Origin of the sequence: Corynebacterium sp. MSK035, assembly GCF_030232615.1 — a bacterium.
Taxonomy (GTDB): Bacteria; Actinomycetota; Actinomycetes; order Mycobacteriales; family Mycobacteriaceae; genus Corynebacterium; species Corynebacterium jeikeium_D.
This window is the reverse complement of sequence record NZ_JASPJP010000006.1, coordinates 57,672-147,831: the sequence shown is the minus strand read 5'-3', so window position 1 is coordinate 147,831 and position 90,160 is coordinate 57,672. Positions and strand designations below refer to the sequence as shown.

Genomic DNA, 90,160 nt, shown 5'->3' with positions numbered 1-90,160 from the left:
TCAATCGGCATCCAGAAAGGCCAAATCTAACCCCCGCGCGACACGCCGAGCCAGACACACATTTTGTCGTTTAACCCCGGATTGCCCTGCTAATAAACGCACGTTGCCCACAGGCTAAATCTGCCTGTGGGCAACTGTGACGGTAAGGTGCAAGTCCGAGCTACTTGCGGTAACGAGACCTGGTATCGCGCCCGGTTATGCGCTCCTGGCGAGGGCGCTGCTGTCGCGGTGGCCACTCCTCGGTGCGACGGTGGTTGCTCCCCGGGCGTGCGGGGCTCTGTTGAGGCTTTTCGGACCGAGACTCCGGCGAAGACCGTTCTCCCCACATCCGTGCCGTTCCTGCCGCTTGACGACGGGGAAACTCCTGCGTTGGCCGCTGCGGTGCGTTTGGCCGTTCAATCGGACGACGAGGCTGCTGTCTGGTCGAGTTTGGCGAAGTGGAATCCTGAGTGAACTGCGCCTGGCCCGGATGCGGGCGAGACTGCCAACGGGATGTTGGCTGCTGGGCCCGCTGGGCGAAATTCGAGCGCTGCTGGGCGCGCTCCCCAGAGCGGTCAACTGGTCGCTCACGCAGTTGCTCGGCGTTGCGCGATGCCGAGCTGGCGCTCGCTGCCGGTCGGGCACCAGAACGAGAAGTCTCCTGCCGAGAGCGTGCAGCCTGCTGGCGCGCCTGGCGGCGAGCTTCGGCATCTCGGATAATGTCCGCAGCGGGACGTCGTGAAGCAGGGCGTTCCTGAGAGCGAGAAGCTACGCGGCGATCAGATTCGGCGAGACGACGGCGCACCTGAGAGCTGGATTCGACAGCGGCTTCGTCACGATGCTGGCGCTGTTTAGCGGCCTTGCGCTGGGTGTTGAGGGATTTCTCCTGGGTGCGGGTGATTTCGAGGTAACGCCATACTGCGATGATGACACAGATGATCATCAAGATCAGCAGCCACGGGAACTGCTGGATGATGGGATATGCCGAGGTCACCAGGCGAGCGCGTTTAGAGGTCGTCGCGGTCGCGCCACCATTTTCGGGATCGGCGAGAGAACCGGTAAACCACGCTGTGAAAAACGTGACAAGCGCGAACAAAATGGGGATTTGAGCGACGGTAACTACCAGGCCGCGAGGAACCACCAACAGTGTTCCGGCGACAGCAGCCACGGCAAAAGCAATGAAGTAGGGCTTGCCAAGCGAACCGTTGGGAACAGAAAAGAGCAAACCAAAAACTCCGGCCAGAAGCATCAGCAACGGCGGCACAAACATTGGCACGCGTGGAAGCAGGGGTTTGTTCCCACTGCCTTTACGGGTTATTGCTGATCTGTTCGACACGAATGCGTATCCTACCGGTTATTAGTGATAAAAACGGGCAAGCCCGGTATAAGAGCCTGCCCGTGTCTTGGAATCTCGCCCTACTTGTTTTTCTTAGAGAAAGGCCCGGAGACGACTTCAGTGACCTTGTGGAAGGCCTTGGTCATCGTTCCCTCTTCCTGCTTGGTCGGACCAGCATCGGGGGAAACCTTACCGGCGGTGCGAGCATCTGCCTTCACAGCGCTCTCCGCGGAGCTGTCGGAGTCATCACTGCCCAGACGGAACGAAGCCAGTCGGTCGCGCATCGCACGGCCGGCAGCTTCAATCTGAATGCCGGAGATTGATCCGGCGTCCGTGGCGAACTCGATATCCTTTGCAGTCTTGTCGCCCGTACGCAAATCAGTGAGGTCGCCGAGGTAGCGGAACCAGACCGCGACGACTGCAGTGACCGGCACCGCCAGGAAGGCGCCGATGATGCCGAAGATACCGCCACCGAGTAGGACAACCAGCAGGACGATTGCGGCGTGCAGGTCCATAGCCTTGGACTGCAGAATCGGCGAGAGGATGTTGCCCTCAATCTGCTGGACGGCAATGATGATGAGCAAGACAAAGATTGCTGTGGTCAGGCCGTTGGCAACAAGTGCGACAACCACCGCAATGAAGCCGGCGGTGAACGCGCCGACAATAGGAATGAAGCCAGCGAAGAAAGTCACCACGGCCAGGACCATTGCCAGCGGCACATTCAAAATCGCAAGACCGGCACCGATGAAGACCGCGTCGATAAGCGAAACGATAGCCTGCGTGCGGATGTAGCCCGACAGCGTGTTCCAGGAGCGGGTGAGTACCTCCGTGAGATGCCAGCCGAGGCGACGTCCGGTCAGGCGGCGGAGCCATGGCAGGAAGTCCTGGCCGTCCTTGATGAAGAAGAACGTCAGCACCAGCATTGCCATCAAGGTTACGGCGACCGAAGAGACCACCGAGATGCCTTGGAAGACTGTGTTGGCGATATCGCCGGAGCGCTCCTGGAGCCATTGGGAACCCTGGTCCAGAGCGTCGAGGATTTGTTCATCCTTGACGTTAAATGGCGGTGCCTGAATGATGTTCTGGACTTCTTGAATGCCGTCGGTGAACTGGCGACGCAATTCTGGGAACTGCGACTGCACAGTCGGTGCGAGGAACGCGACGACGCCGCCAAGCAGCGCCAGCGCGCCTAGGATGACCGTCAGTGCGGAGAGTGCGCGGGGCCAGCGGTGTTTCATCAGGAACACGGCGGGCGGAGCCAGCACCGTGGAGACAATCAGAGCCAGCAGAATCGGCAGAACGCCAGCCCAAATCTTTCCCAGAATCATAGCGCTGACATACAGCGCCGCTGCGGTGATGAGGAAACGCAGGCACCAACCTGCGAACCATCGGGCGCCCTCGCCAATGACGTCGGCGCGGTCGATGGACTCGGAGTCATTTTCGCTCATAAGCTCATCGAGGTTTTCAGCATCTTCCGGCAGATCCGGTTGCGTTGCCGCTGACTTATGGGCGTCGGAGGGGATAGACAGAGACTGTTCTATACGCAGAGGCTCCGATCCCATTACGTGATCGATAGCGTCTTTTTCGGACTGCGCAGTCCACTCTTCGCCTTCATTGGGTTTATTGCTCACGTATTCATTATGGGGGTTCGTAGGGGATAGGGGGCAACTTCACGAAGTTAGGGCGAGTTCAAATCTTTCTCCCCGAGCCCGTAAGATGAGCAATGTGAGTCTTACACTTGGAATCGTCGGTCTGCCCAATGTCGGAAAGTCAACCCTGTTTAACGCCTTGACACGCAACGATGTGCTGGCTGCGAATTATCCGTTCGCCACCATCGAGCCGAACGTCGGCGTTGTGGAGCTTCCCGATCCCCGTTTGAATAAGCTCGCCGAAATTTACGGCTCCGAGCGTATTCTTCCGGCTACGGTGTCGTTTGTGGACATCGCCGGCATCGTCAAGGGTGCATCGGAGGGCGAAGGTCTAGGTAACAAGTTCCTCGCCAACATCCGCGAGGCTGACGCTATCTGTCAGGTCGTCCGTGTCTTCAATGATGATGACGTTGTGCATGTCGACGGCAAGGTTGACCCGGCCTCTGACATCGGTGTGATTGAAACCGAGCTCATCCTGGCTGATATCCAGACTATTGAGAAGGCGCTGCCGCGTCTGGAAAAGGAAGCCAAGAAGGATAAGGAAAAGGTCGGTGAGGTTGAAGCCGTCAAGCAGGCTCTTGCCGTACTGGAAGAAGGGCGCACTCTCTTCGCTGCTTCCGATGATGTGAAGCTCTCCGCTCTGCGCGAGCTGCACTTGCTCACCGCAAAGCCGTTCCTCTACGTCTTCAACGCTGACGAGGAAGTGCTTGCCGACGAGGACCGCCGCGCGGATCTGGCCGCTGCTGTGGAACCGGCGGACTGTGTGTTCCTCGACGCCAAGGCTGAGTCGGACCTTCTGGAGCTGGATGAGGAATCCCGCAATGAGCTCCTGGCTGAAATTGGCCAGACCGAGCCGGGTCTGCATTCGCTTGCTCGCGCTGGTTTCCGCACCCTGGGGCTACAGACCTACCTGACCGCTGGCCCGAAGGAGTCTCGCGCCTGGACCATTCCGAAGGGTGCTACGGCTCCGCAGGCTGCCGGCGTGATTCACACTGATTTTGAGCGCGGTTTCATTAAGGCTGAAATTGTGTCCTTCAACGACTTGGTCGAGGCCGGTTCGATTGCCGAGGCGAAGGCCAAGGGCAAGGTTCGCCAGGAGGGCAAGGACTACATCATGCACGACGGTGATGTGGTCGAGTTCAAATTTAACGTGTAGTGCTTAACCTCTGCGATGAACTCTTTGATCCCGGGACGTGATGAGGACTGGGGCTATTGTGCTCCCCCGAACGCTACGGCCCGGGGGCACGAGGCTGTGTCGCAGGTGCAAGCGAGAGGACCAGGAGCGAAACACAGACCGCTGAGTCGACGCAGTCACGGTAAAGACGGAGCCGTCTAGGCGGTGCTCGAGGTTGCGCGAGATACGGTGACGCTGGGCGTCGGTAAGCGATGCGCATTCGGCGACATCGATGGAAAGCTGGACTTTGCCGTCCGTCGTGTTGACGCCCTGGCCGCCCGGAGTCGACGATTTCGCGAAACGCTCCGCGAGATCGGCGGCGATGACCGCACCGTCGGGGATCCCCGGGCCGGGCGCTATGGTCATGTCGTTCATGCCGCCCAGCCTAGGTGCCCACAACCCTTTCTCGTCTCGGCGGAAGCGGAGACCGCGTCGCGACGGCCGGGATCCAGCCTCAGTATTATCCTCGTCACCGGTTGATTCGAACGCTTTTTGCTCCTCCTTCTCCCGTCGGGCTTCGATTTCAGCGGCCTCCGCAGGTGGCAGTGATCGCTGGATCCGCTCGAACTACCGGTTCCGATCAGCGGTCGAAGGATTTTCGCAGCAGCCGGACCTGCAGCGCCGGTGCCGCCGCCGTAGCCTGACGAGCATCCCCGCCATGACGGCCATCACGACGGCGGTCCCGGCACCGATGATCCAGGGATTACCGAGGAGCCCACCGACGCCTGCGAGTGCTCCGCCCGCCGCGATGAACGGCAGGCCGCAGCAGAGCAGCGACGGAAGCGCGCAGCATGCCAGTAGGAGCAGCCCGGTCACTGCAGCGACGACGGGACCGGCGCGCCATTCGTCGCGGTCCTGATCGGCGCTCATCGTCTGCTTCTGGATGAGATCTCCCCGATTGCCTGCGTTGCCGTTCATGCGCAGCACGACAGCAGCGACGGGTCGGTGGTGAAGGCCTTCGCGGCGATCCGGATGCCCTCGGCCATGGTCAGGTAGGGGGCCCAGGCGTTGGCGACCTCGGCGACGGTCCTGCCGAGCACGTGGACGCCTGCGGCGGCGAGCTCCCCGGCGTCCTTGGCGACGGCGGTCAGGCCGAGGATCTCTTTCGTCTCGGCGTTCACGACGATCTTGATGAACCCGCGGGTGTCGCGGTTCACCAAGGCGCGGGGCACGTGGTGCAGGGGCAGGACGCGGCAGTCGCAGCGGATCCCCGCGGCGAGGACGTCCTTCTCGGTCATCCCGACCGCGCCGATCGCGGGCTCGGTGAACGTCACCCGCGGCAGGCGGGCGTAGTCGACGGACCGGTCGGCGTCGGCGAACGCGTTCTCGGCGACGAGGGTGCCGTGGTGGGCGGCGACGTAGACGAACTCGGGGTGCCCGGTCACGTCGCCCGCGGCCCAGACCCGCGGGTTCGAGGACTGCAGCCGGTCGGAGACGACCACCTCGCCGGAGTCTCCGGTATTCACCCCGACCGCATCGAGGTTCAGGCCATCGGTGACGGGACGGCGTCCGAGGGCGACCAGGACCTGGTCGGCGCGGAACTCCTGCGAGCCGCCGGACAAGGCGGCGGTCACGACGGCCTCGCCTCCCGTGCCGCGGGAGACCCGGGTGGGCACTGCGCGGCTGACGACGCGGATGCCCTCGTCGGCGAACACCTCCTGGAGCGCCTTCGACACCTCCGGCTCCTCCTTCGAGGCGAGCCGGGACCGCACGAGCAGCGTGACCTGCGAGCCGAGGCGGGCGAACAGCTGCGCCTGCTCCAGGGCGACGTAGCCGCCGCCGAGCACCAGCAGCGACTCGGGGACCTCCGTCAGCTCCATCGCCGTGGTCGAGGTCAGGTATCCGGTCTCCTCCAGGCCGTCGATCGGCGGTGCCCACGGGCGAGAACCAGTCGCGACTAGGTAGTGGTGGGCCTCGATGGTCTCGACGCTTCCGTCGGCTCCGGCAACATCGAGAACCGGCGCATCAGGGGTGCCCACGAACGAGGCGTCGCCGCGGAGGACCTGCCAGCCGTAGGAGTCGGCGACGTCGGCGTACTTCTCGCCGCGCAGCGACTCCACTAACGCTTGCTTCCCAGCGATCAGCGCGGGCATGTCGACGGGATCCGCCGTCGTCGCGATCCCGGGGAACCGGGTTGCGGCGTCGACGGCGACGTGCCGCGCGCCGGCCGCGGCGATGAGCGCCTTCGACGGGACGCAGCCCGTGTTTACGCAGGTGCCGCCGAGCGTCCCGCGCTCGATCATCACCACCGATTTCCCGAGCGTGCTGGCGCGGATCGCAGCGGCGAACGCGCCGCCTCCCGATCCGATGATGGCGAGATCGTACTTCGTAGGCATCGCTGCTCCTGTCAACTCTTGGCTTTCTGCTCTGTCTCAGCCATACTGGACCTTCCAGTGCAGGGGAAGGTCAAGCGCGGCCACGGAGGGAGACAGCAATGCGGATCGGAGAACTCGCCGAGAGGGCGGGCACTACCGCGAAGACCCTTCGCTTCTACGAGGAACAGGGCCTTCTGCCCCCGCCCGAGCGCACGCCGTCCGGATACCGCGACTACGCGCCCGAGACGGTCGCTCGGATCGACTTCATCCACCGCGGCCAGGCCGCGGGCCTCACCCTCGCCCAGATCCGCCAGATCCTCGACATCCGCGACGGCGGCCATGCGCCCTGCGAGCACGTGCGCGACCTGCTTGACGTGCGCCTCGCTGAGATCGAGCAGCAGATCGCGCAGCTCTCCGTGCTGCGCGACACTATCGCGGACCTTAGCCAGGACGCCGCGCACCCGGATCCTGAAACGTGCAGTACCGATCAAGTGTGTAGGTACTTGTAGACGGCGGGAGTCAATGATTCAAACGCTACAACCCCGATATGCGCTAGCGCATGTCGATGCCGCCGGTGCCCACCTCGATGATTTTAGTGGTGGCCGCGATAGCACACAGCAGCGGCATCGGGGCGGAGGCCTGCAGCGCGAAGTGGTGGACTCGGAAGGACGCGTTGTTCACGCCGATTTCGTTCGCAGCCTGGGTGATCTCCAGATGAGTCTTGGCGATCTTTTCCGCAGATGGCCCGCACTAGCTGCCGAAGGCGTAATGCCCGAAGCTTAAGAATCCGAACGCTTTCATTGGATAACACTCCTTTTGATGGTGTTAACGAGAGGGAGTAACTTTGCAACGAGATACCGTCGAGTTTAAGTTTAACGTTTAAGCGCCGCGTCTGACTTATAGCGAAGGTGTTCTATGAGCATGATCGAGCTGAACGGCATCTTGATCTGCAAAGACCACAGTGATGTTTCAATCGTTGAACGGTTCCTTCCAAAACACGTTGAGCTCTCTCGTGATGAACCCGGGTGTCTGTGCTTCGAGGTCACTCAATCCGACGACCCGCTCGTATGGAATGTATCAGAACAATTCACTGATCAAGCATCGTTCGATTCGCACCAAGCGCGGGTTAAAGCGAGCGAGTGGGGTCAGGCAACAGCGCATATTCAACGTGACTACACCATCACGGGGCCCAGGGGAGGGTGAAATCGTTGACTACCGCTAGCAAGCTTCCGCCAGTGTACCCGAGCGTAAAGGCGCTAGGCAGTCACGCGCCCAACAGCAGCGTGCTGAGCAAGGGCGCTGGTGTTCCGACGGTGTACGTCCTATTGGCTACAGCTCAACAGGCGAGATCATCCCTGCTGAGGCGGAGGCTGTACTTGGTATCTATCGTGCTATCGAACGCGGTAATTCCATGCGCGATATCGCCAGCGTGCAGTGCATTGCTGCTTCAATTGGCCCTTCTTGCGTGCTCTCTTCTGTCCCAGCCACTTTATTGACACGTAGATTGCACTATGTACTAGGCAGCCATTTCATTGACACGTTAATTAAACAGTGAAGTAGCCAGCCATTCGATTGGCACGTTTACTGCGCAATAGATTGACACCAACGCCGTGTCCTTTACTCGGGAGACACCCCCGGTGACGGTGGCCAGCACAAAGACGACGGTGAAGCCGAGAATGAACAACCCGGCCGCACCCGCTACCGCCCACTGGCGTTTGGTGACCACCGCGCCCCCCCCCTCGGCGTCGTAGTCGACCTCCCCGCCGACCACACTGGCCAGATACGACATATATCCGGGTACCAGGGGTACGACGCACGGGGAGGCGAACGAGATCAGACCTGCAGCTGCTGCAGCCAGGATGCCGATCATCAGTGGCCCGGTGGCCGCGGCGTCGGCGAACTGCTGGCCAATCGCCAACTGCGCAATCACATCAACGGTCATGATGCTGGTGCCTCCTCGGCCAGCGGCAGAGCGACATCAAGGATGTCATCGGCGGTGACCTCCCTCAGGAACACCGCGGCCGGGCGGTGGCTTCGGTCCAGGACAATGGTGGTCGGGATGACCGAGGTCGGCACCTCCCAGGGCCGCAGCGATACGAAACGGCGGGTCGTAGATCGAGGGATAGGTCACCGCGTTGTCGAGTTTGAAGTCCTGGGCGATGGTCTGGTTGTAGTCACGGACGTTGATGCCCAGCACCGTGCCACCGAGGGGGTCGAGAGTCTCCTGGACAAGCTGCAGGTCATCGACTTCCGTCCGGCACGGTGCACACCACTAGCCCCAAGCGTTGAGGACGACGACCTCGCCTTCAAAATCAGACAGGCTGATCTCCTCACCTTCCTCCATCAACGACGGGCAGGAGAAGCCCGGCAGCGGCGCACATTCCTCCTCTGCGTAGATAATCTCGGTTTGGCCTCCTGGTGAGTGGAACTGGAAGGTGCCCCCCCCGACGGCGACGGCGTTTCGGACGCCGTCGCCTGAGGAACAGGCCACCAGGGTCACGGCGGTGAGCACCGCGGCAACCGCGATGGCGGCTCTGCGGGGTGTGCTCGGCATGGATTAGATCTCCATATTCCGGGGCGGTGGGGAAGAAGACGGTGTTCTGGTTGTCCCGGAAGACCACAACACCGAGGAAGGTCATCGTGCTGCCCGGTGGGTGGCCTGCAGCGACTCTGCCCACCTCGGCACTCAACCCTGCTGTGGGGGGGGGGTTACTCGTAGCGAAGCGAGCTGAGCATCCCGGTTTCCATGTGATAGGCGTTATGGCAGTGAAATGCCCACTCACCGGGGTTGTCAGCGATCAGGTCGGCGATCATGGTTTCACCGTGGCGGAGAAGGACGGTGTCCTTGCGTAGCCCGCCGCTGCCGGGCAGCGCCCACGTGTGGCCGTGGATGTGCATGGGATGGGGCATCATGGTCCTGTTGCGCATGACCATCCGCAGGCGCTGGCCCTCCTGCACGGTCGCGGAGGACGATTGGCCGTCGGTGAGAATGCTCCATTCATACGGCATCATCTGCCCGCCCAGGTCGATGCTGACTTCTCGGTCTGGTGTGCCCTCAGGCAGGAGTGCACGGTCTGCTGGCTTCAGGGAGGACAGAAGCAGTCCGGTGGATGACAACTCGGGGAAGTCGACATCGGGGCGGGGGGCCTGGCCGCCGGCGGTGCGGATGACGGCGAAGGCGCGGTCGTCCTTACCCACCGCCAAAGCCGTGAGCGGGAAGATGCCGTCGCCGAGGATGACCTCGACGTCGACACGCTCGCCCATCGACAGGTAGATCGATTCGGTCTCCCGGGGCTGGACAGGGAAGCCGTCGGTGTGGGTGACGGTCATGCGGTGACCACCGAGGGCCACCTTGAAGATGGTGTCACCGCCGGAGTTGATAAACCGCAGGCGGGCCTTGTCGCCCGGGCGAGCCTCGAAGGTCCGGTGAGCACGGGGGATACGTCCGTTGATGAGGTAGTGCGGATACATCACATCGCCGGCATCCCCGCCCAGTACCCGGTCCGGGGTGCCGTGCATCATATGGCCGTGACCTCCCATCCCCTTCTTCCCGTTATGGTCGTCCGAACCCATTCCGGTGAGCTTGTCGAGCTCATCGTCGGGAGTGCCCTGAATGCCATCGACCCAGTCGTCGAGCACGATGGTCCACTCGACGTCCTGGTCCTCAGCGTCTTGCGGGTCACGGACGATCAGTGGGGCGTGGAGGCCGCGATCAAGCTGCAGGCCGGAGTGGGAATGGTAGAAGTAGCTGCCACCGTGGGGGACTTCAAAAACATAGGAGAAAGACTCGCCAGGTTCAATGGGGTCCTGGGTCATGCCGGGCACACCGTCGGCTGCGTTGTGGAGTGCGATGCCATGCCAGTGGATGGAGGTGCTCTCAGGCAGTTCATTGGTGATATCGACCTGGAGGACGTCGCCGGCGGTGGCCTCAATGGCCGCATCCCCGGTGTCAGAGACGTATCCCCACGTCTTGGCTTCGATACCGCCGATATCCAGAGAGAGGGGCCGGGCGGTCAGTGTCCGGCGCACCGTCGGCTCACCGAGCGCAGTGGGGGTGGGAGTGGGGTGAAGGGAGGAACCTGGTGCCGAGGCAGCGGGTCCAGGATCGCTGGTGCAGGCGGCCACGGCCCCGGTGCCGGCGAGGACGAGCCCGCCGAGCAGAAACTGTCGTCGGGAAAACGCGTTCGTCATGATTTAACCTTCCTGGTGTAAGAATTCAGTGACACGGGAGACAGGCGCAGGTGAGGACCCTGCTGAGCCATCACGTCAGGCGCAGGTCTGTGACACAGGTGGCACCGTCGTCGGTGGTGGAAAACTCCGTGGTGCCGGTACGCCCCTGGTAGCTGACCTCAATCAGACCGGTGACATCATCGGGAAGCCAGAAGCCAATAAACCCGTTGTCGAAGGTGGTTGTCGCCTCGTCCACCAGCACCTCACCGGTCGCCTCATCGGTGATCGTGACCTGGATATCCTCATTGTTGAGTTCCCCCAGGCAGGTCGTGAGGCTGTGGTAGAAGCAGTCGTGGGTGGAGGTGAGATAGGGTGCGATCGAGACATACGTCTGATTGTCGGGAAGATCGACCACGACTTCCTGGTCACCGCTCGAGAGCAGCAGTTCATCGGCGCGCACTGAGGCGATCAAATCCGTGGGACGCTCAGTGACCTTCTGCCGGTCGAGGTGATCAATGATCTCCACCGCGCCCATGTCGGCCAGGCCATGGGTAGTCAGGAATGTATCCTGGGACACCGTCCCGTCGGCCGTGGGTTCCGGGTCGGCGGCCGAACACCCCGTGAGGGCGAGGGCAAGGGCGGCGACTGCGATCGCTGCTCGTTTCACGTCAATCTCCTTGGATCGTGGGTAGGACCGTGAGAAGACACCGCCTCAAGGTCGATGCCATACCTTTATCTAGCACGGGTGCCTGACGGACTAGAAATCAAAAACCCTGCTCACGGCCTTATAGCAGGGCGAAAAGAGGGTGAATTCGGTGAGCTGGGTCACCACCGGGACACCACCCCACAGCCGTGGTCGATGTCCTTCTACCCGCCCCGGGTATGCGGTGCTTGCAGTGAAATCCCTGGTGGCGCCTGCTGAACCGACCAAGGGAGGTGATGCCGCCGGCCCGGGGTGGGGCACAGGGGTGACGGCGGTGAAAGGTTATGTTTGAAGATTTGATGAAGATTCCCCGCCGGGCACTGAGCGAGGATGGTATTCCCCTCTGACCGGAGCGATACTGGGGTCTATGGCTGACCACACACCGACCACCGCCACGCCCCCGGGGCGGGTGCTGGTCGTCGATGATGAACAACCCCTGGCTCAGATGGTGGCCTCCTACCTCATCCGGGCAGGCTTCGATACCCGTCAGGCGCACACCGGCACCCAGGCCGTGGACGAGACCCGTCGCTTTTCCCCCGATGTTGTAGTGCTGGATCTGGGGCTGCCCGAACTCGACGGCCTGGAGGTGTGCCGACGGATCCGCACCTTCTCGGACTGCTACATCCTCATGCTCACCGCGCGTGGCAGCGAGGACGACAAGATCAGCGGTTTGACCCTGGGGGCGGATGACTACATCACCAAACCTTTTAGCATCCGGGAACTGGTGACCCGGGTGCATGCAGTGCTGCGCCGCCCGCGCACCAGCACCACCCCACCGCAGGTGACCACCCCCTTAATCGTTGGTGACCTCATCCTTGACCCCGTCGCCCATCAGGTGCGGGTGGGGGAGACTACCGTGGAGCTCACCCGCACGGAGTTCGAGCTGCTGGTTGCCCTGGCCCTGCGCCCCGGCCAGGCGCTGACCCGCCACGACCTGGTCACCGAGGTCTGGGACACTACCTGGGTCGGTGATGAACGCATCGTCGATGTCCACATCGGCAACTTGCGTCGCAAGCTCGGCACCGACACCCGAGGCCGGGGGTTTATCGACACCGTGCGTGGCGTGGGCTACCGGGTGGGGCAGCCATGAATCACGGACCCGGCTTGACCTTCCGCTTCCTGGCCGCCCAGGTGTTGGTCGTGGTGATTAGCCTGATGGTGGCCGCGGCCGTGGCCACGACGGTGGGGCCGACCCTGTTCCATGATCATATGTTGATGGCCGGCCGGGAGGACCCCTCGCTGGAGCTGTTCCATGCCGAGCAGGCCTACCGGGACGCCAACCTGATCACCCTGGCCGTCGCCCTGCCCACTGCCTTGATCAGCGCCCTACTGGCCAGCCTGTGGTTATCGCGGCGTCTGCGCACCCCCCTGCAGGATCTCGCCCGCGCCGCTACCAGCCTGGCGGCCGGTAACTTCCGTATCCGCGTGCCCGCCGGAGAAGCAGGCCCCGAGGTCGCCACCCTGGCGGATGCCTTCAACACCATGGCCGACCGGCTGGAACACACCGAACAGGTCCGCCGCCAGATGCTCTCTGATCTGGCCCACGAAATGGGCACCCCCTTATCGGTGCTCATGGTCTACCTCGATGGTCTCCAGGACGGGGTCGTGGACTGGAATAATGCCAACCATACGATCATGGCTGACCAACTCACCCGCCTGACCCGGTTGATGGAAGACATTGACGATGTCTCCCGAGCCCAGGAACACCGGATCGATTTGGACCTGGCAGAGGAAAGGCTCGGGGATCTGCTCCATACCGCCGCTGCTGCCGCGGGGGAAGCTTATGCTGACAAAGGCGTCGATTTACAGGTCGAGACCATTACGGACACCGCCCGGGTGCTCGTGGACCGGCAACGCTTCGGCCAGGTGATGAGCAATCTCCTGTCGAACGCGCTACGGCACACCCCGGCCGGCGGGCAGGTCCAGATCAGCGTCCACCGACAGGGGGCGTCCACCGCGCTCATCCACGTCGCCGATGACGGCGAGGGCATCCCACCTGGCCAGCTCGGACACATCTTCGAGCGCTTCTACCGGGGGGATGCCGCCCGCAGCCGGGACAACGGCGGGTCTGGTATCGGTCTGACCATCTCCAAGGCATTGATCGAGGCCCACGGCGGCACTCTCACCGCCACCTCCCCCGGACCCGGTCGCGGAGCGGTGTTTGCCCTCCGCCTCCCGCTGTCCCCTCCCGACAGTGAGGAGGCTGCTCGGTGAGCACACCCTGCCCCGTGTGAGGGCCGTGCCCTCCACTCCTTGAAAATATACCCCAGGGGGGTATATGCTAGCGAGCGTTACCGCATCCCACCGACCCGTAGGAGCTTTCCCATGATCACCTCCCCGCCCCGCCTCTTGCCGATGGCCTCCCACGGCTGCAGCTGTTGCGGACCTGCCTCACGTGCCGACACCGCCTCCGTCCCTGCCGCCAGCGACTCGTCAGCAGGAGGGTCCTCCCCTAGCTACCAGGTCACCGGCCTGACCTGCGGGCACTGCGCGAAAAGCGTGACTCAGGCCCTTCAGGGGCTCCCCCAGGTCGACGACGTCCAGATTGACCTCGCTGCTGGTGGTGTTTCCACCGTCACGGTCACCGGTGCCGTACCTCCGGAGATGGTTCGCCGGGCCATCGAGGAGGCCGGCTACACCGTCTTATCCTGATCAGTTTTACCCATCATCTCGACCCCGACCGGGTTGAGCGGAAGGAACGTCATGAGCACTCCCCACCATTCCGGCGATCACCATGGTGATCACCCCGCTCCGGAAACAGACCACACCCACCACCCGGATCATGCCAGCCACGAACACCACACAGATGCCGACACCCACGGCCAGGGGATGCCCCACGATCACCCGCACTCCGCCCTGGACGAAGACCACCACGTTCATGGTCACGGCGAACACGCTGGACACAGCACTGCAATGTTTCGGGACCGCTTCTGGTGGTCGCTGATTCTGTCCATTCCCGCCGTTATTTTCAGCCCCATGGTCGCCCACCTGCTCGGCTACCACCTCCCGGCATTCCCCGGATCCACCTGGATCCCCCCGGTGCTGGGCACGATCATCTTCGTCTACGGCGGAACGCCTTTCCTCAAGGGCGGATGGAAAGAACTGAAATCCCGCCAACCCGGGATGATGCTCCTGATCGCCATGGCCATCACCGTGGCGTTTGTCGCCTCCTGGGTCACCACTCTGGGGCTGGGCGGTTTTGACCTGGACTTCTGGTGGGAGCTGGCCCTGCTGGTGACCATCATGCTGCTGGGCCACTGGCTGGAGATGCGTGCTCTCGGGGCCGCGTCCTCCGCGCTTGACGCGCTGGCTGCCCTGCTGCCGGATGAGGCCGAGAAAGCCATCGACGGGACCACCCGCACCGTGGCCATCTCCGAGCTGGTCGTCGACGACGTCGTGCTGGTGAGGGCCGGTGCCCGGGTGCCGGCCGACGGAACCATCATCGACGGAGCCGCCGAATTCGATGAGGCGATGATCACCGGCGAATCCCGTCCCGTCTTCCGCGACACCGGTGACAAGGTGGTCGCCGGTACCGTGGCCACCGACAACACCGTCCGCATCAGGGTGGAGGCTACCGGCGGGGACACCGCCCTGGCCGGGATCCAACGCATGGTTGCCGACGCCCAAGAGTCCTCCTCCCGGGCCCAGGCCCTGGCGGATCGGGCGGCAGCGTTGTTGTTCTGGTTCGCGCTGATCTCCGCTCTGATCACCGCGGTGGTGTGGACCATCATTGGCAGCCCGGACAATGCCGTGGTGCGCACGGTCACGGTGCTGGTCATCGCCTGTCCGCACGCCCTGGGCCTGGCGATTCCGCTGGTCATTGCGATCTCCAGCGAGCGGGCCGCGAAATCCGGGGTGCTCATCAAGGACCGGATGGCGCTCGAGCGGATGCGCACCATCGACGTGGTGCTCTTCGACAAAACCGGCACCCTGACCGAGGGTGCGCACGCGGTCACCGGTGTCGCAGCAGCTGTCGGCGTCACCGAGGGCGAGCTGCTGGCCCTGGCCGCCGCCGCGGAGGCCGACAGCGAGCACCCCGTGGCCCGCGCCATCGTGGCGGCCGCGGCCGCCCATCCCGAGGCCTCCCGTCGGCAAATGCGTGCAACTGGTTTCAGCGCCGCCTCCGGCCGGGGGGTCCGGGCCACTGTCGATGGCGCTGAGATCCTCGTGGGCGGGCCGAACATGCTACGCGAGTTCAACCTCACCACCCCGGCCGAGCTCACCGACACCACCAGTGCCTGGACCGGGCGTGGGGCCGGTGTGCTCCATATTGTCCGCGACGGTCAGATTATCGGTGCGGTGGCCGTCGAGGACAAGATCCGCCCCGAATCCCGCGCCGCCGTGAAAGCCCTGCAGGACCGCGGGGTGAAGGTCGCGATGATCACCGGTGACGCGCAGCAGGTGGCCCAGGCGGTTGGCCAGGACCTGGGGATCGATGAGGTCTTCGCCGAGGTCCTGCCCCAGGACAAAGACACCAAGGTCATGCAGCTGCAGGACCGGGGTTTGAGCGTGGCCATGGTCGGTGACGGTGTCAATGACGCCCCCGCTCTGACCCGTGCGGAGGTCGGTATCGCCATCGGTGCCGGCACGGATGTGGCCATGGAATCTGCCGGGGTGGTCCTAGCCAGTGATGACCCGCGGGCAGTGCTGTCGATGATTGAGCTGTCCCAGGCCAGCTACCGCAAGATGATCCAGAACCTGGTCTGGGCCTCTGGCTACAACATCCTCGCCGTGCCGCTGGCCGCCGGAGTGCTCGCCTCGATCGGGTTCGTGCTGTCCCCGGCCGTGGGCGCGATCTTGATGTCTGCCTCGACCATCGTGGTGGCCCTGAACGCCCAGTTGTTGCGCCGGATTGATCTGGACCCGGCCCACCTGGCTCCCACCAGTCCGAAGGAGTAACACACCACGCCTACTCCGAAATCCACCGCCGTCCACTGATCCATCACTTCTCTCCACTGACCCCATATGACCCTGAAAGGGCTCCACCATAAAGCGCACCCTTATTCTTTCCGCTCTCGCCGTGGCCTCCACCCTGGTGCTGGCCGCCTGCGGTGAGGCCACCGACTCAGGCAACACCGACGCCACCACCTCGGCCACCAGCACTGCGACGACTACCGCTGAGACGACCGAGACCACCAGGGCGGCGACTGAGGAGGACGGGGAGATCTCCGCCGATCACAACGACGCGGACATCATGTTTGCCCAGATGATGATCCCCCATCACAAGCAGGCCGTGGAAATGAGTGAGATGCTCTTGGCCAAGGAGGGCATCCCCGCCCAGGTCGTGGAGTTTGCCTAGGGAGTTATTGACGCCCAGGGACCGGAGATTGACCGGATGAACGCCATGCTCGAGGCCTGGGACCAGCAGCCGGTCACCGACTCTGGGGCATGGGAACCATGGATGAGATAGGTGGAATGGATCACGGCGAGATGGGTAGCATGAGCGGGATGATGAGCCAGGAGGACATGACAGCCCTTGAGGAAGCCCAGGGCACCGGCGCCGCCCGCCTTTACCTGGAGCAGATGACCGCCCACCACGAAGGCGCGGTCGACATGGCCCGTGACGAGGTTGCTGACGGCCAGAATCCCCATGCAATCACCCTGGCCGAACAAATTATCAACGACCAGGAGGACGAGATTGCCCAGATGCAGCAAATGCTCACTGACCTATGACAGGTCCCCGTCTTTTTCTGATCCCGAGGACAGGAATCTGAAAAAGAGGGATAACCGTGACGATTGCCACCTGCTGCGGGCGATGGGTCGTTGTCACCGCAGCGGGTGCACCGGGGTGGATGTTTCTACTCCCTCTGGTCGCACCACTGAGGAAAGGGGAAAGCCCCTGTGTCCAGAACCTTGGAGGACTACGCATTATTGTCCGATACTCACACGGCCGCCCTGGTCTGCCGGCAGGGCAGCATTAATGTTGGGGGTGTCCCCCGAGTAGTGGACACGGCGTTGGTGTCAGTTAGGCAACGAGGCCTACGGTAGCAGCCGTCGTCGGATTCTCGGTGGCGATTCCGACCCGAACCTCGGGGACATTCTCGCGCTTCCTCATCTACGTGAGCTCCGCGACGCCGGCCAGCTCACCGCTACCTCCATCTTCGATAGCTTGAGCGAGCTCGACCACGACCATCTAATCTGGTGCACTGGTTTCCGTCCGGCCCTCGGTCCATTCCGCCACCTCATGCGTGGCCGTGAAACCGCGATGAAGAATCTCCATCTAGTTGGTTACAGCAACTGGACCGGCGACGGCTCGGCAACCCTGACGGGTGTCGAGTCCTTTTGCTAAATACGCTGCCCAGGTAGTCGCGGGTCGTGTCGATGAAGCGCGGCATCAAAAGTTTTGAGACGACGCTTGGTCCCTGAGCAGCTCGATCCTTCAAAGATCCGCGCTGGAGAGCCGCGCGCTGGGCGAAGGTGCGCGTCAGCGCTTCGCTCGCGCAGCCCGCAGGCCGTTCAAGATCACGATAACTTCAGCGACCTCGTGAACCAATACGACGGCGGCCAGACCCAGCACGCCGCTGATCGCCAGCGGCATCAACACGATGATGATGGCCAGAGACAGCACGATGTTCTGGTTAATAATCCTGCTGCCTCGACGGGCGTGCTGCAGCGCCTGCGGGATCAACCGGAGGTCGTGGCCGGTGAAGGCGACGTCAGCGGACTCGATTGCGGCGTCAGAGCCGGTCGCTCCCATTGCTATGCCCACCGTCGCGCCCGCCAGCGCAGGAGCGTCGTTGATGCCGTCGCCAATCATCGCCGTCGGCGTCTTGGAGGAGAGCTCGGCGACGATGCTTGCCTTGTCCTCTGGACGCAGCTCGGCGCGCACGTCGTCGATTCCGGCGATTTCAGCCAGCGCCCGGGCGGTGCGAGTGTTGTCGCCGGTGAGCATGCTCACTTCCACGCCGTTGGCGTGCAGGGCCTGCACAGCTTCGGGCACCTCGGGCCGCAGTTCGTCGCGGACCCCGATCGCCCCGGCGAGGGCGTCATCGACGGTGACAAGGACGCAGGTTTGACCCTCGGACTCCATGCGCTCAACGTCTGCCTTCAGTGGCCCGGCGTCGATCCACCGGGGACTGCCCACAAGTACCCGTCGACCTTCGACGGTGCCGCCGATGCCATGCCCGGCTTCCTCGCTGATGTCCAAGGCAGCGGGCGCTTCGGGCACCGCTGCCGCGATCGCCGCAGCGAGGGGGTGCGTCGATTGCTGCTCAACTGCCGCCGCGAAAGCAAGCACCTGCGCCGGATCGAATCCGTCTGCCGGGACCACGTCGGTAACCTCGGGCTGGTTGCGGGTAAGGGTTCCGGTCTTGTCCACCGCCAGGTGATGGATGCCGCCGAGTCGCTCGAACGCCGCGCCGGATTTGATGACCACGCCGAACTGGCTGGCCGCGCCGATCGCGGCCACGACCGTCAGCGGCACGGAGATTGCCAGTGCACACGGCGATGCTGCGACCAGGACCACCAACGCGCGGGTGATCCACGTCTCGGGGTCGCCCAGCAGCGAGCCAATCATGCCGACCAGCACCGCCAGGATCATCACCCCGGGCACTAGGGGTTGGGCAATCCGGTCGGCGATCCGGGCGCGGTCGCCCTTTTCCGCCTGCGCCTGCTCGACCAGGTCCACGAGTGTGGTCAGCGAGTTGTCCGTTCCAGCTGCGGTCGTCTCGACCTCCAGCACGCCGGCGGAGTTGATTGCTCCCGCGGGCACCTCGTCGCCGGGCGCAACCTCCTCCGGAATGGATTCTCCGGTGATCGCTGAGGTGTCAAGGCTGGAGCGCCCAGACCGAATGATGCCGTCCGTGGCGATCCGCTCTCCGGGGCGCACGAGCATCAGCTCGCCAGCCACGAGATCCTTCGCTGCGACCTCGACCGTCGTACCGTCGCGCAGCACCGTCGCGGTCTGCGGTACCAATTTCAACAGTGCCCGCAGTCCGCCCTGGGCCCGGTCCATCGCCTTGTCTTCCAGTGCCTCGGCGATCGAGTACAGGAACGCTAGCGCCGCCGCCTCTCCGACGTAACCGAGGATTACCGCGCCGACCGCGCTGATCGTCATCAGCAAACCAATGCCGAGCTTGCGCTTCGTGGCAAGGTTCCGGATAGCGCCGGGCGTGAACGTATACGCCCCTAGCAGCAGGCCGATCCAGAACAGAACTGTCGCGGGTGTCTCTAGTCCGGACCAGTCCAGCGCCAGACCTATGCAGAGGGCTACGCCGGAGAAGATCGGCAGTAGCAACTCGGGGTCCTTCCACCATGGCCGATCGAGATCTTCGATCTCCGTGGCTGGTTCGTGTTCGCATCCACATGCTGAACTCATGCGTCCGCTCCTTTTCCGTCGCAGCCGGGCACCGAGCACTCAGGGTCGATGCACGGGGCGTTTTCGTCGACAGCCAACGTTGCGTTCACTAGTGCGTTGAGCGCTGTCGCGAGGTGCGGATCGGCGATTTCGTAGCGTGTCTTGCGGCCCTCCGGCTCGGCGACGACGATGCCGCAGTCACGCAAGCAGGTCAGGTGGTTCGAGACGTTCGAGCGGGTCAGGTCCAGGTCGCGCGAAAGCACGGCCGGGTAGCTCGGGCCGTCGAGTAGGGTGATCAGGATTCTGGAGCGCGTCGGATCCGCCATGGCCCGGCCGAGCCGGTTCATGACGTCGAGGCGTGAAGCAATAGTCAGCATATACTGAACTATACAGCAATTACTGAACTATTCAACACGCACTGAACTGACATTGAAGCGAAGAGCTTGCGAACTGCAGGAATTAGTCGATGAGATAGCCGGTAACTGGGCCTTCGTGATTCGGCTGCCAACCCAACGCGGGGGGCGACATGCGTGGCGAAGTTGTCCAAGATCTTCACGTTGACGTCGACGCCATCCCGGTGGGGATGGTGATGAGCAGGGTGTCGGCGGACATGACGGCGGCGTCGGCTTTGAGCTGCTCAATGAGTTTGTCCGGCTCGGCGGCATAGGTGCGGCCGAAGGTGGAGGCGCCGACGTCGGGAAGCATGCCCACCTGATCGGAGCCGGAGGCCTGCATGCCGAACAACTGCATGTCCGCGCCGTCGACGATGGGGAAGATAGAGCGGGACACCGACACGCGCGGCGTCCAATCGTGGCCCGCCTTCTTCCACGCGGCGCGATAGCGGCTGATCTGATCCGCCTGGATTTCGCCCAGAGTCTCGGCGGTGGTCTCGGAGACCAGGGTGGAGGACATCAGGTTGAGCCCGCCCTTGGCGGTTTGCTCGGCAGAAGCGTGGGTGCCGGAGCCGTAGAAAATGTGCTTACGCAGCTCGGGCGCCATGGGGAAGACCGGCAGGGCGGAGCCGGGTTGGAATATGTTGGGGTACTGCCGGTCCAGCGGTGCGGCGGTGGCGAATCCGTTGCCGTCCACTGCAGCCATGAACGCCTCGAGGTGGGCTCGCGCCACGTCCGCGCCGTTGGGCGCTTTACCCCAGTAGCCGAAGGCCTCCCAGCCGCGGTCAGCCACCTCGGGGGCGCCGCGCGAGATGCCCAGGGCCACGCGGCCACCGGAAATTTGGTACAGCGACGCGGCCTCTTCGGCGAGGTAGAGCGGGTTTTCATAGCGCATGTCGATGACACCGGTGCCCACCTCGATGTGTTTGGTAGTGGCCGCGACAGCACCCAGCAGCGGCATCGGGGCGGAGGCCTGCGGCGCGAAGTGGTGGACACGAAAGGACGCGTTGTTCACGCCGATTTCGTCCGCAGCCTGGGTGATCTCCAGATGAGTCTTGGCGATCTTTTCCGCAGATGGCCCGCGCTAGCTGCCGAAGGCGTAATGCCCGAAGCTTAAGAAGCCGAACGCTTTCATTGGATAACACTCCTTTTGATGGTGTTAACGAGAGGGGGTAACTTTGCAACGAGATGCCGTGGAGTTCAAGCTCGACGTCTAGGGCCGTGGCAAGTCGGTAGTACGTTTTTCGATTCGACGCTTTGGGGCACACTACCGGGGTTGCCGGTGCTCTTCTTAGATTGCGCGGTTCAGATTTCCTAACCTAAAGCTCGTTTGAGCGTGCTATCCGCTGGTGTGCCTCCGATGCTGCTGCTCATAAGGTGGTGGGCGCTCCATGAATACAAGGCGTAAGTCGCGCCTTAGGTCAGGCCGAGGAGGATGCCGTGGCTCACTGGGTCGTAGTCCGAGTTTCCGCACCCACTGGCCTCTGGTGTACGCGCTAGCCCCGCTCGGGGTAGCGCACGAGGAGATCGTTGCCGATGACTGCGCCGTCGTTGAGCGTTGCCTCGCTCACCTTCGCCCCGGCTGCACCCAGACCCATAATGTGGCCAACCTCGTCACCGTGGGCGATGAGGTGGTCGGCGATGATACGCCGGTGGCAGCGCCACCACACCGCCTCGGCGCACATGATTGCGGTGGGGGTTTCCGCGGCGTTCGCCCGTAGCTGCGAGATTGCGTCGGAGAACTCCTCGCCCAGCGCATGGTCGGCGTAATTGTGGAAGCTGCGGTTACGCCAGTTGCCGTTAACCTCAAACGGCACCGAGTGGGACACGTTGCGCCGCCCGGTGAGGCCCTCGCTTCTGCTGTAAGTGATGCCACATGTAGGAAGGTGTTCGGCAAGGTGGTCGCCGTTGAACCACGGGTACTTCCTGGACCCGGGAAGCTTGCGCACATCCACGATGGATGCCACACCGGCAGCCTCGATCATTTCAGCGAAGTCCTCGAACTCGAGGTTGGAGTGGCCCACGGTGAAAATGCGCATGTCGCCAATGCTACGCGCCAAGCGGTTACACCCACATCGGCTTCACGAATGAGAAGGTGACTTTGCAACGACACGTCGAGGAGTTTAAGTGCAACGTGTAAAGGTTTTTCAAGCATCGCGCGATGGGGATGTGGACCCACGATCGCAGGGGCGACTGCGACGGAGTGACCATTGTCTGGCTCAGCCAAGCTATTGACTCTGCGGCGTCCCGGGTGCGCCATCAGACTCTTCATGCTGAATGCGTGCGGCATGCAGTCGGGCGTGGGCGATGGCGTCGAGAGTGTTGTCGAAGACGTGATTCTCGTGCGCAAGTTGGTCGAATACGCCGAGTTCGCGCAACACCGGAATATGTTCGGGCTTCGTGGCTGCGAGCAGGACCCTGGTACCGCGGCGTTCGAGGCGCCCAATCGTGTCGGCGAGCATCTGGGCGCCGGTGGCGTCGATCGTCGTAACGTAGCGCATGCGGAGCACGACAACCTTGACCGACGAGACATCAGCGAGCTCGAGGAGGAAATCGTGCGCTGCGCCAAAGAAGAGAGGGCCTTCCATACGGAAGGCGGCGATGTGCTCGTCGAGGAGCTCGCGTTCCTTGTCGCGGTGGTCCCCCTCGTCTAGTGGGGCGGCTTCCAACACCGCAGTGCGGGCGGTCTCGCGCAGTGCGAAGAAGCCCGCCATTACAAGGCCGATGAGTACGGCGACGACAAGGTCGAACACGACGGTGGCGGCAGCTGTGATGAGCAGGGTCGCCCCGTCGCCCTTGGTGGCGCGTATCACCGAGCGGAGGTTCCGCGGGTGGATCATCTGAATCGCAGTGGCGATGAGCACGCCGGCGAGCGCGGCGAGAGGAATCTCGCCCACCCACCGGGCCGCGACGAGCACGGCCACGAGCAGGAGCAGCGAATGGAACACCGCTGCCAGGCGTGTGCCTGCGCCTGCACGCACGTTGACGGCAGTTCGGGCAATCGCGGCGGTTGCGGGAATCCCGCCGAACAGGGGCGCGACGACGTTGGCCACGCCCTGCCCGAAGAGTTCGCGGTCGGGATCGTGCCGGTCGCCGACAGTCATTGCGTCGGCAACCGTCGCAGACAGCAACGATTCCAGCGCACCGAGAGCTGCGACGGCGACCGCTGCAAACAGCAATGAATCCAGGTGCTCCCACGGAATCTCTGGCCAGCGCGGAGCAGGCAATGTCGACGGGATGTAGCCGATTGTCTTCAGGCCGCTGTCTGCCAGCATGTTGATGGCTGTCGCTGCAGCTACCAACACTAGCGCCGCGGGGAAGCCACTACGGACGCGCGCAGCAAGCACGATTCCAGCCGCTACTGCAAGGGTCATCACGGGCGCCTGCCATGCCGGAGCATCTAACCAAGCATTGATTGAGCCCCACGCCAACCCGAGGACTTTCTCGCCCTCCACGTCAACACCAAGTGCTGCAGGCAGCTGTTGTAAGCCGATGATTAACGCAATACCGGCGGTGAAACCTTCGACGACAGGTAGTGGCATGTACTTCATCGCGCGGCCAGCGCCGGTGAACGCCAGTACGAGCAGCATGAGCCCTGCCAGCACGCCGACGACGAGAACCCCATCGGCACCATGGTTGGCCACGATGGGGATTAACACGACGGTCATTGCGCCGGTCGGGCCGCTTACTTGGACGTTACTACCGCCGAAGATCGCGGCCAGGATACCCGCAACGATGGCCGTCGTAATTCCGGCCGCCGCGCCGACACCGGACGCAACGCCGAAGCCGAGCGCGAGAGGGAGTGCGACGAGGGCCACCATGAGGCCTGCCGAGAGGTCGCGCCCAATCGTCGCGCGGGACCAGTCCGAGCGGCGCGGTGCGAAACGCAGGGCATGAGATTGGAAGCCCACCGTAGAGGCGGCGGAGGAGGGGCGGGTCATGCTACTTTCTTGCTCCTTCAGGGCTCAATGACACTCAAAGGATACACAAGGTGTCATCCTCCGACGGCCGCATTCCCGGTTCTGGCCGAGGCCTCATGTCGACGGAATAAAACTTCCTGACCTGGCGGGAGTTCGCTGGAGCGTTGTCGCGGTGCTTGGAGTGACGCGTGTGAGCCGGTGTCCGAAGAGCAGACAGCCCGGGAGAATCGGTACCAGTGCCATACAGTGCGCGACACCACTGCTCATAGGACGGGCCCGACGGCGGGCTGGGGGGGGGCGAGGGCCGGCTACCGGATCCGGGCTTTCGCGGCGACGAGCAGCAGGGCGGCGTGGTCGACTTCGCCGTTTTTGATCTCGCGATTGAGCTTGTGTAGCACCACGGGGCAGCGCAGGCAGCGGATGCCGGATTTGCAGCACTTCTTCTTCGGCGTCATTGCGGCCAGTTTGAAGGGGTCCTTGCCGGCGAGCTTTTTCGCGGCCTTGGCCTCGGCCTTCGAGTATTCGGGCAGGCGTAGCGAGGTCGTTGCCGCAGCCTTTTTCTTGGTTTTGGCGGCGTGCGTCTTCTTGCCCTTGTCGCCTTTCTTGCCCTTGGCCATGCGCGTTCCCTTCGTCGCGGATTTTCCCGAATTAGGTTAGCGTCACCTCATGCGATGTGGGTAGGCGTGGGTGTATGGCGGGTGTATTCGGCGTGGTGTACGACGACCGACCAGGTTGTAGAGATTCTGCGATACGTGCTTAAGGCGTAAGGCCTGCAGAATTAAGAGCCAAGACAAAGGGCGACTTCGGAAGACAATTCCGAAGTCGCCCTTTGCTTAGTCAACACTGCGCGGACCAAACCGGACAGCAACAAGCCTGCTAGGAGATTGCGAAGCCAGATGCTGGTCCTGGCTTTTCGACGGGCTCGCCAGCCTCGTCGACCATCCAGTCAATTTCCAGCTCCAGCTCGCGCTCGATGCCAGCACGCTTTCGGGAATCGACGACTTCCATCGTGGTATTAAACGATGTCGGCATGGTCATCGTCACCGTGGACTCACCAGTGCCGAGAGTCATTTCCCCGGCGCGGATGCGAGCTGCCAGCGTCTCCAGCAAATCCGCGAGCTCATCGCGGCTGAAGCTTGCCTTGCTCTTCACCAGCTTTTGATTCTTCGGGGGGTGTAATTTTTTTAGGTTTCGGTGCCATGTCTTTACTTACCTTTCCAGCCGTGTAGGTATTTGTGCAGTGTGGAGAATCGGCCGTCACTCCACACTGTCTTTGAAGATGGTCTAGAAAGCTTTCAGGAAGCCTGTCTATCCCCATTATCCCAATAAAAAGTGGTTTTTACCGGGCTAAATAACAAGAGGCTAGAAATTTCTATAGGTAGGTTATAAATTGTGGAAAATCCCTACGCTATGCTCTGGGGTGCAAGGTCCTAAGTGCCTTAGGTTAGGAGCTCTAGTAACGGCGCCCTTGGGTAGCGCCTCAAACGTGTCGACCGACAGCAATAGGGGAGGAGTAAACGTCACATGGTGTCACCCGACAACATCCTGATGTACCTTCTGCCTGAGCAAGAGGCGCAGGTTAAAGAGATATTTGTGCAACTGGCAGAGCGTGGATTCCCGCAGCAGAATCAAAAGCCCCACATCACTGTCACCTTCGCACCGACCATGAGCCCGGAGGTAATCCAACGAGCAGCCGAAATTCTCCCACCGCTGATGCCTGCGGAATTCCGCAGGGTAGGAACGGTAGTGTTCGGCACAAAGAGTAAACAGACTGTCGCATGGTTATTAGAAACAAGCGATGAGCTGGAAGAAGCCGCTCGTGAGATCAGTCGTCTTAACCCTGAAGGTCGCGGCTCCCGCTGGATTCCGCACCTGACTATGGGGCTGCGAATCCCGCGGGATATGGTTCCCGGTTACGTCCGGGCTCTTGATGAACTAACAAGCCCGCACTTCAAAACTCTTAGTGCACCACGCGCTGCGTTCTGGAGTCCCAAAGTGCAGGAATTAACGGAGTTTTAGCGCGCCGCACGCCGCAACTTTTCAAAAGCAGCGCAGCCAAGCGGCCACTAAGCGGCGTCCATAATCTTCTTTGCCTGGGCATCGAAGACCTCCAAGGCGCGCTTCTTTGCCGCTTCCTTGGACTCTGGGGTCGCCTGTGCAAGTTCCATCGGTTGTGTCGCATTTTCCGCGCCGGTTGATGGAACGTCTGGAATCGGGGCAGCGGACACCATCACCATCACGCCATTGACAACGCCGACAATGTCGTAGCTGGTGGCATCAGTATTAGTGCCACCGGAGCTAATGTCCACAACTGTCGCGTGTGCAGTGAGCTCATCTGGCTTGACGGAAAGATCCGGCTCCCACTTTTCCCGGTGCATTTTCATGGTGGTTGTCATATCCATGTCATTGAGCATCTCCTGCGCCTCAGGAGGAAGTTCCTGGCCTTCCATGGATTCGTTTACGAGGTCGGAAGCATCCATCGAAGCGGTCACCTCAGAGCACTTGTTAAGAACATCTGTGTACTCCTGGTAGGTCTGAGGGTTCTTCAATACTGAGACAGCGATGGTGACCTTTTCCGCGTCCAAATTAGCGAAAGAACTGACAGCTCGCTCCAATTCTTCCGTTGGCTTGATGAAAGTGGCACATTCGGCCGGCTCTATATCTAAAGAATCCTCCGAAAACATCTCCATTGCGTCCTTGTACCCATTAATCCTGTTGTTGGAGAAGTCCACACCTTGAACTTCATTAGTGAGCAGGAGCTGATCTTCGGATGCAGCTGGAGCTGACCCGTCTGCCTTCGTCATCTTGCTGGTCGACTCTTTGCCTGCCTCGCCACCGGCATTGTTGCTTTCTTCTCCCGAGCCGCATGCGGTGAGCAGGGCGGCGCTTGTACAACCTGCGACGACGGTTGTCGCAATTTTCTTCCACATTCCAGAGCTGCGCTGCTTCATGATTCCTCATTCCATCGAGCTGAATTTCAACAACCTATGCAACCTGATCAGATGTCCTGAGCCGGAGCCAATCTTTTGTGAAAGAAAGAATACAAGAGCTCGCCTCAGCACGCTTCCCAATATCAAGAATTTCAGTCGCGTCTGCTTCACGACGCTCCGTCGGACCTCACCGCAGACTGTGCAACCTTTGCCACGGGGTACGTGGATACCAACGCAATAATCGCACCGAAGATGAAAACGGGCACGAATCCGAATTTCGGTGCTGCGAAAGAAATAACAAAAGGAGCGAAGAAACCAACATAGGTCAGCGAATAGTAGATAGCAGTCGCAGCGCCCAGCTCGGCTGGCGGTGCGATAATTTGCACTTCGCGGAGGCCGGAGACCATCATCACGCCGTACGCGGCACCGAGAGCTAGAGCAGCGGGGAAAACGCTCCACACATTCTGGGTGAGTGCAACGATAAGACTGAGCAGCATTCCGACCGTCGTTAAGCCAAGACCGAAAATAGCTGGCGGGATAAAGCTGCTGGAACTGATGCGAGTGACCAGTGGTTGCACCAAAACGCCGGTGCCCATCGTGATACAGGCGATGAGCCCGGCGAAGGCGATGGGGTAGCGGGATTCGGCGATTGTTGGCAGGACGACGAAGGATGTGCACGCAGCGCCGAAGACCCACGGTGCCCAAGCGGCGACTGCCCACAGGAACCTCGGGCTAAGCGTGGCGGAGGAGAAGAACCGTTGCGGAGAGTCGCTGTGCGCTGCGTTTGGAAGTCCTCCGGAAGCGTTCCATGTTATTGGTGCGATAAAAAGCAGCAGTGCGAGATGAACAAGATAGGGGATGACATCAGGGCGCGGGGTGAATTCTGCGACCAACCCGGAAGCCAGGGGGCCGAGGGAGAATCCGGCGGAGAGTGCAACGGTTGCGCGCCGGGCAGAAATTTGAGGTGCGACGGGCGCAATTTCTTTGATCCACGAGGCACCGGCGGCCATTACCATGCCCATCGAAATGCCGATGATAAGACGTCCTACCAGAAGTGATGGGAAGTGGAACCAGATGCCGGTGAGTAGGACGGCTGAGCCAACGGCAGAGGTTATGAGTGCAGGCCGGATGATGGCGCGACGGCCGAGCCGGTCGGAAAGTGGGCCGCAGATGAGTAGCGCGGGGATGAGTCCTGCGACGTAGATGGCGAAGAGAAAGGTGACCTGGGACTGGTTGAGAGCATCGGTTATTCGATACGCGGGCAGGAGTGGTGCGAAGAGGTTGGCTCCAAACGCAACCGCGAACATGCCCAGGGCTACCCGAATCCAGTCTCGTATCACGGTTGCCTCCTGAGGGCTCTCATCTGTGGGGATAGAACAGTGTGGTAACAACAATAGGCCAGCTAGCAAACGCTAGCTGGCCTATTGAGTTACTCGGGTCGTCTACCCAAGTTAGTCGCCCTAGTTATTGGCGGCGCCGAAAAACGCGGTAATCGGCGAGAAGAATCCCTTGGACTTCTTTGACTTCTTAGCTGCCTTTGTCCTGCCAAGAATGCGCTCAGAGATGCGGTCGGTGAGGACACCTACCAGCTTGCCGCTGCGGACGACGGGCAGCTCGCTGAGCGGCCCGTCAATAAGCTGGCGAGCCCTGATTGCAGCTGGATCCTCGGGCTTGACAAAGACCTTCACCGGGGCGCCGACGGTGTTCATGTAGGCATCGCGGTCGGCGTACTCACGGAGTTCCTTCAGCGTAATATCGCTGGTCAGGTAGCCTTCATCGTCGACGAGGAAGACACAGGTATCGTCATCGAGACCAGCAAATTCGGCTGCGTAGGTGCTCAGTGCCTCACCGACCGTGATGTCCTCCGGCAGCGCAATGTAAGAATCCGTCATGTGCATGCTTACGGTGTCAGGCAGGAGGCTGTACGGGCTGATTGAAGACTTCGGCTTGAAGAAGTTGGCGATGGTGTTCTGTGTCTGTGTCATTGTGGATCCTTTTCCAGGTATCCCAGCTCCTTTGCTAGGAGGGAATTTCTGTTGATTGAAAAATTATGGCTCCCCGCCTAAGAGTGTTGGCAATGTAATGCCGTAACTAAAGGTGGCCACTTGAGATGGACCCTTGCTTCGAGAGTCTTTCGAAACTCTCGATAAAGTGCAGGGCAGCGGCCTATGTGGATATAGGAGCCTTACCTAACGAGGTTGTTCGCTACGCAAAGGTTAACACAAGGTTACGTACACAGTAAAGAGGAATGAACGAAAAGCTTCCTAAAGGTGGCGGGAGTTATAAGCCCATGAACTCTCGAATTGCTGGCCATTCGGCATCGGCTTGCGCCCGGCCGAGCTCGTAGTTGTGCAGCAGCTTCGACCGCCTCCGCTCCGCCTTTGTGATGCTCATGTTATTGGCGTAGAAAACATATGCTTGGCCTTTTCGTTCAAGCTCAGCAGCCCAATCGAGAGAAGCGTTGTAGCGCTCGTGTCTAGTGATAAGCAGCTCAGCCACCACCGGGTTACTGCGGAAAATCTGGCGCAGTAGCTGTGGGCGCTTAGGGGCGGTGCGACGGAATCCTTTCGGGCGAGTCAGGACGATGAGGAACTTCTTGAAACCATCTGCTTCGGCGGCATTAATGGGAATGCCACCTGATGATCCCAGTGCACCGTCGACGAACGGAACGCCATCAATATAGGGCATACGCATGACACCCGGAATCGTCGAACTGGCGCGAGTGTACTTCATCAGCGTAGGTAGATCTGGGATATCGTCCGGCCCCCAGTTGATGGTCTCGCCCGTATCCGCTCGGACAGCAGAAATCCGGTAGGGAGTTGGATTGTTCTTAAAAGTCTCGTAATCCAGGGGCATGGCGCCGTCGGGAAGTCCCGCGTCTTCGTAGATGTACTCGGCATCGAAATAGCCCCGCCCGCGCAACATTGGGCGCCAGCCACTGCTGTTCGGCTGTGCGATGAAGTCAGTGAAGCTAATTATAGAGCGCTGGATATCCCGGGAAAGGTAATTGACCACGTGAGAGGCGCCGGCGCTTACGCCACCGACCCAGCCGACATCGATGCTCTCGCGAAGTAGCCGCTCGACGAAAGGTGCCGTGTAACTATTGCGAGTCCCTCCGCCCTCGAAGACTAATGCCACATCGCTGACCTGCATTTACATCCCTCCGGTTGTTCTCGCGCTGCTGCCTTTCGGGCGTTACGATCGTTCAAGACTACCCGAACGTCACCATATTGGATTTCGGTTAGCGTAGTTTACGGCGCATCCTGGAGGATGACTGGCAGCAGCCCCTCGCCCATATCTGGGTTCGGCAGTACGCCCTCCGGGTCGTAGAACAAGATCTCCTTGCCGTCATGGCTCAGACGTCGCATCGCTTCCAGAATCAACGTGCGTCCCACCGGGTTGACAATGCCAACGCGGCTGACGTCGAAGACAACTTCGCTTTCCGACGGTGTGGAAGTCGCCAACCTGTTGAGAATGATCTCGGCCGCAGTGAAGTTGACTGGGCCCTGAATCTCGATGATCGAGCGGCCATTGCTGACGCGCGTACCGCGCAGCGCACGCGAACCAATCGCATCGGCATCCATGAGATGAAGACCCAAATCTTCGGAGAGCTTCCGGAAGATGGCAATGCTGCGGACGCTGTTGCCGTGGTCGTTCAATCGCGGCGAAAAGGCTGCAAGACCCGCCTGTCCAGGCAGCGCTCCCAGCAAGCCGCCGGCGACACCGCTCTTGGCGGGAATCCCGACCTCGGTAAACCATTCACCGGCCTCGTCATACATGCCGGCAATAGCCATCACGGACAAGACTCTGCGAACAACCGAGCGGCCGAGCACAGTCTGATTGGTGACCGGGTTAACGCCACCGTTGGCCAACACTGCGGTCATCATGGCGACATCGCGAGTGTTGACCAGCACGGAGCACTGTGCGGTGTAGCCGCGGACAGCATCGTGGGGCGTGGTTTCGATGAAACCGTAAGCTGCCAGCATATGTGCGATGGACATGTTTCGATGGGCAGTGTCCATTTCGCATTCATAGGCATCGTAGTCAACGCGGAGCTTACGGCCAGCCAAAGTTGAGAGAAGCTCCACCATGTGCTTGGTGCGAGTCTTCCAGTTGGCACCTGGCTGGCATACGAACTGGTTGATGGTCAGTGCACCGACATTAATCATCGGATTCTTTGGTCGGTGCGTGCCCTGCTCCAGCGACAGCTCGTTGAAAGCCTCACCGGAAGGTTCGGTGCCCACAATGCTGTCGATTTTGTCTGTGCCGTGCTCGGTGATGGCTGCGGCATAAGCGAAGGGCTTGGACATCGACTGAATGGTGAATTCAGTATCGGTGTCGCCCGTGGCGTAGGTGCGACCTGACACGGTGGTCATAGCAAGTGCCAGGCGGTCGGGATTAGCTTGGGCAAGGGTGGGAATATAGTCCGCTACCTCGCCAGACTCATCGGGGCGGACGGATTCGACGATTTCGGACAAGTAATCTTTGATCGGCGTTTTCATCAGATTCTGCTAAGCATCTTTCCTGGGCTGAAAAATCCCGGTTGAGTCAATGGAGTCCCGTTCGAACCTACACCAGGCGAGGTCAGCCACTGATGCTCACCTCTGTGCACTCTCACCGTGCGCGCCGGAAAAATCGGCATATCCTGGGGTGTGTGAAATTCCTCAACGATCAGTCCGCGCCCTACGAGTTGACCTACAGCGATGTCTTCATGGTGCCGTCAAAGTCATCCGTCGGCTCTCGCATGGGTGTCGATTTGGCCACCGATGATGGCACCGGCACAACCATTCCGATTGTCGTCTCCAATATGACGGCCATCTCCGGTCGCCGGATGGCCGAAACCACCGCTCGCCGAGGCGGAATTGCCATCCTGCCGCAGGACGTCCCAGCTGACATTGCTGCTGAGACCATCCGCAAGGTCAAGTCCGCTGGGCTGGTTTTCGACACTCCAATCGTCGTCAAGCCTCACCACACCGCGGGGTATGCGCGCCATCTTCTGCCGAAGCGCGCGCACGGTGCGGCAGTGGTGGTGGAAGACAACAAACCGGTTGGTCTGATTACCGGCCGTGATCTGGCGGGCGTTGACAACTTTGCGCAGGTGGGGACGCTCATGTCCACTTCGCTATTTACGCTTCCGGCCGATATTGAGCCCCGTGACGCTTTCGACCAGCTCACCGCATCCGGGCGCAAACTCGCTCCGGTGGTGGATGCCGATGGCGCGCTGGTGGGTATCCTCACGCGTAAAGGCGCGCTGCGGGCGACGCTTTACAAGCCGGCTGTCGACGCGGAGGGCAAGCTGCGCGTCGGTGCGGCGCTTGGCATCAACGGTGATGTTGAAGGGCGCGCGAAGACACTGCTCGACGCAGGTGCCGACGTGCTCGTTGTCGATACCGCCCACGGTCATCAGGAATCGATGCTCCGTGCTTTACGACGAGTCCGCGCGCTCAACCCACCTGTGCCAATTGCCGCTGGCAATGTCGTGACCGCCAATGGTGTTCGCGACCTAGCGGAGGCGGGAGCCGACATTATTAAGGTCGGCGTCGGTCCGGGTGCGATGTGCACAACCCGAATGCAGACCGGAGTTGGGCGTCCACAGTTTTCTGCCGTGCTCGAATGCGCTGCAGCTGCCCGTGAATGCGGCGTGCATGTCTGGGCTGATGGTGGAGTGAAGGACCCTCGCGATGTTGCGCTTGCGTTGGCTGCGGGTGCGTCCAACGTGATGATTGGTTCGTGGTTTGCCGGTACCTTCGAGTCCCCAGGTGATGTCCAAAAGGACGTCGACGGGCGCATGTTCAAGGAGTCGTTTGGCATGGCTTCACACCGTGCGGTGGAGAGCCGAAATGCACAGGTAGAGGCCTTTGAGAAGGCCCGGCGCGAGATGTTCGAAGAGGGCATCTCGACTGCGAAAATCTACCTGGAGCCAGGCCGCGAAGGCGTGGAGGACCAGATCGATCGCATTATCTCGGGCGTACGTTCTTCGTTCACATACGCGGGTTCGGCCACCATCGAGCAGTTCGCTGAGCGGGCAGTGGTGGGAATTCAATCCGCTGCGGGCTTTGCGGAAGGAATGCCGAGGGCGACGCGGTAGCCGTCGTCAAGCCTCTCGGGGCTAAGCCGACTAGCGGTGCTGCGGGCCAATTGGTAGGTATGTAAAGACGTTGTTAGGACGTGTTTAGTACCACGTGCAAGATTGGGGAGGGGCTGGCGATTATGGGTCGGCAGGTAAGAGAAAACAGTGCTGTAACGGAGTCTGGATTGGTAGCAGGAAACGGTGCTAGAGCAGGAAGCGGGAACGCATTTTTCGCCCGCGCCCGCGTTACTGATTCCGATTTGTGCCCGTGTGGTGGGGGACTCTACGGGCAGTGCTGTGGCCCGCTGCACCGCGGTGAGCGGGAGGCAGTGACCGCAGCTGAGCTGATGGCCGCGAGGTACAGCGCTTACGCTGCCCACGAGGCGGACTACATCTGGCGGACGTGGCATCCGCGCTACCGCCCGGAAGTTATCAATGTCGATGACAGTGTGGAATGGGAAGGACTCACCATCATCAACGCTGTCGATGGTGGCGAGGATGACCGCGAAGGCATCGTGGAATTTGAAGCGGCCTTTCATGACCATGACGGTGTCGGCACGATGCACGAGCGTTCTCGTTTTGTTCGTCGTGCGCGACGTTGGGTCTACGTCGACGGCGAGGTCACGTACTCCTAAGCGTCAGACTTGTTAGGCAGAGGCCTCCGCTGCATTTTCCTCGTCAGACTTGTTGTGCTTGCCGTGGCCGAATGGCAGCACGGCGACAATCGCCACAATGATTGCTCCCCAGATGGCGCCGAAAATCAGTGAGCCGGTGGTGTTGGCCAACCAGCCGAGGAAGCCACCGGTAAACAGCTGCTCAAGGTTGTGGACCAGCTGGTAGGGGAGGTGCCAGCCCAGCTCGTCGAGGCCGACCACCATGATGTGGCCACCGACCCACAGCATGGCAAACGTGCCGATAATACCGATTGTGTTCAAAACGATTGGCATGGCTTTGACCAGCGCCGCACCAAACTTGCTGATACCGGCTGACTTCTTGGACTGCAGGTGCAGGCCAATATCATCAATCTTGACCAAGAAGCCCACCACGCCGTAGACCGCAAGCGTGATGATGAGTGCGACCACAATAAGAATCAGCGCGCGATTGAGCAGTGGCTGATCAGCGACCTCATTGAGAGAAATCACCATGATTTCCGCAGAGAGAATCAAGTCTGTGAAAATTGCAGACTTCACCAGGGAATCTTCATTCTGTGGTGTGCGGTTGGTCGCCGCCTCCATCCGCTCCTGCTCAGTCTGATCGGGAGAGATTCGGTGCTTAATCTTCTCCCAGACCTTTTCCATGCCCTCAAAGCACAGGTAGGAGCCGCCGAGCATCAAAATCGGCGTCAGCGCCCAGGGCAGAAACTGACTTAGCAGCAATGCAATCGGCAGAATAATGACAATTTTATTGACCAAGGAGCCCTTGGCGATACGCCAAATAATCGGCAGCTCGCGTTTCGGCGAGACACCCTCGACGAATTTAGGCGTTACCGCAGCGTCGTCAACCACAACACCGGCGGCTTTAGCGCTAGCTTTGCCGGCCGCAGCCGCAATATCGTCTGTTGTTGCCGCTGCAGCACGTGCAATCGTGGCAACGTCGTCAAGCAGCGCGACAAGTCCGCCTGCCATAAAAACCTCCCGTATTGGAGGACGCGACCAGGAGCCGTCGTCGTATCAAAGAATTACCGGAGCAATTTTAACCGCTTTCCCGGATTGACTCTGTGTTGTCGCTAGGGCGTCGATATCCTGTCGATAGTTCACGTGCTCCTCTGAACGTGGGCACGTGGCAAGATATAGGCCATGAACGCTTCCTTCTCCGAAATCTACCGACAGGTCAATGCGGACAACTCGGACAACGCTGGCACCGGGGCAGACACCAGCAACGACGCCCACTCCGAGGAACAACAGCGCCCGGCGCGCCCCCGCATGGCACTGGTAGTCGTCGACGCTCAGAATGATTTTTCCGCGGGTGGCGCACTTGCCGTCGACGGTGCTGAGGCAGCGTACACCGCTACATATCTGCATGTCGCGGGCACAGCGAACAAGTACTCGGTTCTTGCGACCACCCGTGACAATCACATCGCCCCAGGCACTCACTTCTCTGAAACCCCGGATTACGTCGATACGTGGCCGAAACACTGTGTCGCAGGTACCCCGGGTGCGGAAATTCACCCCGGCATGCAGCGTGCCATCGCGTTTTTTGAGCAGCTCAACCCCGCTGCTGTGCGCATCGATGTTACGAAAGGGGAGTACGCCGCCGCTTACTCCGGTTTTGAGGGAACAACGGAGGCTGGCGTTTCGCTTGCCGACGCTCTCCGCGCCTCTGACATCGAAGAAATCGATGTGGTGGGTGTTGCGACTGACCACTGCGTCCGCGCCACTGTGCTGGATGGTCTCAAGGAGGGCTTTTCCGTCCGCGTTTTGAGCAATCAGGTCGCGGCGGTGGACCCGGAGCGCGGCAAGGCTGCACTAGCGGAATTGGCCGCGGCGGGCGCGACTGTGGTCTAGTTAAAAGTCACCATATCCAGGTCGACCTCGCGGAGGTGGCGGTGGTTGGACGCTGTTTCCACGTAGCGCCCTGCATGGGCGATGAAGCCCTCTGCTTCCTCAGCCGAGAGTTGACGACGCACCTTGGCGGGAACACCTGCAGCCAGCGACCTGGGGTCGATAACCTGATCTTCCAACACCACGGCACCTGCGGCAATGAGGCTGTCAGCGCCGATACGGGAACGCGAAAGCAGGGTGGACTTCATACCGATGAGGCAACCATCTTCAACCGTGGTGCCGTGGACCAAGGCCATGTGTCCGACGGTGACATCATCGCCGAGAATCGTGGGCACGCCCCGGTCGACATGGACTGTGGAGTTGTCCTGAATATTGGTGCGCTGGCCAATGCGGATCGGTGCGACGTCACCTCGGAGAACAGAACCGTAGAACACGGAGCTATCCGCACCGATTTCGACATCACCGATAATGACCGCGCCGGGCGCAATCCAGGCGCTGGAATGAATGCGTGGGGTCTTATCTTGGTACGTGAGAATGAGCGGAGTGTTCATCATACAAACCAATATAACTGTCACCTGAGGTCAGCGTAAGAAAAATTCTCAGCGAAACTCTATTCGTCGAAGGGTGCAATTCTGCTTGGACGCGCATACAGTGGGCGACATGATTTTTATCGTTGTGAATTACCAAGTTAAGCCGGAGTTTGCCGGCGAATGGATGGACCACGTCGCTGAGTTCACCGCTGCCACCCGCGCAGAGGCTGGCAACAAGTGGTTTGAATGGTCCCGCAGCGTAGAAGACCCCAACCAGTACATTCTCGTCGAGGCATTCGATGATGACGCTGGTGAAGCCCACGTCAATTCCGAGCACTTCGCCAAGGGACTGGAGGCGATGAAGCCGCTGCTCGCTGAGACCCCGAAGATTGTCTCGCAGGTACTGCCAGATAAGCAGGACTGGGATCGCATGGGCGAGCTGCAGGTCGACTAATGTCCTCAGACACCATTCGCGATGGCGCAGCCACTTCCAGCAGCGACACCTATTCTCTGATTGGACGCGGCCTGCGTATTGGCTCTGCTGTGCTGGCCTCTGCTCTCGTCGTTGGTCTCAGTGCCTGTGGGGACAGCGATGAGGCAGCTTTGGAGGGCAGCCAACATCAGTCAAGCCAGGCGCCGAGTGCTGTTGCCTCCACCGCCGCTATTCGGGATAACTTGGCTCAGCTGGCGGCGGATACTGCGGCGCTGAAGAAAGCATCGCAGACGCTGATTGCGAAGGAAACGGTCTCGGAAGAGACCCGAAAGATTGCGCAGCAGGCGGAGCCAATCTTTGCTGAAGAGGAATCGCAGCTAGTCAAGACTCTCGGCGTCGATGTCGATCCGTCTGAGACCAAGCTCGACACCTCCACCATGACTCGCCTCGAAAACGAGGAGGGGCCACACGCAGATATGGCTTATCTGACGTTGATGGAAGGCAGCCTGGATAAGATGCTCGGCCAGTGGGAAGAACTGGAAAAGCATGGCGGAAACGACCTGCAAGAATTGGCACGCTCTTCTCAGCAGCAGCTGGAAGATATTCAGCAGGCGCTGGAAAAACGTATGCAGTACTAGCCGCTGCCTAAACCTCGTGGGGAAAATTCAAGTAAAAAGTCCTGCAAAGCGTGCCCGGGGAACCGGGGAAGTGAGTAGCGTGTAAATAAAGCCAGTGCGCTGTGATCGTCGTCAAGCGAATGCGCACTCGGATGAAGCGCAATGCTGACTAATAACCCAGAGTAGAAGGTAGGAAAATACGCCAATGGCAAATAGCATCTCGCGAGTAGGTATCGTCGGCGCCGGTCAGATGGGCTCCGGAATTATTGAGGTCTGTGCGAAGGCCGGTAGCGATGTCAAGGTCTGGGAGGCCAAGGAAGAGTTCCTTGAGTCCGGTCGCGCCCGTATTGAAAAGTCGCTGGATAAGGCCGTTTCCCGTGGCAAGCTAGAGCAGTCTGCACGTGATGAGATTCTGGGGCGTATTAGCTTCACCACCAAGCTGGAAGACTTCGCTGACCGTGAGCTGGTCATCGAGGCCATCGTGGAGAACCCGGAAGTAAAGGCCAGCGTCTTCTCGCAGCTCGATGAGATTGTTGAGTCGGACGATGCCATCCTGGCTTCCAACACCTCCTCGCTGCCAATTCAGTCCATTGCTGCAGCCACCAAGCGCCCGGATCGTGTCATGGGCCTGCACTTCTTCAATCCGGTTCCGGTTCTGCCTCTGGTAGAGCATGTCGTTACTCTGACGACCGGTGATGTTCAGTCGGAGCGTGCGTACGAGTACGCTTCCGAGGCGCTGGGCAAGACCGTCATTCGCGCTAAGGACCGCTCGGGCTTCATTGTTAACGCTCTGTTGGTTCCGTACATCCTCGGCGCTATCCGCATGCTGCAGGACGGCATCGCTACCGCAGAGGACATCGATGCCGGCATGGTCAATGGCTGTGCGCACCCGATGGGTCCGCTGACTCTGGCCGACATGGTTGGTCTGGATACCATCAAGTTCATTGCCGATGCCATGTTCGATGAGTACAAGGAGCCGACATACGCGGCACCTCCGCTGCTCAAGCGCATGGTTGAGGCGGGTCACTTCGGCCGCAAGTCCGGCCGTGGCTTCTACGACTACTCCAAGTAGTCCACGCTTTTAGCCCCGTTTGGGGCGAGTATTGAATTCTTACCGGTTGACGGGCGTTTATCCCGCCAACCGGTTTCTTTTATGCATTTATCAGTGAAAACCCGGCGTCTGAGGGGCAAAGTTCCCACGATTGGCGCTAGTATCTTGAAAACTTGTTTCTTTTCAACGAGCCGAAACCTCACAGTGCGCTTAACATAAGTGAAGATTTTGTCAGACCTTGGATTATAGAGCACTTCACAACTGGTGCCTCCCACGCAGCAATCTGGAAAGGAATGTTTCAGTGTCTTCTTTGAAGCCGCACAAGCGCATTGCAACTCGTACTCGCGTCGGCGCTGCTACCGCAGCAGTGGCAGTTGTAATGGGGCTTGCGCCGGCAACGGCCGTGGCAGCTCCGGTCAACCCGTTGGCCGAGCTGGGCAACCGCCTGGACTCTGTTTCTGATCTCCCAGCTAATGTGGCCGCTCCAGAGGGAATTAAGCTGCCCGGCGGTGGCTTGGAGGTCCCGGATTCCATTTCGCTGCCATCATCTTCCGGGGAAAACACCGACCCGAATGCGCCGAAGCCAACCTCGTACCGCCCGGACCAGATTGCGCGCGCGTACCCATCGGATGCCGCCACCGATAACTGGTTCTACTTCTACGTTGTGCATCCTTTCGTGGAGCTGGAGAAGAGCCACCCAGAGGTCATGGACCAGAACCTCGAAACGGTCGTCCGCATTAACAACGCTGCCAAGAATGACCCGCAGGCACAGGAACTCGCTCTTGATGACGACTACCTAGACCCACTGGCCAATATTTCCACTGCTTTCGGTGCAAACCTGGGTCAGCACTTCCGTGATGCCTACGACGAGGATCGCCTGCCGAAGGTGAAGGCCCTGCTGTCCGGCAACCTTGCTCGCGGCGGCGGTCTGGTCAGCTCGACCTTCTTCGAGAAGTACGTCTACGGCTACGATCGCCCGTTTGTGGTGGCACCGGAGCGCATCGAGCGCTACTACCGCGAAGGCCAGGATGACCCGTACTCGACCACGCCGTCCTACCCGTCGGGTCACACCAACAAGGCTGCATGGACTTCAACCCTGCTGGCCCTGATGCTGCCGGAGGTTGCACCACAGATTCAGGCGCGTGCGTCCGAGGCCGGTCATTCTCGCCTTGTCATGGGCGTCCACTACCCTCTGGACGTTATGGGCGGCCGCATGATGGGCAACCAGGCCGCAGCTGACCGTTGGGCAGACCCAGAGTTCCGCCCACTCATCGAAGAAGCAATGGATGAGCTGCGTACGGAGCTCGAGTACCGCTGTGGCGACACCATCGCCAACTGCGTTGCCAAGGACACCCCGTACATGAGCACCGCAGCTGCCGTTCAGCAGTACACCGAGCGCATGACCTACGACTTCAAGCAGGTTGGCCCGGCTAATGAGCCAGTTGTAGTTCCGAAGCGTTACGCAGGGTTGCTGGAGACTCGCTTCCCGCAGCTGACTGAGGAACAGCGCAACTCCATCCTTGCTCAGACTGCAATCCCATCCGGTTACCCGCTCGACCGCACTGACGGTGAGGGGCAGCACGTTCGCATGAACCTGGCTCGCGCTCTGGCCGCCAACGTTGTTGTCAACGCCGATGGCAGCGTCACTGTCACCAACTAAAACGTCAACTACAAGCGCAGGGCCGCGTCGAGACGGTCCAGGGCCTCACTGAGGATTTCCGGGGAGGTCGCAAAGTTAAGCCGCACATGCCCAGGCCCGGCTTCGCCGAATGCGAAGCCGGGGGTGAGTGCTATTTTGGCGTTTTCAACCAACCACGCAGCTGGGTCATCACTGTCAACACCAGGCACGTCACCCAAGTCCAACCACGCCAAGAATGATGCCTGCGGCGGGGTAAAGCGAGCCTGCGGCGCAATAGTGGACAAACGTGTTCGCAAAGTCTCACGGTTGGTGCGCAGGACATTGACAAAGTTGTCCAACCAGGGCACACCATCGCGGTAGGCGGCGGTGGCAGCGGCGACACCAAGAATAGAGGCGCCTTCGCGCACAATGAAGGGCAGCTCAAGCCAAGTTTTGGCATCTTCGTCGTTAAAGATAATCTGCGCACACTTGAGGCCAGCGGTATTCCAGCCCTTCGAGGTAGCAGTCACTGTGATAGTCACGGCCGCCGCAGTATCCGACACCGACGCGGTTGGAGTGTGAGTGCCATTTAGAACTACTGGGCCGTGAATCTCGTCTGAGATAATTCGCGCACCAAAGCGAGCGGCTAAATCGGTAATCTCACGCAGTTTTTCGGGGGAGTAGGTAAAGCCGAGAGGGTTATTCGGGTTACATAAGATCAGGCAACCGGCACCGTCGGCGAAGGCGCGTTCGAGGGCGCTGAGATCCGGGCCGTCGGCAAGCGTGGGGATGCACACTGTCTCACGTCCCAGCGCGGGACCTACCTGGAAGAACGGCATATAAGCGGGAGTGGGGACGACAATTGCGGAATCGGGGCGGGTGAAGCGTTCAACCGCGAGCGTGACACCGCGGACGACGTCGGCGACTGCAAAGATATTGTCGGGGTTCGGGCGCCATCCGTAGCGTGCTGCGGAAAAGTCCGCGGTTGCGGTCGTAAGCGCGGTGATGTCTTGCGAGAGGTATCCGAACTGTTCGCGCTGACATGCCTCGTCGATTGCGGCGCTGACCGCAGGGCAGGTGGTGGCATCGGATTCGGCGACCCACAGCGGCAGCACGTCCGGGGGATATGCGGTCCATTTGACTGTCCCGCGGGAGCGGAGCTTATCGAGGGAGGGGAATGTGACAGCGTTATTTACACTCATAGTTTCCGTGTATACAGAAAAAGCGGGAAGTCCGAAGACTCCCCGTTTTATCCAGTAGCTACGGCCGCATCAGAAGCAGCCACAGCAATGACCAGCGCTAGGCCAGCCTCAGTGCCTCCTCAGCAGCTGGCAGGGCAGCTTCGCAATCAGCCTTGACCAGCCCCAGGCGTGTGCGGCGATCGAGAATATCGTCGACACTGAGAGCTCCCTCGTGCGTCACATGCCAGGCAAACTCGGCGCGGGTGACATCGAGGCCCTCCGCTACCGGGGCGAGCGGTCGGTCGAGCGGACAGGATTCGATGACCTCGAAGGATTCGGCACCGTAGCGATTAAACAGCGGCATCGGGATACGGCCTGCAGCGGCAGCGGTGCGAGCGCGGTCGAGCTCCTCCGGCTCGGAGCCCAGCACAGGGATCGTGCGGGTGGAGCACGGGGCAAGCGAAACACCGAGCTTCTCTTCGACCTTGTCCACGGTTTGCTCAGCCATAAGACGGTACTCGGTGAGCTTGCCACCAGTAATGGAAATCAGGCCGTTCGGGGCCTCCAACAAGGCGTGTTCGCGAGAGAGGTCAGCGGTGTGTGCCTCGCCGGCGTCGATGAGTGGACGCAGGCCGGCGAAAGCGCCGATGACATCGTCGCGAGTGAGCGGAACCTCAAGTGCTTGGTTGATGACATCGAGCAGAAAAACGATGTCATCCTCCGGTACTTCCGGAACATCCGGGATCGGGCCCGGTGCATCCTCATCTGTCAGGCCGATGTAGACGCGGTTGTGCTCTGCGGGCAGGACAAAACAGAAACGGTTGGTGTGACCGGGCACCGGTACCGTGAGAGAGCCGCTAGGGTTGCCTAGCTTCGCGGCGTCGAGAACCAGGTGTGTGCCGCGAGATGGACGAATCTTGATGTTCGTCGCCAGTTCGGCTGCCCACACACCAGTGGCATTGACCACTGCGTGAGCCGGCAGCTCGAAGGGATCGCCAGTGAGCTCGTCGACTAGTGTGGCGCTCGTGCCAGAGGCAGTCTCGCAGCGCACTCGGGTCAGAATAGTTGCACCGTAGCTAGCGGCAGTTCGAGCGATAGCGGTGACCAAGCGTGCGTCGTCACGCAGCTGACCGTCGTAGTTGACGTAGCCGAATCTCACCTCGCGCTTACGTACGGTCGGCGAAAGCTGGCTGACTCGGCGGGAACCGACAGTGCGGGACAGCGGCAGGGTAGTGGCGGCGGTACCAGCGATAATGCGCAAAAAGTCACCGGCCAAAAAGCCTAACCGTGGCAAAATTCGGGTCAGCGGTGCAAACTTATCCATCACCGGTACGACCTGCGGCAGGTTATGCACCAGGTGCGGAGCGGTGACGTCGAGCAGCGCACCACGTTCAATAGCTGAGCGGCGAGCGATACCGACATTGCCGCTGGCAAGGTAGCGCAGGCCGCCGTGGGCGAGCTTCGACGACCAACGAGAGGTACCGAAAGCTAGATCCTTCGATTCGACGAGAACGGTATTCAAACCCCTCGATGCTGCATCTAAAGCGATGCCGACACCAGTGATACCGGCGCCGATGACCAGCAGATCGGGGATGTTGCCCTTAGCGGTTTCTTCGCGCAGACGATTCAAGTCCGCTTGCCGACGAGCCTTGTTCAAAACCGCAGCTGAGCGATCGCGCTGAGGAGCGTGCGTGGCAGTCATAGTCTTTCTTCCTCGACTTTCCCGAAGACGGTAATAGTGATGAAACGATCTGGCGTACGTGATGAAGTTGTGGAGTGCGTAGTGAGCGTGAACTATTTCGGGGCGTAACCCATTGCAAGGCAATTAGAAATAGACTAAGTTGTTCATTATCAACGACCGGCACGGATATTGATTCAAGAAATCTCTCTTAGTTGCGAATCATTTCCCGGGGATTACAAGGAAGGAGACACCTCGATGGCTATGCACCCAGCGTCCAACCGCTCTGAGTCCATGAACCGAGCTTTCGCCGCTACTGCACCATCGCTGCAGATGTGTTGCTGCTGTCTCCAGTCCGTGCCGCCCCAGACAGGTCGTAACTAAAAAGACGCGCTTAGGCATGTAAAACGCCACGCTGTTTGCGGTCGCACGGACGAAATCGCACCGATTGAGCCGACCCATCCCACCATCCGAGCATTCTCGCTTGGAATTCTAGGAAGAAGCGACAGCGACAATGACCGCAGCACTCGAATCTTTTACCCTTGACGATTACGTTTCACTGTTTATTTATGACGGCCCAACGTCGCCAGAAATCTATGCCAGTGAACTGGTCAGTCTAGCTCGCTAACCGAGGCTGGCGGCTAGACAGGCCGGGTTTTGCCGTGGTCAGCAGCAAATAGCGGTTGGGCCGAAGCTGGCGGCGACAGGGTTAGATCATGTTGCCGTCGTAACGCTCTTCCAAGGAGCGCGGGCCGGTAGCCAACTTGCCCGGGTTGAGGATGCCAGCGGGGTCGAGTTCGTCCTTAATTGCGCGCATGACCTTGGCGAACAATTCGGTGTTCTCCTCGTAGTACTGCGGGCTGTGATCCTGGCCAATGCCGTGGTGGTGCGTGATGGTGCCGCCGAATTTCATCATGGCCTCTGATGCCGCGGACTTGATGTCCATCCACTGCTGGAGAATCTCGCCCTCGGTCTCGCGGAAGAAGTACGTGAAGTACAGCGAGCAGCCGGATTCGTACATGTGCGAGATGTGGCAGAAGACGTACACCGGGGTGCCGTGCTTCTCGCCAGCGGCTTCCATTGCGGAGGCGATTTCGCGGCGCAGTGTAGCGGCGTTATCCCAGGTGGTGGCGGTCTCCAGGGTGTCGACACCGACGCGGCGGGTCATCATGACATCGCGCAGGTACGGCGAGGAGAAGCGGTGGTTAACCCAAGCCATGCCCGGAATGGAGCCCATGCGGACGCACTTCTTGGTCAGCAGGCGACCGGCCAGGCGCTCACGGGTGACGCGGGCGCCGACCGGATCAGTCTGGGCGAAGCCAAAAATCACCATGCACGGGGTATCGATGCCACGCAGCTTCAGGTACTTTGTGACCTTCTCGGACATGCTGGCGGAGCCCAGCTGAGTGAGGCCAAACAGCGTTTCCTTCTCGTCGGAGATGCGCGCTAGGTGCGGGATATTTCCGCTCTGCTCCAACTTGCGCAGCTCCTCGGCGGCTTCCTCAAAGGAGTTGAAGAAGTAGGTGTCGAAGAGCATCTCCTTTTGCGGACGCTGATTTAGGGCAATCGTCACATGCGTGATGATGCCCAGGGTGCCCTCCGACCCCAGGAAAAGCTCACGCGGGTTTGGACCGGATGCCGACGACGGCATGTCGCGGAACTCCATGGTGCCGGCTGGCGTGACGACGCGCATGCCAATCACATTGCGGTCGATGCGACCGTAACCAGAGGATTCCTGGCCTGCAGAGCGGCAGGAAACCCAACCGCCGACAGTGGAGTACTCGAAGGACTGCGGGAAGTGACCAGCGGTGAAGCCGGCCTTGGACAGTTCCTTTTCCAAGTCGGGGCCGAAAACGCCGGTCTCAACGGTGACGGTGCCGGCGATCTTGTCAATGTCGATGATCTTATTAAAGGCGGTCATGGACACTGCGATGGCCTTACCCATGCCACCGTCAATAGCCTCCACGCCGCCGACGACCGAGGTGCCGCCGCCGAAGGGGACGACTGCAATCTTGCGCTCAGCGCAGACCTTGAACAGGTTCTCGATATGCTTTTCAGTTTTCGGTAGTACAACAGCATCTGGGGCGACATCGAGCTTGGCTGCGCGAAGGCGAACCAGGTCGGGGTAGGAGCGGCCGACAGCGTGCTTGACACGAGTGTCATGGTCGGTGGCGACGGCATCCGCGCCGATAATAGCCCCCAGGGCCTCGATATCCTCGTTGCTGAGGCGACTATCGGGGATGGTGACATCGGCGATTTTGCGCGGCGGGTTGTTTGCGTCCAGCGACATACCGATTTCGCGCTGCAGTAGCTTCTCGCTGGCCACGGTGATTGGCTTGTCGTTGCCGTCAACACCCCAGCCCCACCAGCGCATGCGGTACGGAATCGTGAGCTTGTTAGACATCCTGAGCTTCTCCTTGGGCATCGGTGCTGAGAGCCTGAACTGCGGAATTATGTGTAACTTGTGCAGAAGCACATCTTTACATGTTTGTATTATAGCGGTATTGCGTTACGTTTTCTCAAAAAATGTCAATCATTCTTGGTAGACTTTAGTTAGGTGCGGTAGCAAAACCGCATAAAGGCCAGTTTCGGCCGGTCAAAAGCCCACGTAAAAGTAGGTAATTCTTCGATGAACGCTAACGACAAAGATCTCAGTTACCCGCTGGGAACAACTGAGATTCGTACCCTCGCTCTGGTCACTAACCCCCACGCCGGTCATGGCGCCTCGCAGATTGCCTCAGCTCGGGCAAGTCGGGTGTTCGCGGATCGCGGTATCGACGTCATCGCTCTCCAAGGTGCTAACCCCGACGACGCCCGCAAGCTCATTCGTGAGGTCATCGCCGACGGCCGAATCGATGCCTTGGCAGTTTGCGGCGGCGACGGCATGATTAACCTCGCGCTGCAGGAACAGGCACAGACCGGCATCCCCCTCGGCATTATCCCCGCTGGCACCGGAAACGACCACGGCCGTGAATACAATCTGCCGCGTGGCAATGCTCGCGATGCTGCTCACGTTATCGCCGACGGTTTCTGGACAACCACTGACCTCGGCCGCATTACGAGCGCAACAGGGGACCGGCGCTGGTTCGGCACCATCATGTGTGCCGGCTTCGACTCCATTGTCTCCGACCGCGTCAATCAGATGACCTGGCCACACGGCCGCAACCGCTACAACCTGGCCATCGTCCGCGAATTCTTGGCTTTCCACTCCCTGCCATTTCGCCTCACGCTTGATGACGATCGGGTTCTCGAAGATCCCATCACGCTGGCCGCTTTCGGCAACACCCGTTCTTACGGCGGTGGTATGAAGATTTGTCCGTCTGCAGACCACTCCGATGGCCTGATGGACATCACCGTCATCGGCAAGGCCGGACGGATCAAGGCCGCCCTTGCTTTCAAGTCCGTCTTCGACGGCACCGTTGAAAAAATCGGTGAGGTCAGCACCTATCGCGCTAAGAAGGCTTACGTGGAATATATCGGCCCACCACGCCAGATGAATGCCTACGCTGACGGCGACCTCATGTTCCCGATGCCAGTCACGGTGGAAATCGTCCCAGGCGCTGGCCGCTACATCGTTCCCCGTCCGTAAAAGAACGCAAGGGGGTTCTCGTCGTCAAGCTTTTCCCGCATGCTTGACGACGGCGCTTTACCCCTTGATTCCGTAGCTCTTCAGGCGCAGACGATCCGCCGCAGAAGCCGAGGCCGTCAGGCGCAGCAGCTCGGCGTAGATACCGTCAGTCTGTGCCAATTCGGCGGGTGCGCCCACCTCGTCGACGTGACCGTCACGCAGCGTAACGATGGTGTCCACATCGGAAATCGTGGACAGGCGGTGGGCGATGATAACCGTGGTGCGCCCCTCCATCAGCTTGTCTAAGCCACGCTGAACTTCGCGTTCTGCCTTGGTGTCCAGCGCCGAAGTGGCCTCGTCCAGGATGAGCAGGGGAGCATCCTTCAAAATTGCGCGCGCAATAGCGATGCGCTGCTTCTGGCCACCCGAGAGCTTTAGCCCGCGTTCACCAATAGTGGTGTCGTAGCCGTCGGCGAAGCTGCGAATGAAGTCGTCGGCATTGGCCTTTTTGGCCGCAGCGATGACTTCCTCATCGGTAGCGTTGGGTTTGCCGTAGGCGATGTTCTCTCGAATCGTGCCGGAGAACAGCGAGGAGTCCTGGAACACGACGGCAGAGCCGGCGCGCAGAGTGGAACCGGAAACCTCGGAGACATCCGACCCCAGAACGCTTAAGCGGCCTGCGGTCGGGGCATAAAAGCCGAGCAGCAGGTTGACGATGGTGGACTTGCCGCCACCCGATTCGCCGACCAAGGCGATTTTTTGACCTGAGTACGCCTGGAAGCTGACGTTGGAGAGCACCGGCTTGTCCTCTTCGTAGGCGAAGTCCACTGCATCGAAGTCGACGACGGGAGCGTCCATAGCCTCCTGCTCGGCTGCGCGTTCCAGGGAGGAGCGGTAGGCGCTGTCGCTAGCGGCGTTGGCTGAGATGGAACCAACAGATGCGGGGGCGAAGTCGCCGTTATTCGCGGTCGCCGCATTGAGGAGCTCCGGCTGCGTGCGAGCCTCTGGGGTAAGTTCCATGACCTTGAAGTAGTCCCGGGAACCGGCGACTGCGCGCTGGGCAGCGTCGACCAAGAAGCTCATCATGGTCACCGGTTGGCGCGCCATATTAATCAGCTGAATGAGCATGACCATGGTGCCGATGGAGAATTCGCCCGACAGCGTGCGCAGGAAAAGCAGCAGGTAGATACCTGCGAAGATGACGTTCAAAATGCCGCCGCGCAGGGCATCCATGCGGTGCCACCACGTTGACTGCTCGTGGGTCAGGGAGATGGTGCGGCGGAAACGGGAACCAAAGAAAGCGATTTCGCGCAGCTCCGCGGTGAAGGATCGAACAACCTTGACCTGGCCGATGACCTCGGCAAAACGGCCACCGGCGATATCGATTTGTTCGTTTTTCTTGGCTTCAACCTTTTGCCAGCGTCTCGACGTCAACGCGGTGAGCAGGGTGTAGACCGGGAAAACGATAATCAGCAGCACGGCCAGCGGCCAGTAGTACCAAGCAGTGATGGCCAGCACTGCACCGACGGTCAACAACATCGGGAAGAAGTTGTTGGAAAACGCCTGGAGGAATTGCGTGATATTGGTAATCGAGCGTTCCAGGCGGGCGATAATTGTGCCGGTGACCTGGCTGTCGAAATAGCGCTGCGGCAGAGACAGCAGCTTTGCATAGTAACGGGTCGACAGAATCTCGCGCATGCGCGCAGTCATCACATCGCCCAGGTAACCACCGATGTTATGCACGATGGTTTGCGTCAGATCGGCAATCAGCAGTCCGATGACCAGCCAAATCACGGTGCGAGTGGTGTTGGACATCGCCGCTTGGCTCAAGCCTTCATCGCTGGACACCGCGCCGACGATGGCGTCGGTGGCATCGCGGATGAGGAAGGGGCTAATCAACGACGCGGCGGCGGTGGCCAGCGAACAGATGATGACCCCGATATAGAAAGGCCAGAGCACTCGCGTGGTGGATAGGATTCTGCTGAGCAGACGCACGAAAGACCTCTATCTTGCGGGATGATGACTCCCCGCTATGAAATTACTGCGACAAGAGCCCTATCCTAGCAGCGAGCGCACAGCACGAAGCGGCAGCGGCAGCCAGTTGGGACGGTTCTGGGCTTCGTAAAGGCACTCATAGATGGCCTTATCCAGAACAAACGCTTCCAACAGCACCGGGTCGCTGCTGTCGCCATAGCCTTCCAAGAAGGCATCGATATTGCGGCGAGCCCACTGCTCAACACGCTCGGTCGCTGCCTCGGTGTCCTCACGTCCCGTCAGCAGCGGGTAGTGAGCGGCGTAATCGAAGGATCGAATCATGCCGGCGATATCGCGCAGGCGGTGGTCCGGCAGACGGCGCTCCTCCCACGGGCGCGACGGCTCGCCTTCGAAGTCAATCAAGCGCCATGAGCTTGGAGTGCGCAATACCTGCCCCAAGTGCAGATCACCGTGGATTCGCTGGACGACGGCACCACCTTCCGGTACCGCAGCCTCTGCGCGATCGAAGATAGCCTGCGCCTTATCCTTGACCTCCGCAATTTGTGGCACCACACCAGCGACGAAGTCCAGGCGAGCACGCAGGGGAGCCACCAACTCCGCACCGGTCAGGCGATTCTTCACCGCGACAGCGGCGGCGAGGCTGCTGTGCACCGAGGCCACTGCTTCGCCGAGCGCACGGGCTTCGGAGGTAAAGTCGGTGCCCAAATCTTCCAGCGGGGTCTGGGCGTCGCGGATGGCGTCGCGGACTGCGCCGAGAGCCAGCTCCCAGCCATCGACCGAGTTCGGTGCGAATTCCTGCAGCATGGCGGTGGTGTAGGCGTCCTCGCCAATGGTGGTCTCTACCCAGGAGTAGAGCTCAGGGACGAACTTGCAATCCGCCTGGGCTAGTGCGGCCAGCAGCTCCACATCGGCATTAGTGCCGGGGTAGAGGCGACGGAAGAACTTGCACATCACGCGGTCGTCGAAAATGACCGAGGTATTCGACTGTTCTACTCCCATAGGGCGGCCGGATTCCGGTCGGGGCTGCTCAGAGCCCGGCACACGCCGCAGTTCCATGCGGCCGAGCTTGCCTTCGTCGGAAAGCTTCTGGCCGAGTGCCGTGATGGCGTCCGAATCAATCAGAGCGTCGTAGCCGACGACGCCGTCGGCGCGAACCAGTAGGGACTGTTCGTGGCCCTCGGGGACGTCCTGCGCCCAAGCGATGGGCAGCTGATAGGTCGGTGCGGAATGGGCGGTGTGCACTCTCACCAATGCGATATCGACATCGGGACTGTTGGGATTGTCGCGCAGTACGGGGTCAAGCGCGAGGATCTCGACGTGGTCGATGTCAGAGACCTTGTCAGCGAAAAAGCGCATCCTGACCAGTGTGTCTGCCAGCTCTTCGGCAATGAAATCGGCGGTGGGAATAGTCATTTCAGTTCATTCGCCTTTCGGGACTTAAAGATCACTCTCTATTATCGGCGTTTGTGACGGCATCGGCATTGGCATCGGTGGCGGTGCCAGAGTGCTCGCGTGATGACGTCACCGGCGCGTCCGATATCGCCTGTGCAACCGGGATTGTCGGCGCGGACATTGAGACGCTCGATTCGGCGTTTGTCTCCGGCGGAAGCTGGATTTCGAACCAGTAGAAACCGTGGCCAGGAAGTGTGATTTGGTAGGAATCAGTGCCAATCGTGGGGAAGGGAACCGAACCCGTCAGCTCTACCGGTGTGGCACCGGAGAACTCGGACAGATCCAGCGAGACGGCCGCGGGATAGGAGGACAGGTTGTTGACACACAGCAGCACTTCATCGCCGTATGTGCGCAAATAAGTCAGAACAGAGGCCGTGTCGCTGTTTAACTCGCGGAAATCACCGAGACCAAAAGCCTCATAGCGTTTGCGGACCTGAATTAGTCGACGCACCCAATTCAACAGGGAGTTGGAGTAGCTCGCCTGGTTTTCGACATTGACAGCCTGGTAGCCGTAGGTCGCATCCTGAATGGTCGGCAGGTAGAGCCGACCCGGGTCGGCCTTGGAAAACCCGGCGTTGCGATCGGGCGACCACTGCATCGGTGTGCGCACGCCATCGCGGTCACCGAGCCAGATGTTGTCACCCATACCGATTTCATCGCCGTAGTAGAGCACCGGCGAACCCGGCAGGGATAGCAGCAAGGCATTGAAAAGCTCGAGTTGGGTGCGGTCATTTTGCAGCAACGGCGCTAGACGACGGCGAATGCCGATGTTGGCCTTCATCCGCGGATCGTGCGCATACTCGGCATACATGTAATCGCGCTCTGCATCAGTGACCATTTCCAACGTCAGCTCATCGTGGTTGCGCAGGAAAATACCCCACTGAGCCGAAGAGGGAATCTCTGGCGTGGACTCCAGGATCTCCGAGATGGGAAAGCGGGACTGCTTGCGCACCGCCATGAAAATGCGTGGCATAAGCGGGAAGTGGAAAGCCATGTGGCATTCGTCGCCACCGACCTCCGGGTCGCCGAAGTATTCCACCACATCGGAGGGCCACTGGTTGGCCTCCGCCAGCAGGACGCGACCCGGGTATTCCTCGTCCATGACCTTGCGGCAGCGCTTCAGAAAAGCGTGGGTCTCGGGCAGGTTCTCGCAGTTAGTACCCTCGCGTTCAAAGAGGTAGGGAACAGCGTCGAGGCGGAAGCCATCAATGCCGAGATCCGACCAGAAGCGCAGCACATCGAGCATTGCTTCCTGCACCGCCGGATTGTCATAGTTCAGATCTGGCTGGTGGGAGAAGAAGCGGTGCCAGTAGTACTGGCCACGCACCGGGTCGTAGGTCCAGTTGGAATCCTCGGTATCCACGAAAATAATGCGTGCGCCCGAGTAGGTGTCCGGGTCATCGGTCCAGACATAAAAGTCGCCGTAGGGGCCATCGGGGTCAGTGCGCGACTGCTGGAACCACTCATGGCTATCGGAGGTGTGGTTCATCACCAGGTCAGTAATAACGCGGATACCGCGCGCATGGGCCTCGTCGAGAAGCACCTTGAAATCCTCGACCGTGCCAAACTCGTCGAGAACGGCGCGGAAGTCGCGGATATCGTAACCGCCGTCGCGCAGCGGGGAGTCGTAGAAAGGCGGCAGCCAGAGGCAGTCGACACCCAGCCATTGCAGATAATCGAGCTTTTCCGTCAGCCCTTTGAGGTCGCCGGAGCCGTTGTTGTCGGAGTCAAAGAAGGCTCGGACGAGCACCTCATAGAACACCGCGCTGCGGTACCACTCGTAATCTTTCTTGGCGATAGTCATGCATCCCAGCGTAATGACTATGCCGCTAGCCTGCAGAGGGAGTTTTCCTGCGAGATCCCACAAAACCGCGCGAGTCGGCGGTCCTGGGAGACCTCATGAAACACCTTTTAAACAGCCTTGTGTTCCTGAATCAGCGCGGCGAGTTGATACGCATCAGCCAGCGCCAACTCCGTTGCCACCGGTGTGACAGTTCCTGGCACCATGTCGATTCGCACGTTCGCCACGCCCGCTGGTTTCTTCAGCGGAGAAATGGTTAGTGTATGCCCCTGGATGCGCTGCCAGGGGACTATGAACCGCGTATGCCAGAACCGACCCTTGGTCACCAACAGCCCTCGCCGCGTGGCAGTGACCTTCTGGAACTTCCAGTCAATGGGGCTGAGCCACCATGCCGTGCGTGGAGTCTGCCAGGAGCCCAGCAGGTCATCGGCAGAGGACGGTCCCGCAATCTCAGTCATCAGGTAATCGACAATCGCGTCCGTCTCCGGTGCCGGTGCCACTGGCACCAGTGTGTTGTTCGACTGTGTGCTGTCCAGGCCGTACCCCGCCACGGAGACATCCGCACGGGACCATCTCCACGGACGCCACCAGAGCGGTTGCACCACTTTGAAGCCATGAATGCGATCAATGGGAATGGTTTGAGCGCGTGTCGACAACAGCCCGGCGGTAATTGCCAGACGCCTGCTTTCCGACGACACCTTCAGCGTGAAATCCCACGACTGATTTAGTACTCCGAAAAGGCCGAGCGCGAAACTGCCAATCACAATCAGAGTAGTGATGGTTACTCCGCTGAGGATTTCCACGATGAAGTCGGTAAACAGCGCAGAGACAACGGCGAGGAGGATGAGAGCTATGCCGACGAAAAGACCGGGTCCAATGGCCACGGATGCGACCAACCGTCCGACATCGACCGGGCCAAAAATAGTTTTCGCGTCGGACATGCGGGAGGACATGTGGGCACTGGAGTCTTGAGCAGCGGCGGGGCTGTCGCCGTCGTAAAGCGAATGTGCCAGTTCGGTGTCCAGCTTTTCTACCTCGCCCAACACGTCAGCGCGGAACTGTTCGCATTGCGGGGGAGTGAGGTATTTGATCGTGAAGTGCGAATCGGAGCCGCCGGCTGTTTCAATGACAATTTCCGCGAGCCCGAAAATGCGCGCCAACAATGGTTGGTTGATATCCACCGCCTGCACGCGGTCGAGCCGTGCCGCGCGTCGAGAACGCAGTAGCCATCCGGAGCCGTAGCGAACCTCATCGTCGGTGAGTTCGTAGAACGTATACCGCCAGGACAACCACGAGAAAAATGCAATCAGGCCGATAATTATGGCGACCGCACCGGTACCGATAAGCAGACCGAGCCATGCCCAGTCGTAGAGCTGAGTCACGACAGCAACGGCCAATTGCCACTGATTCGCGACTGCGAATGCAGTCACAGCAGCGATTGTGGCGAAGCTTTTGAGCAGCGGGGATAGTGGATGAACTCTATGCCTCATTTAAAGACCCGCCATCCGGTCGTGGGCGCGCTGAGATAGACGGGCGCGCAGGACGAGAGCTTCTTCGCGTGGCAGACCGTGGACGGCGGCATCCGAGCTCGCCGATGCTGTGTTGAGCTTCAGCGTTGCCAGTCCAAACAGGCGAAGCAGCGGTCCTTCATCGATGTCGATGAACTGGATTCGTCCGTAAGGGACAATAGTGACCGAGCGCCACCAGCGTCCGGATGCAACGATGAAGTCGTTATCCCCTTCGAGGTATCGGTGGGCACGAACTCGGCGGCCGATGAGCCAGTAGATATATGCGAAGTAGAGCACGCAGGCGAGGACTCCCAACCACATCCACGGAGTCCACGCCACCGCGGCTACGGCAGCTGCAACCGTGATAACTAGCAGGGGAGCAGCGTGCGCGATTCGCTTCACCTTAGCCAGCGCGGGGTCGACCGGCTGCAGCGCAGAGTTTTCGGGGACTAGTAAATCAAGTGGCTCCATGGTTGACAGTTAAACACAATTGGTAAAGTTTGCGCCCAACCAGGTGCTTCGGTAAGAACGGTGGCTATGGACCGCAGGAAACTCATTGCAGTACTCATCACGCTAATTACCATTTTGGTCTGCGTGGAGATTTACCAGTACATGCAGACTCTGCCGAGCTAAATAGCAGCGCTAACCGGTGCGGCCAATGGCAAGCCTCAGCCGTCTCATGCGCCTAATCCCGTTTTATGCGCCAAAGAGCTGGCGCGGAGCCGCCCACGCATCGATGGCGATGCCCTCAACTGCCTGTGCGTCAGCGCCAGCAAAGGTGGTTATCTTGCGGTCGTCGTTGTAGCGGGTGCCCTCGCGGATGAATTCGACCGCCACTTGGTGGAATGGATGGTTAGGCTCTTTCATACCGAAGAAGCGTGCAATCTCGATGCAGTGCGGAGCACCACTGGTGCGGCCAGCAGGTGCGTGGCCCAACCCTTCTCCCGGTTCGAACTGTGCCGCCCACACATCTAACCCAGCCGCTACGGACCGTTCGGCGACTTTAACAGCGTAAGAACGAATCGCGGAGTCAGAAATGACATTTCCCATCGGACGCTCGGCATAAGCGTCGGTCGGAAATTCGCCGCGGCCACGATGCCCCTTGGCATAGCGCCGAGCCATCCACTCCCGCATGGGCAACTTGTCCATCGCCACAACCGGCGGTTCTGAGAAGAACTCTTCGCTGGTGGCGGTCACCATCGTGGGCAGTGTGGGAGCAAAGCTGTCAAAGCGAGGCCCAATTGCCGGATCCGAAGGCGAGGATGCCGAAACCAATTTCTGGGCCCGAGCGACCCTGCGTTCGTCGGCACGCGAAAAGACCTCGGTGGACGGCGCACGTCCCACACCGATGCCCGCCAACGTGCGGCGGAGGCGCGAGCCGGACAGCAGCGAGAAGGCCGGCGACATGGCGATGGTGCGCTGAATCTGACCGCGCGTGCGTTGGTCGGCTGCGAGGGTGAGCGCCAGCGCCGCACCCGCCGATTGCCCCGAGATAGTGATGTTGTCGATATCGCCGCCGAAGGCAGGCGCGTTCCGACGAGCCCACTGCAGCCCCAGATATAGATCATCAATGGCCCGGTAGGTCTCTGTTTGACTGTCGCGCCAGAATCCCTCCAGTCCCTTGCGGTATCCGAGCGAAACGGTGATGATGCCGGCCTGCGCAAAAGCCGTTGCGTCTGTCCAGGGCTCGGAGGGGTGCCCAAACTCGTAGCTACCACCGTGAATCCACAGCAATACGGGGTAGGAAGCGTCCGCGGGCCCAGCCGGTGCGGTGACGGTGAGAACTAACTCGCGCTCGGGCTCACAGCGCCGAGTGCCTGACTGTGGGCCGTCGGCCACTGGTGCCGACGCGGCAAACGGAGCAGCATCTGCGTAATCGATGTTGAAAACTTGTATTGCGCCATCGTGAATCCGGCCGGTCAGTTGCCCGCAGGGAGCGGAAATAGTCGTCTCTGTCATGGCGGAAAACGCCTCCTCGTCACTGTTGGTCCTGCCAGAAGGGCGGGGAGCCTGTGGTAGTCGCGCTCGCGTTTTCGAGCACGCTACAGTTGAATTCACTATGACCAATGATGCACGAAATCCACTGTTGACACCGTCGGAATTGTTCTGCGAATTGCCAGATTTTGCGGCAATCGATGACAGCCACGTCCGCGAGGCGTTTAGCGAAGCAATGCGCAGCCATGCACGCGAGATTGATGCGATCGCCACGTCGTCGGAGGCACCGACCTTTGTTAACACCATCGAGGCAATGGAGAAGGCGGGCCAAGATCTGGACCGCGTCGCTGCTTATTTCTTCAACGTTGCCGGCACGGACGCCACCGATGTCCGCATGGAAATTGAAGCCGAGATTGCCCCGCAGCTCACAGCACACCTGGATCAGATTCGCATGCGCAGTGACTTGTGGCAGCGCATCAATGCCATTGACAGCGTTGACGATGCCGCCAACCCGGAAGAAGCGAAGCTGCTGCTGAAGAAGGTCCGCGAGGACTTCCAGCGCGCCGGTGCGGACCTTAGCGACGAGGACAAAACCGAGCTTAGCCGCATCAATTCCCGCCTCTCTGAGCTTTCCACCGCCTTCGGCGAAAACCTGCTGAAGGACACCGTTGCGCGCGCAGTGGAAATCTACGACCGCGAGGAGCTCGCCGGGCTTTCCGACGATGCCATTGCGTCCTTCGCCGCCTACGCGAAAAAGGCAGACACCGATGCGCCGTGGCTGATTCCACTGGACCTACCATCAACTCCGGCACAGCTGGCTGACCTGGATAATCCGGCTACTCGTGCCAAGCTCTACGAAGCCTCACTGGGACGTGCGGGTGCTGCCTCCGGCAAGTTCGACAACTCCGACATTGTGCTGGAAATGGCACGCCTGCGCGCCCGCCGCGCCAAGCTGCTCGGTTACGACACGCATGCGGATTACGTCATTGCCAAGGAGACGGCAACCACCGCAGAGGCTGCTCGAAAGCTCATTGCAGACCTGGCGCCAGCTGCCATTGCCAATGCTGAAGGTGAGTACAAGCGGGTCGCTGATTTGGCTGGCGATGAGACGGTCACGGGCGCTGACTGGCCGTACTGGGAGCGCCGTCGTAAAGCGGAAGAATTCGCAGTCGACACGGAGGAGCTCAAGAACTACTTCGAACTGCACCGTGTCATCGAAGACGGCGTGTTCTACGCTGCCCGCAAGCTTTACGGCATCGAAGTAGTCAAGCGCGAGGACCTGCAGGGATACGCGCCGGGCACGACTGTGTGGGAGGTCCGCCAGGGTGGAGGGGAGACCATCGGCCTGATTATCACGGACTACTTCTCGCGTCCGACCAAGCGCGGTGGTGCGTGGATGAGCTCGTTTAGGGATCAGTCCCGTCTGCTGGACCGCCTGCCGGTCGTGGTCAACGTGATGAACATTGCCGAAACCGAGCCGGGAACCCCGGTGCTGCTGACACTCGACGAGGTCACCACTGCTTTCCACGAGTTCGGGCACGCCCTCCACGGTCTGCTTTCCGACGTCACGTACCCGACCTTCTCGGGCACTAACGTCCCGCGCGACTTCGTGGAATTCCCCTCTCAGATCAACGAGAACTGGGCGCTTGAGCCGTCCATTCTGGCCAATTACGCCGTCCACGTTCGTACCGGTGAGCCGATTCCAGCAGAGCTAGTCGAGTCGGTGAAGAAGGCCCGCACCGCTGGTGAGGGATTTGCCACGGTTGAGTACCTCGCAGCGTGCGCCATCGACCTGGCCTGGCACAGCCTCACCGAGGAGGAAGCGGCTCAGGTCACCGATGTCGACGCTTTCGAAGCGGAAGCACTCGCCGAACTCGGCCTCGATGTTCCCCACCTGGCCCCGCGTTACCGCTCCCGCTACTTCAACCACATCTTCGCTGGCGGTTACTCGGCGGGCTATTACTCCTACCTGTGGGCAGAGGTGCTCGATGCGGACGGTTTCGGTTGGTTCACCGACAACGGCGGTGCCACAATCAGCGGCGGCAGCCACTTCCGTGAAGAGATCCTCTCCCGTGGTGGCGCCATCGACTTCATGGCTGCGTACCGCGCTTTCCGAGGCCGCGATAAGGACATCCAGCCGCTCCTCGAACGCCGCGGGCTGTCGGGCACTGATGCCTAGCTTCATGCTTTACGACGAGCCCCGCGACCGCCGCCCACTGGTTATTCCGGTCACCGGCAGGGTAGGTTGACACTCATGGCAGAAGCATTCGACAGGGTAGGGCAGTGGCTTATTCAATTGCCACTGCTTGCGCAGGTCAGCGCGCTATGCGTGGTTCTGCTGGTAGTCGGAGGATTTGTTGCTTTCGTTCTCGTCGGTGCAATCGATGTTGTCAGCGGTCGTCTGTGGCAGTGGTCGGTGCGCCGGCGGGAGCGTTCGCAGGAGTGTCGAGGAGCGGGCAGCGAGAGCTAGCCGAAGAGGTAGTGGCCTTGCGGATAGCTCACCGAGAGACCCGATGAATTGAGCTGGGAGAAGCCCCCTTTAAGTGTTGGGTCGCTATCGCTGCCCTAAGGTATGTCTTAAAGTATTAGGAAATTTGCCCAACAGGCTAGAGTTGGGTAGTTCGCAAATATTTCGCAGTAGGGAGCTGAGTTAGCATGCATCGGTCGAGGCACTCGAAGGTCCTACTTGCCCTAATCGTTTTGCTTCTTCTCATCCTCATCGCTGGTGCAGTCACCGATTTCCAGTTTTAGCCTCGGTTTTAGTGCCGGGCATATAACCTGAAAGATCGGTGAACAGCAAAAATGAGGGATTAGTCGCTCACGAACCAATTAACGCTTGAATCCGGGGAAGCGAGGCAGGTCCTCGACAAGCACGGCCTTGCCCTCGGCATCGGTTAGCGGAATGCACCAGTTCGGGTACTGGTCGTGGCTCGTGCCCGGCTGGTTCTGAGTACGACGATCGCCGACCATGTCCACCAAGGCCTCACACTTCAGCGCGGATGGCGTCTGGTCGAGGAAGCGGTGCAGCCCCGTGACCAGTGCGTCAATTGGTGGCAGATTATCGCGGGTAAGGGAATGAACATCCATGTCCGCCGCAGCCGTGTCACCAAAGCAGCCGGCTTCCTTGGCCGCACCCAAAACCTTTCGAATCCACTCGAAGTCCCGGCGGTCTTCCTCCGCGACGTCGGAAAGCAATAGTCTCAGGCGTTCCCGTAGCTTGATGTGCTCGCCTGCGAGGTAGCCTGCCGTCGGCGGCAGATCGTGCGTGGTGACGGAGGACAGGCACAGGCTGCGGTAAGCGCTTGGTGGTTTCGGCTGGTCGCCCTCGGATTCAAACCACACGATCGAGGTGCCCATGATGCCCCGCGAGGCCAGGTAGTCCTGCACCCACGGCTCGAAAGTGCCCAGGTCTTCGCCTACGACGACGGCCCCAGCGAGCTCGGCCTCAAGTGCGAGAATGCCGACCATTGCCTCGTGGTCGAAGTACAGGTAGGTGCCATTGACGGGGGACTCCATCCGCGGCATGACCCAGAGGCGGAACATACCCAGCACGTGGTCAACACGAATGCCACCTGCGTGGCGAAGGATTGTGCGCAGCATGTCGCGCCAGGGGCGGTAGCCGGCCTCGGCTAGCTTGTGCGGGTTCCACGGCGGCTGCGACCAGTCTTGGCCGCGCTGGTTAAAACCGTCTGGCGGTGCGCCAACAGAGATAGCAGGAGCGAGCCAATCCGCAAGGTTCTCGGCATCCGCGCCGCCAGGGTGCACGCCGACGGCAAGGTCGGCCATGATGCCGATGCGCATACCCGCATCCAGGGCTGCCTCTTGTGCCTGGCCGAGCTGCTGATCGAGAATCCACTGCACCCAGAGGTGGAACTGGAAGATTTCCTCCCGCAGAGATTCGACACTGGCGTGGTTACCCAACGGTGGAACCAACTCGATATCGTTCTCGGTTACGGCACCAGAATCGGAAGTGGCAGCGCGTGCAGCATCGCGGGCAGCAGCGCGATCCGCGAGCTCGCGCTCGGTGCACCACGACGCGTAGTCGTATATGCCACGGCCCTCGGCCTCCAGCCAACGGTCAAATTCCGCCTGGCGTGCGCTGGACAGGGGGATCTTGTGAATTGCCCGCAATACCTTGAGCTTTGCAGCGTAGATGGGGTTGCGGTCAATCTCATCAGGGCTGTGATTGAGCTGGTGGAAAGAGTTCGCTAGCGCACGGGCTTCATCGGCCTCGTCCTTGTCCAGGTACCCGAACTCGTCGATAAGCTCTGGGCGCGCGTACAGCGGATTGACATAGCGGCGCGTGGTGGGCAGGTACGGCGAGTCTTCTACCGGAGGCAGTGGCTCTGCGGCGTGCAACGGATTGATGAGGACGAAATCAGAGCCCGCGTGCTCTGCACTGACCTGTGCCAAGTCGCCGAGGGTAGCGAAATCGCCAATACCCCAGCTGCGGCTGGAGCGTACCGAGTACAGCTGTGCCATGACACCATGCGCAGGATTCTGCACGTACTTGTCGGCAGTGGCGAGACGGTTGGGGGTTACGGCCACATCGCACTCAGCGACGTTGTCATCGTTGACTGCGCGCAAGCGATGCCAACCAAGTGGCAGATCCTCTGGAATTGCGAAGGCGGCTTCACCCATCAACACATCGCCGACCTGGCGTGGCGGTACCAAGTGGTGCACCTGAGCGCAGGGCCATTCTGCGCCGTCCTCCAGTTTCACAGTCACGCTGACATTGCTGCCGTGCGGTACGTGAACCAGAACTCGGTGGAAGATGCCCTGGCGGGTAACTACCACGGGCGGGAGAAGGCGAGACCACTGCGTGTCTGCCCACTCACGACGGGCGTCGTTGATGTCGGCATCGCTGGGATCTGGGCCCAGATCGATGTCGAGAGCAGCGAGAGTTTTTAGCACTGTCTCACGAGAGACGTGCACGAGTTGGCCCTCGGTGGAGTAGTAGGAAACCCCAACTCCGACATCTTTAGCGAGGTCGGCGAGTGGAGAGGAAAGGGGAGGATTGGAAGCTGCCTGTGTCACCCTTTCCATCATGCCAGTTTAGAAAAACTTTGCCAGTAGTAAGGTAAATCACTTCGTTATCGAAATATTTACTGAAATCACAACGGCGCAGGGTTTGATGTTCTAAGTTGATTCCTAACGAAACCAACGACGGACAGAACTACCGAAAGTAGGGGTTTGTAACTCGATGCGTGAATATACTACCGAGGCGAAATACGTCATCGGCGAGGACGAAACGATTATTACCTCGCTGCAGGAGCTGGTGCAGAAGCGCCCGAAGCTGGTGCTTTTCACTCGCCCCAAGAACTTTGAGTGGGTAAATGTCACTGCTCAGGAGTTCTATGACGAGGCAAAGGGCGTCGCTAAGGGGCTAATTGCCAACGGTGTTCAGCCGGGCGACCGCGTAGCGCTGCTCAGTGAGACTCGCTACGAGTGGAACCTGATCAATACCGCTATCTGGATGGCAGGCGCTGCTGTTGTCCCGATTTACGGCTCTTCTTCGTCTGGCCAGATTCGTTGGATTATTGAAAACTCCGGTGCTGTTTTCGCATTTACCGAGTCGCGTGAGCACACCGACCGCATGAAGCCTCTGCTGGTCGAAAAGGGCACCGAGAACCCGGAGGGCGAGTCTCAGCTGCGTCGTGTACTGGAGATTAACGCTTCCGCTACTGACACCATTAGCTACGAAGGCCGTGACATTGACGGCGACGAGGTCGAGCGCCGCATCAAGGACACCAAGGCCGACGACCTGGCAACCGTGATTTACACCTCCGGTACCACTGGTCGTCCGAAGGGCTGCGTGCTCCTGCACAGCAACTGGCTGGCGGAGGCCCGCGCCATCCTCACCAACGAGATTGGCCTGATTGCCCGTCCGGGGAACCGCATTCTGACCTTCCTGCCGTTGGCGCACGTGTTGGCTCACGCAGTGTCCCTGGCTTCGATGATTTCCGGTGCTACCCAGTCTCACTGGGCTGATACCAAGACCGTCACCCTGGAGTTCCAGCGTTCCCGTCCGCACATGATTCTCGGTGTGCCGCGCGTGTTCGAGAAGGTTCGTGACTCCGCCTACGCCTCCGCTAAGGAGAAGGGCGCATTCGGCCTGGCCATGTTCGAGCGTGCTGAGGCCACCGCCATCGAGTACTCCAAGGCACTGGATACTCCGGCAGGTCCGTCGCGTGTCTTGAAGCTGCGTCGCCAGCTCTACGATCGCCTGCTGTTCTCGAAAATTCGCGCAGCTATGGGTGAGGCCGTGCAGTACACCATTTCCGGTGGTTCGGCTCTGTCCTCTGACCTCGGGCACTTCTTCCGTGGTCTCGGTGTGCCTGTCTACGAAGGCTACGGTCTGACTGAGTCCACGGCTGCCGTCACCGTGAACAACCCGAGCGAGCAGATTATTGGTACCGTTGGTCGTCCGGTCGGTGGTTGCTCCGCCGCTATCGCTGATGACGGCGAAGTTCTGCTCCGTGGTCCGGTTGTGTTCGACCGCTACTGGAAGAACGAAGAGGCAACCAAGGAAGCCTTCATCGACGGCGAATGGTTTAAGACTGGTGACCTCGGTGAGCTGACCGAAGAAGGCCACCTGAAGATCACCGGCCGCAAGAAGGACCTCATTGTCACCGCAGGTGGTAAGAATGTCGCGCCGGGTCCGATGGAAGACCGCATGCGTGCGCACCCGCTGGTGTCCCAGGCAGTCGTCATCGGCGATGGTCGTCCGTTCGTCTCCGTGTTGGTCACTCTCGATGAGGAGGCACTGGAGAAGTGGAAGATTGAGCACTCCGTCCCCGAGCACACCTCGATCCGTGAACTCGCTGCCTCCAGCGCAGTTTTGCGCGCCGAGATTCAGGACGCCGTCAACTCCGCTAACGAGCTGGTTTCTCACGCAGAGGCTATTAAGAAGTTTCATATTCTGGACAGTGACTTCACCGAGGAAAGCGGCGAGCTGACCCCGACCATGAAGGTCAAGCGCAACATTGTCATGGACAACTACTCGCGTGACATTGAGGCTCTCTACCAGCGTTAATTCACGTTCTGCCCGCTGCCGATAGAAAACGGCAGCGTGTTGTTACCGCGCTAGCGCCCCTCACCCCATTAAGGTGAGGGGCGCTAGAAATTTTTAAGGAGTTTTCAGTTTTCGAAAGTTGGCATTCGTCAATGTTCGTCGGTACTCGGAAGCGGAAAACTGCAATGATGTCACCGACACCGAAGATGTCGTGGGAGGGCGGGCAATGATTAACCACTTCGATGCTCGGCTACGCCTGCGCGAAGTGACCCAAGAGCTCTACGACATTGGTGACGAAGTTGCCGAACACATCGAGCACCTCGCTCAGGCGGTTGCTGATGTAGATCGTGAGCTGGTGGACGAATGTGTTCTCGAGCTCGCTGACATCGTCGACGAGGCCGTTGAGGACTGCCGCCCTCTGATTGGTGAACTTGATGGTCTACGCCAAGCGTTTACCTCCGGCATTCGCTCGGGGCGCATCGGTACTCTTTCCTCCGCTTCGACACCGCGTCGACACCCGCATCCGGCACCGAAGTCTCCGGATGTGCAGTCACTGTCGCTCATTCCGGCTCCTTTGAAGCATCCGGTTGCAGTCCCTACGGTCACGCAGGCAATGATTGCTCGCTCCGATGCCGTGGCTTCTTACCTGGAGGAACTCGCCGACTGGGTTTCCGCCGAAAACATCCGAGGCGTGGAGAAGCTCGGTAGTGTGGTGCTTCCGCAGCTTTACGCGCAGTCTGGCCGCCGAGCACTGTCCGCTGCCGCCGCTTGGTGTGTTGCTGTTCCCGAGACTCATCCGGCAGTTGCCAATGCGCTGCGCGGCCGTAGGCCTCCGGAGTTCCTGATGGAACGTGCCCGCATCGATGAAATTGTCCGCCGCGTCAAGCAACGTCGAGCCAAGGAGCATGCGTGAGCGAAGCCTCCGCACACACCGATTCCTTCGGTGTCTACTTACACGTCCCATTCTGTGCCACCCGTTGTGGCTACTGTGATTTCAACACGTACACGCCAGGTCAGCTGGGCAGTGGCGCAACGCAGGGAGACTACCTCGATGCCATCGTGGCTGAGCTCGAGATGGCCGTCGTAAAGCACCCCGAACTAGCGCGTGGCGCCGATACCGTATTCGTCGGCGGGGGTACGCCGTCGATGTTGGGGGCGAGTGGTCTTCGTCGTCTGCTCGACGGTGTGCGCAACAGCTTTGGGCTTGCTGACGACGCTGAGGTCACCACCGAGTCGAATCCCGAGTCGACCTCCCCGGAGTTTTTCGAAGGCCTGGCCGAGGCAGGGTTTACCCGGGTGAGTCTGGGCATGCAGTCGGCTGTGCCGCATGTGCTGGCCACTCTGGATCGTACGCACACGCCGGGGCGTCCTGCGGCGGCAGTGGCGGAGGCACGCGCTGCCGGTTTTGAGCACATCAACCTCGACGTTATCTATGGCACGCCAGGGGAGTCGATGGCGGATCTCGATACGACGTTGGAGGCGGTCCTGGCCACGGAGGTCGATCATGTTTCGGCGTACTCGCTGATTGTCGAGCCGGGTACTGCGATGGCGCGTAAGGTCCGTCGTGGTGAGCTGCCGATGCCTGACGACGACGATCTCGCCGACCGCTACGAGCGCATCGATGCCGCACTGAGTCAAGCCGGTTTCTCCTGGTACGAGGTGTCCAACTGGGCGAAACCGGGCGGCCAATGTCGTCACAATATGCTCTACTGGCGCGATGGAAATTGGTGGGGTGCGGGCCCCGGTGCCCATTCGCATCTGGATGGCACGAGGTTTTACAACGTCAAGCATCCGGCTCGCTACGCGGCGACCATTTCCGGCGGAGAGTTGCCGATTAAGGATTCAGAAGGGCTAACGGCCGAGAATCGGCACACTGAGAAGATTATGCTGGGCCTCCGCTTGGCCGAGGGTATCGATGCCAATCTGCTCGGAGAGGATGAGCTGGGCAAGGCACGTCGGCAAGCGGAAGCGGGCATGGTGGAGTTTGTTTCCGTCGATTGTGGCCAGCGGATTCAGCTGACCAATCGCGGTCGTTTGCTGGCCGACGCAATAATTGTTGACATCCTTAGTTAAACTATCCGCATGTCATCTCAGACGGATAAGCGCAGGCAGGAAGTTCTTCGGGCAATTGTCTCGGATTACGTAGCTTCCCAGGAGCCCGTTGGCTCGAAGGCTCTGGTGGAGCGCCACAATCTGGGTGTGTCCTCGGCGACCATTAGAAATGACATGGCGGTGCTGGAGGCTGAAGGTTATATCCAGCAGGAACATGCATCGTCCGGGCGTATCCCGACTGAGAAGGGCTACCGCCTTTTTGTGGACAATCTTTCGCAGATTAAGCCGCTGTCCAGGGCCGAGCGCCGAGCTATCCTCGAGTTCCTCGAAGGCGGCGTCGATTTGGAGGATGTGCTGCGCCGCAGTGTGCAGCTGCTGGCCCAGCTAACCCGCCAGGTCGCAGTGGTGCAGGTGCCGACGCTGGAGGTCTCCCGCGTCCGGCACTGCGAGGTCGTCCAGCTCGCCGACGCGCGATTGTTGCTGGTAGTCATCACTGACACCGGACGCGTGGAGCAGCGCAATGTTGAACTGCCAGCACCGATGGATCCCGATCTCGTGCCGCTCTTGCGCGAGCATTTCAACCGCGCGATGTCGGGGCACACGCTTGCCGACGCGTCGATTGCGATTTCCGATCTTGCAGCTAACGCCCCGCGTGATTTGCGGGATGTGCTTATTCGCTGCTCGACGGTGCTGGTGGAGTCGTTGATTGAGAAGCCGAATGACAGACTCATCCTGGCCGGGGCATCGAATTTGACCCGTGGTAATATGGCCGGTCGCTTACCTTCTACGTTGCCCATGGTTCTTGAAGCTCTCGAAGAACAGGTGGTCGTGCTGAAACTGCTGTCGGCCGCGCAGGATTTGCACCACGTTCGCGTTTCCATCGGTGAGGAAAACGAGGACGAGGAGCTGCGCGCTACCTCAGTTGTTTCAACTGGCTATGGCACCGGCACCGAAATTTTGGGTGGCATGGGCGTAGTTGGCCCCACATTTATGGATTATCCGGGAACAATTTCCTCGGTTGCTGCTGTTGCACAGTACGTTGGCCGGGTATTGAAAGGAAGTAGCTAAAGTTGGCACGCGACTATTACGGCATCCTCGGAGTGGAGAAGGACGCTACGGACGCTGAGATTAAGAAGGCGTACCGAAAGCTGGCGCTCAAGTACCACCCAGACCGTAATCCGGGTGATGAAGAAGCTGCGGAGAAGTTCCGTGAGGCATCTGAGGCGAACGAGGTCCTGCTGGATCCTGAAAAGCGCCGGATTGTGGATATGGGAGGAGATCCTCTCAATCCGCAGGGCGGTATGCCAGGCGGTGGCTTCGGCGGTTTCGGCGGCGGCGGAGTCGGCGATATCTTCGAAGCATTCTTCGGCGGTGCGGGCGGTACCCGCCAGCGCCGCTCGCGTGTACAGCCAGGTGCAGATGCGCTGCTGCGTATTTCGCTGGGCCTCGATGAGGCATTCACCGGTGTCCGCAAGCCCATCACGGTGGACACCGCGGTGCTGTGTGAGCAGTGCGAGGGAACTGGCTCGAAGTCCAAATCCAAGCCGAAGATGTGTACCAGCTGTGATGGCACTGGCGAGATTCAGCAGGTCCAGCGTTCCTTCCTGGGCAATGTGATGACCTCGCGGCCGTGCCCGACTTGTGAGGGCACCGGCGAGATCATCCCCGATCCGTGTAACAACTGTGGCGGTGACGGTCGCGTGCGCGCTCGCCGTGACCTGACCGTGAATGTCCCAGCAGGTATCTCTGATGGGATGCGTATTCGTATGGCCGGTCAGGGCGAGGTCGGTCCGGGCGGTGGCCCGGCGGGTGATCTCTACGTGGAAGTTGCCATGGACCCACACCCGGTATTCGAGCGCGAGGGTGATGACCTGCACTTTAACGTTCAGGTTCCAATGGCCGATGCTGCACTTGGCACCGAGTTTGAGGTCGACGACCTGCTCGGCGAGCCAATGACCATCAAGGTTGATTCGGGCACCCAGCCGGCAGAGCAGATTCGTCTGTCGGGCAAGGGCATGCCGCATCTGCGCGGCGAGGGCAACGGTGACGTGGTTGCCCACGTCGATGTCACGGTGCCGACGAAGCTGGACCGCAAGTCCCGTGAACTGTTGGAGAAGCTCCGCGACCACCGCGATGATGATGCCAAGGTGGCTAATTCCAGCGAGCGACACGGATTCTTCTCCCGTTTCCGTCGCCGTTGAACACGCCATCCCCCCCCATAGCCCCACAGTGAGTGTGAAGCACGCATGAGTTTGCCCGTATTCCTCGGTGATTTCGCCGAGCTGCCGCACCCGGAGGAAATCATTCGGATCCTCGGGCCTGAGGCAAAGCACATCAGCGTTCGCAGGTTGAAGGAAGGCTCGGAGATTCTCCTGGTCAATGGCGCGGACATGGTGGTGCGGGCACAGCTTATGCATGTTGACCCGCGCGAGGTTCACTTCCGCGTAATCGCTGCCGAGAAGCGTGCACGTCCAACGCCGCACGTCACGGTAGTGCAGGCGTTGCCGAAGTCGGATCGTGCCGAGCTCGCTGTTGACTTGATGACCGAGGCTGGGGTTGACGAGATTATCCCGTGGGCGGCAGTGAACTGTGTGGCCCGTTGGCAGGGTGCAGCAAAGGTCACCAAGGCGCGCGCAAAGTGGCAGTCGGCTGCACGCGAGGCAGCGAAGCAGTCTCGCCGTGCATGGATTCCGCCGGTTGCAGATCTGCATAGCTCCGCTGATATCGAGCAACTCATCCGGGAAACTACGTCAGCAGGTGGTGCGGCAGCAGTTTTGCACGAGGAGGAAACAACTCCATTCGTGGACTTCGCCGCACAAACAGCAAACGCTGACAAGGTTCTTTTCATCGTCGGCCCAGAAGGGGGAGTGAGCCCCGAGGAACTCGAGGCCTTCCGCGCCGCCGGCGCGAGTTCGGTGGTGCTCGGCCCGACGGTTCTCCGTAGCGCCCTGGCTGGAGCTGCTGCTCTCAGTGCGCTGGGCCCGCTGACGAAGCGGTGGGGCGGCACGCCCAAGAGTGGTCAGTAGGATAGACGCATAATGACAAAATATTCAGTAACTGCTCGTACCACGGCCGTCGTCGAGCTCGATGATAATCTCGCGCCGATTGTGGTCGGTCACGCGGATCAGAATCTCCGTCTGCTGGAATCCCTACTGGCAGCGGATATTCATGTCCGCGGCGGGGTTGTAACAATCAAGGGTGCGCCGGCGGATGTCTCTTTGGCTGTCCGCGCATTCAAGGAGCTTGAGGCAATGGCCCGTCGTGGCCATGAGCTCTCCCCGGAATCAGTGCGGCACGCGGTGGGCATCGTCGATCGCGGTGAAAAGTCCGCCAGTGAGGTGCTCGGTGGCGGAATTGTGACGCACCGCGGCAAGACCGTGCGTCCGAAGACCGAGGGGCAGAAGAACTATGTCGATGCCATCGACCGCTTCAACGTTGTGTTCGGCATTGGCCCCGCCGGTACTGGCAAGACCTTCCTGGCTATGGCAAAGGCTGTTGCCGCACTGAAGGATAAGCAGGTTGAGCGCATTATTCTGACTCGTCCGGCGGTGGAGGCCGGGGAGAACCTGGGCTTTTTGCCGGGTACTTTGCACGAGAAGATTGACCCCTACCTGCGCCCGCTGCACGATGCGATGCGCGAGATGCTTGAACCGGAGCTAATTCCAAAGCTGATGGAAACCGGGGTAGTGGAGGTTGCACCACTGGCTTATATGCGTGGTCGCACCTTGAACAATGCGTTCATCATTCTCGATGAGGCGCAGAACACCACTCCAGCACAGATGAAGATGTTCCTCACGCGTTTGGGCTTCGGATCGAAGATGGTCATCACAGGTGATGCCAGCCAGGTTGACCTGCCCCGTGGGCAGAAGTCCGGTCTGGCAGTTGCCCGTGAGGTGTTGCGTGGCGTGCCGGGAATCGCGTTTCCGGCGTTGGCCGCGGCCGATGTGGTGCGAAACCCCTTGGTCACCGCAATTGTCGAGGCCTACGATGACTACGATGCCTATAACGAGGGCATTGCGCAGGGCGCCGAGTCCTCACCCAAGCGACAGTCCGCCACCAAGCGATAAAGGACGCTGAAATTACATGAGCATTGAAGTTTTCAACGAGTCCGGTCAGGGCGTCAATGAAGAATCGCTTATCGACGTTGCCCGTTATGCGTTGGGTCGCCTGGACGTGCATCCGGCAGCTGAGCTGAGCATTCACATTGTCGACTTGAAGACGATTGAAGATCTCCACGTGCGCTGGCTGGACCTGCCGGGGCCGACGGATGTGATGAGCTTCCCGATGGATGAGCTCACTCCCGGCTCTGGTCGCCCCGATGCTGCCAGCCCAGGACCTGCCATGCTTGGCGACATCGTGTTGTGCCCCGAGTTCGCTGCGGGCCAGGCTGAGCGCGCAGGCCACCCTCTGAGCCACGAGCTGGTGCTGCTCACCGTGCATGGTGTGCTGCACCTGTTGGGCTATGACCACGTCACTGCTGAGGAAGAGCGCCAGATGTTCTCCCTGCAGAATGGTCTGTTGGCGGACTGGTACGACGACATCGATCGTCGTGGTGTCAGTTTTTCCGAAAAACCGATTAACCCCAATGCGTTCCCGGAACGTTCTAACGAGCGATGATCACTTTGATAATTGTCGCCGTTGTGGCGATGATCTGCGCTGGCGGACTTAACACAGTCGAAACTGCGGTCGCAGGCATTTCCCGTGCACGCGTGGCTGAGCTGCAGCGTGACGAGGTCGCGGGTGCTAATGCGCTTCTCAAGGTCGTAGAAAATCGCGCTCGGCACGTCAATGTGCTGGTGATTTTGCGGACGCTGTGCGAGTCAATCGGTGCAGTGACGCTTGCGGCAGTTTGTCTTAAGCTTTTCGAGCCGGAGCGCTGGGCCATTGTGGCTGCAGTGGTGTTGTTGGCTCTGTTCACCTTCCTGGTCCTCGGGGTGTTTTCCCGCACGATGGGTCGGAAGAATCCGTACTCGATTTCCCTCGCCACCGCGGTCGTTCTGAGTTTTATGGCCAAGGTGTTGGGGCCACTGGAAAAGTTGCTGATTTGGTTCGGCAACATCATCACCCCTGGTGGTGGCTTCCGCGATGGCCCGTTCGCCACTGAAGTCGAGTTGCGCGAGATGGTCGATATCGCCCAGGAGCGCGGCATTGTGGAGCACGATGAGCGCCGCATGATTCAGTCTGTGTTCGATCTCGCGGAAACGTCGGCACGCGTTGTTATGGTTCCGCGCCCAGAGATGGTGTGGATTGAGGCGGATAAGCACTGTGGTCAGGCAGTGGCCCTATGCGTGAAGTCGGGTCACTCGCGACTGCCGGTGATTGGCGAGAGCGTTGAGGACATCGTCGGCGTCATTTACTTGAAGGACATTGTCCAGCAGACGTACTCGCGTACTGATGGCGGCCGCGGTGTTCGCGTCTCCGAGGTCATGCGTGACTGCGTTTTTGTGCCCGATTCCAAGCCACTGGATGACCTGCTCGATGAAATGCAGCGCACCCGCAATCACATCGCCATCCTCATCGATGAATACGGATCGGTCGCCGGCCTTATCTCTATTGAGGACATCCTCGAGGAGATTGTCGGTGAGATCGCCGACGAATACGACGAGGCCGAGCAGGCCCCCATCGAACCACTGGGGGATGCCTCCTACCGCGTGCAGGCGCGCCTCAGCTTGGGCGAGCTCATAGAGCTTTACGACGAAGCCCACGGGCGCCAACTCGTCTTCGATGACGAGGTCACCGATGAGGTGGATACGGTCTCCGGTCTGTTGGCATATGAGCTTGGACGTGTGCCACTGCCCGGTTCGTACGTAGAATATGCAGGACTGAAGTTTACCGCCGAGGGCTCGCGTGACCGTCGTGGTCGTATGCGAGTACGCACTGTGGTGGTGGAGCCGACTGCGGAGTTTTACTCCGAGGAAGAAGATACTGATGGGCAATCTTGATGACATGCTGGCCAATGCTGGACTTGGCGGAGATGCTGATGATTACAGCGCGCCGGAGGGCTTTCGCTCTGGGTTCGTTTCCATTGTGGGGCGTCCGAATACCGGTAAGTCCACGCTGACCAATTCCCTGGTGGGCGAGAAGATCGCTATTACCGCTAACCAGCCGGAAACCACGCGTCATCCAGTCCGAGGTGTAGTCCACCGCGAGAACTGTCAGATTGTTGTCGTGGATACGCCAGGTCTGCACAAGCCACGCACGCTGCTCGGTGAGCGCCTGAATGACATGGTTCAGGAGACCTACTCCGATGTGGACTTGGTCGCGATGGTCGTGCCTGCCGACGAGAAAATTGGCCCCGGTGACCGCTGGATTTACGAGAACGTCTCCAAAGGTTGCAAGAACATCATGGGCATTGTGTCCAAGGTGGATAAGGTCTCGCGCGACACCATTATTGAGCGCCTGATCGAGCTGCAGGAGTTGCTCGGTCCGGATGCCGAGCTGGTGCCACTTTCGTCGAAGTCCGGCGAGAACATCAACACGCTGATTGATGTCATGGCTTCCCAGTTGCCGGAGGGACCGCGCCTGTACCCGAAGGGGCACATCACCGATGAGGATCTGCACACCCGGATGGCGGAGCTCATTCGCGAGGCGGCCCTCGGCGGTCTGCGCGATGAGTTGCCGCACTCCGTGGCAGTCCAGATTGATGAGGTGCTGCCGAACCAGGATCGCGAAGGCGTCCTGGATGTCCACGCCGTTATCTATGTCGAGCGTTCGGGGCAGAAGTCCATCCTCATGGGGCGCGACGGTCGACGCATGGGCACCACCATTCACAAGGCTCGTAAGGAACTCATTGCGCTGCTCGGTCAGAATGTTTACCTCGACCTGCGCGTGAAGGTGCTGAAGGACTGGCAGTCGGACCCGAAGCAGCTGGGCAAGTTGGGATTCTAAAAAGTTGGTCGAGCCGTATCGCGACCGTGCGCTGGTCGTACGCCGCTACGACCTCGGCGAAGCCGACCGCATCATCGTCCTTTTCACCCGCGACCACGGCCTAGTCCGCGGTGTCGCCAAAGGCGTGCGCCGCGCGAAGAGCCGCTTCGGCTCCCGCCTCTCACCATTCGTCGACGTGGATGTCAACATCTACCCACGCCGAGGACTGTCCACTATCGCAGGCGCAGATACCGTGCGCACGTGGGCAGCACCGCTTGTCGACGACTATGCGCGCTACACCTGTGCGTGTGCAGTCCTGGACGTCGCCGAACGCATTGTCGGCGAGGAGCAAGTGCCGGCTCCCGAATTGTGGGATCTCACCACCCAATCGCTCGACGACGTTGCGGCCGGTCGCCATCGCCCCGATTTGTTGCTGACCTCCTACATCCTGCGAGCAATGGCGCAGGCAGGTTGGCAGCCAAGCCTCTTTGAATGCGCAGGCTGCGGCAAAGCCGGCCCTCACCACGCGTTTTCTCCCGCACTGGGCGGAGCAGTGTGCACCAACTGCAGGCCACCGGGTGCAGATACTCCGCCGACCGAGGTTCTGCATCTGATGTGGCAGCTTGCTCATGAGCAATGGGCGGGCATCGATACGTCGTCAAGCGAATTCGAGGGACGAATGGCGACGGCGCGTACCCTAACGGCGAAGTACCTGCAGTACTACCTGGGCCGCCGGGTGCCGGCGCTGGAACATGTGGATGCTTTTTGGCAGTAAACAGTAGCGGTGGGGCACAATAGGAAGCGTGTTGAATCCTCCTGTACCGCAGCAATTCGTGCCCAATCACATCGCGCTCGTGATGGACGGCAATGGTAGATGGGCCGAACAGCGTGGGCTCAAACGCACCGAAGGGCACAAGCGTGGCGAGGCCGTGCTGATGGAGTGCGTCGATGCTTGTTTGGAGATGGGCGTCAAGCACCTGTCGGCCTACGCATTTTCCACTGAGAATTGGCGTCGTTCGGTCGATGAGGTCCGATTCCTCATGGGCTTTAATCGCGATGTGCTGCGTCGACGTCGTGATGAGCTGGATTCGAAGAACGTTCGCGTGCGTTGGGCAGGGCGTCGTCCGCGACTGTGGCGCTCGGTGATTAAGGAACTTGAGATTGCCGAGGAGCAGACGAAGGACAATGACGCGCTAACTCTGTATATGTGCGTCAACTACGGTGGTCGCGCTGAAATTGTTGATGCTGCTAGAGAGATTGCTCGTCAGGCAGCAGCGGGGGAGCTCAGCGAATATGACTTGACCGAGAAAACTTTCGCACAGTTCCTGGATGAGCCGACTATGCCGGATGTCGATCTGTTCCTGCGTCCGTCGGGCGAGCAGCGCACGTCCAACTTCTTGATCTGGCAGTCCGCCTATGCGGAGATGGTCTATCAGGACAAGCTTTTCCCGGATTTCGGTCGGGATGACATGCGCGCCGCAGTGGTGGAGTACGCCAAGCGCGACCGTAGGTTCGGCAAGGCCTAGCGCCGGTATTTTTTTAGGGGGGGGAGGGAGCCCGGGCTACTTCTTCTGGCAGTCCCCGCACAGGCCGAAGACCTCAGCAGTGTGCCCGGTCAGATTAAAACCGTGCTCCTCCGCAAGGCTGTGAGCCCACTGCTCGACAGGGCCGCCGGCGACTTCAACGGTGCTGCCGCAATCGGTGCAGACCAGGTGATGATGGTGGTGGTCACCGCACAGCCGGTAGAGAGCCTCTCCGGAGGCATTGTGCAGAACATCGACAATGTCCATTTCTGCAAGGGACTGGAGCGTCCGATAGACCGTCGTCAAGCCGACCTTGTCCCCACGTTCCGTCAGCGACTTATGAATGTCAGCAGCGGAGCGAAAATTAGGAGCCTCACTCATAATCGACACGACGGCGCGGCGTTGGCGAGTACTGCGCTGGCCGATGCGGGTTGCGGCTGGCCGCGCGGAGGCGTGTGCCCCGGTGCTAGCGGGGGAGCCCGTACCACGTGGGTTTTCGCCAGAACTAACTTCGTGCATATCTTCGCCAGCCATGTAACCGACACTACCCGGTATCGGTTGGACAAGATGCGCTAGAGTATAGGGGAACTTTTAACTGGCCTGTTGGGGTCAGTACATTTTGCTTTTCATTATGTCGTTCGCCGCACGGAACGGGCTGAATTGTGTGCCCGGAAAAGGCGTGTGGTGTGCGATGCGAAGCCATTTATAAGGAGTGGTCTAGACCGTGGCACCTAAGTCAGTTGTCGATACCGTCGCCAACCTGTGTAAGCGCAGGGGGTTCGTTTACCCGTGTGGTGAAATTTACGGCGGTACCCGCTCGGCATGGGATTACGGTCCCCTGGGTGTGGAGCTGAAGGAAAACATCAAGCGCCAGTGGTGGAAGACCTTCGTCACCGGCCGTAAGGATGTCGTCGGCCTGGATTCCTCCATTATCCTGCCGCGCCAGGTCTGGGAAGCTTCCGGCCACGTCGCTACCTTCACCGACCCGCTGGTGGAGTCCCTGCACACCCACAAGCGCTACCGCGCTGACCACCTGCTGGAGGCCTACGAGGCCAAGCACGGTCACCCGCCGGCCAATGGTCTGGCAGACGTTCCGGACCCGGAGACCGGTCAGCCGGGCAACTGGACCGAGCCGCAGATGTTCTCCGGTCTGATGAAGACCTTCCTCGGCCCGGTCGACAATGAGCAGGGCCTGCACTACATGCGCCCGGAGACCGCTCAGGGTATCTTCGTCAACTTCAAGAACGTTATGACCACGGCTCGCCTGAAGCCACCGTTCGGTATCGGCCAGACCGGTAAGGCATTCCGCAACGAGATCACCCCGGGTAACTTCATCTTCCGTACCCGCGAGTTCGAACAGATGGAGATCGAGTACTTCGTCGCACCGGACCAGGCGGAAGAGAAGTTCGATGAGTGGGTCGACGCCTGCTGGAACTGGTTCATTGACCTGGGCGTTAACCCGGAGAACATGCGTCAGTTCGACGTTCCGAAGGACGAGCGCGCTCACTACTCTGCACGCACAATCGACTTCGAGTACCGTTTCCACTTCCAGGGAAACGAGTGGGGCGAGCTGATGGGTGTCGCCAACCGTACGGACTACGACCTCGGCTGCCACATCGAGCACTCCAAGGAAGACCTGCGTTACCACGACCAGGTTACCGGCGAAAAGTACGTTCCGTACGTCATTGAGCCGTCCTTCGGTCTGACCCGCGCCCTGATGGCCTTCCTGTGTGATGCCTACACCGAGGAAGAGGTGCCGAACGCAAAGGGCGGCACCGACACCCGTACTGTGCTGAAGCTGGACCCGCGTCTGTCGCCGGTTAAGGTTGCTGTTTTGCCGCTGTCGAAGAAGGACACCCTGACTCCGACTGCTGAGGCTGTCGCCGACAAGCTGCGCCAGTACTGGGCCGTCGATTACGACACCTCCGGTGCTATCGGCCGTCGTTACCGTCGCCAGGATGAGATCGGTACTCCGTTCTGTGTCACCGTTGACTTCGATACTCTCGAGGACAACGCTGTGACCGTCCGTGACCGCGACACCATGGAGCAGGAGCGCGTCAAGATTGACGAGCTGGAAGGCTACCTCGCAGCTCGCCTGGTGGGCTGCTAATGGCCGAAGAAGTTTTTTGGGAATCCTATAGTCTCGGCGACGGCTCTCGGGAAAAATCCGAGCAAACCTGGCCGATTCTGAAGGAAAGCACCGAAGTCGGCACGTACATCCGTGATGAGCAGGGCGATCGCCTCAACACCCCGGAAGGGGAGTGGGTCATTGACGCCTCTGCTAATCACCGTGTTTCCGCCACGCTTCCCGACGGCCGCGTGTTCTCGACCGTTGCTGCTGACCGTGACAAGATTTCGCGAGCCAAGCAGCTTTCAGTGACCTTTGGGCCGGTTCGTCCTGAAGGCAAGCTGGTGTGCGAGGGATCGACGAACTACGTCATCGAGAATGCGAAGACCGGCGAGAAGTGGGGCCAGTTTACCGGTGCGTCCCGTGGCGTGCGCCACGCAGAGGTGCAGTTCGACACCGATGAGGGCCGTGCGCTGCCGGAAGAGGAGAAGATCTTCCTGGTCTACAGTGCTCGTCGAGTGCTGGAGTCCCGCATGGTTTCCTCTACCTGGATTCTCACTGTCTGCTTGCTCTTGCTGATTGCCTATATGATTTGGGTGTGGATCGTGTAGCAACTATTGCAGACAGCGTCGTTTACGACGAGAACCAAAAGACCCTGTCCGACGGCTGGAGCTGTCAGGACGGGGTCTTTAGTGCTTTCTGGATCACCTCGCCACAAGGGCGTGGCTGGCAGGTGAAAGCCCGCTTTTTTAGCACGAACGCGCTAGTGATGACGAATCCGGATGAGGGGGATTCTTTCGTCCTAAACAGAGAAGGACGGGGAATTCGCACGGTCTTCGACATCGAACGGCCAGGCTATGAGCTCGCCCGAATCGTCAGAGAGGACAGCCTAGGCCGAGGGGTATTTGGTGTCTATGCCCAGAAAGGAGACTTCCGGGGGAGTTTCGAAGACTGGCTGATTGCCGCCTCTCTGGCGACGTGGTCTGTGGATGGACCACGCCAGATGCGAATTTAGGCGGGAATCTAGAAGCCCATTGTGCTGCCGGAGCCGCCTGGTCGGCTCGAACCCCCGCCGAAACCGCCGAATCCGCCGATACTGCCACCAAAGCCGCTGTTGTTGCTGAGCATGCTGCCTAGCACCATGCCGGCGACCATCGAACCGTTGCTGCCGCCACCGCGGCGCTGATCCTGGTAGCGGCGGATGTCACGGCGGGCCAAGTCAGCGGCCTCAGCCGCGAGCTTGCGCGCACGACGTGCGTAGGCCAAAGCCTTTCGCGGATCGTCGTTGGCCAAGCCCTGAGCAGAGCCGTAAGCACGCTGCGCCTCCGCGAGGCGAGTGCGAGCCTCAGCACCAACCACACGGCGGCGGGTAGCAATTAAGTCAGCCGCGGCGCGAATGTGATTGTCGGCATCCTGCATGCTGTGCTGCAAAGTAGCGGTAGCGCGGGCGAACGATGCGGCCTTGTCTCGAGCGGAGTCGAGGGCTTCGTCGAGCAGCTCATCGGCATCGGTCAGTGCGGTCCAGGAACTCAGTGGATCCACTTCGGACTTATTGGCTGCCACACCGAGTGCTTCGCGGCCTGCTTCGATGGCTGCATTGAGACGCTCGCGGTTGATGTTGGCGCCTTGCGGTGCCGACATCAGGTGCGAGGCCTCATCGATTTCACCGCGGACCTCGGCGATAAGGGAAGCCAGCCCCGCGACTGCAGCGTGAATATCGCTATCGGCGTGTTCAATGGCCTCCAGAAGACTCTCTGCCTGTGTGAGCGCAAAGTCGGTGGCCGACAGTGCATCAATCAGACCACCTTGCTCACCGGCGGGTAGGTCCGCGATGCGGCGGGCCTCAGACATTGACTGGTCAGCCTGATTCAGGTGCTCCGTGGCCATATCAATATTGTCGGTCACAGAGCTGAGCATCTGCTCTTCGTAACGTGCGCGCAGACCATCGAGAATTTCGCCGGCACGCGGCATACGTGAACGCAGCTCGACACTTCGCTGAGTGAGCTTCGAAATCGTCGCTTCAGCATTCATCAACTCCTGGCGGAGTTTCTGGAAGTTTGCGGCCTCGCCGTCGAGCTGGTCATCCGCAACACCACAGGTGGAGATAATCTCCAGCAGGACACTGCGGCGCTCGATTTCGTCGGACACGGAGCCGTCGTCAAGCTGTTGGCGAAGTGCAAACGCACGCTCGAGCGTGGACTGAGAGTGCTTCAGTGCGTTGTCGAAGCTGCGGATGCGTTCGGTGCCGAACTCAGCGCGGGCGAGGTCGAGCTCGGTGCTGGCCTTGCGGATGGACTCATCGGTACTGACAATCTCATCGTGCGCAAGAACATCGAGCGAGCTGGTGCTCAGCGAGTCCAGCGAAGAGACATCCCTGGGGTCGATGTTGCGGCCACGAGCGATCTCCTCCTCATCGCGCTTCTTCTTATTGCGACGGCCCACGGCCCAGGTGGCGCCACCGACAACGGCGGCACCACCGAGGCCGGCGCCGAGTGCCCACCCACCGGCGGAGCCGCTGCCACCGCCTGCCTCGGCGATGGCAGCTTCGCCCGCAGCCGCCCAGTTGTCATCCTCTAACAGCTGCCCTTGAGCTGCCCTGTTGACGGCTTCTGCGTTTCTGGGGAAGGAGTCTCCGACGAAAGCGCCGAGGTTCCGGTCTTCCACGGCGACGACCAGGACACCGCGGTTGTCGGCAGCTCCGAGGTGCTCCCAGGCCTGCTGCGCCCACTGTTCGCCCTGAATGCCGTCGAAGCTCTTGATGTAAAACACCGAGAACAGGAGTCGCTTCTCTGTCTTGAGCTGCTGAATCTGCTCCTTCAGACGAGCTTCATCGCCGCCGCTCAGCACACCTGCGAAATCAGCCACCTCGCCCGACACATCCGCCGGTGCCTCGGCGTGCGCCAGGGATGCTGACGGTGCGAGTGCCAGCAGCGAAGCAGGTGCGTGAACCGGTGGCTGTGCCGGTAGCGCGGCAGTAATTAGCGGCATGCTCAGGCCGAGGAAAGCACCCGATGCAGCAAGGTAAAGGGGGCGAAACACGCGATTCCTGTCAGACATATCTACAAGGATACGTAACAATAATCACGTGGCCGGTAAATTTTCGTATTCATCTTTTGAACTCGCTCGTATTGTCGAGGAGTCTCCGAAGCAGTCATTGCTGCCCGGGGTGCAGTCCTTGGAAACCCACCGGGCAGCGTTTGCACGAGATCGCGCCCGCGTCCTGCACTCCGCAGCGCTGCGCAGGCTGGCTGACAAAACCCAGGTTGTGGGGCCAGGGGAGGGTGATACTCCGCGCACGCGCCTGACTCACTCGCTGGAGGTCGCGCAGATTTCCCGCGGAATCGCCAGCGAGTTGGGTGCAGATGAGGATCTCGCAGAGCTGGCCGGCCTGACCCATGACATCGGGCATCCGCCGTATGGCCACAACGGCGAGCGTGCCCTCAACGAGATTGCCGCTGGTTGCGGCGGGTTCGAGGGCAACGCGCAGACGCTGCGTATTCTCACTCGCCTCGAGCCGAAGGTGCTCGATGGTACAGGTGAGCCCTGTGGACTCAATCTCACTCGGGCGGCGCTCGATGCGGCTTGTAAGTACCCGTGGACACCGATCGGTCCCGATGGTCAGCTCCGCCACAAGTACGGCGCCTACCAGGAAGATGCTGCGATCCTGCAGTGGATTCGCCAGGGCGTTCCGCACGGCAAGCAGTGTCTTGAGGCGCAGATCATGGACTGGTCTGACGATGTCGCCTATTCCGTCCACGATGTCGAGGATGGCATCGTCTCTGGCCGCGTTGACCTGGGTGTTCTGTGGGACACGGTGGAACTGGCCGCGCTCGCTGACAAGGGTGCTGCCGCATTTGGTGGCGATCCAGCGGAGCTCGTCGAGGCTGCCGGGCGTCTTGCCAGCTTGCCGGTGGTATCAGCTGCGGCGTCCTATGATGGTTCGCTGCGCTCGCTGGTCGCGCTGAAACGGATGACCTCGGAGCTGGTCGGCCGTTTCGTCACGGCTTCCGTCGCGGGTACGCGTGCTGCCTCCGGGTCGACGCTTCCGCTCGGGCGTTACGACGCGGACCTCGCCGTGCCCAGCTCGATTCTGGCGGAGGTCACCATGCTGAAGACCATCGCCGTGCTGTATGTGATGGATCTTCCGCGTCATATTCGCCGTCAGGAGCGTGAACGCGATCGTCTTTTCCGGGTGGCCGAGTATCTGCAGGAAGGTGCTCCAGGGACGCTTGATCCGATGTTCCAGTGGCTCTATTCCCGGGCGGAGAGTGACCAAGCGCGGCTGCGGGTTATCGTTGATCAGCTAGCGTCGATGACGGAATCGCGTGTAGAGCGGCTTGATCGCCAGATTGCTGGTGTGGCTGCGGCGTGGGGGTAGTGCTGTCAGCGATTACTATTTTTGAAGTATCCGCTGAAGGCTACTACTGAGGTCATCGGAAAGCGCCTTCGTAGTCTCTGCGTCGGGCTTCGCATGCATGTAATCGAGGGCTAGTCCATTTACGATAGCTGTGATGAGCCGGGCCGTCTGAGCTATATCTCCAGGGACGTCTGCGGCGGACAGTGCTGAAATGAGATGGTCCTGGAATCTACTGAGTTCGTTCTGGTACTCCTGGGCCAGAACTTTGCGTGTTGATGCAGCGGCACCGAGGATAACCCACAGTGCTGCGTCTTCGCGCTGTATTGGGCCGATGGGGAGTAGTTCGAGCAGGGAGCGGTGGAGCTGTTCTAGCGGCGAGGTATTCGATTGAAAGCGTAACGACGAGACTCTTTCATGCTGTCGTGCTGCCGAGCGCAGAAGTGCCCTGCTGAGTAGTTCGTCTTTCGTGCCCATAAAATACTGCACTGTTCCAGGGGCTACGCCCGCCTGTTGAGCCACTTTTCGAACGCTGACAACGTCGAACCCCTGGTTAACAATTACTTTGATTGCTGCATCGGAAATGGCTTTTTCTTGAGGTGACATCATGCTCATATCCTAAAACTCCTTTGGGGTTTCATTCGCGCCACTTCCCGTACGACTGTATGATAGTTTACTATACGAATGTACGAGGGAGTGATGGAGATGGACTATCTTGTTCTTGTGGGGCTTGCGCTTCTTGACAGTCTCAGTGCTGGAACCCTGCTGATTCCAGTAGTGCTGCTCATCGTCTGGCGGAGGATGAGGGGTGCCGAATACGTTACTTATTTAGGGATAATTGTCTTGTCCTACTTTGCGGTTGGCATCGCGCTCTTTTTCGGCCTGCGTCAGGCTTTAGACGCAGTCTCGGGCATTGCATCCAACACTTGGTTCAGTTGGGTGATGATGGTGTTGGGTATTTTGTTAGCTGCTTACGGAATCCTGGCACCGAATCCCAAGAAACGGACCGTCGAAGAGGTAATTGAATCTCGGTCGGAGGACACTAAGAAAGGTTCTGCCGGCCTCCCCGCGATGGTGGGTTTAGCCTTAGCAGCAGCAGTTGTCGAGGTCGGTACGATGTTGCCGTACTTGGCGGCAATCGGAATCATTGAATCGATGGCAGTGCCTTTCGCAGTGCAACTGCTTATCCTCGCGCTCTACTGTGTAGTGATGATTTCGCCCGCAGTCATCGTTGGAGTGCTCTTCGCGGCCTTCGGAGATAAGGTCTACAACCGGGTAGTGAACGTTATCCCCGGTTGGAATATGAAACAAAGGTCACTGTTTTGTGGGTGGCAGCAATAATTGGCATCGTTCTTGTTGCCCGGAGCGCAAATCAACTCGGTTTTATCGGGTAGCGCTGATTCCGCAGTAATACTTTGGCTCAGTCCTCCGCGTCAGGAATTTCGCAGAAGCTCTCGTAGTGGTCGTCGGTGTAGTACCAGACATCCGGATCGTTTTCGGAACCGCCGCCGACAACGATGCGGCGTGCACCGCGGCTGGAATTGCCCGGGGTGGTCACGGTGTATTCGCGGTAGTAGTCACCGCGCTCCTTCGGCAGGCGTCCCTCGTAGTTGCCGAAGTGCTTGCCGTCGTGCTGCGAATAGATGTGGTCCTGGTCGGTCAGGATGCGGTCGATAACATCGTCGGCCTCCTGCGGCAGGGTATCTACTGCGCAGGTGGCACCCTTTGTGCCAGCCTTGTTGCTGCCCGAGTTGGGGCCAGGTTTAGGGCCTGGTTTCGCGCTAGAGGCAGCGGAATCCTGCGACCCCTGTGAGTCCTCCGACCCCGATGCGTTCTGATCTCCGCCATCGAGCCCGAAATAACTACCAGCCAGCACCAGGGCGGCAGCGCCTACGCCGCTCGCAATCTTCTTCCACTCAGCCATGGCTAGTATCTTTCCATATCTGTCACCGCCGGCACGTTTTTGGGTTGGGCGCGGGCGGCTCGTCGGCATGCGAAACCTCTACGGCGGAGTCGATTGGACGGTTTGGGTAAGGTTATTTTCATGGCTAGGGGAAGAATTCCGGACTCCGATATCGCGGCAATCCGCGAACGGACTCCGATTGAGGAGATCGTTGCAGAATACGTGAACCTCAAACCGGCTGGCGCGGATTCTCTGAAAGGGCTTTCGCCTTTTAAAGACGAGCGCACGCCGTCGTTCCACGTACGCCCCAATCATGGCTACTACCACTGCTTTTCCACCGGCAAGGGCGGTGATGTATTCAGCTTCCTCATGGAGATGGAACACCTGTCTTTCCCGGAGGCTGTCGAAGCCTGTGCGGAGAAAATTGGCTTCCACATTAACTATGAGGGCGGCGGCACGGGCCGTCGCGAGGAACCGGGAACTCGCCAGCGTCTCATCGCCGCAAACCGCGAGGCACAGAAGTTCTACCGCGAACAGTTCTCCACTCCAGCGGCAGCGCCCGCGCGCGAGTTTCTGGAAAACCGCGGCTTCACCGCCGAGCACGCGGCCCAGTTCGGCTGTGGCTACTCGCCGGCCGGCTGGGACACTCTAACCAAGCACCTGCAGCGCCTGGGCTTTAGCTTCGAGGAGTTGGACAAGGCGGGTCTTTCCAAGATGGGGCGCATGGGGCCGATCGATCGTTTTCACCGTCGTCTCATGTGGCCGATCCGCAATATGTCCGGCGATGTCATCGGCTTTGGTGCCCGCAAGCTTTTCGACGATGACAATCTGGGCAAGTACATGAACACGCCCGAGACCATGCTGTACAAGAAGTCCAAGGTCCTCTTCGGCCTGGATCTGGCAAAGAAGGATATTGCCGCTGGTCATCAGGCTGTAATCGTGGAGGGCTACACCGACGTCATGGCCATGCACGCCTCGGGCGTGACCACAGCCGTCGCGTCCTGTGGCACCGCTTTCGGCGAGGAGCACCTCCAGCTGCTGCGCCGTCTCATGCTCGACGACAACTTCTTCCGCGGCGAACTCATCTACACCTTCGACGGCGACGAGGCAGGGCAGAAGGCCGCCATGCGCGCCTTCGAGGGGGAGCAGAACTTCACCGGCCAGTCCTACGTCGCGGTCGCGCCGGACGGCATGGATCCGTGTGATCTGCGCCAGAAGAAGGGCGAGGCCGCAGTGCGCGATCTCGTTGCTTCACGACGGCCATTGATCGAATTTGTCCTCCGCACACTTCTGGCCGACTATGACCTGACCACCGCTAATGGCAGGGTCTCCGGGCTGCGCCGAGTGGTGCCTGTCCTGGCCCAGCTCAAGGACGCGGCGCTGCGCGATGAGTATGCCCGCGAAGTTGCCGGCTGGATTGGCTGGAATGATGAAGCCGAGCTGGTGCAGCGCGTCCGCGAGGAGGCCAGTCGGCCACAGAATGAAAAGCGCACTCCCTACCAGCGTCGCCAAGAAGAGGCCCGGGCCCGCGAAGAGGCGGAGGAAGCGCGGCGCCGGCGCAACCCGGCACTGCCGTATCCAAACCCGCGGGATCCTGTGCTTTATGCGCAGCGTGAGGCCCTCAAGCTGGCAATTCAAGAGCCCGCTACCACCGGCCCGGTATTCGATGCGCTCGCACCCGAGACCTTTGGGCATCCGACCTACCGAGCGGTATTCGACGCCATCATGGCTGCAGGTGGTGCCTGCGGGGAAGCGGCCACACAGCCACATAGTTGGGCGACCGCAATTATGGATCAGGCGCGGGAGGACGTCGTCAAGCATCTCGTGACTGAGCTGGGCGTGGAGCAAATCGCCGTCGATGCAGAGACGCTGCGCCCGTATGCGCAGGCGATTCTGGCGCGGTTGCAGGAGGTGTGGGTCGGTGACCAAATTGCACAGCTGAAAGCGATGCTCTCGCGAATGCGGCCCTCAGATGACGAAACCGCCTACAACTCGCTGTTCGCGGACCTGCTCGCGATGGAGCAGTACCGCCGCGAACTGCAAGCAGAGGCGGTCAAGGTTGTATTTGAGTAGCTAGTGGTTAGTAGTTTCTAGGCGCCAGCCACCCGTCAACAGCTAGCGACTAGTAGCCGCGGCGAATCCACTCTTCCAAGTGTGGAGCCTCGCGACCAATCGTCGTGTGATCGCCATGACCCGTGCGGACAGTCGTTTCCGCAGGCAGAGTCAGCAGGTTGTCGCGGATGGAGTTAATAATCGTGTCGAAATCCGAGTAGGATCGACCGGTCGCTCCAGGACCGCCGGAAAACAGCGTGTCACCCGAGAACAGCTCCGCGGCCTCCGGCACGTACAGACAGCACGAGCCAGGGGAGTGGCCCGGAGTGTTAATAATGACAACCTCCGTGCCCGCAATCTCCAGGCGCTGACCGTGTGCGAGGTCCTCGTGCGCCAGGTCCGGCCAGGACTGCTCCCACAACATCTGGTCGCCCGGGTGGACGAGCAGGGGAGCGTCGAGCTTCTCCTGCAGTTCAGGGGCCACGGTGATGTGGTCGTTGTGTGCGTGGGTGCATACAATCGCCTTTACCTTGCGGCCATCCACCGCATCAATAATCGGCTGCGCCTCATGCGCCGCATCGATGACAATGACCTCACGGTCATCGCCGAGCACCCATACGTTGTTGTCTACGTCCCACGTGCCACCATCGAGCGAGAACGTGCCCGACGTGAGAACGTGGTCGACCCTCAAATCCTTGTTCACAGCGTCACCACCGATCGCAGTACCTTACCGGCCTTCATGGTTTCGAAGGCCTCGTCAACATCTTCAATGCCGATGCGCTCCGTCACGAAGCCCTCCAGCGGCAGGCGGTTCTGCAACGACAGATCTACCAGCATCGGGAAGTCGCGCTCTGGTAGGCAGTCGCCGTACCAGGACGACTTCAACGCACCACCGCGGCTAAACACATCCGCCAGCGGGATGTCCAGCTCCATTGTCGGCGCCGGAACGCCGACCAGAACAACGCGTCCAGCCAGGTCACGGGCGTAGAACGCCTGCTTGTAGGTTTCCGGACGGCCGACCGCATCAATCACGACATCAGCACCGAAACCGTCGGTCAGCTCACGCACTCGCTTAACGACGGGATCCTCTTCCCCGGTGCCCTTATCGCTCTTAGCCAGCTCCGCAGAGTTAATGGTCTCGGTCGCGCCGAATTCGCGGGCGGTATCCAGCTTCTCGTTCGAGATATCGATGGCAATAATCTTGCTAGCGCCGGCCAGCTTGGCACCGGCGATAGCGGCCGTACCAACGCCACCGCAGCCGATGACGGCTACCGATTCACCGCGCTTGACCTCGCCGGTGTTAATAGCCGCACCGATGCCGGCCATGACGCCGCAGCCAAGCAGGCCGGCAACGGCCGGATCGGCTGCCGAATCGACCTTGGTGCACTGGCCCTCGTGGACGAGGGTGGCATCCGCAAAAGCGCCGATTCCAAGTGCTGGGGTGAGGACGGTGCCGTCGGCAAGCGTCATGGGCTTGGAGGCGTTGAAAGTGCTAAAGCAGTACTGTGGCTCACCGCGCTTGCAGGCGCGGCACTCGCCACAGACGGCGCGCCAATTGAGGACGACGAAATCGCCGACGGCAACGTGCGTGACCTCTTCGCCAATCTCGGAGACTACGCCTGCGGCCTCGTGGCCGAGGAAGAACGGGTACTCGTCGGTAATATCGCCGTCGCGGTAAGCCAGGTCCGTATGGCAGACGCCGCAGGCCTGGATGTCAACAATGACATCGTTCGGGCCCGGGGACGGGATGTGGATATCAGTAAGTTCTACAGGTGCGCCTTTTTCGTGTGCGATAACGCCGCGAACAACGCGTGCGGTTTGCTCGGTGTTTTCGGTTCCGTTGGTTTGTTCAGACATAAGCCCCATCGTATGAACGCGGTATGAAAAGTGCATGATGGAAAGCATTTTCAGTACTGGTAGGAGCTTTGTGGGCGCTGTGCGAGGTTGCGTGGATTGTGTGGATTGCGTGGCTCTGAGAACTCACAACGGTGTCATGACGTGTGGGAAAAGAAGGTCTAAATTGACCTTTGACCTGGCGATTTGTGAGTTTCAAGGGGTCTGGGTAAAGTATCTATCCGTCGCAAGGAACGGCATGGCCGAAGTTCGGTTTAGCCGGTTCTGTGCGGTGGATATTCCTCCATAGCTCAATGGCAGAGCATTCGACTGTTAATCGAAGGGTTGCTGGTTCGAGTCCAGCTGGAGGAGCAATTAAGCCAGGTCAGAGAGTTTTTCTCTGGCCTGGTTTTCGTTTAAGAAGACGAAGAAGACAAAAACAGACAGAAAATAATCCAAGCCCTAGGAAAGTCGGAAAAGCGTGTCTGGTCGGTGCGTCGCCGGTGGGCACCTTTCGCCACTTACCCCAGTGCGAGTTACTGACTGCGTTTATGTCAAAAATGGCACGAAAAATGCCCTGAAAGTGTCATAAACTTACACAGTTTCACATTTGCAGCCCGTAAGTTTTCGGGTTGTCAGTTTCTCTCCTTACCCCACTTTATGCTCGGAGATCTTTGTTCTTGTGGGCGTGACTCGATTCTCCACTGAGGAGGGGAGATTCGGTCTTTCTGGAGGTCATCTCACGTAACCTGGGACGCATGAGGCTCGACAATATAACCCGCCCCTTGCTGGCGTCCTTTTTCGCCGCGGTCGCGTGGAGTGTTTTGGGTGGGCTAATCTTGCCGGAGCCCAATCTCGCCTACGACGAAGGAATTGCGTCGTGGATTGTGTCCATGCTGGTCTCAGTAATGCTGGTCGGAGCAATTGCCGTTTTCGCCGGTGATGGGTCGTTGGCTCGGGGGATGACCAGCGCGCGGAGCATTGTCGCAGCAGCTACCGGCGCAGGAATTGCCGCGCTTGGCGATCTGGCATTTCTATTTCTCACCACGCCGCCCGACGGGCAGGACGGCCTAGCCGTCGCCTATGTCGTGTTCTTCTACATCCCGCTACTTTTTCTTGGCGGATGGGCCGCCAGCGCCGCGATTAATCGGATGCGTAGGTGGAGTCGGCAAATAAAGAAAGAAAGCGAGACCTAGCTGTCGGCTGTGAGCTAGGCCTCTGCCTTTCGAGTCGCCAGCGCCTAGTGTGTCAGGTTAAGACCGACCACCATAACCTGCCAGGCACGGAGTGTGTTTTAAGGGGGCAGAGGCGATTGTCGACACCTTCATCGGACGTGAATCGGAATCGACAAATCGCCTAGCCCCAAGGGGTCGGATTCTTAGAACAGGCCAGTCGGGTTCTCGTCGTAAGAGACGAGCATGCACTTGGTCTCCTGGTAGTGCTCGAGCATCATCAAGTGATTCTCGCGGCCGATACCGGACTGCTTGTAACCGCCGAAGGCTGCGTGAGCAGGGTAGCTGTGGTAGTTATTCACCCATACGCGGCCAGCCTGGATACCGCGGGCAGCGCGGTAGGCGTTGTTCTGGTTGCGGCTCCACACGCCGGCGCCAAGACCGTAGATAGTGTCGTTGGCAATGTCGAGAGCCTCGTCCAGAGTCTTGAAGGTTGTCACGGCCAGGACCGGGCCGAAGATCTCCTCACGGAAGAAACGCATCGAGTTGTTGCCTTTAAAGATGGTCGGCTCGACGTAGTAGCCTCCCTCCAGCCCTTCGAGCTTGGCGACGTTGCCGCCGGTGAGAACCTCCGCGCCCTCCGTCGGCCCGGACTCCAAGTATCCGGAGATTTTGTCCAGCTGCTCCTGGGACGCCTGGGCACCCATCTGTACCGACGTATCCAGCGGGTTGCCGGTCTTAATCTGCTTGACGCGCTCGACCGAGAGCTTCAGGAACTCATCAGCGATGTCTTCGTGGACCAGGGCTCGCGACGGGCAGGTGCAGACCTCGCCCTGGTTCAGCGCGAACATGGCCAGGCCCTCGATGCACTTCTCACGGAACGCGTCGTCGGCATCCATGACGTCGGGGAAGAAGATGGATGGGGACTTGCCGCCGAGCTCCAGCGTGATTGGAATAATCTTGTCGGACACTGCCTTGTTGATTACCTGGCCAACGGCAGTCGATCCGGTGAACGCAATCTTGGAGATTCGGTCGCTTGCGGTCAGCGCAGCACCGGCTTCGGTGCCGAGGCCATTGACGATGTTGAGGACGCCGTCCGGAAGTAGATCGGCGATGATCTCGGTGAGCATGAGAATCGACGCGGGGGTCTGCTCTGCAGGCTTGAGCACGATGCAGTTGCCGGCGGCGAGGGCCGGGGCGATCTTCCATGCGGCCATCAGGAGGGGGAAGTTCCACGGGATGATCTGGCCGACGACGCCGAGTGGCTCGTGGAAGTGGTAGGCGACCGTGTTGTCGTCGATCTGCGAGATGCGCCCCTCCTGCGTGCGGGTGGCGCCGGCGAAGTAGCGGAAGTGGTCGATTGCGAGCGGGATGTCAGCGGCGAGGGTCTCGCGGATGGCCTTGCCGTTCTCCCAGGTCTCGGCGACGGCAATCTTCTCAAGGTTTTCCTCTATACGGTCCGCGATGCGGTGGAGGATCAGCGCCCGCTCGGCCGCAGGAACCGAGGCCCAGGAGTCCTTCGCTTTGTGTGCGGCGTCGAGGGCGAGCTCAATGTCTTTCTCGTTAGACCGCGGAACCCGGCAGAAAACCTCGCCCGTAACCGGGGTGGAGTTGTCCATGTATTGCCCGTCTACTGGAGGTGTCCACTTACCGCCGATGAAATTCTCGTACTGCTCCTTGTACGTGAAGATGGCATCGGGGGTGCCGGGGTTGGCGTAAACAGTCATGTAGACACGTCCTTTCGGTAGGGAAATAACAAACGTATGAGCCAACATTAAGTTGTGACTCGTGCCACAATCAACACTTATTTTTTCATCGCTTTTGCGAGAGATGCGATTGCTGCCGACCCTAAATTTGCCCCGATGTCGCCGTGAGAAATTCCAAAATTGCCCGCACGCGGCGGTTTTCCTCGCCGGGCTCCAGATGCAGCTTCATAAAGATGTTGGACACGTGTTTCGCCACTGCCGCCCCGGAAAGCACGAGGTCATCGGCAATCTGCTTATTGGACTTGCCGCGTGCCATCAGCTCGAGCACTTCGCGTTCGCGCGCCGTTAAACTGGCTAGTCCCGATTTGCCGGACTGCATCAATGCCGTCGCCACATCAGGGTCAATCACCACGCCACCACCTGCGACGACTTCGAGCGAACCCAAGAAGTCCAGCACCTGGCCGACACGGTCTTTGAGCAGATACCCGGTCCCGCCACTTGAGCTGCTGCCACTCGAGCCGACCCCAGTACCAACCCCAGCGCTACCTCCAGCACCGCTCGACGAGAACAACTCGCGCGCATACGCCGGCGCCACATACTGCGGTAGCACCATCACATTCAGCTGCGGATAGCGCTCGCGCAACTCGACCGCCGCCCGCAGGCCGTCATCGCTCATCTTTGGAGGCATGCGCACATCGGTTATCACTAAATCTGGCAGCTCGCCCGTGTCATCAAAACGGTCATCGATGTCCGCTACCAGGCCGTGGGCAGTGTCGACCATCGCAATCACTTCATGTCCACGCTTTTCGACGAGCCCCGCGACCCCCTCCCGCAGGAGTGCCGAGTCATCCGCAATGACAATTTTCATTTCTTCTCCGCACCTTTCATTTCCACGTCTTCCATTTCCATGCCTTCCATTTCTCCAATGCCCGATTCCCAGCGGTTCAACATCAAAGGAATTCTGGCTATTACCTGCGTTGGACCGCCTTCGGGAGAGTGCATGGTCATCGCACCGTCGAAAGTGGCTAGACGCTCTTTCATACCCCGCAAACCGCGCCCCAATTTTGCGCCGCCAGGGCCTTGGTCCGTAATTGAAATATTCAGTGTTTGATCCGAGGTGAGCAGCACAGAAACAGGAGCGTTCGGTGCATATTTCGCCGCATTAGTCAGCACTTCTGCACAGAAAAAATACGCCGCGGCGAGCACACTTTCTTCCAATTCAGGCAGGGGATAGGGAGTGTGCACAACAACGTGAGGGCCGTATCCTTCAGCAATCTCTTCAACAGCCGCTTGCAGACCGCGATCGCGCAACACCTGCGGGTGAATTCCGTGGACTGTCCGCCGCAAAGCGCGTAATCCATCCTCCAAATGGCCGCGAGTTTCCGCGAGGAGCTGCATTAATTCCTCATTGCCAGTATTGGATGCCTCCAATTCTGCAAGTCCCAATTTCATTGAAGCTGCAACAATGTATTGCTGAGCTCCGTCGTGGAGGTCATTTTCAATGCGGCGACGTTCAATCTCGAAGGCTTCGGCAATTGTTCGTCGTGAAGCGGTAAGTTCGGCGATGCGAGCGGCGGCGGATTCCTCGTAGCTGCGTTTATGCGCTTTTTCGCGGCGGTTCGCGCCGATATATTTGCGGAAATAATCCTTCAGCTCCATAGTTTCCTATGGTACGAAAGCTCTGTCTACGGAGGAATTAATTTCCGGCATAGTAGACCTAGCACTACCGCAAAAGGAAAGTGGGCACGGTGTTGAAATCGCCTCCGTGCGAGTGAAATGAGTGCCATGACAGACAACAACAGCCCAAGAAACGCACGACTTTGTATTCGTGACATCACTAAGTCCTACAATTCCGCTCCCGTTCTCACCGGCATTTCGCTGACCATTGAGCCCGGCGAAACCGTTGCAGTCATGGGACCGTCAGGTTCTGGTAAGTCCACGCTGCTGCACTGCATGTCCGGCGTGTTGCTGCCGGACGACGGAGACGTCATCTTCGGTGACACAAAGATCAATTCGCTTTCTGACGCCGACCGCTCCGCCCTCCGCCTGCACGACTTCGGCTTCGTTTTTCAGGATGGCCAGCTCCTGCCCGAGCTGACTGCCAGGGAAAACGTTGCTCTGCCAATGATTCTGCAGGGCAAGAAGCGCTCGAAGTCACTCGCGCTTGCCGACGATGTCCTCAACCGCCTGGGGCTCAAGGACCTCACGCGCCGTCGCCCAGGACAGATGTCCGGCGGTCAAGCACAACGTGTGGCAATTGCCCGCGCGATGGCCGGCGAGCCAGGTGTCATCTTCGCCGATGAGCCGACTGGCGCGCTGGACCAGTCCACAGGCCATGAGGTCATGCAACAGCTCACCGCGTTGGTGGAGCAGACTGGAACGACATTGGTGATGGTCACGCACGATGTGAAGGTGGCCGACTGGTGTCGTCGACGTGTGGAGATCCGCGATGGCCTGATTCACGACGACCGCATGCTGGCAGGAGCGGAGGTTACAAAGTGAGCACCGTAACTGAAGCATCAAAACCCCAGAGAATTCCTACCGGCGCACTAGCGGACTTGAGCACGCGGCTGCAGCGCGCCGGGCGTGAATCCCATTCGGGAAACGGCTGGCTGTCCGCGTTGTCCGTGGTGGCCATGACCGTGAGTACCTGGTTGGCGTTGGTCGTCGTCGGTGGCACGGCGATGTTTTACCGCCGTTGGCAGGCTGAGCCACAGTTGCCGCCGAACCCAACGCCCGAGGATTACATGAATCAAGGTCAGGGCGAGATGTACCTGCAGTTGGCACTCGTGGCCTGTGTTTTTGTGATTCCG

General features: G+C 60.1%; 79 protein-coding genes, 1 tRNA gene and 5 pseudogenes (1 of these 85 running past the window's edge). 42 read left to right on the top strand and 43 right to left on the bottom strand.

The genetic code is table 11. The features are described 5' to 3' along the window. Positions 1-160: 160 nt before the first annotated feature. Together QP978_RS05710 and QP978_RS05705 are read right to left on the bottom strand one after the other, a co-directional pair. A complete protein-coding gene (locus QP978_RS05710; protein ID WP_224783738.1) occupies positions 161-1,249 on the bottom strand; it encodes a DUF6542 domain-containing protein in 1,089 nt (362 codons plus the stop codon). 146 nt (positions 1,250-1,395) lie between these two features. Beyond that, complete coding sequence (locus tag QP978_RS05705) at positions 1,396-2,946, bottom strand: AI-2E family transporter (RefSeq protein ID WP_069359260.1); 1,551 nt, start codon at positions 2,944-2,946, stop codon at positions 1,396-1,398. 94 nt (positions 2,947-3,040) lie between these two features. Between QP978_RS05705 and ychF the strand changes: the two genes are divergently transcribed. Continuing rightward, positions 3,041-4,120: a redox-regulated ATPase YchF gene (gene ychF, locus QP978_RS05700; protein ID WP_038629114.1), complete on the top strand. Its 1,080-nt coding sequence runs from the start codon at positions 3,041-3,043 to the stop codon at positions 4,118-4,120. Between the two features lie 3 nt (positions 4,121-4,123). Here ychF and QP978_RS05695 read toward each other — a convergent pair whose 3' ends face one another. The 3 genes from QP978_RS05695 to merA all read right to left on the bottom strand — a co-directional run bounded on the left by QP978_RS05695 (position 4,124) and on the right by merA (position 6,474). Next, on the bottom strand, positions 4,124-4,513 hold the full coding sequence (locus QP978_RS05695) for a peptide chain release factor I (protein WP_038626129.1): 390 nt from the start codon (positions 4,511-4,513) through the stop codon (positions 4,124-4,126). Between the two features lie 192 nt (positions 4,514-4,705). After that, positions 4,706-5,056, bottom strand: coding sequence for a mercuric ion transporter MerT (gene merT / locus QP978_RS05690; RefSeq protein ID WP_038629112.1), 351 nt, complete (start codon positions 5,054-5,056; stop codon positions 4,706-4,708). Further along, on the bottom strand, positions 5,053-6,474 hold the full coding sequence (gene merA / locus QP978_RS05685; RefSeq protein ID WP_284856947.1) for a mercury(II) reductase: 1,422 nt from the start codon (positions 6,472-6,474) through the stop codon (positions 5,053-5,055). The genes merT and merA overlap by 4 nt, the downstream gene beginning before the upstream one ends. A 98-nt stretch (positions 6,475-6,572) precedes the next feature. On the opposite strand from merA, the gene QP978_RS05680 reads away from it, so the two are divergent. Beyond that, positions 6,573-6,962 carry a heavy metal-responsive transcriptional regulator gene (locus tag QP978_RS05680; RefSeq protein WP_284856946.1) on the top strand — a complete coding sequence of 130 codons (390 nt, stop codon included), beginning with the start codon at positions 6,573-6,575 and terminating at the stop codon, positions 6,960-6,962. A 46-nt stretch (positions 6,963-7,008) separates the two neighbouring features. Here QP978_RS05680 and QP978_RS10840 read toward each other — a convergent pair. After that, a pseudogene (locus tag QP978_RS10840) lies at positions 7,009-7,254 on the bottom strand (LLM class flavin-dependent oxidoreductase); the annotation flags it as partial. 114 nt (positions 7,255-7,368) lie between these two features. Here QP978_RS10840 and QP978_RS05670 point away from each other — a divergent pair. Then, positions 7,369-7,656 carry a putative quinol monooxygenase gene (locus tag QP978_RS05670; RefSeq protein WP_284856944.1) on the top strand — a complete coding sequence of 96 codons (288 nt, stop codon included), beginning with the start codon at positions 7,369-7,371 and terminating at the stop codon, positions 7,654-7,656. A gap of 433 nt (positions 7,657-8,089) precedes the next feature. Here the strand turns inward: QP978_RS05670 and QP978_RS05665 are convergent. The 4 genes and pseudogenes from QP978_RS05665 to QP978_RS05650 form a co-directional block, all read right to left on the bottom strand. Then, positions 8,090-8,395, bottom strand: a pseudogene (locus QP978_RS05665) (cytochrome c biogenesis protein CcdA); the annotation flags it as partial. After that, positions 8,392-9,007, bottom strand: a pseudogene (locus QP978_RS05660) (TlpA family protein disulfide reductase). The pseudogenes QP978_RS05665 and QP978_RS05660, both read right to left, overlap by 4 nt. Positions 9,008-9,162: 155 nt before the next feature. Next, positions 9,163-10,644: a multicopper oxidase family protein gene (locus QP978_RS05655; RefSeq protein ID WP_048731338.1), complete on the bottom strand. Its 1,482-nt coding sequence runs from the start codon at positions 10,642-10,644 to the stop codon at positions 9,163-9,165. A gap of 70 nt (positions 10,645-10,714) precedes the next feature. Further along, the gene (locus QP978_RS05650) at positions 10,715-11,290 is read right to left on the bottom strand and encodes a CueP family metal-binding protein (RefSeq protein ID WP_038626118.1); all 576 of its coding nucleotides are present in this window, start codon (positions 11,288-11,290) and stop codon (positions 10,715-10,717) included. 403 nt (positions 11,291-11,693) lie between these two features. Here QP978_RS05650 and copR point away from each other — a divergent pair, with 403 nt between their 5' ends. The 6 genes and pseudogenes from copR to QP978_RS05615 all read left to right on the top strand — a co-directional run bounded on the left by copR (position 11,694) and on the right by QP978_RS05615 (position 17,615). Next, a complete protein-coding gene (copR, locus tag QP978_RS05645; RefSeq protein WP_038626116.1) occupies positions 11,694-12,416 on the top strand; it encodes a two-component system response regulator CopR in 723 nt (240 codons plus the stop codon). Beyond that, on the top strand, positions 12,413-13,540 hold the full coding sequence (gene copS / locus QP978_RS05640) for a two-component system sensor histidine kinase CopS (RefSeq protein WP_284856943.1): 1,128 nt from the start codon (positions 12,413-12,415) through the stop codon (positions 13,538-13,540). Before copR ends, copS begins: the two co-directional genes overlap by 4 nt. 111 nt (positions 13,541-13,651) lie before the next feature. Next, entirely contained in the window at positions 13,652-13,978 is a 327-nt protein-coding gene (locus tag QP978_RS05635; protein ID WP_048731341.1) for a heavy-metal-associated domain-containing protein, read from the top strand. A 51-nt stretch (positions 13,979-14,029) separates the two neighbouring features. Next, a complete protein-coding gene (locus tag QP978_RS05630) occupies positions 14,030-16,225 on the top strand; it encodes a copper-translocating P-type ATPase (protein WP_284856941.1) in 2,196 nt (731 codons plus the stop codon). Between the two features lie 88 nt (positions 16,226-16,313). Then, a pseudogene (locus tag QP978_RS10835) lies at positions 16,314-16,999 on the top strand (DUF305 domain-containing protein). 436 nt (positions 17,000-17,435) lie between these two features. Beyond that, positions 17,436-17,615, top strand: coding sequence for a hypothetical protein (locus QP978_RS05615; RefSeq protein ID WP_224784021.1), 180 nt, complete (start codon positions 17,436-17,438; stop codon positions 17,613-17,615). A gap of 135 nt (positions 17,616-17,750) precedes the next feature. Here QP978_RS05615 and QP978_RS05610 read toward each other — a convergent pair whose 3' ends face one another. The 7 genes and pseudogenes from QP978_RS05610 to QP978_RS05580 all read right to left on the bottom strand — a co-directional run bounded on the left by QP978_RS05610 (position 17,751) and on the right by QP978_RS05580 (position 25,086). Next, on the bottom strand, positions 17,751-19,643 hold the full coding sequence (locus tag QP978_RS05610; protein WP_284856939.1) for a heavy metal translocating P-type ATPase: 1,893 nt from the start codon (positions 19,641-19,643) through the stop codon (positions 17,751-17,753). Further along, positions 19,640-19,999, bottom strand: coding sequence for a Cd(II)/Pb(II)-sensing metalloregulatory transcriptional regulator CmtR (gene cmtR, locus QP978_RS05605; protein ID WP_012359887.1), 360 nt, complete (start codon positions 19,997-19,999; stop codon positions 19,640-19,642). The genes QP978_RS05610 and cmtR overlap by 4 nt, the downstream gene beginning before the upstream one ends. Before the next feature lie 82 nt (positions 20,000-20,081). Further along, positions 20,082-21,149: pseudogene (locus tag QP978_RS05600) on the bottom strand (LLM class flavin-dependent oxidoreductase). Positions 21,150-21,510: 361 nt separating this feature from the next. Further along, the gene (locus QP978_RS05595) at positions 21,511-22,053 is read right to left on the bottom strand and encodes a DUF488 domain-containing protein (RefSeq protein WP_187404096.1); all 543 of its coding nucleotides are present in this window, start codon (positions 22,051-22,053) and stop codon (positions 21,511-21,513) included. A gap of 189 nt (positions 22,054-22,242) precedes the next feature. Then, positions 22,243-23,955 carry a SulP family inorganic anion transporter gene (locus QP978_RS05590; RefSeq protein ID WP_284856938.1) on the bottom strand — a complete coding sequence of 571 codons (1,713 nt, stop codon included), beginning with the start codon at positions 23,953-23,955 and terminating at the stop codon, positions 22,243-22,245. A 287-nt stretch (positions 23,956-24,242) separates the two neighbouring features. Next, entirely contained in the window at positions 24,243-24,551 is a 309-nt protein-coding gene (locus QP978_RS05585) for a hypothetical protein (protein WP_049170660.1), read from the bottom strand. Positions 24,552-24,810: 259 nt separating this feature from the next. Then, complete coding sequence (locus tag QP978_RS05580) at positions 24,811-25,086, bottom strand: amphi-Trp domain-containing protein (protein WP_049170663.1); 276 nt, start codon at positions 25,084-25,086, stop codon at positions 24,811-24,813. A 372-nt stretch (positions 25,087-25,458) separates the two neighbouring features. Between QP978_RS05580 and QP978_RS05575 the strand changes: the two genes are divergently transcribed. Continuing rightward, the gene (locus QP978_RS05575; protein WP_049170665.1) at positions 25,459-25,953 is read left to right on the top strand and encodes a 2'-5' RNA ligase family protein; all 495 of its coding nucleotides are present in this window, start codon (positions 25,459-25,461) and stop codon (positions 25,951-25,953) included. 47 nt (positions 25,954-26,000) lie between these two features. Here the strand turns inward: QP978_RS05575 and QP978_RS05570 are convergent, their stop codons facing one another. The 5 genes from QP978_RS05570 to QP978_RS05550 form a co-directional block, all read right to left on the bottom strand. Then, the gene (locus tag QP978_RS05570; RefSeq protein WP_049170669.1) at positions 26,001-26,885 is read right to left on the bottom strand and encodes a hypothetical protein; all 885 of its coding nucleotides are present in this window, start codon (positions 26,883-26,885) and stop codon (positions 26,001-26,003) included. A 146-nt stretch (positions 26,886-27,031) separates the two neighbouring features. Continuing rightward, positions 27,032-28,255 (bottom strand): MFS transporter, encoded by a 1,224-nt coding sequence (locus tag QP978_RS05565; RefSeq protein WP_371259701.1) that lies wholly within the window; start codon positions 28,253-28,255, stop codon positions 27,032-27,034. 69 nt (positions 28,256-28,324) lie between these two features. After that, positions 28,325-28,849: a CBS domain-containing protein gene (locus QP978_RS05560; RefSeq protein ID WP_049189374.1), complete on the bottom strand. Its 525-nt coding sequence runs from the start codon at positions 28,847-28,849 to the stop codon at positions 28,325-28,327. 295 nt (positions 28,850-29,144) lie between these two features. After that, positions 29,145-30,017, bottom strand: a complete 873-nt coding sequence (locus QP978_RS05555) for a patatin-like phospholipase family protein (protein ID WP_049189375.1) — start codon at positions 30,015-30,017, stop codon at positions 29,145-29,147. 98 nt (positions 30,018-30,115) lie between these two features. After that, positions 30,116-31,366, bottom strand: coding sequence for a glutaminase (locus QP978_RS05550; RefSeq protein ID WP_049189376.1), 1,251 nt, complete (start codon positions 31,364-31,366; stop codon positions 30,116-30,118). Positions 31,367-31,518: 152 nt separating this feature from the next. Between QP978_RS05550 and QP978_RS05545 the strand changes: the two genes are divergently transcribed. Together QP978_RS05545 and QP978_RS05540 are read left to right on the top strand one after the other, a co-directional pair. Next, the gene (locus QP978_RS05545) at positions 31,519-32,952 is read left to right on the top strand and encodes a GuaB1 family IMP dehydrogenase-related protein (RefSeq protein WP_049189377.1); all 1,434 of its coding nucleotides are present in this window, start codon (positions 31,519-31,521) and stop codon (positions 32,950-32,952) included. 167 nt (positions 32,953-33,119) lie between these two features. Then, on the top strand, positions 33,120-33,569 hold the full coding sequence (locus tag QP978_RS05540) for a YchJ family protein (protein ID WP_101738793.1): 450 nt from the start codon (positions 33,120-33,122) through the stop codon (positions 33,567-33,569). A 12-nt stretch (positions 33,570-33,581) separates the two neighbouring features. On the opposite strand, the gene QP978_RS05535 is transcribed toward QP978_RS05540, so the two are convergent. Beyond that, positions 33,582-34,559 (bottom strand): DUF808 domain-containing protein, encoded by a 978-nt coding sequence (locus QP978_RS05535; protein WP_070642068.1) that lies wholly within the window; start codon positions 34,557-34,559, stop codon positions 33,582-33,584. A 171-nt stretch (positions 34,560-34,730) separates the two neighbouring features. Between QP978_RS05535 and QP978_RS05530 the strand changes: the two genes are divergently transcribed. Further along, positions 34,731-35,438, top strand: a complete 708-nt coding sequence (locus QP978_RS05530) for an isochorismatase family protein (protein ID WP_284856936.1) — start codon at positions 34,731-34,733, stop codon at positions 35,436-35,438. Here QP978_RS05530 and QP978_RS05525 read toward each other — a convergent pair. Beyond that, on the bottom strand, positions 35,435-35,986 hold the full coding sequence (locus QP978_RS05525; protein WP_502870676.1) for a gamma carbonic anhydrase family protein: 552 nt from the start codon (positions 35,984-35,986) through the stop codon (positions 35,435-35,437). The genes QP978_RS05530 and QP978_RS05525 overlap by 4 nt on opposite strands. 109 nt (positions 35,987-36,095) lie before the next feature. Between QP978_RS05525 and QP978_RS05520 the strand changes: the two genes are divergently transcribed. From QP978_RS05520 to QP978_RS05505, 4 genes are all read left to right on the top strand, one after another. Further along, positions 36,096-36,419 (top strand): putative quinol monooxygenase, encoded by a 324-nt coding sequence (locus tag QP978_RS05520; protein WP_070546114.1) that lies wholly within the window; start codon positions 36,096-36,098, stop codon positions 36,417-36,419. Next, positions 36,419-37,036: a hypothetical protein gene (locus tag QP978_RS05515; RefSeq protein ID WP_070546088.1), complete on the top strand. Its 618-nt coding sequence runs from the start codon at positions 36,419-36,421 to the stop codon at positions 37,034-37,036. The genes QP978_RS05520 and QP978_RS05515 overlap by 1 nt, the downstream gene beginning before the upstream one ends. A 184-nt stretch (positions 37,037-37,220) precedes the next feature. Then, entirely contained in the window at positions 37,221-38,087 is an 867-nt protein-coding gene (locus QP978_RS05510; RefSeq protein WP_070546090.1) for a 3-hydroxybutyryl-CoA dehydrogenase, read from the top strand. Positions 38,088-38,367: 280 nt separating this feature from the next. Continuing rightward, positions 38,368-39,726, top strand: a complete 1,359-nt coding sequence (locus QP978_RS05505) for an acid phosphatase (RefSeq protein ID WP_070546092.1) — start codon at positions 38,368-38,370, stop codon at positions 39,724-39,726. An 8-nt stretch (positions 39,727-39,734) separates the two neighbouring features. Here the strand turns inward: QP978_RS05505 and QP978_RS05500 are convergent, their stop codons facing one another. The 3 genes from QP978_RS05500 to QP978_RS05490 all read right to left on the bottom strand — a co-directional run bounded on the left by QP978_RS05500 (position 39,735) and on the right by QP978_RS05490 (position 44,947). Continuing rightward, the gene (locus QP978_RS05500; RefSeq protein ID WP_070546094.1) at positions 39,735-40,886 is read right to left on the bottom strand and encodes a MalY/PatB family protein; all 1,152 of its coding nucleotides are present in this window, start codon (positions 40,884-40,886) and stop codon (positions 39,735-39,737) included. A 97-nt stretch (positions 40,887-40,983) separates the two neighbouring features. Next, positions 40,984-42,567 (bottom strand): glycerol-3-phosphate dehydrogenase/oxidase, encoded by a 1,584-nt coding sequence (locus tag QP978_RS05495; protein ID WP_070546096.1) that lies wholly within the window; start codon positions 42,565-42,567, stop codon positions 40,984-40,986. A gap of 685 nt (positions 42,568-43,252) precedes the next feature. Next, complete coding sequence (locus QP978_RS05490) at positions 43,253-44,947, bottom strand: FAD-binding oxidoreductase (RefSeq protein WP_083317213.1); 1,695 nt, start codon at positions 44,945-44,947, stop codon at positions 43,253-43,255. Between the two features lie 225 nt (positions 44,948-45,172). On the opposite strand from QP978_RS05490, the gene QP978_RS05485 reads away from it, so the two are divergent. After that, positions 45,173-46,132, top strand: coding sequence for a diacylglycerol kinase (locus QP978_RS05485; RefSeq protein ID WP_016423132.1), 960 nt, complete (start codon positions 45,173-45,175; stop codon positions 46,130-46,132). A gap of 57 nt (positions 46,133-46,189) precedes the next feature. Here QP978_RS05485 and QP978_RS05480 read toward each other — a convergent pair whose 3' ends face one another. The 6 genes from QP978_RS05480 to QP978_RS05455 form a co-directional block, all read right to left on the bottom strand. Continuing rightward, entirely contained in the window at positions 46,190-48,106 is a 1,917-nt protein-coding gene (locus QP978_RS05480; protein WP_284856930.1) for an ABC transporter ATP-binding protein, read from the bottom strand. 60 nt (positions 48,107-48,166) lie between these two features. Continuing rightward, positions 48,167-49,519: a maltokinase N-terminal cap-like domain-containing protein gene (locus QP978_RS05475; protein WP_147719345.1), complete on the bottom strand. Its 1,353-nt coding sequence runs from the start codon at positions 49,517-49,519 to the stop codon at positions 48,167-48,169. A gap of 31 nt (positions 49,520-49,550) precedes the next feature. Next, positions 49,551-51,362 (bottom strand): maltose alpha-D-glucosyltransferase, encoded by a 1,812-nt coding sequence (gene treS, locus QP978_RS05470; protein ID WP_284856929.1) that lies wholly within the window; start codon positions 51,360-51,362, stop codon positions 49,551-49,553. Positions 51,363-51,469: 107 nt separating this feature from the next. Further along, positions 51,470-52,789: a PH domain-containing protein gene (locus QP978_RS05465; protein ID WP_168168362.1), complete on the bottom strand. Its 1,320-nt coding sequence runs from the start codon at positions 52,787-52,789 to the stop codon at positions 51,470-51,472. A gap of 60 nt (positions 52,790-52,849) precedes the next feature. Continuing rightward, positions 52,850-53,338, bottom strand: coding sequence for a PH domain-containing protein (locus QP978_RS05460; protein ID WP_016423127.1), 489 nt, complete (start codon positions 53,336-53,338; stop codon positions 52,850-52,852). Positions 53,339-53,563: 225 nt separating this feature from the next. Then, a complete protein-coding gene (locus QP978_RS05455; protein ID WP_284856928.1) occupies positions 53,564-54,826 on the bottom strand; it encodes a carboxylesterase family protein in 1,263 nt (420 codons plus the stop codon). Positions 54,827-54,926: 100 nt separating this feature from the next. On the opposite strand from QP978_RS05455, the gene QP978_RS05450 reads away from it, so the two are divergent. After that, positions 54,927-56,981: a M3 family metallopeptidase gene (locus QP978_RS05450; RefSeq protein WP_284856927.1), complete on the top strand. Its 2,055-nt coding sequence runs from the start codon at positions 54,927-54,929 to the stop codon at positions 56,979-56,981. Positions 56,982-57,056: 75 nt separating this feature from the next. Further along, positions 57,057-57,272, top strand: coding sequence for a hypothetical protein (locus QP978_RS05445; protein ID WP_070853988.1), 216 nt, complete (start codon positions 57,057-57,059; stop codon positions 57,270-57,272). A gap of 359 nt (positions 57,273-57,631) precedes the next feature. On the opposite strand, the gene malQ is transcribed toward QP978_RS05445, so the two are convergent. Further along, entirely contained in the window at positions 57,632-59,851 is a 2,220-nt protein-coding gene (malQ, locus tag QP978_RS05440; protein WP_049189616.1) for a 4-alpha-glucanotransferase, read from the bottom strand. A 154-nt stretch (positions 59,852-60,005) separates the two neighbouring features. Between malQ and QP978_RS05435 the strand changes: the two genes are divergently transcribed. The 12 genes from QP978_RS05435 to QP978_RS05380 all read left to right on the top strand — a co-directional run bounded on the left by QP978_RS05435 (position 60,006) and on the right by QP978_RS05380 (position 72,262). Further along, positions 60,006-61,838 carry an AMP-dependent synthetase/ligase gene (locus tag QP978_RS05435; RefSeq protein ID WP_016423122.1) on the top strand — a complete coding sequence of 611 codons (1,833 nt, stop codon included), beginning with the start codon at positions 60,006-60,008 and terminating at the stop codon, positions 61,836-61,838. Between the two features lie 118 nt (positions 61,839-61,956). Continuing rightward, positions 61,957-62,730 carry a hypothetical protein gene (locus QP978_RS05430; protein WP_224783736.1) on the top strand — a complete coding sequence of 258 codons (774 nt, stop codon included), beginning with the start codon at positions 61,957-61,959 and terminating at the stop codon, positions 62,728-62,730. After that, complete coding sequence (gene hemW / locus QP978_RS05425; protein ID WP_016423120.1) at positions 62,727-63,890, top strand: radical SAM family heme chaperone HemW; 1,164 nt, start codon at positions 62,727-62,729, stop codon at positions 63,888-63,890. The genes QP978_RS05430 and hemW overlap by 4 nt, the downstream gene beginning before the upstream one ends. A 9-nt stretch (positions 63,891-63,899) precedes the next feature. Further along, entirely contained in the window at positions 63,900-64,937 is a 1,038-nt protein-coding gene (hrcA, locus tag QP978_RS05420; RefSeq protein WP_016423119.1) for a heat-inducible transcriptional repressor HrcA, read from the top strand. Between the two features lie 2 nt (positions 64,938-64,939). Then, positions 64,940-66,070, top strand: coding sequence for a molecular chaperone DnaJ (dnaJ, locus tag QP978_RS05415; protein ID WP_049189613.1), 1,131 nt, complete (start codon positions 64,940-64,942; stop codon positions 66,068-66,070). A 45-nt stretch (positions 66,071-66,115) separates the two neighbouring features. Next, positions 66,116-66,895: a 16S rRNA (uracil(1498)-N(3))-methyltransferase gene (locus tag QP978_RS05410; protein WP_284856926.1), complete on the top strand. Its 780-nt coding sequence runs from the start codon at positions 66,116-66,118 to the stop codon at positions 66,893-66,895. Positions 66,896-66,907: 12 nt separating this feature from the next. Beyond that, positions 66,908-67,936 (top strand): PhoH family protein, encoded by a 1,029-nt coding sequence (locus tag QP978_RS05405; protein WP_049189611.1) that lies wholly within the window; start codon positions 66,908-66,910, stop codon positions 67,934-67,936. A 16-nt stretch (positions 67,937-67,952) separates the two neighbouring features. Further along, positions 67,953-68,486, top strand: coding sequence for an rRNA maturation RNase YbeY (gene ybeY / locus QP978_RS05400; protein ID WP_005511056.1), 534 nt, complete (start codon positions 67,953-67,955; stop codon positions 68,484-68,486). Continuing rightward, the gene (locus QP978_RS05395; RefSeq protein ID WP_016423115.1) at positions 68,483-69,811 is read left to right on the top strand and encodes a hemolysin family protein; all 1,329 of its coding nucleotides are present in this window, start codon (positions 68,483-68,485) and stop codon (positions 69,809-69,811) included. Before ybeY ends, QP978_RS05395 begins: the two co-directional genes overlap by 4 nt. Positions 69,812-69,815: 4 nt before the next feature. Beyond that, entirely contained in the window at positions 69,816-70,757 is a 942-nt protein-coding gene (era, locus tag QP978_RS05390; RefSeq protein ID WP_042389423.1) for a GTPase Era, read from the top strand. A 4-nt stretch (positions 70,758-70,761) separates the two neighbouring features. Next, positions 70,762-71,511: a DNA repair protein RecO gene (gene recO, locus QP978_RS05385; protein WP_016423113.1), complete on the top strand. Its 750-nt coding sequence runs from the start codon at positions 70,762-70,764 to the stop codon at positions 71,509-71,511. Positions 71,512-71,539: 28 nt separating this feature from the next. Next, the gene (locus QP978_RS05380) at positions 71,540-72,262 is read left to right on the top strand and encodes an isoprenyl transferase (RefSeq protein WP_168161662.1); all 723 of its coding nucleotides are present in this window, start codon (positions 71,540-71,542) and stop codon (positions 72,260-72,262) included. A gap of 36 nt (positions 72,263-72,298) precedes the next feature. Here the strand turns inward: QP978_RS05380 and QP978_RS05375 are convergent, their stop codons facing one another. After that, positions 72,299-72,793, bottom strand: coding sequence for a Fur family transcriptional regulator (locus QP978_RS05375; RefSeq protein WP_147719351.1), 495 nt, complete (start codon positions 72,791-72,793; stop codon positions 72,299-72,301). 190 nt (positions 72,794-72,983) lie between these two features. Between QP978_RS05375 and QP978_RS05370 the strand changes: the two genes are divergently transcribed. The 3 genes from QP978_RS05370 to QP978_RS05360 are packed head-to-tail and all read left to right on the top strand — an operon-like array spanning position 72,984 to position 75,342. After that, positions 72,984-74,369, top strand: a complete 1,386-nt coding sequence (locus QP978_RS05370; RefSeq protein WP_049170727.1) for a glycine--tRNA ligase — start codon at positions 72,984-72,986, stop codon at positions 74,367-74,369. Further along, entirely contained in the window at positions 74,369-74,938 is a 570-nt protein-coding gene (locus QP978_RS05365) for a hypothetical protein (RefSeq protein WP_049189625.1), read from the top strand. Before QP978_RS05370 ends, QP978_RS05365 begins: the two co-directional genes overlap by 1 nt. Beyond that, on the top strand, positions 74,926-75,342 hold the full coding sequence (locus tag QP978_RS05360) for a hypothetical protein (RefSeq protein WP_049189624.1): 417 nt from the start codon (positions 74,926-74,928) through the stop codon (positions 75,340-75,342). Before QP978_RS05365 ends, QP978_RS05360 begins: the two co-directional genes overlap by 13 nt. An 8-nt stretch (positions 75,343-75,350) precedes the next feature. Here the strand turns inward: QP978_RS05360 and QP978_RS05355 are convergent, their stop codons facing one another. Beyond that, positions 75,351-77,384, bottom strand: coding sequence for a TPM domain-containing protein (locus tag QP978_RS05355; RefSeq protein WP_222865412.1), 2,034 nt, complete (start codon positions 77,382-77,384; stop codon positions 75,351-75,353). A gap of 28 nt (positions 77,385-77,412) precedes the next feature. On the opposite strand from QP978_RS05355, the gene QP978_RS05350 reads away from it, so the two are divergent. Then, a complete protein-coding gene (locus QP978_RS05350; protein WP_048732682.1) occupies positions 77,413-78,705 on the top strand; it encodes a deoxyguanosinetriphosphate triphosphohydrolase in 1,293 nt (430 codons plus the stop codon). A gap of 15 nt (positions 78,706-78,720) precedes the next feature. Here the strand turns inward: QP978_RS05350 and QP978_RS05345 are convergent, their stop codons facing one another. After that, on the bottom strand, positions 78,721-79,296 hold the full coding sequence (locus QP978_RS05345; protein ID WP_048732681.1) for a TetR/AcrR family transcriptional regulator: 576 nt from the start codon (positions 79,294-79,296) through the stop codon (positions 78,721-78,723). 69 nt (positions 79,297-79,365) lie between these two features. On the opposite strand from QP978_RS05345, the gene QP978_RS05340 reads away from it, so the two are divergent. Continuing rightward, the gene (locus QP978_RS05340) at positions 79,366-80,022 is read left to right on the top strand and encodes a GAP family protein (RefSeq protein WP_284856925.1); all 657 of its coding nucleotides are present in this window, start codon (positions 79,366-79,368) and stop codon (positions 80,020-80,022) included. A 79-nt stretch (positions 80,023-80,101) separates the two neighbouring features. Here QP978_RS05340 and QP978_RS05335 read toward each other — a convergent pair whose 3' ends face one another. Then, positions 80,102-80,605, bottom strand: a complete 504-nt coding sequence (locus QP978_RS05335) for a guanyl-specific ribonuclease (protein WP_070605697.1) — start codon at positions 80,603-80,605, stop codon at positions 80,102-80,104. A 120-nt stretch (positions 80,606-80,725) separates the two neighbouring features. On the opposite strand from QP978_RS05335, the gene dnaG reads away from it, so the two are divergent. Continuing rightward, a complete protein-coding gene (dnaG, locus tag QP978_RS05330) occupies positions 80,726-82,657 on the top strand; it encodes a DNA primase (RefSeq protein WP_080969560.1) in 1,932 nt (643 codons plus the stop codon). 49 nt (positions 82,658-82,706) lie between these two features. Here dnaG and QP978_RS05325 read toward each other — a convergent pair whose 3' ends face one another. After that, positions 82,707-83,339 (bottom strand): MBL fold metallo-hydrolase, encoded by a 633-nt coding sequence (locus QP978_RS05325; RefSeq protein WP_048732678.1) that lies wholly within the window; start codon positions 83,337-83,339, stop codon positions 82,707-82,709. Then, positions 83,336-84,493: an S-(hydroxymethyl)mycothiol dehydrogenase gene (locus tag QP978_RS05320; RefSeq protein WP_201844404.1), complete on the bottom strand. Its 1,158-nt coding sequence runs from the start codon at positions 84,491-84,493 to the stop codon at positions 83,336-83,338. The genes QP978_RS05325 and QP978_RS05320 overlap by 4 nt, the downstream gene beginning before the upstream one ends. 276 nt (positions 84,494-84,769) lie before the next feature. Here QP978_RS05320 and QP978_RS05315 point away from each other — a divergent pair. Further along, positions 84,770-84,841: transfer RNA gene (locus QP978_RS05315), tRNA-Asn, on the top strand. A gap of 386 nt (positions 84,842-85,227) precedes the next feature. Beyond that, positions 85,228-85,665, top strand: coding sequence for a hypothetical protein (locus QP978_RS05310; protein ID WP_201844402.1), 438 nt, complete (start codon positions 85,228-85,230; stop codon positions 85,663-85,665). Positions 85,666-85,847: 182 nt separating this feature from the next. Here QP978_RS05310 and exaC read toward each other — a convergent pair whose 3' ends face one another. The 3 genes from exaC to QP978_RS05295 all read right to left on the bottom strand — a co-directional run bounded on the left by exaC (position 85,848) and on the right by QP978_RS05295 (position 89,006). Next, positions 85,848-87,368 (bottom strand): acetaldehyde dehydrogenase ExaC, encoded by a 1,521-nt coding sequence (exaC, locus tag QP978_RS05305; RefSeq protein ID WP_284856924.1) that lies wholly within the window; start codon positions 87,366-87,368, stop codon positions 85,848-85,850. A 121-nt stretch (positions 87,369-87,489) separates the two neighbouring features. Beyond that, on the bottom strand, positions 87,490-88,215 hold the full coding sequence (locus QP978_RS05300; protein WP_284856923.1) for a response regulator transcription factor: 726 nt from the start codon (positions 88,213-88,215) through the stop codon (positions 87,490-87,492). Beyond that, positions 88,212-89,006 (bottom strand): sensor histidine kinase, encoded by a 795-nt coding sequence (locus tag QP978_RS05295; RefSeq protein ID WP_083276310.1) that lies wholly within the window; start codon positions 89,004-89,006, stop codon positions 88,212-88,214. Before QP978_RS05295 ends, QP978_RS05300 begins: the two co-directional genes overlap by 4 nt. Before the next feature lie 126 nt (positions 89,007-89,132). Here QP978_RS05295 and QP978_RS05290 point away from each other — a divergent pair, with 126 nt between their 5' ends. Together QP978_RS05290 and QP978_RS05285 are read left to right on the top strand one after the other, a co-directional pair. Continuing rightward, positions 89,133-89,849 (top strand): ABC transporter ATP-binding protein, encoded by a 717-nt coding sequence (locus QP978_RS05290; protein WP_049192880.1) that lies wholly within the window; start codon positions 89,133-89,135, stop codon positions 89,847-89,849. Further along, positions 89,846-90,160 carry the beginning of an FtsX-like permease family protein gene (locus QP978_RS05285; protein WP_284856922.1) on the top strand. 1,122 nt of this gene lie beyond the right edge of the window, so the window shows 315 of its 1,437 coding nt (coding positions 1-315); it begins with the start codon at positions 89,846-89,848; the stop codon falls past the right edge of the window. The genes QP978_RS05290 and QP978_RS05285 overlap by 4 nt, the downstream gene beginning before the upstream one ends.

Bases quoted from the DNA above. Each gene is read 5' to 3' on its own strand.
- QP978_RS05375 (WP_147719351.1), bottom strand. From the start codon at position 72,793: ATGGCTGGCGAAGATATGCACGAAGTTAGTTCTGGCGAAAACCCACGT.
- QP978_RS05595 (WP_187404096.1), bottom strand. From the start codon at position 22,053: ATGCGCATTTTCACCGTGGGCCACTCCAACCTCGAGTTCGAGGACTTC.
- QP978_RS05535 (WP_070642068.1), bottom strand. From the start codon at position 34,559: ATGGCAGGCGGACTTGTCGCGCTGCTTGACGACGTTGCCACGATTGCA.
- QP978_RS05575 (WP_049170665.1), top strand. From the start codon at position 25,459: ATGGTGTCACCCGACAACATCCTGATGTACCTTCTGCCTGAGCAAGAG.
- QP978_RS05570 (WP_049170669.1), bottom strand. From the start codon at position 26,885: ATGAAGCAGCGCAGCTCTGGAATGTGGAAGAAAATTGCGACAACCGTC.
- QP978_RS05630 (WP_284856941.1), top strand. From the start codon at position 14,030: ATGAGCACTCCCCACCATTCCGGCGATCACCATGGTGATCACCCCGCT.
- QP978_RS05590 (WP_284856938.1), bottom strand. From the start codon at position 23,955: ATGACCCGCCCCTCCTCCGCCGCCTCTACGGTGGGCTTCCAATCTCAT.
- QP978_RS05710 (WP_224783738.1), bottom strand. From the start codon at position 1,249: ATGTTTGTGCCGCCGTTGCTGATGCTTCTGGCCGGAGTTTTTGGTTTG.
- QP978_RS05300 (WP_284856923.1), bottom strand. From the start codon at position 88,215: ATGAAAATTGTCATTGCGGATGACTCGGCACTCCTGCGGGAGGGGGTC.
- QP978_RS05635 (WP_048731341.1), top strand. From the start codon at position 13,652: ATGATCACCTCCCCGCCCCGCCTCTTGCCGATGGCCTCCCACGGCTGC.
- treS (WP_284856929.1), bottom strand. From the start codon at position 51,362: ATGACTATCGCCAAGAAAGATTACGAGTGGTACCGCAGCGCGGTGTTC.
- QP978_RS05485 (WP_016423132.1), top strand. From the start codon at position 45,173: ATGAACGCTAACGACAAAGATCTCAGTTACCCGCTGGGAACAACTGAG.
- QP978_RS05510 (WP_070546090.1), top strand. From the start codon at position 37,221: ATGGCAAATAGCATCTCGCGAGTAGGTATCGTCGGCGCCGGTCAGATG.
- QP978_RS05655 (WP_048731338.1), bottom strand. From the start codon at position 10,644: ATGACGAACGCGTTTTCCCGACGACAGTTTCTGCTCGGCGGGCTCGTC.
- QP978_RS05365 (WP_049189625.1), top strand. From the start codon at position 74,369: ATGGCCGAAGAAGTTTTTTGGGAATCCTATAGTCTCGGCGACGGCTCT.
- QP978_RS05310 (WP_201844402.1), top strand. From the start codon at position 85,228: ATGAGGCTCGACAATATAACCCGCCCCTTGCTGGCGTCCTTTTTCGCC.
- cmtR (WP_012359887.1), bottom strand. From the start codon at position 19,999: ATGCTGACTATTGCTTCACGCCTCGACGTCATGAACCGGCTCGGCCGG.
- QP978_RS05610 (WP_284856939.1), bottom strand. From the start codon at position 19,643: ATGAGTTCAGCATGTGGATGCGAACACGAACCAGCCACGGAGATCGAA.
- QP978_RS05345 (WP_048732681.1), bottom strand. From the start codon at position 79,296: ATGAGCATGATGTCACCTCAAGAAAAAGCCATTTCCGATGCAGCAATC.
- QP978_RS05525 (WP_502870676.1), bottom strand. From the start codon at position 35,986: ATGAACACTCCGCTCATTCTCACGTACCAAGATAAGACCCCACGCATT.
- QP978_RS05460 (WP_016423127.1), bottom strand. From the start codon at position 53,338: ATGGAGCCACTTGATTTACTAGTCCCCGAAAACTCTGCGCTGCAGCCG.
- QP978_RS05320 (WP_201844404.1), bottom strand. From the start codon at position 84,493: ATGTCTGAACAAACCAACGGAACCGAAAACACCGAGCAAACCGCACGC.
- QP978_RS05335 (WP_070605697.1), bottom strand. From the start codon at position 80,605: ATGGCTGAGTGGAAGAAGATTGCGAGCGGCGTAGGCGCTGCCGCCCTG.
- dnaG (WP_080969560.1), top strand. From the start codon at position 80,726: ATGGCTAGGGGAAGAATTCCGGACTCCGATATCGCGGCAATCCGCGAA.
- QP978_RS05555 (WP_049189375.1), bottom strand. From the start codon at position 30,017: ATGCAGGTCAGCGATGTGGCATTAGTCTTCGAGGGCGGAGGGACTCGC.
- ybeY (WP_005511056.1), top strand. From the start codon at position 67,953: ATGAGCATTGAAGTTTTCAACGAGTCCGGTCAGGGCGTCAATGAAGAA.
- merT (WP_038629112.1), bottom strand. From the start codon at position 5,056: ATGAACGGCAACGCAGGCAATCGGGGAGATCTCATCCAGAAGCAGACG.
- copS (WP_284856943.1), top strand. From the start codon at position 12,413: ATGAATCACGGACCCGGCTTGACCTTCCGCTTCCTGGCCGCCCAGGTG.
- QP978_RS05500 (WP_070546094.1), bottom strand. From the start codon at position 40,886: ATGAGTGTAAATAACGCTGTCACATTCCCCTCCCTCGATAAGCTCCGC.
- QP978_RS05695 (WP_038626129.1), bottom strand. From the start codon at position 4,513: ATGAACGACATGACCATAGCGCCCGGCCCGGGGATCCCCGACGGTGCG.
- QP978_RS05435 (WP_016423122.1), top strand. From the start codon at position 60,006: ATGCGTGAATATACTACCGAGGCGAAATACGTCATCGGCGAGGACGAA.
- hrcA (WP_016423119.1), top strand. From the start codon at position 63,900: ATGTCATCTCAGACGGATAAGCGCAGGCAGGAAGTTCTTCGGGCAATT.
- QP978_RS05395 (WP_016423115.1), top strand. From the start codon at position 68,483: ATGATCACTTTGATAATTGTCGCCGTTGTGGCGATGATCTGCGCTGGC.
- QP978_RS05445 (WP_070853988.1), top strand. From the start codon at position 57,057: ATGGCAGAAGCATTCGACAGGGTAGGGCAGTGGCTTATTCAATTGCCA.
- exaC (WP_284856924.1), bottom strand. From the start codon at position 87,368: ATGACTGTTTACGCCAACCCCGGCACCCCCGATGCCATCTTCACGTAC.
- QP978_RS05680 (WP_284856946.1), top strand. From the start codon at position 6,573: ATGCGGATCGGAGAACTCGCCGAGAGGGCGGGCACTACCGCGAAGACC.
- QP978_RS05560 (WP_049189374.1), bottom strand. From the start codon at position 28,849: ATGACACAGACACAGAACACCATCGCCAACTTCTTCAAGCCGAAGTCT.
- QP978_RS05530 (WP_284856936.1), top strand. From the start codon at position 34,731: ATGAACGCTTCCTTCTCCGAAATCTACCGACAGGTCAATGCGGACAAC.
- QP978_RS05410 (WP_284856926.1), top strand. From the start codon at position 66,116: ATGAGTTTGCCCGTATTCCTCGGTGATTTCGCCGAGCTGCCGCACCCG.
- QP978_RS05550 (WP_049189376.1), bottom strand. From the start codon at position 31,366: ATGAAAACGCCGATCAAAGATTACTTGTCCGAAATCGTCGAATCCGTC.
- malQ (WP_049189616.1), bottom strand. From the start codon at position 59,851: ATGATGGAAAGGGTGACACAGGCAGCTTCCAATCCTCCCCTTTCCTCT.
- QP978_RS05405 (WP_049189611.1), top strand. From the start codon at position 66,908: ATGACAAAATATTCAGTAACTGCTCGTACCACGGCCGTCGTCGAGCTC.
- QP978_RS05670 (WP_284856944.1), top strand. From the start codon at position 7,369: ATGAGCATGATCGAGCTGAACGGCATCTTGATCTGCAAAGACCACAGT.
- era (WP_042389423.1), top strand. From the start codon at position 69,816: ATGCTGGCCAATGCTGGACTTGGCGGAGATGCTGATGATTACAGCGCG.
- QP978_RS05290 (WP_049192880.1), top strand. From the start codon at position 89,133: ATGACAGACAACAACAGCCCAAGAAACGCACGACTTTGTATTCGTGAC.
- QP978_RS05295 (WP_083276310.1), bottom strand. From the start codon at position 89,006: ATGGAGCTGAAGGATTATTTCCGCAAATATATCGGCGCGAACCGCCGC.
- QP978_RS05475 (WP_147719345.1), bottom strand. From the start codon at position 49,519: ATGACTATTCCCACCGCCGATTTCATTGCCGAAGAGCTGGCAGACACA.
- QP978_RS05450 (WP_284856927.1), top strand. From the start codon at position 54,927: ATGACCAATGATGCACGAAATCCACTGTTGACACCGTCGGAATTGTTC.
- merA (WP_284856947.1), bottom strand. From the start codon at position 6,474: ATGCCTACGAAGTACGATCTCGCCATCATCGGATCGGGAGGCGGCGCG.
- copR (WP_038626116.1), top strand. From the start codon at position 11,694: ATGGCTGACCACACACCGACCACCGCCACGCCCCCGGGGCGGGTGCTG.
- QP978_RS05490 (WP_083317213.1), bottom strand. From the start codon at position 44,947: ATGTCTAACAAGCTCACGATTCCGTACCGCATGCGCTGGTGGGGCTGG.
- QP978_RS05340 (WP_284856925.1), top strand. From the start codon at position 79,366: ATGTACGAGGGAGTGATGGAGATGGACTATCTTGTTCTTGTGGGGCTT.
- QP978_RS05355 (WP_222865412.1), bottom strand. From the start codon at position 77,384: ATGTCTGACAGGAATCGCGTGTTTCGCCCCCTTTACCTTGCTGCATCG.
- QP978_RS05495 (WP_070546096.1), bottom strand. From the start codon at position 42,567: ATGACTGCCACGCACGCTCCTCAGCGCGATCGCTCAGCTGCGGTTTTG.
- QP978_RS05585 (WP_049170660.1), bottom strand. From the start codon at position 24,551: ATGGCCAAGGGCAAGAAAGGCGACAAGGGCAAGAAGACGCACGCCGCC.
- QP978_RS05455 (WP_284856928.1), bottom strand. From the start codon at position 54,826: ATGACAGAGACGACTATTTCCGCTCCCTGCGGGCAACTGACCGGCCGG.
- QP978_RS05520 (WP_070546114.1), top strand. From the start codon at position 36,096: ATGATTTTTATCGTTGTGAATTACCAAGTTAAGCCGGAGTTTGCCGGC.
- QP978_RS05515 (WP_070546088.1), top strand. From the start codon at position 36,419: ATGTCCTCAGACACCATTCGCGATGGCGCAGCCACTTCCAGCAGCGAC.